The organism is Variovorax paradoxus (assembly GCF_030811855.1).
In the GTDB taxonomy this organism is placed as follows: domain Bacteria; phylum Pseudomonadota; class Gammaproteobacteria; order Burkholderiales; family Burkholderiaceae_C; genus Variovorax; species Variovorax paradoxus_L.
Genome location: NZ_JAUSRN010000020.1, coordinates 1 through 101357 on the forward strand (window position 1 = coordinate 1; position 101357 = coordinate 101357).

Below are 101357 nucleotides of genomic sequence, written 5' to 3' on the forward strand. Positions count from 1 at the left end.
TGTGCACAGGGCGCCGGGTGCTCCCCGCAGCGAAATAAAGGAGGAGGCGAAGCCGGGGGACATTCGCGGAGGGGAGTACCCGGTGGCCTTTGCACAAGCCCTGAACAGCAGCGTCAAGAACAACAGCTCCCCAAAAACACGCCCTCAAAAAGTCCGTTCCATCACATGATCGACGGTGACATGAAAATCCTTCGCAGCATTCAACTCAGGAGTCCACTGCCATGCGCGTTCCCGCTCTGACAATCCGTCCGCTTGCTCTCGGCCTTGCCCTCGCGGCCGCCGCCTTCGCTGCACAGGCGCAGGAAAAAGTGGTATTCGCCACCAACTGGAAAGCGCAAGCCGGACACGGCGGCTTCTACCAGGCGCTGGTGGACGGCACCTACAAGAAGTATGGCCTGGACGTCGACATTCAGCAGGGCGGCCCGATGGTCAACAACCGGCCGATGCTGCCGGCCGGCAAGGTCGACTTTCTGATGACCGGTAACCTGCTGCAGTCTTTCGACAACGTGAAGAACGGCGTGCCCACGGTGGTGGTGGCAGCCTTCTTCCAGAAAGACCCGCAGGCCATGTTCGCGCATCCGGGCCAGGGCTACGACTCCTTCAAGGACATGGCCAAGGCGCCCGTCGCATTCATCGGCAAGGACGGCCAGTTCAGCTTCTGGCAGTGGATGAAGTCGGAGCACGGCTTCAAGGATTCGCAGCTCAAGCCCTACACGTTCAACGTGGGCCCATTCCTCGCCGACAAGAAGTCCATTCAACAGGGGTACGCCATCTCGGAGCCGCTCTCGATCAAGGCGCAGGCCGGCTTCGACCCGGTAGTGCAACTGCTGGCCGACAACGGGTTTTCGACCTACTCGACCACCATCGAGACGCGCGCCGACCTGGTCAAGACCAAGCCCGAGACGGTGCGCAAGTTCGTCGAAGCTTCGATCATCGGCTGGAACAATTATCTCTACGGCGACAACAAGGCCGCCAACGAGATGATCGCCAAGATCAACCCCGATTCGCCGGTCGCCGCATCGCTCGGCTCCATCGAACTGATGAAGAAGATGGGCATCGTCGACAGCGGCGACTCGCTCACCAAGGGCATCGGCGCCATGGACGAAGCCCGCGTGAAGGACTTCTACGACAAGATGGTGAAGGCCGGTCTGTACAAGCCCGGCGAGATCGATCTCTCCAAGGTCGTGACCACGCAATTCGTCAACAAGGGCGTCGGTGTCGACGTCCGCAAGAAGCTCGCTGCAAAGTAAGCAAGCAGGCGAGAGCTTCACCGTTTTTCCCGTGGGTCGCGCGGGGCTTGCGCCGGGGTCAGATGCCGGTGCCTGGGTTGCCATAAGGCACCGCGCGACTTTTCTCTTCTTGGGCTCTGACCCCGTCTCGCCGACAGGCGATGCGGCCCTCTTTCATGAAAACGCTCGTCGTCCACTGCCACCCGAACCCTGACAGCTTCAACCACGCGCTCTACCGCACGGCCCTCGAAGCGCTCGAGCCGCGGCACCCCGTCAAGGCCATCGACCTGTATGCCGAGGGCTTCGATCCGACGCTGACGCGCGAAGAGCGCATCGCCTATCTCGAGAACCCCGAATTGATCCGCGAACGCGTGAAGCCGCACGTCGACGCGCTGCTGTGGGCCGAGCACCTGGTATTCGTATATCCCACCTGGTTCCATGGCCCGCCGTCCATGCTCAAGGGCTGGCTCGAACGCGTGTGGCTGCCAGGCGTGGCCTTCCTGCCGGCCGAGCGCAAGGGGCAGCTCGCGAAGTCGGGCATGCGGCACATCCGGCGGCTGACGGTGGTGACCACGGGCGGCTCGCCGCGCTGGTTCGTGATGATGATCGGCGACCCGGGCCGGCGGCTCTTCACGCGCGCACTGCGGGCCCTGTTTGCGTGGCGCTGCAAGGTGACGTGGCTGCAGCTGCACGACATGAATGCCGTGACCGAACGCGACCGCACCCATTTCATCGAACGCGTTTCGCGCAAGCTGCAGAGCATCTAGCCCCGGAGACACGACACACTATGAGCCTCGAACGCACGCTGACCGTCCGCGTCGAACGCATCTCGCGCCAGACGCCGGAAATCCTCGCCTTCGAGCTGACGCATCCGTGGGGCCGCGCGCTGCCCGGCTACGAAGCCGGCGCGCACATCGACGTGCACATGCCCGGGGGCTTTTCGCGCCAATACTCGCTGGCACGATGGCCTGCGGGTGCACTGTCGAACGCCGCGTCTTATGTGATCGGGGTGAAGCGGGAGGCCGCGAGCCGCGGCGGCTCGGCCTCGATGCACGAGCGCGTGCGCGAAGGCGACCTGCTCGCGATCAGCGCGCCGCGCAACACCTTTCCGTTGCGCGAGGAAGCGAATCACCACCTGCTGCTGGCAGGCGGCATCGGTATGACGCCGCTGCTGGCGATGGCGCAGGCGCTTGCGGCGCGCGGCGCGGATTTCACGCTCTGCGTGTTCGCGCGCAGTGAAGAACACCTTGCCTTTGCCGATGCGCTGCGCGACCCCGCGCTGGCGCCGCACCTGCGGCTGCACCTCGACCAGGGCGATGCCTCTCAGCGCATCGATTTGCACGCACTGCTCGCAGACCGCACGCCCGACACGCACTTGTACGTCTGCGGCCCTGGCGGGTTCATGCAAGCCGTGCGCGATGCCGCCGCGCACTGGCCCGATGACGCGCTGCATGCCGAATACTTCGCCGCGCCGACGAACGCCAATACCACCACCGGCCTGCCCTTCACGCTGAAGCTTTTGCAGCGCGGCATCAGCGTGCCGGTGGCGGCCGACCAGACCGCCGTCGACGCGCTGCATGAAGTCGGCATCGACATTCCAGTGTCATGCCAACAGGGCCTGTGCGGCACCTGCGTGGTCGATGGCGACGGCGAAGGCGCGGAGCACCGCGACTTCTGTCTCACGGGCAGCGAGCGGCGCACGCGAGTGGCCCTGTGCTGCTCGCGCGCCAAAGGCCAGGAACTGGTGCTGCAGTTGTGAGCACCGAAGAAAGCGACGGCGAGGCGCCCCCCACGCGCGGGCGTTCGCGCAAGTACACCCAGGTGCTCGGCCTCATCAACCAGGCCGCCATCGAGGTGTTCGCAAGCGAGGGACTGGCTGGCGCTTCGACGCAAGCCATTGCCGACAAGGCCGGGCTTTCGAAGGCGCAGCTGCACTACTACATCGAGAGCAAGGAAGCGCTCTACCGGCAGATCCTGCAGGACATCCTCGACGACTGGATCGTGGTGTTCGGCTTTGCCGACGAAGCCTTTGGTCCGCGCAAGGTGCTGGGCGATTTGATCCGCCGCAAGATGGTGTTCTCGTTCGAGCACCCCTTGCGCTCGCGCATCTTCACCGCCGAGACGATGCGCGGCGCGCCGGTGCTCAACACAATGATGGACACGAGCAAGCAGCACACCGACCAGGCGGCCGCCGTGATCCAGAACTGGATGGACCAGGGCCTGATGGACAAGGCCGACCCGATGCTGGTGCTGTTCCACATCTGGGCGGTGACACAGTTCTATGCCGACCACGCCACGCAGGCCGCGTACTTCCGCAACGTGGCCCAGCAGGGCGACGACAAGGACCGGCGCTACCTGGTCGAGCAGGTGACCGGGTTCCTGCTCAAGGGCGCAGGGGTTAAATAGGTCGGTGCTGCGGCAGGTACATGGTGGCTTCCACTTCCACCAGCACCTCGTCGCCCGGCAGGAAGCGCGACACCTCGACCACCGTGCTGACCGGCGGCTCGCCCGGATAGAACAGCCCGCGCACGCGGTTGTAGAACGCATAGTGCGGCAGGTGGCGAAAGTACTGCACCAGCTTGACCACGTCCTCCATGGTGCCGCCATGCTCGGCCGCGATCTGGCGGATGCGCTCGAGCACGAACCAGCTCTGCGCCACGATGGGTGCCTCGAAGATGTCGACCGACATCTGGCCCGTGGCATAGCCCACGCCCTGCAGGGCCGTGCGGGCTTCCTCCGGAATGGCGTCGTAGCCAGCCACTGCGCGGCGCGTGGCCGGATCGACCGCCACCACGCCGCTCATGAAGACGAAATCGCCCACGCGCTTGGCGGCGGCGTAGTTGGCCATTGGCTTGCCCATACTCATTGTGTTTGCTCCAGGATTCGACCGCCACGGATCACGGTGCGCTGGCGCCCGCGCGGCCCGATGAGTTCATGCTCGCCGGTGGCCGCAAGCAGCACCAGGTCGGCGGGACAGCCCGGTGCAATGCGCCCGTCCCACGCGAGCCCCAGCGCCTTCGCGGGACTGACGGTGATGGCATCAAGCCACTCGTCTGCGGGCGCGAGATGCGCCATCTGCACGCCGAGCCCGAAGGTTTCCAGAAGGTCGTAGCTGCCATAGGGATAGAAGGCGTCTTGCACGTTGTCCGTTGCCAAGCTCGCACGCAAGCCTCGTGCCGCCGCTTCACGAATTCGCGTGATGCCGCGCGGCACGGGCGTGCGGTCCCAGGCGCCCTGAAGATAGAGATTGGTAGTCGGCAGCGCGACGATGTGAAGGCCCGCACCGGCACACAGCGCCAGCGTTTCGTTGGCAACGGCGTCGTCCTGCATGGCCAGGGAGCAGCAATGGCCGCAGACCACGCCGTGCCGGAATTCGCGCGCACGCATCAGCTGCGCGATGCTGCGCAGGCCGCTCGCATCGGCATCGAGCCCCTCGTCGACATGAAAGTCGAGCCCGAGGTCGTGGTCCTGCGCCAGGTCGAACACGCGGCCCAGCTTGTGCACGAGACCCTCGTTGCGATAGACGAAGGCACCAAGAGTGCCGCCCGCCCGCTTGACCTCGCGCGCGATGCGCTCGCCAGCGGCGAGGTCCGCGAACAGGTCCAGCGGGGTGAGCGAGACGAACTGCAACTCGATGCGGCCGCGCCACTCATGCCGCAAGGCCTCGAGCACGGCCAGCGCGGCCGGTGGGTCGCCCTGCACCCAGTCGATGTGCGTGCGCAGCGCGCGAGTGCCCGACTGCCAGGCCTCGTTGAGCGCACGCTCCATGCGCGGGCGCAGCGTTTCACCGGTCCAGCCCGCGCGATGCTTCTCCATGCGTTCGATGGCCGCGAACAGGTTGCCCTGGGCGGCGCCGACTTCCTCGACGGTGTAGTTCTTGTCGATGTGCGCATGCGCCTCGACCAGCGCACTCAGCAGAGTGCCGCGCGCCTGCGCCTGCGATGCGCTCGGCACGATGGCCTGCACGCGATCGCCGGCCAGCGTGACGTCGAAGACCTGCGCATCGGCCGCGGCAAAACCTCGCAGCCGCGGAGGAATGCGCAGCGCCTCGAGCTTCATGCGCGCTGTTGCAACGCCCGCAGCCAACCAAGGCCGGCCGAAGTACCGCCGGGTTCCATGCCGCGCTTGGGCCGGTACTCGCAGCCGACCCAGCCCTGCCAGCCGCACTGCGCCGACACCTCGTCGATCAGATCGAACAGGTAGGGGTAGTTCTGCTCGCCGATGTCGGGCTCGTGGCGCTCGGGCACGCCGGCAATCTGGATGTGGCCGACGCGGCCGGAGGGAAGGTACTTGCGGATCTTCATCGCCACGTCGCCCTCGACGATCTGGCAGTGGTACAGGTCCATCTGCACCTTGAGATTGGGCGCGCCCACCATGTCGACGATCTCGTGCGCATGGTCTTGGCGGTTGAGGAAGAAGCGCGGAATGTCGCGCGTGTTGATGGGCTCGATCAGCACGTCGCGGCCGGCCTTGGCGGCCTCGGCGGCGGCCCAGCGCAGGTTGTCGACGTACACGGGCTGCACGGCCTCGCGCTCCACACCTTCCGGCACCAGGCCCGCCATGACGTGGATGCGCGGACAGTCGAGCGCCACCGCATAGTCGATGGCCGTGGCGATGCCTTCGCGGAACTCGGCGTCCCGGCCCGGCAGGCACGCGAGGCCGCGCTCGCCGCCTTCCCAATTGCCCGGAGGGGCGTTGAAGAGCACCTGCTGCAGGCCGTTGTCTTTCAGGCGGGCCGCAAGCTGGCGACGCTCGTAGGGGTAGGGAAAAAGATATTCGACGGCCTTGAAGCCGTCTTTCGCGGCGGCTTCGAAGCGGTCGAGGAAATCGAGCTCCGGATAGAGCATCGAGAGGTTGGCGGCGAATTGAGGCATGGTGTGTTTTTACTCTTGCTACCAGCGCGCACCGAAAGTGCGACGCAGTTCATCGATCTGTTCGTTGCTCAAGGGCTCGATTTTGGCGGGGCCGGTGAGCAGATGTAGCTTGGCGGTTTCTTCGAGTTCCTCGAGCACGGCTATGGCGGCGGCCGGGCTCTCGTGCCAGACGTTGGGGCCAAGTCGTTCGAGCATCACGGCGCGGATCGGCGTGCCGGCCGCACCGTGGCGCTCGATGGCCTGAGCCACCAGCTCTGCCGCTTCGGGCGCGCCCGGGCGGTGGTACGGAATGAGTGGCACGTGGCCGACCTTCATCACGAAATACGGCGTGAGCGCGGGCAGCAGTTCGTCGCCCGGTGCGTTCAGCGTGAGCGCGACGCAATGCGTGCTGTGCGTGTGGATGACGCAGGCCGTGTTCGCATCGAAGCGGCGCGCGGCTGCGTAGATGCGCGTGTGCAGGGCGATGGTCTTGCTCGCGCGGTCGCCGCCGGTCTGGTTGCCTTGCGTGTCGAGCCTGGCCAGGCGGGCCGGGTCGAGAAAGCCGAGGCAGGCGTCGGTCGGCGTGATGAGGAAACCATCATCGAGCCGAACGCTGATGTTGCCGGCGGTCGCATGCACGTAGCCGCGTTCGAACAGGCTGCGGCCTACGCGGCAGATTTCTTCGCGGGCTTTGTTCTCGGTCATGCCAGCACTGTAAATGCCTTGGTGAAGAAATCGTCCCCCCCAAAGTTGCCGGACTTCAGCGCGATGTGCACGGGCGTGCCTTCTGCCACGTCGGTGCGCGCATGGCACCACGGCACGCCGGGGTCGATCTGCGGACCGATCTGCATCTGCGCAATGCCCAGCGCCTGCACGCAAGCACCGGAGGTTTCGCCGCCCGCCACAACAAGCTGGCGCACACCCAGCTCGACCAGGCCGCGCGCAATAGCGGCGATGGTGCGCTCCACCATGGCGCCGGCCTTCTCGACGCCGAGCCTGCTCTGCACCGACTTGATGGCACCGGCCTCGGCCGTGGAATAGACCAGCACCGGCTGCTTCGCGACGAGCGGCGCAGCCCAGGCCAGGGTCTCGGCCACGACGTCGACACCCGCGGCAATGCGCAGTGGATCGATGGCCAGCGCCGCGCCGCCGCGCTGGATGAAGTCCAGCACCTGCCGGTTGGTGGCGAGCGAGCAGCTGCCCGAGACCACAGCGCGCAATCCGCCTGCTGGGGGCAGCGCACTGGCCTGCGACGAGGGCGCCAAACCGAAGTTGGCCGGCAAGCCAATGGCCACACCCGAGCCGGCCGTGAGCAGCGGCATCTTCGCAATCGCCGGGCCAAGGCGCAGCAGATCGTCGTTCGATACTGCGTCGACGATGGCGATCGACACGCCCTCGCTTTTCAGCTGTTCGATTCGCTCCGAAATGGCCGCCGCGCCGCGTGCCACCACCGCATGGTCGATGAGCCCGACCTTGCGCTGGCACTGCGCCTGCAGCACGCGAACGAGGTTCGGGTCGGTCATCGGCGTGAGCGGATGGTTCTGCATGCCGCTCTCATTGAGCAACACGTCGCCTGCGAACAGATAGCCCTTGAACACGGTGCGCTTGTTATCAGGGAAGGCCGGCGTGGCGATGGTGAATTCGCAGCCCAGCGCCTCCATCAGCGCTTCGGTCACGGGGCCGATGTTGCCCTCTGGCGTGCTGTCGAAGGTGGAGCAGTACTTGAAGTAGATCTGCTGCGCGCCTTGCGCCTGCAGCCAGCGCAGCGCGTCGAGGGACCGCGCGATAGCCTCGGCCGGCGCGATGGTGCGCGACTTGAGTGCGACCACCACGGCATCGACGTTCGCATCGAGCGGCGTGGCGGGTACGCCGATGGCCTGCACCACGCGCATGCCCGCGCGCACGAGGTTGTTGGCAAGGTCGGTGGCGCCGGTGAAATCGTCGGCAATGCAGCCTAGCAATAGTTTCGCCATGGTTCAGTCCTGCGCCACGGGCAGCTTGACCGCTTCTGGATTCTCGCGCACGTAGCCGCGCAGGATGGCATCGAAGCTCACGTCCGCCTTCAGGCCCAGTGCCTCGGCGCGCGCCGCATGAATACGGCTGGGCCAGCTGGTCACGATCTTGGCGATGGCCGCATCGGGCTCCCAGTCGATCAGCCCCGCAGCCTCTTTGCCCGCGATGCGTTCGAGCGCCTCTGCCATTTCGCGCACGGTGGTGGTCAGCGCGGGCAGGTTGATGGCGGTGCGTGCACCCCATTCGGCGGCACTGGCGGTGGCCGCGCGGAGGATGCCGGCAACGGTGTTGCCAGGCGATGCGAGGGCGACCGCGGTCTCGGGCGGCACGGGGCAGCGCGCACGTTCGCCGGCCAGCGGCTCGCGCAGCATGCCGCTCAAGAAGCTGGAGGCCGCGCCGTTGGGCCGGCCCGGCCGCACCGAGACCGTCATGAGCCGCACGTTGCGGCCCTGCACGAAGCCCTTGCGCGTGAAGTCGGCCACCAATTGCTCGCCGATGAACTTCTGAATGCCGTAGCTGTTCTGCGGCGTCGGCAGCGTGGTGTCCTCGATCACCGCCGGAAGCCGCTGCTCGGGCGAATCGCCGAAGACGGCGACGGAGCTGGAGAACACGAAGACCGGCGCATGGCCCGCGCGGCGGCAGGCTTCGAGCAGCGCGCGCGTGGTGTCGAGATTGCTGCGCATGCCGAGATCGAAGTCGGCTTCGCACTCGCCGCTCACTGCGGCAGCGAGATGGAACACCGCGTGGGTGTCGGCCAGCGGCAGTGCGCCGCTCGCGGCCTGCTCGTACAGATCGCCCTGCAGAAACTGAACGCGGCCATCGACGGCCAGATCGGCGGGGGGCGGCGCGCGGTCGGCCAGCGTGACGCGCGAGACGGGTTCGGCCTTGCCGCCGGCCAGTGCCAGCGGGCCGCCTGCGAGCAGCGTGCGCGCGAGCCGCGCTCCGACGAAACCGCAGCCGCCGGTGATGAGAATGTTCATGGTGCTCGTCTTCCTTCTTCTTCAGGCTTTCTTGTCGGCAGCCGGCAGTTCGATGCCGGGAAAAATCTTGATGACCGCGCTGTCGTCCTCGCGCGCAAAGCCGGCCGTGGACGCCTGCATGAACATCTGGTGCGCGGTGGACGAGAGCGGCAGCGGAAACTTGCTGGCGCGCGCCACGTCGAGCACCAGGCCCAGGTCCTTCACGAAGATGTCGACGGCCGAGAGCGGCGTGTAGTCGCCCGCCAGCACATGCGCCATGCGGTTCTCGAACATCCAGCTGTTGCCCGCGCTGTGTGTGATCACCTCGTACAGCGCGGCCGCATCCACGCCCTCGCGCAGGCCGAGCGCCATGGCCTCGGCCGCCGCGGCAATGTGCACACCGGCCAGCAGCTGGTTGATGATCTTGACCTTGCTGCCCGCGCCCGCGCGATCACCGAGACGATAAACCTTGGCCGCCATGGCGTCGAGCACGGCGCCGGCCTTTTCATAGGCGGCGGGCGTGCCGGCGGTCATCATCGTCATCTGACCGCTGGCGGCCTTGGCCGCGCCGCCGGAAATTGGCGCGTCGAGGTACAGGATGCCCTGTTTGGCCAGGCGCGCCTCGAGCGCAATCGACCAGTTCGGGTCCACGGTGGAGCACATCACGAACAGGCTGCCGGGCTTCATCGATGCCGCGCAGCCCGACGTGGTGCCGTCGCCGAACAGCACCGACTCGGTCTGCGCCGCGTTGACGACGACGGAGACCACGATGTCGCTTTGCGCGCCGAGCGCGGCCAGCGAGTCGCAGGCCACGCCGCCGTCGCGCGCGAAGGCCTGGGCCGCTTCGGGGCGCACGTCGAATACGCGCGGCAGATGGCCTGCGCGGCGCAGCGATTGCGCCATGCCTGCGCCCATCGCGCCGAGGCCGACGACGCCGACGACGGGTGTGTTGGTGCTGGAAGTCATGTCAGGTTTCTTTCGATCAACGGTTGACGAGTTGCTTGGGCGTGAGCCACACGCCGATGGCTCCGAGCACCAGCGCGCCGGCCAGCACGTACATGCCGATCTGCGTGCTGCCCGTGAGGTCCTTCAGGTAGCCGATCAGATAGGGACTGGCGAACCCCGCCAGATTACCCACCGAATTGATGGCCGCAATACCGGCCGCCGCCGCCGTGCCCGAAAGAAAGGCGGTGGGCAGCGACCAGAAGAGCGGCGCGCAGGTGAGTACACCGGCGGCGGCGAGCGAGAGAAACGCGAGCGACACGATGGTGTTCTGCGTGTAGGAGGCGGCCACGGTGAACCCGATGGCGCCCATGAGCGCCGGCACGATCAGGTGCCAGCGGCGCTCCTGCCGGCGGTCGGCGCTGCGGCCGAAAAGGTTCATCGCGACGATGGCGCAGATGAACGGAATCGCGCTCAAGAGACCGATGTGCAGGTTGCCCTTCACGCCCGTGGCCTTGACCAGCGTGGGCAGCCAGAAGGTCAGTGCATATTGGCCCATGACGAAGGCGAAGTAGATCAGCGCCATCCACCACACGCGCGCATCGCGGAACACTGCGGCCACCGAGTGCGGGCCCTTGGCGCCATGCGCCTGGTCGCGCTCGACTTCGCGCTGCAGCAGGCGCTTTTCGTCCGGGTCGAGCCAGCGCGCGTGCTGGATGCCGTTGTCCAGATAAAGCAGCACCATCACGCCCACCAGAATTGCCGGAATGGCTTCGATGATGAACATCCACTGCCAGCCCTGCATCGACGAGACACCATGGAAGCTGTCCATGATCCAGCCCGAAAGCGGATTGCCGAAAATGCCCGCGACCGGAATCGCCGACATGAAGACCGCAATGATGCGCGCGCGCCGGTGGGCCGGGTACCACTGCGTCAGGTACAGGATCACGCCCGGATAGAAGCCCGCTTCCGCCACGCCGAGCAAAAAGCGCAGGATGTAGAAGCTGGTCGACGTTTCCACGAACACGAAGCAGGCCGACAGCACGCCCCAGGTGATCATGATCCGGGCGATCCAGATACGGGCGCCCACGCGGTTGAGCAGCAGGTTGCTCGGCACTTCGAACAAGAAGTAGCCCAGAAAGAAGATGCCCGCGCCCAGGCCGAACACGGTTTCGCTGAAGCCCAGGTCCTGTCCCATCTGAAGCTTTGCAAAACCCACGTTCACGCGGTCGAGGTAGGCGACCACGTAGCAGAGCATCAGAAAGGGAACGAGGCGCCAGAACACCTTGGCGTAGGCGCGCTTTTCGAGCGCGACGTCGGCCTGCGTACCTGCAGGCGCGACCAAAGGCGCATGGAGAGTTGAAGTCATTGGGAGGTCCGGTGGATGAAATACTGATCCGCGTCATCACTCTGGCGACGCGCCGTCTCTATTTGTCAGGTCATCATACAAATCCGATGCAAGTCGCCGAACCCGGGTAAACCCGGAAGCTACACCTCGTTTCCTTTTTGCTTACTTGCCCGCAGGCCAGCCTTCGACCAGTGTCCGTGCCAGCTGCGCGCCTTCGTGCTCCCAGAAGGCAGGATCGGCCTGCTCGATGCGCCGAATTGCGTTGTCCATGTGGGACTTGGCGGCCTCGCGGGCGCGCAGCGGATCGCCGGCCTCGATGGCCTCGACGATCTGCGCGTGCTCCTGCGCCACCTCGCGCGCAAAGTCGGCCCGGCGCGCCTCGTTGGCGCGCGTGACACGCGTGGCGCCATGCAGAAACTGCCGCAGGTATTGCAGCGTGCCGATAAGGAACGGGTTGCGCGCCGCCTCCGCAATGGCGCGGTGAAAGCGCACGTCTTCGTCCGCGCCGTTGCCGCCGGCCGCCACCGCAGCATGCAGCGAGTCGATCGCCTCGCGGATGCGCTGCACGTCTTCCGGCGTGCGCCGTTCGGCAGCCAGCGCGGCCACTTCGGCCTCCAGCGCCCGGCGCAACTCGACCATCTGGATCACCGCTTCGCGCGATGCGACGTGCGGCATCTCGAAGCGCAGCGGCTCGACACCCGCGGCCCGAACGTACACGCCGCTGCCCTGCCGTGAATCGAGCAGCCCCAGCGACTTGAGCCGCGAAACCGCTTCGCGCACCACCGTGCGGCTGACGCCGAACTGCTCGGCCAGCGCAGCCTCGGTCGGCAGGCGGTCACCCTCCGACAGGCGTCCGCTGCGAACCTCGGCTGCCAATGCGTCAGCCACCTGGTCGGCCAGGCGAACGGTTGGAGCAACGGATTGAAAACGTGCGGTCATGAGCTCGGATGTCGGTCGGGCTGCGACTCTAACGCAGGCACGTGCGGCGAATGTCCGGAACTTAAGAACTACCACTGCCAACAGGTGTTGTAGCGCGGCACGCCGGAGGTGTGAGAAATCTGGCGCTTTCCGCCTCAATCTGCGTGGGCCTTTCGCATTTTGACCTTCGGCGTTCACATGTAACGAGAAAATTCGATTCGCGCGCATGTGCCCCCGATGACGGGGCACGCGATCACTATAAAAAGGCACGCCAACTGGGAGGAGCAACATCATTTGACTTAAATCGTTCTCACCTGGAGCCCCGTTGGCAATTACCCATCACTCCCCAATTTTTTACCTTCTTATGAAAATCAATTCTTCGATTTCGTCGCTCATGCTTGCAGCGGCGCTTGCAGTTCTCTCCGGATGCGCCAGCCTGCCTTCGCCAGAAGTCATGAAGGCTGAAACTGCGTCCTTTCAACTCCCCAAAATGCCAGAGCCTGGCAAGGCGATCGTTTATGTCGTTCGGCCTTCCGGAGTGGGTGGCCTGGTTCGGTTCAATGTCTTCGTGGACGATCAAGAAGCCGCTTCAGAAATGGGTCACACCCGCTCAAGTCAATACATCTACTTCAACGTCACCCCGGGTACTCACAAGATTTACTCCAAGGCGGAGAACTGGGCTGACACCCAGATCACTGCCACCAGCGGCGACATCATCTACATACAGCAAGAACCTTCAATGGGCATCATCATGGCTCGCAATAGCGTGAGCAAAATTGACGACGTCCAAGGCAAGTACCAGGTCAAGAAGCTGCAGGTCGGCACGATTATCAAAACTGACAAGTAATTCGAGCAAGTTCGGTAGCCGAGCTGCTCTCTCGCTAGGCTACCGAACGCGACTCAGGTCAATCGCAGCGAATGCCGCGCCGCCCGCGCAATGCTCGTCGCATCCACGCCAAAGAACGCCCGCAACGCCGCACGCGTATCGCTGCGGCCGAATCCGTCGGTGCCCAGCGTGAGGTAGCGGCGGCCTTCGGGCAGGAAGGCGCGCACGCTCTCCGGCACGGCGCGCACGTAGTCGGTGGCGGCGACGATGGGGCCGTTGCCGGCGCCGATCTGCCGCGCGATGAACGGCACGCCGGCTTCCTTCTCACCCGCGATCGCGCGCTGCTCGCAAGCCGCGCCGTCGCGCGCAAGTTCGCTCCAGCTGGTCACGCTGAACACTTCGGCCTCGATGCCTTCGTCAGCCAGCAGTTGCGCCGCCTTGACGACCTCGGTGAGGATCGCGCCCGAGCCCACGAGCGTGACCTTCGTTTTTGCCTTGCCTGCGGCTGGCCCATACACGCCGAAGCGGTAGCAGCCGCGCAGGATGTCCGCCTCCGCGCCTTGCGGCACGTCGGGCTGCGCGTAGTTCTCGTTCATGAGCGTGACGTAATAGAAGACGTCTTTCTGCTCGACCATCATTTCGCGGATGCCGGCATCGACGATCACCGCCATTTCGCCCGCGTAGGCCGGGTCGTAGGCCTTGCAGTTGGGAATGGTCGCGGCCACGAGATGGCTGCTGCCGTCCTGGTGCTGCAAGCCTTCGCCGCCGAGCGTGGTGCGGCCCGAGGTGGCGCCCAAAAGGAAGCCGCGCGCACGCTGGTCGGCCGCGGCCCAGATGGCGTCGCCCACGCGCTGGAAGCCGAACATCGAGTAGTAGATGTAGAAGGGCAGCATCGCCAAGCCATGCACGCTGTAGCTCGTGGCCGCGGCCGTCCAGCTGGCGATGGCGCCGGCTTCACTGATGCCTTCTTCGAGGATCTGCCCGTCGGTGGCTTCGCGGTAGCTCAGCACGGAGCCGATATCCTCGGGCGCATAGCGCTGACCCACGCTCGAATAGATGCCGACCTGCTTGAACAGGTTGGCCATGCCGAAGGTGCGCGCCTCGTCGGCCACGATGGGCACGATGCGCGGGCCCAGGGCCTTGTCTTTCATCAGGTTGCCCAGCATGCGCACGAAGGCCATGGTGGTGCTCATTTCCTTGCCGGCTGCCGCTGTCGCGAATTGGGCGTAGCTCGCGATATCGGGCTTGGGCACCACGTCGCATGCAGTCTCCCGGCGCGGCATCGCGCCGCCGAGCGCTTCGCGGTGCGAGCGCAGGTACTGCATCTCGGCGCTGTCTTCGGGCGGGCGATAGAAGTCCATCGCAATGGCCTGCGCGTCGGTCAACGGCAGGCTGAAGCGATCGCGGAATTCGATGAGGTCGACGTCGCCCATCTTCTTGTGCGAATGCGTGGTCATCTTGCCCTGCGCGGCACTGCCCATGCCGTAGCCCTTCTTGGTGTGGGCCAGGATCACGGTGGGCTGGCCCTTGTGCGCAGCAGCGGCTGCGTAGGCTGCGTGAATCTTCACGAGGTCATGGCCGCCGCGCTTCAGGCGGTCGATCTGCTCGTCGGTCATGCCTTCGGCCAGGCGCGCGAGCTCCGGGTTCTGGCCGAAGAAGTTGTCGCGATTGAAGCGGCCGTCCTTGGCCGCGAAGGTCTGCATCTGGCCGTCGACGGTTTCGGCGAACACGCGCGCCAGCGCACCGCTCGCGTCCTGCGCGAACAGGCCGTCCCAGTCGCTGCCCCAGACCAGCTTGATCACGTTCCAGCCCGCGCCGGCAAAGAGCTTCTCGAGCTCGTCGATGATGCGGCCGTTGCCGCGCACCGGACCGTCCAGGCGCTGCAGGTTGCAGTTGACCACCCACACGAGGTTGTCGAGCTTCTCGCGCGCGGCCAGCGTCAGGGCGCTCATCGATTCGGGCTCGTCCATTTCGCCGTCGCCGAACACACCCCACACTTTTCGGCCTTCGCAGTCGAGCAGGTTGCGGTGCGTGAGATAGCGCATGAAGCGCGCGTGGTAGATCGAGCTGATGGGGCCGATGCCCATCGAGCCGGTCGGAAACTGCCAGAAGTCCGGCATCAGGTAGGGATGCGGATAGCTGCTGAGTCCGCGCGCGCCGGTGCCCTCGGTGAACGCGGGCGCGGTCAGTTCCTGGCGGTAGTGCTGCAGGTCTTCTTCGTCGAGGCGGCCTTCGAGGTAGGCACGCGCATAAACGCCCGGTGCGCTGTGCGGCTGGAAGAACACCAAGTCGCCTCGATGAGCGTCACTGCGCGCATGGAAGAAGTGGTTGAAGCCGGTCTCGAACAGATCGGCCGCGCTCGCATAGCTCGCGATGTGGCCGCCGAGTTCGCCATACGCCTGGTTGGCCTTGGCCACCATCGCGAGTGCGTTCCATCGCATGAGCGAAGCCAGGCGCTCCTCGACAGCCAGATCGCCGGGGAACGGCGGCTGGTCTTCCACCGCAATGGTGTTGACGTAGGGCGTCGCGAGCTCGGGCTGCCAACCGATGCGTTGCTGCCGCGCGAGTCGGGCAAGCTCCACCAGCATCTGCCGTGCGCGCTGGGGGCCGTGCGTTTGCGCCAGCGCCAGGAAGGCATCGCGCCACTCTGCGGTTTCGGCGGGATCGGGATCGTGCGAAAGCGGCGTGTCGATCAGCAGGGCACGGATCTGGTCGGTGGAAATCGGGGCATTCATGCCAGCACTTTAGGCCGCCAAGCGGCAAATTAGCTACTGGCGAAGGCAATCCCACGCGGGCCTCGCGGCATAAAATTCCGGCAATTTCAAAATTTGCGGCATTTCATGCAACTTGACGCCATCGACCTGCGCATTCTCGACGAGCTGCAGCGCGACGGCGCGCTTTCCAACGTGGAGTTGGCGCGCCGAGTACACCTGTCGCCCTCGCCATGCCTCGCGCGCGTGAAGATGCTCGAGGCGAACGGTGTGATCGACCGCTACGTGGCGCTTGCGAGCGCGAAGGCGCTGGGCCTCGGGCTCAACGTGTTCATCTCGATCAGCCTCACGACGCAAAGCAAGCAGTCGCTCGCCTATTTCGAGCAGCGCATCGCCGAGCACGACGAGGTGATGGAGTGCTACCTGATGACGGGCGACAGCGACTACCTGATCCGCATCGCCGTCGCCGACATGGCGGCGCTGGAAAAATTCATCCTGGAACAGCTCACGCCGATTCCGGGCATCGAAAAAATCCGCTCGAGCTTTGCGCTCAAGCAAGTCAGGTACAAGACGGCGCTGCCGCTGCCGCGCTGAGCCCTCCCGGAGCAATCCGGAAGGACCCACGCGCAGCCGCTTTTCCTTAGAGCCCGATCAAGCCGCCGTCATCCTTGGTGATGACCACCGTGGCCGAGCGCGGGCGGGCGCTGCCGCCCTGCGGCCAGTGGCTGCCGAACTTGGTGGGATCGCCGATGCTCGCTACCGGCGTGGTTTCGCCCGGATGCTGGATGTTGATGAACAGCGCGCGGCCGTCGCCCGATTCGGCAATGCCCGTGATCTCGCAATCCTTCGGGCCGACCAGGAAGCGGCGCAGGCCCTCGGCGCCGGGCGCCTTGCCGACGAAGGTGGCCTGCGTGCGGGTGGTGGCACCGTCGATGTTGGTGATCGTCTTCGCGCCGCCGTCGCCCAGTTGGCCTGGAAGCGCGGCCAGCAGCATGCAGTTGGTCACGTCGGTGTAGGCGCCGTCGTCCGTCTCCAGCCAGAGCAGGCCCGCGCTGGCGTGGCTGAACCACATGCCGTCGGGGCTGGAGAAGTCGTTGTCGGCGCTCAGCTGCGACACGTTGATGTCGGCCGACGCCGTGGAACGCGCGCCGAACAGGTACACGTCCCACTTGAACGTGAGCGCAGCAGGGTTGGCGCCGTCGTCCGCAAAGCGCACCACGTGGCCGTTCGGGTTGCCCAGCTGCGGGGTGGCGGTCGGGCCCTTGGGGTCGTTGTAGTAGCGCGGGTTGGCCCCGTCGGTCGCGGTGATGGGGCGCGAGGCTGCGTTGGTGTTGGTGAGCGTGACGTACACGTCGCCCGTCTTCGGGTTGACGGCCGTCCACTCGGGGCGGTCCATCTTGGTTGCGCCGGCAACGTCGGCCGCCAGGCGCGCATTGATCAACACGTCGGCGGCATCGGCAAAAGCATAGGCCGCATTGCCGGAGGTGATGCCGTTCACGCCAAGCGAGAGCTCCAGCCAGTTGCCGCTGCCGTCGGCGTTGAAGCGCGCGACGTAGAGCTTGCCGTCGTCCATGTACTTGTCGCCGGCTGCGATGCCGCCGCCGATGTCGGCCGCGTCCCAGGCCTTGGTCGAGACGAACTTGTAGATGTACTCGTTGCGCGAGTCGTCGCCCATGTACCAGACCAGCGGCTTGCCGACCACGACCGGGCCGAGGCAGGCGCCTTCATGGCCGAAGCGGCCGAGCGCGGTGCGCTTCTTGGGCGTGCTGGCGGGGTTGAAGGGATCGATCTCGACCACCCAGCCGTAGGTGTTGGCCACGTTGCGGAAATCGTCGGTGGCGGTGGCGCCGACCACCTGAGTGTTCCAGCGACCATAGATGTTGTCGGCCGTGTCGGGGGTGACGGTGGCCCACAGCTCGCGGCCGGTGCTGGCCACGCCATAGCGGGTGAACGAGGCGATCTCCTTCGCGCTGCGGTTGGGGTTGTCGGTTGCGGCAATGCGGCGGAAGTAGCCGGCCCAGTTTTCTTCGCAGGTGAGGTAGGTGCCCCACGGCGTGGTGCCGTTGGCGCAGTTGTTGACCGTGCCGCGGGTCTTGCTGCCATCGGTCGAATACTTGGTCTTCAGGTAGTCGGTCTTGGCGGCCGGACCCGAGAAGCTCATCTCGGTCAGCGTGTGGATGCGGCGGTTGAAGCTCGAATCCTGCTTGTAGCTCCAGCTGGCGCCGCTCTTTCCGACCTCGACCACGCTCACGCCGTGCAGGTAGAACTCGCGCTGCACTTCGTCCGCCACCGTGCGAACCGCCGCATTGCCGGTGCCGACGATGGTCTGGCCGGCCGGGTGGAGGAACAGCGGCGTGATGGCTTCGTGGTTCATCGTGAGCAGGCCGCGCGTGGCGCTGGCCGGGTCCCACTTGTTCGAAGCGTTCATGCCGAAGAAGGTCATGCCGTCGTGATGGTCGCCGGCGCGGCGGTCATAGGTAGCGGGCGCATCGGTGCCGTCGTTGGCATAGGCCGGCACACCGGCCGCGATCGGGTCGCCCAGGCGATAGAGCACGCTGGCGGTGTAGCCGGCTGGCACGCTCACAACGTCGTCCAGGCTCTTGGCAACCGCGCTGAAGTTGAGCTTGAGGGGTGCCGGCGCCGGTGCCGGCGGAGCGGGTGCAGGCGGCGGAGGGGCCGGGGTGGCGGGTGCCGGTGCAGGTGGCAGCACGGGGAAGGCCGTACCGCCTCCACCGCCACCACCGCAGGCCTGCAGCAGCGCCGTGCTGGCGGTGCCCACGCCCAGGCCGAACAGCTGGCGCCGGCTCAGGCGCGACGCGATCAGGTCGTTGAAGGCCGGATTCGCCGTGGGGTTGGTGCCGATGTCGTCGAGATCGATCGAAGGATCGTCGCTGCGGGAGATTGCTGTCATGCGCAATGTCTTTCGTGGGTTGAACAAATCAACCCGCGAAGGTAGGTACTTCGCATGACACCCGCGTGAAACGCTCAGCCTCTGGTCAGAATTAGCTCGCCCCCGTCTTCGAGAACAGCACGCGCACTTCAGGGCGCGGGCAGCTGCCTTGGCCAGAGGGCCCAGAGCCGCAGCGGCTGGTTCATGCTGGCGGCCAGACGGCCGGCGTCGGCGCCGGTGCCGGCGAAGTAGTCGGCACGCACCGCCCCGAGGATGGCGCTGCCGGTGTCCTGCGCCACCACCAGCTTCTGCAATTGCGCCGCAGGCCCGCTCGACGCGAGCCACACCGGCGTGCCGTAGGGAATGCTCTCGCGGTCGACCGCGATGGAGCGCCCCGCCGTCAGCGGCACGCCCTGCGCACCGCGAGGGCCGAAGGCCGCATCGACCTCGCTCAGGGTTTCTTCCCGGAAGAACACGTAGCGCGGATTGCTCCACAAGAGCTGCGACACGCGCTGCGGGTTCTGCGCCGCCCAGGCCTTGGTGTCGTCGGGCCATTTGCCGACCTTGGCCACGCCCTGCGAGATCAGCCATTGCTGCACGCTTTTGTAGGGCTGCTCATTGGTGGCAGAGAACGCCACGCGCACGGTGCGCTGCACGCCGTTGGCTTCGGTGATGCGAAGCCGCCCGGAGCCCTGGATGTGCAGCATCAGCGCATCGATGGGGTCGGCCATCCATGCGATCTCGCGGCCACGCAGCGCCGCCTGCGCCTCGGGCAGGGTCTCGATCTCCTGCCGGGTATACCAGGCGCGGCGCGGCACCAGCCCCTCAGGCGCCTGGTAGATCGGAACGTTGAAAGTAGCCGTGGGCACGCGGGAGGCCTCGTACACCGGCTCGTAATAGCTCGTGAGCTTGCCCTCGCTCGAACCCGCGAGCGATTCGACCCGGTAGGGCTGCAGCCGGTCCGTCATCCACTGGCGCTGCTCTTCCGGCGTTGCGATGGCCAGTTGGCGTACGTCGCGGCACAGCGGCGCAAACGCGGCGTTGGGCCGCACGCAGTTGGCGAGCAGCGCAATCCAGGCTTCGTGCAGCGGATCCTCGCCGAAGCCCGGCAGTTCCGCCCAGCCGACGGGCACCCATCGGCTCTTGGGATGCGTCAGCGATCCGGTCAGCGGACCGAGCTCGCGCGGGGGCGTGGCGGCGGGCCGCGTCGAAGTGTCGGGGGCCCTGGGGGCCATCGAGCAGCCGGCCAGCGTTGCTACGATCGCGAGCCCAACCAGCCACTGGAGTCCATTTCTCATGGGTTTGATTTTGCTTGAAGCCCTCGGGGCCGGGCTCGTGTTCATCCTGATCGTCTGGTGGACCATGTTCTCGGGTCGAAAAAAAGGCGAGCTGCACGACGAGGACGAGACCGCCGGCAACGACGCGAACAACTCGGACGAAAAGAATCCCCCGCCAAAAGCGTGAATTCGTCGCGTAGCCCAAAGCCGCCGCCGAATGTCGGAAAACAGGCCCCCAGCTATTACTTTAGTAGCAATCATCGTAGCATACACGGGGCTTTGCAGAAGGTTTACCCCTTTCCTCCACACCAGGAAAGCCGTACCATCGCGAGCTTGCCGACGCTAAGCTGTCCCGCCTGATTCAACCTTGAAAGGGATTGCAATGAAAAAGTTCGTACTCGCTACCACCGCTGCCGCTCTCGTCCTCTCTGGATGTGCCGGAGGCATGACCGACACCCAGCGCAACACCGGCATCGGCGCCGGCATTGGCGCATTGGGTGGCGCCGCCATTGGCTCCGCCACCGGCGGCAACCGCGGTGCTATCGGCACCGGTGCCGTGGTCGGGGCTGCTGCGGGCGCACTCGGCGGCTACCTGTGGTCCCAGCGCATGGAAAACCAGAAGCGCCAGATGGAAGCCGCAACCCAGGGCACCGGCATTGCCGTCACGCAAACGCCTAACAACGAGCTCAAGCTCCAGATCCCAAGCGATGTGTCCTTCGACGTGGGCCGTGCGAACATCAAATCCAACTTTGCGCCGGTGCTCGACCAATTTGCGAACGGCCTGCGCAACAACCCGAATGCCGAGGTGCGCATCATCGGCCACACCGACAGCACCGGCTCCGACGCCGTCAACAACCCGCTGTCGGTGGACCGCGCCCAGAGCACGCGCGACTACCTGGTGGCGCGCGGTGTAAGCGCCGCGGCCTTCCGCATCGAAGGCCGCGGCTCGCACGAGCCAATTGCCGACAACAACAGCGACGCCGGCCGGGCACAGAACCGCCGCGTCGAAATCTACGTGGGTGAGCGCGCGCCGCGAGGCTGATCGCCATCGACAGATAAAAGACAAAACAAAAAAAGAAGAAGCCGGTCGGGCGGGAGCGGCCGGCGCCCATTGCCATCGTTTCAATGTTGTTCATTCAGAGGGAAAACTCATGAGGAAGTTTGTTGTTTCGGGTGCGGCTGCGGCCGCATTGTTCGTTGTGGGCTGCGCCTCGCAATCGCCCGCGCCGGGATCGGCCGCCGCACCGGCCGCACAGGCCGCCGCGCCAGCCAACAGCTGGACCGCGCGCCTGGCCTCGCTCAAGACCGAGCTCGAAAGCTCGACCAAGGGCACGGGCGTGGTGATCGAGCAGACCACGGACAACCAGCTGCATCTCGTGATTCCCAATGAACTGTCGTTCGACGTGGGCCGCGCCAACGTGAAGCGCAACCTCGCCCAGGTGCTCGACAAGGCCGCCGAAGGCCTGCGCAGCGCCACTGCGGCCAGCGTGCGCGTGGTGGGCCACACGGACAACACTGGCAGCGAAGAAGGCAACGAACGCCTCTCGGTGAGCCGCGCTGACAGCGTGCGCAACCACCTGGTGGGCCGCGGCGTTTCGACCACGGCCATCACCACCGACGGCCGCGGTTCGCGCGAACCCCTGGCCGACAACAGCACGCCGGCCGGCCGTGCGCAAAACCGCCGCGTCGAGATCTTCGTAGCGGAAAAGGTCTGATCTTCTAGAGATCCCGCAGGCGGTTGGCCAGCTCGACCGCCGATTTCACTTCCATCTTGTCGAACACGCGCGCGCGGTGGACCTCCACCGTGCGCACGCTGATGGCCAGCTGATCGGCAATCAGCTTGTTGGGCAAGCCCTCGACCACGAGCCGCATCACGTCGCGCTCGCGCTCGGTCAGATCGGCAACGCGGCCCGCCAGGCTTTTTCGCGCGCGCTGCACCTCCAAAGCGCTGAGCGAGGCACCCAGCGCCTGCTCGATGCGGTCGACCAAGGCGTTGTCGGAGAAGGGCTTCTCGCAGAAATCGAAGGCGCCGCGCTTCACCGCATCGACCGCCGTCGGCACGTCGGCGTGGCCGGTCAGAAAGATCACCGGCATGGCGTCCAGCAGGCCGCGCTCCGCGAGCCGGTCGAACAGCACCAGGCCGCTGGTGCCGGGCATGCGCACGTCCAGCAGCAGGCACAGCGGCTGCTCGGGCAGCGGGCCCTCGGCCAGGCGCTGCTCGAAGGCTTCGGCGCTGGCGAAGTGTTCGCTTTCGAGGCGACGCGAACGCAGCAGCCACGCCAGCGCCTCGCGCACGCTGGCGTCGTCGTCCACGATGAAGATGAGACCGTCGATCAGCGGTTGCATATCGATTCCAGAAACGAGCGCGAAGCCTTGGGGTGAGTCATGTACTCGGCAGGGTAAATCGGAACACGGTGCCTCGGGGAGAGTTGGGCTCGAACATGAGCACGCCGCCATGCTGCTCCACCACGGTACGGCACAGGCTGAGGCCCAGCCCCATGCCATCCGGCCGCGTGGTGAAAAAAGGAGTGAAGAGGCGGCCCGCCACTTCTTCGCTGATGCCGCTGCCGAAGTCGGCAACTGAAAATTCGAGCCAGCGCCGCGCGTCCTCCGCGCCCGGGCCGCCGACGGCCACCACGCGCGCCACGCGCAGCCGCAGAACGCGGCCGCCGGCGCTGTCCGCCGTGTCCATCGCCTGCATCCCGTTGCGCGCCAGGTTCAGCAGCACCTGCTCGACCAGCGTGCGGTCGCACATGGCCCTGGGCAGTCCGTCTTCGAGCGCCACCTCGATGTTCACGCCCAGCTTGCGCGCTTGCAGCCGCACCAGCGGCAGCACCGCATCGATCAGCGCCTGCGGCGCCACGGCCTCGCGCGTGCGGTCACGCCGGCGCACGAAGTCATGCACGCTGCGGATCACCTGGCCGGCGCGGTCGGCCTGCTCGGCAATGCGCCGCACCGCCATGGCCACCTCGGCCTGCTCGCCCTTGGCGTGCGGGCCCAGCATGTTGAGCGACCCGGTCGCATAGCTGGCAATGGCGGCCAGGGGCTGGGTAAGTTCGTGGCTCAGGAGCGACGCCATTTCACCGACGGTGGCAAGCCGCGCGCTGGCCTGCAGGCGCTCCTGGCTGGCGCGCGAGAGTTCCTCGATGCGGCGCTGTTCGCTGATGTCGATGAAGGCGCTCATCCACCCGGTCTGCACGCGATGCGCGTTGATCAGCGGGGCCTCGAAGATGAGCACCGGAAAACGCGTGCCGTCCTTGCGCATGAAGACCGACTCGAAGCCTTCGCGCGGCGGCATGCCGCCGGCCAAGCGCCGCGCCTGTCGCTGCTGGTATTCGTGCGCCAGCTCGGTCGGCCAGTAAGGCGCCTCGATCGATTCGCCGCTGCCGGCCATCAGCTCCTCGGGGCTGAAGCCGACCATTTCGCAGAAGGCGGGATTCACGTAGGTGATGCGCCCCTGCAGGTCGCGCGCGCGCAGGCCGGTGATGACCGAATCTTCCATCGCCTTGCGGAAAGCCAGCGCGTCGGCCAGGTCGCGCTCGGCGCGCAGCCGGCGGCGCGTGTCGCGCGCCAGCAGCACCAGCACCGACACCAGCGCAATCGAGATGGCCGTGACCAGCGCGGTCAGCACGTTGGGGAAAAGATCGGGCGCGGCACGCCAGCCGTCGACGCGCAGCATCAGCGCGGCGCCGGGCAGGTCGATCAGCTGCTGCGAAGTGAAAACGCGGGTGCCCGTTCGGCGCGAGGTGCCGAGCGCCACCAGCCGCGTGCCGTCGGCTTCGGTGAAAGCCACCTCCTGGCCGCGCGTGAGCGTGGGGCCGACGAGTTCGATGAGCGTGTCGCGCAGCGAATAGCTGGCCACCAGGAAGCCGCCCGCGTCGATAGGCACGCAGAGCTCCATCACCTCGACACCTCCGCCGCCGAGGATCGGCACGTAGTGGCTCGGCGAATAGGCCGGTGCGCCAAGCTTGCGCGCGGCCGCGCAGGCCAAGGCCACATCGGACTGGTCTGCGCCGCGGCTCTCCTCGTCGATCAGGCGCATGCGATAGGGCGTGTTGACGGCCTCCAGCGGGCGCAGCGCGGCATCGCGCCACTCGAGCCGGAGCCACTCGCGGTGCTCGCGCAGCAAGCTGGCGGCGGCTTCCGGCCAGCGCGTAGGGTCCATGCCCGAGACCTGCGTGGCGCGCAGGCTTTGTGCATTGCGCTGGAGGCCAATGCGCAGGTCGGACACCGCGTCGGCCGTGTCGCGGTCGAGCGTCGCCTGCACCTGCTCCACCTCGTGCCGCCCGGCGAGCCACACCACGGTGATCAGCAGCGCCGACACCAGGACGGCCAGGATCAGCCAAAGAAACCAGCGCTGCCACAGCGAGCGCAGGCGCGCGAACGCGGACAGCGCCCATCGCGGCGGTGCGACTTGCAAGGCACTCTCCATCGCTAGAGAACGCTGTGCGAGAGAACCGGCAGCTGGCCGCGCATGCGCTCGACCTGTCCGGCCTCGATGTCGAACAGCACCACGCCTTCGTCGCTGGCCTGCTGCGCCACCACGGCGCCCCAGGGGTCGACGATCATCGATTGGCCCCATGTGTGGCGACCGTTCTCGTGCGTGCCGCCCTGAGCGGGCGCAACCACCCACGCCAGGTTCTCGATCGCGCGGGCACGCAGCAGCACCTCCCAATGCGCGGCGCCGGTGGTGCGGGTAAAGGCACTGGGCACCAGCAGCAGCTCGGCACCCTGCCTGGCCAACGCGCGGTAGAGCTCGGGAAAGCGCAGGTCATAGCAGACGCTCATGCCCACGCGCCAGCGGTGGCCGTCGCGGGAAGGCAGGTCGAACACCACGGGCTTCGCACCCGGCGCGATCACGCGGCGCTCGTCGTAGCGCTCGGTGCCGTTGTCGAAATAGAACAGGTGAATCTTGTCGTAGCGCGCCACGCACTGGCCATCGGGCGAATAGCACAGCGAACTGTTGAACACGTGCTCCGCGTCGGTCGTCTCGATGGGCAGCGTGCCGCCGACGATCCAGAGCCCGAACTCGCGTGCCGCGTCAGCAAGAAAGCCCTGCACGGTGCCGGTCCCGGCGGTTTCGCGCAGGCCCAGCTTGTCGGTGTCTCGCGCGCCCATCATGCAGAAATACTCGGGCAGCACCGCCAGCTCGGCGCCTGCCTCGGCCGCTTGCGCGAGCAGGCCGTGGGCGCGTGCGAGGTTGGCTTCGCGGGCGATGGCCGACACCATCTGAATGGCTGCGACTTTCATTGCGTGGTCTCCGTTTTCTTGCCTTCGCCGCCCGCGGCTGGCGCTGCGGGCAGAGCCGAGGCATTGGGCACGATGGATCGTCGTGGCACCTTGGCGATCTTGGGGTCGGCCCAGGTGCCTTCGATGTGGAACTCTTGCGTGGCGGCGGTGGCGAGCGGTTTGCTCAGCACCCACTGCGCGAGGAAGGTGCCCAGGCCGATCGCCGGGTTGATGGCGGTGGCCACCAGCGCGGCGGTGCCGGCGTTGATTTCGGGCACCACCACCACGCGCAGGTCTTGCGTCTCGCGCACGATGTCGGCCGAGCCGTCCATCAGCGCGGCGGCGTTGACGCCCTTCATCTGCAGGTTGTTGGTGCTCGCAATGCCGTTGGTAATTTTCGCGTCGCCGCGGATGAAGTCGAAGGCAAAGCCCTGGCTGAATACATCGCGGAAATCCAGCGTAAGCCGGCGCGGCAGCGCCTGCAGGCTCAGCACGCCGAGCAGCTTGGCCAGGCCGGGGTCGGCCTTGAGGAACTGGCCGGATTCGACGTTGACCTGGATCTGCCCGCCCAGGCTCGGGTAATCGAGCGAGAACGGCGAGCCGCGCCAATGAACGTCGCCCTCGAGCCGCCCGCTGCCGCGCCGCAGGACGCCAGGCATGCCGAAGCGCGTGAGCAGGTTGCCGGCGTCCGCAATGTCGAGCGTGAAGGTCATCGCCGTGCGGCGCCGCTCGGAGCGTCCGGGCGTGGTGACCGAGCTCGCGGCCCACGTGCCCTTGGCCGTGAAGTTTGCCTCGGGCATGGTGAAGCTCAGCTTGTTGAGCAGCCATTCGCGGCCCGCGCCGCCGCGGTTGACGGCGTCGATCTCGGCGCGGCCCAGGCGCTTGCCCAGCAGTTCGAAGTCGTCGACGACGATGTCCAGCGCCGGCAGCGTGCCGGGCTCCTCGTCGAGCAGCGTTTCGACCTGCGTCGCCTCGGCCGGCGCAATCTTGAGCCGCGCAAGCCGCGCATAGAGCCGTCCGGCCTGCGTGTGGCGGTACTCCGCGTAGCCGCTGAGTTCCGAGGCATCGATGTTGGCGCGCCAGAGCGTCCCCTCGCGCGTGCCGCCGAGCACCACGTTGTGCAGCGTGCGGCCCGCAATGCCGAGCTGCTGCGCGCGCACCGCGATGCGCGTGGGCACGTAGCTCATGGCCGCGTCCTCGGTGCCGGCCGGCGCCTCGGCCGCACCGGCGCCTGTGCCGGTGTCGCCAACGAGAGCCTGCCATGCCGGCATGTCGAGCTTGGCGATGTTGACGTTGGCCGTCACGCCCCTTTCGGGCACGCTGGCGGTTTCGCCGGGCGCCAGCCCGATGGCGACGCTCCCGCGCAGCACGCGCGCATCGGCACCTGAAATGTCGCGCACATACTGGACCGCGCCGATGCGGCCGAGCTCCATCGAGAGCTGGTCCTGCACCGCGACCGCAACACCCGCGCGGTTTTCGCGCTGCAACACCTTCTTCTCGATGCGCAGCGGCATCTGCTCGTCGGCCGATTTCACCAGGGGTGCAGGCAGCTGCAAGGCCAAGCCCTGCAGCGTGCTGGTGACGGAAAACTCGGGTGCACCGTCGCGCATCGAAAAGGTGGCCGCGTAGGGCGTGCTGCCGGTGGCCTTGGCCGCGATTCGGGTGAGCCACTCGGCCTCGCGCGCACTGCGCAGGCCCTCGGCCGTGGCGGTGCCCTGCGCCTTCAGCGCCACTTCGCGGTTGGCACCGGCAAAGCGGCCGCGGCCCTCGAGCCGAATGTCGCCGCCCAGCAGCCGGGCCTGGACGCCGGCCAGCGAAAAACCAGTTTCAGTGAAGCTCACCGTGCCCTTGGCCTGGGTGAACGACGGCGCTTCGGGCACGAACTGCAGTTCGTTGTCGGACAGCGCAATGCTGGCCTGGACCTTGGCCGCGTCCAACGCGGCGAGCGGCAGTTCGAGGTGCAGGCGGTAGTCGGCCACGCCGGTGGCGCGTGCGCGGGACAGCGCCTCGCCGGTCTCGCCGGCCAGCGGCGCACCCACGCGCAGCAGTTCGCCCAGCGGCCCCTTAGCCTGCGCATCGAGGCGCAGCAGCGAGGCGTGGTGCGACATGTCGGCAATCTGGGCCTCGGCCTTGGTGACCTCGATGCCCGACGCGCCGGCCAGCCGCCCGCGCGCATTGCGCACCAGCATGCCCGCGCGCTCGAACACGAGCTCGCCCGAAAGCCCGGTGAGCGGCGGCCAGACCGGTGCCGGCGTGCCGGGGCGGGCCGCAGGGCCGGCCGCCTTTGCTGCGGTCGACGCAGCAATGGCCGACGTTGGCGGCACGTAGGCGTAGTTGACGTCGGCGACCTTGGCCACGATGCGGAACTCGCCCTTCTTCGGATCCATGAACGGCATGTCGCGCAGGTCGCCGCGCACGCGAAAGTCGACGCTGCTGGCCGTGCCCTTGGTGACCGCGCTGCGCACGTAGTCGCGCGTGTGCTGGGGAATTTCGAGCGGCAGGTAGCGGAACACGCGCGTGCCGTCGGCGCGCGTCAGCTTGCCCTGCAGGTCGAGCACGCCGGGGTAGCGCCCGCGCCCGGACGAGACGGCTGGATCGCTGGTGCGCCAGCTGGCCTCGGCCTCGCCCTCGGCGTCGGTATTGGCAAAGCGCAGCTTGGAGACCTGCAGCTGCGCGTTGCCCTTATCGAGCTTCCATTGCAGCTGGGCGGCGAGACGTTCGATCGGAATCACCGGCTCCTCGAACACGCCCGGAAACTCGAGCGTGCCCTGTGCGATCGACAGCGCTGCGGTGCCGCCAGTGTGGGTGGCCTCGAATTCGACCGTGGCGCCGCTCACGCCGGGCGAGCCGGCATGCGGGCGTTGCGGGCTCGATGCAGTGCCGCTCCCGGTGGGTGCGGCCGGCGCGGCGTTGGCACTTTGCGGCGGCGCCGGCTGCGATGCCACGCGCAGGCCACTGACCCGCCCCTTGGCCTGGTAGCGCTCGGGCGCGCCCAGCGACCCCTGCCAGTTCAGGTCGATGCGCTCGACCAGCCCGCGCGGCGCATAGGCGTCGAGCGCGCGGTGCGTGGCATCGCCCAGCGGCAGGCGGTCGGCGATGAGTGCCAGTGCGGCCAGGTCGAGCCGGTCGGCGCGCAAGGCGCCGTGCTCGGGCGTGCGGCCTTGCGCCGGCGAGTGCTGCATCCACAGGTTGCCGCCAGGCCAGCGCATGCCGTCGGCAGTGTCGAACTGCAGCGCGGCGGTCGAGAACTCGAAGGTTTCTTCGTTCAGCTGGCCCGCGAGCCGACCGGTCACCGAACGCAGCACCAGCGGCTGGAGGTCGCGGCCCAGCGAGGCGTCGATGCGGTTGAGGCCCAGGTCCGCCGCGCCGCCCACGACCTGGCCTTTCTTCAGGTCGGCCCAGAGGCGCAGCGCACCGCTGCCTTCCCGGATGCGCGCGTCGATGGAGACATAGCGGCCAAGGCGCGTGACGTCCATGTAGGGCAGGTCGGCGTAGATCTGGCCGTCCCAGGTTTGCCAGCGTCCGGAGCGCACCGACAGCAGCGGCTGGCGGAACTGGCCGCGCAGCGTGAAACGCTCGCCCCATCCGACCGGCGGCGTGGCGTCGAGCCGAAGGTTGTGTCGGCGGGCGGTGTTGCGCGCCACGAACCGCACGTTGGTCAGCAGCAGCGGCTCGGCCTGGCGCTGCTCGTCGGTCCAGCGCACGGTGCCGCCTTCGACGATCAGCTCGCGCTGGGCAAAAAACCAGTCGGCGGCGCGGGTCTCTCCGGTGGTGTCGGTGTCCATGTGAAGACCGGCCACGTGCAGCTTGCCGAGTACGTCGCGGCGTACGTCGACTTGTGGCCCCTCGATGTAGAGCTGCTCGAAGTTGAGGCGCCACAACGAGCGCGGCGACACGCTCGCCACCACCCGCACAAGGCGCAGGGCTTCCCGCTTCTGGGCATCGTGCAGCACCACGTCGCGCAGCTCGAAAACCGGAAACAGGCTATCCGATCGGGCGGTGATCGACCCGATGCGCACGGGTACCCCGATGGCCTTGCTGGCTTGTGCCTCGAGCGCACCACGGTAATCGCCGATTCGCGGCACAATCCATGCGTGTAGGACAACCACTGACAGTGCCAGCAGAAGCCATGCAGCGATCAGTAAACCCAACAGCCAGCGCGCCGTCGCAGCGGTGATCTTGAGCAGACGTGAAGGGGAAGACGCCGTGTCGTTCATTGAGGATCGCGCTGTGTCAGGAATTATGACCGCCAGCACTCAGGGGGGTTCCACGGAAACCAATAACAGTGTGAACCAGTTGCCAGCCACACCACCCGACGCGATCGAGGTCGCGTTTTCTTCTTATTCGCGCTTCGTCCAGCGCCTGCGCCGCAGGTATGCGGCCGAGCTTGCATTGCTTCCCCCTGGCGCGCCGCGGCGCGAGTCGATGTCAAAGGCCTACGAGGCATTGCGCGAACGCGGGGATGGCGTCGGCGATGCGCTGCGCATTGTGCGGCAGCTCGTGATGGAGCGGCTCGTCACCCTCGATTGCGATGCGAAGGCGCCGCTGGCCGTGGTGACCACGGCCGTGACCGAACTCGCCGAATTCGCGCTCGACGTCGCCTGCCGCGACGCCTGCCAGGAGCTCGACGCGCAGCACGGTGCACCGGTCGGACCCGAGGGCCAGCGCGCGCAGCTGTGGGTGGTGGGCATGGGCAAGCTTGGCGCGCGCGAGCTCAATGTGTCGAGCGACATCGACCTGATCTATCTGTACGACCTGGACGGCGAAACCCGAGGCGATGCCGACGGCCGCGGCCGCCTCTCCAACCAGGAGTATTTTTCCCGCGCCGTGAAGCGCATCTATGCGCTGGTGGGCGACATCACCGAGCACGGCTTCGTGTTCCGTGTCGACCTGGCGCTGCGGCCGAACGGCAATTCGGGGCCGAGCGTGGTGTCGCTCGACGCGCTCGAAGAATATTTCCAGGTGCAGGGCCGCGAGTGGGAGCGCTTCGCCTGGATGAAGAGCCGCGTGGTCGCGCCGCGCGACGTCGTTGCGAAAGGGCTTGCTCAGAGCCTGCGCGGCACGGTGCTGCCTTTCGTGTTCCGCCGCTATCTCGACTACAGCGTGTTCGATTCGCTGCGCACGCTGCACCGGCAGATCCGCGAGCAGTCGGCTCGCCGGAGCGCAGGCCGGCCCGAGCGCGCCAATGACGTCAAGCTGTCGCGCGGCGGCATCCGCGAAATCGAATTCACTGTGCAGCTGCTGCAGGTGGTGCGCGGCGGGCAGTTTCCCGAACTGCGTACCCGGCCGACGCTGGATGCACTGCAGCGTGTGGCGCGTGCCGGGCTGATGCCGCAGGAAACCGCCGATGCGCTGGCCCTGGCCTATGAATTCCTGCGCCGCGTGGAGCACCGCATCCAGTACCTGGACGATCAGCAGACCCACGTACTACCGGTGGCCGACGACGACTTGCGCTGGATTGCCCAGACCATGGGCTATGCCGGCTGCTGTGCCTTTCTCGAGCAGCTCGATACGCACCGCGAGCTCGTGGCGCAGGAGTTCGACAAGCTGCTCGGCGGCGTGAAGTCCTGCAATGGCAAATGCAGCGGCAAGAAGGCCGGCGTGCCCGCTGACTTGGCCGATCTGCTCGAAGAACTGCCGCCCGCATTTGCCGCCCGAATCGGCAACTGGTGCGAGCAGCCGCGCGTGCTGGCGCTGCGCGAAGAAACGCGCGCCCGGCTGCGCCAGCTGGTGCAGCGCACCGGCCAATGGCTGAAAGAACCCGATGGCGACGGCCCGGGACAGACGCCGCGCCACGTGGACGCCGCCTTGCGCTGGGCCGACTGGATCGAGCCGCTGCTGCGGCGCGAGAGCTATGTGGCGCTGCTGGTCGAACGGCCGGCGGTGCAGGAGCGGCTGTTGCGGCTCCTGGGCGCCGCAAAGTGGCCAGCGCGCTACCTGATGCAGCACCCCGGCGTCATCGACGAGCTGGCGAGCGACGAGATGCTGTCGGGCCGCTTCGTGGCTGCGGAGTTCGAGCGCGAGCTCGAAGCGCGCCACGCCTCCCTCAGCCGCACCGGCGAAGCCGACGAGGAACGCCTGCTCAACCTGCTGCGCCACGCGCACCATGCCGAGGTGTTCCGCACGCTGGCTCGCGACGTGGACGGCCGGATCACCGTGGAACAGGTGGCCGACGACCTGAGCGCGCTGGCCGACACCACGTTGCGCGTGACCGCCCGCTGGTGCTGGTCGCACGTGCGCAACCGGCACCGCGAGGTGCCGCAGTTCGCGATCATCGGCTACGGCAAGCTGGGCGGCAAAGAGCTGGGCTACGGCAGCGACCTGGACATCGTTTTCGTCTACGAGGACGACGACGAGCGCGCGGGCGAGGTCTACGCGGCTTATATACGCAAGCTGATCAACTGGCTGACCGTGAAGACGCGTGAGGGCGACCTGTTCGAGATCGACACCGCCCTGCGGCCCAACGGCAACTCGGGCCTGCTGACGACCACCTTCGAAGCCTACGAGCGCTATCAGCTCGGGCGCGGCAGCAACACGGCATGGACCTGGGAGCACCAGGCCATGACGCGCGCTCGTTTTGTGCTCGGCAGCGCCGAACTGGGCGCGCGCTTCGACCAGGTGCGGGAGGCCGTCATCGTGGCGCCGCGCGACCACCAGGCACTCCGGGCCGAGATCATCGCCATGCGCGACAAGGTGCGCGGCGCGCGGCCGGTGAAGGCCGACCGCTTCGACGTTAAGCACAGCCCTGGCGGCATGGTGGACGCGGAGTTCGCGGTGCAGTTCCTGGTGCTGTCGGAGTCGGCCGGGCATCGGGAACTCATTCCCAACGTGGGCAACATCGCGCTCTTGGTGCGCGCGGAAGAAGCCGGCCTGCTGCCCGCCGCCGTGGGCCGCAATGCCGCCGCAGCCTACCGCGAACTGCGCCGCGTGCAGCATCGCGCACGCCTTAACGAAGAGCCGACGCAGGTCGCCCCGCCCGCCTTGGCCAATGAGCGCAAAGCCATGCTGGCGCTTTGGAAGGCGGTATTTGGCTGACGGCGCCCGCACCTGCGCCACCTCGGCGTTGGCCGCCTGCGCGGTGGCGGTCGCCGTTCTTCTCGCCGGTTGCGCCAGCGGACCGCGCAGCGGGGGCAGCGCTCTAGGCAGTCGCGACGGCCCTGGCAGCAACATTCCCCCGGATCTCGATCGCGTGCCCGATGCCGAGCCCCGCGTCGAACCCATGCGCAACAGCGGCGGTACCAGCAAGCCCTACACGGTGCTGGGCCGGGCCTACCAGCCGATCACCGACGACCGGCCGTTCCGCGAATCGGGCATTGCCTCGTGGTACGGACGCAAGTTCCACAGCGTATCGACCGCGAGCGGCGAACCGTACGACATGTACGCTATGACGGCCGCGCACAAGACATTGCCGCTGCCCAGCTATGTGCGCGTGCGCAACCCGGCCAACGGACGCGAGGTGATCGTGCGGGTGAACGACCGCGGGCCGTTCGTCGACGGCCGCGTTATCGACCTGAGCTACACGGCGGCGCTCAAGCTCGACCTGCTGCGCGGCGTGGCGCCGGTGGAGATCGAACGCATCACGAACGAAGACATCCGCACCGGTGCGTGGCGGCGTGATTCGGGGACGGCGTATGCCTCGGCGGCACCACCGCCGCAGCCCTCGCGCACGCCAGCGCCGGGCGTTGTGCCGGTTCCTTCGGCCTGGGTGGCGCCGGTGGCGACGAATGCGCCGGCCGCATCCACGATGCCAGTGGCCCCGCAGACGGCGATGGCATCCGCGGAATCTGCGGCGCAAGCTGCGTCACAGGTTCCGGACACCGCATCGCGCGGGCAGATCGAAGTCACCGAGTTGCCGCCGATGGCACCCATGGCGCCGCTTGCACCGCCGGCATCCGCGGCCCGCTCAACGTCCGCGCCCTCTTCCACCGCCGCCGCATCGGCAGGCTTTTGGGTTCAGCTGGGCGCGTTCCGCGAGCGCGATGGCGCGGAGAACCTCTTGAGCGAAGCCGCCCGCGGCCTACCCACGCTGGCGCCGCAACTGCGCGTGTTCAGCGAGGCCGGCACGCACCGCCTGCAGGCCGGGCCCTTCCCCTCGCGCACGGCGGCCGGAGAGGCTGTCACGCAGCTGCGCGAGAGCCTGCGCATTGCGCCGATGGTGGTGGAGCGACGCTAAACCGCGCCATTGGACGCACCGGGCTCAGGGCATCGCCTTGGCCAGCACCTGCGAGCGCATGCCGACGCCCATGCGGTTCCACGCATTGATCTGCGCAATCGCGATCGAAAGTTCGACGATCTCGAGCTCGCTGAAATGTGCCTTGAGTGTCTCGAACTCGGCGTCGCGGTCTTCATGGCGATCGGCCAGGCGCGTCAGCGTTTCGGCCCAGGCCAGCGCCGCGCGCTCGCGCTCGTTGAAAAAGCTCACCTCGCGCCAGGTGGCCAGGCTGTTGATGCGCTGCCAGTCTTCGCCCTGCTGGCGCAGGTCGCGCACGTGCATGTCGAGGCAGTAGGCGCAGCCGTTGATCTGTGAGACACGGGCAAAGACGAGATCGATCAGCACCTTGCCGAGCGTGCTCGACTCGATGGTGCCGTTGACGGCGATCATTGCCTGGAAGGCCTTGGGGGCCGTCTTGTACCAGGTGAGGCGGGGGGCGATGGTGTTGCTCATGGCATGTACTCCAGGTGGTTGAGATTGAGAAAATCTGCTTGCTACCTGTTGAAGACGGGCCAGCTCCGGGCCCTGTGACACGCCGGGCGAATTATTTCGAAGAAAAATGTTGGGCGATGCGCGCCAGCTTGTCGGGGTTGCGCTGTGCGCGGATGCGCACGATGCGCTCGCCCTCGATCTCGAAGGTCTGCGCCGATTCGAGCTCGCCGTCGACAAAGCGCAGCAGCCCGGGTTCGCCGTTGATTTCCGCCAGTTCCATGCGCACCGCTGCGCCCATGCGGCGCCAGAGCGCGAAGTAGAGCTGCGCCAGCCGCTGGCTGCCGCGCAGGATCTTGCTGAAGCTCTGCACCTTGCCGCCGCCGTCGCCGATGAGCTCGACGTCTTCCGCCATGAGCGCCTTCAGGTCATGCAGGCTGCCGCGCGCGGCCGCATCGGCAAAGGCGCGCAGCAGGCGCTGGTGGGTTTCGCGCGACACCTGATAGCGCGGGCGCGCCTCCAGCACCTGCGCCTTGGCGCGGTGCACCAACTGGCGGCAGGCCGCCTCGCTCTTGCCGAGGGTGCGAGCCACCTCGTCGTAGTCGGCGTCGAACACCTCGCGCATCAGGAAGGCGGCACGTGCCTCGGGCGCCAGGCGCTCAAGCACGGCGAGGAACGCGACGGAGATGTTGTCGGCGCGCTCCAGCGATTCTTCCGGCGTGTCGGGCGATTCGGTCAGCGTGGGCTCGGGCATCCAGGCGCCGATGTAGTGCTCGCGCTGGACCTTGGCGGCGCGCAGCCGGTCGATCGAAAGGCGCGTGACGACGGTGACCAGCCAGGCTTCGGCGCTGTCGAAGCCGGCCTTGTCGGCTTCATGCCAGCGCAGCCAGGCGTCCTGCACCACCTCTTCGGCCTCCGCAACGGAGCCGAGCATGCGGTAGGCGATGCCTTGCAGGCGTCGGCGGTGGCTATCGAAAGTGAGGGTGGCGTCGTCCATGTCTGGCTAGACGGTTGGCAATGTGCGCTTGTGACAGGCTGCCCGCAATCCGGCCGAAATTATGAGCGGACGGCCCGCCCTTATGCGCCCTTATGCGCCCTGGTATTCGGCCTTGGGGCCGAGGGAAGCGGCGACTTCCTTGCGATAGCGGTTGAGTTCCTGCACCGTCTTGAAGCTGCGGTTCATCAAGAGGCTCAAGTTGTGCAGGATGCGCTCGCCGACCTTGCTTTCCCAGACCGCATCGAACTTGATCTGCTTGTCCAGCCAGTGCTCGAGCCAATCCGGGTCGGGCATGCGGCTCTGGATGGTGTCGTTGGGGAACAGCGCCTTGTTGACGTGCAGGTTGGTCGGGTGCAGCGCCTGTGCGGTGCGGCGCGCGCTGGCCATGAGCACGCCCACCTTGGCGAATGCGGCGCGGGCCTCGTCGCCGAACTTTTCCATGGCGCGCTTCATGTAGCGCAGGTACGCGCCGCCGTGGCGGGCCTCGTCCTGGCTCAGCGTGGTGTAGATGTGCTTGATGACCGGCTCGGTGTGCCACTGGGCCGCGCGGCGGTACCAGTGGTTGAGGCGGATCTCGCCGCAGAAATGCAGCATGAGCGTTTCGAGCGGGGGCGCCGGGTCGAAGTCGAAGCGCACTTCGTGCAGCTCCTGCTCGGTGGGCGCGTGCTGGGGGCTGAAGCGCTTGAGGTATTCCATCAGCACCAGCGAGTGCTTCTGCTCCTCGAAGAACCAGATCGACATGAATGCCGAAAAGTCGCTATCGTGGCGGTTGTCGCGCAAGAACATTTCGGTGGCCGGCAGCGCCGCCCACTCGGTAATGGCGTTCATCTTGATGGTTTGCGCCTGCTCTTCGGACAGCAGCGAAGCATCGAACGACTGCCAGGGAATGTCCTTGTCCATGTCCCAGCGGACAGATTCGAGTTGTCTGAAGAGTTCCGGATAAAGCATCAAAATCTTTCTAAGGCCGCCGATTTTAGTCGGCCCGTTTGGCGCGCCGGTGACAGACGCGCGATGATGCGAATACGCGCAGCCTGGCCGCGCGGATGCACACCCCCTTTTTTGTATCAGGAGCCCCCATGCGAACCCCCTCCCGATTGTCTGCGCTCAGGCGCTGCACACCGGCCGCCGCACTGGCAGCATGCCTGTTTGCCCTCGGGACGGCGGGTGCCCAGACCCCCTCCGCGCCCCCTTCCGCAGCGGCATCGGCCGCCCCCGCTGACGGCGTTGCCACCGCCTGCCCCGCCACCTTGCAACACACCTTCCCGCGGCTGCAAGACGAAAAACCCCAAGATTTGTGCCAGTACTCCGGAAAAGTGGTGCTGGTCGTGAACACCGCGAGCTTCTGCGGCTTTACCCCGCAATACAAGGGCCTGGAGGCGTTGGACAGCAAATATCGCTCGCGCGGCCTGGTGGTACTGGGCTTTCCGTCGAACGATTTCTCGCAGGAATCGGGCTCCAACAAGGAAATTGCAGACTTCTGCGAAAGCACCTTCGGTGTGAAGTTTCCGATGTTCGCCAAGTCGTCGGTGCGCGGTGCCAACGCCAATCCGCTGTTCAAGCAGCTGGCGCTGGCCTCCGGCACCACGCCCAAGTGGAACTTCTACAAATACCTGATCGGGCGGGACGGCAAGGTGGTGCAGGCCTGGTCGAGCATGACGGCGCCGGACGAGGCGGCCTTTGTGAAGGTCATCGAGAGCCAGCTGGCTGCGCATTGACGCATCCGAGGTCATACGAGTCGTCACAAACGTTTACCACTGGAGCGGGAACCGGGCTGGCACACTGTGCTCATATCGAGCGTGGGCAGCAAATGCCCTCCGGTTTCATGTTGCGAGGTCTTCTGGGCGTCTAAGTCTGGTTGAAATCCCGAGGCGATTCTTCTCCTCCTCCCTCCCTCCCTCCTTCGCGTCGGGGCGCCTCGCAGCATTTTTGTATATCCCTCAGGGACGGGGCGCGGCAACACCGGTGCCCTGAAACGAAAAAGGCGCCTGAGGCGCCTTTTTTCATGGTTGGGTGTCGATGAAGCTGGGCCGAAGCATCAGCTTGTCGTACAACCTTGCCAGGTTGGAGTGCTGGCCGCGCCAGTCGATGTCAGGGAAGCGCAGTCCGATCCAGCCCAGCGCACAGCCCACGGCGATGTCGGAGAGGCTCAGGTGGATGCCGCTGCAAAAGGGCTTGTCGGCCAAGCCCTTGGCCATGGCTGCAATGCCGCCTTCGACCTTGGCGCGCTGGCGCTCGATCCAGGCGGCGCTGCGCTCGCCGTCACCCCGACCGGACCAGGTGGCTTCCAGGCGCCAGAGCACGCCGGCGTCCATGACACCGTCCGCCAGCGCTTCCCAGGTCTTGACTTCGGCACGCTCGCGGCCCTGCTGCGGAATGAGCTTGCCCACGGGCGACAGGGTGTCGAGGTATTCGACGATGACGCGCGAATCGAACATCGCGTCGCCACCTTCCATGATGAGGCAGGGCACCTTCCCGAGCGGGTTGGAATGGGCAATGGTGGTGTCCGCCGCCCAGACGTCTTCGATCACGAACTGGTAGTCGAGCCGCTTCTCGGCCAGCACCACGCGCACCTTGCGCACATAGGGGCTGGCGGCCGATCCGATCAGTTTCATGAAAGCTCTCTCCCTAGGCTTTGATTTACGTTTATTCAACTTCATTTTAGGGGAACGCCAAGAGCGCGACTTCGATCTGTCGCGAACGCACGTCGCCGCGGGCCGCCTAAAATTCGGGCATGAGCTTCTCCACCGTCTCCGCCCTCTCCCCACTTGACGGCCGCTATGCGGCCAAACTTGCGGCACTGCGCCCGCTGATGAGCGAACAGGGCTATATGCACCGGCGCGTGCAGGTCGAAGTGGCATGGTTCATTGCGCTGTCCGACTGCGGCTTTGCCGAATTCAAGCCGCTCACCGGCGGCGCTCGCAAGTACCTGCTGGGCCTGGTGGCCCATTTCTCGGAGGCCGACGCCCTGGCCATCAAGGAAATCGAAAAAACCACCAACCACGACGTGAAAGCCGTCGAATACTGGATCAAGTCCAAGTTCGAAGCCCGGCCCGAGCTGTTGGCCGCCGCTGAATTCGTCCACTTTGCCTGCACCAGCGAAGACATCAACAACACCAGCCACGCGCTGCAGATCCAGGCCGCGCGCGAGAAAGTGCTGCTGCCGGCGATCGACGGGCTGATTGCCAAGCTGCGCGAGATGTCGCACCAGTTCGCCGGTGTTTCGATGCTGTCGCGCACGCACGGCCAGACCGCCAGCCCGACCACGGTCGGCAAGGAAATCGCCAACGTGGCGGTGCGGCTTTCCAAGGCCCGCGCGCAGATTGCCTCGGTGCAACTGCTCGGCAAGATGAACGGCGCCGTCGGCAACTACAACGCCCACCTCGCGGCCTGGCCGGATTTCGACTGGGAGGCGTTCAGCCGCAAGGTCATCGAAACGCCCGCGCCGCTCGGCCTGGGCTTGAGCTTCCAGCCCTACAGCATCCAGATCGAGCCGCACGACTACATGGCCGAGCTGTTCGACGCCGTGGCGCGCACCAACACCATCCTGATCGACTTCTCGCGGGACATCTGGGGCTATGTGAGCCTGGGCTACTTCAAGCAGCGGCTCAAGAAGGGCGAGATCGGCTCCTCGACGATGCCGCACAAGGTCAACCCGATCGACTTCGAGAACGCCGAAGGCAACCTGGGCCTGGCCAACGCGGTGCTGCGCCACCTGAGCGAGAAGCTGCCGATCAGCCGCTGGCAGCGCGACCTGACCGACAGCACGGTGCTGCGCAACATCGGCGTGGCTGTCGGCTATGCCACGCTGGCGTATGCGAGCCTGGCCACCGGCCTGGGCAAGCTCGAGCTCAACGAGGAAGCGCTGGCCGACGACCTCAATGCCTCGTGGGAAGTACTAGCCGAACCGATCCAGACCGTGATGCGCCGCTTCGGCGTGCAGGGCGCCTACGAGCAGCTCAAGGAAGTAACGCGCGGCAAGACTGTGACGGCCGAGGCGCTGCATGGGCTGATCCGCTCGCTCGACATTCCCGAAGCGGAAAAAGAACGGCTCCTGGCCATGACGCCCGCGAGCTACGTGGGCAAGGCCGCGGAGCTCGCCAGTAGAATCTGAGGCTTCCCGCGCCGACGCAACAGCCGCTTGAAGGCGGTCTGCCTGCGTCGCTTCTCGGCCCCCTATCCAGCCAACGCGCCGCCTGCGGTGCGCCAGCCAACGACCTGACGGGGCTTCAAAGTCCCTGTTGTTCATGCTGCGCGCGCCACTCCGACGCCTTTGGCTCAAGATTCACCGCTGGATCGGTCTCACGCTGGGGCCGGTACTTGCCCTCACCGCCCTGCTTGGCGCGGTGCTGGTGGTGGCGTTGCCGATCGACCGCTACGCGCATCCCGAGCTCTTCGTGGGCCGGAACACGGCCGTTGCGGCGTCCGCATTGCCGCTCGAGCCGCTGCGCCAGCGCCTCGTGGCCGAGTTCGGCCCCGACACCACCCTCACGCTGCGACCGCCGCGCACCCCCAGCGAGACGCTCTGGGTGTATGTGCGCGGGCCATGGGACGGCACGCTCTATCTCGATCCCGCCACCGGCGCGGAGCAAGGCCGGCGCGGGTCGCACGAAGGCGCCTACAACCTGCTTTTCGAACTGCACAGCAGCCTGCTGCTGGAGGACACGGGCAAGGGCATCCTGTCCTTCGTCGCGCTGGCCTATCTGTTGATGCTGATCACCGGCGTGGTGCTCTGGTGGCCTACGCGCTGGCCGCCTTCGCTGCGGATTGCGCTCGACCGCGGCCTGTTGCGCGGGCTGTTCGACCTGCACCGCACCGGCGGCGCCGTGCTCGGGCTGCTGATTGCGGTGTCTGTCTTCACCGGCGCCTACATGGCTTGGCGCCCGCTCGGCAACTTCGTCTCGGCCGCCATGGGCCAGGAGCCAGTCAAGCCGCCCACCGTTCCCAAAGGCACGCCCGCGGGGCCTCGGCTGTCGCTCGACGAACTCGTCGCCCGCGCGCAGAACGTCTTCCCGGGCCAGCCAATCGGCTATGTGCAGGTGCCCGCCAAGCCAAACCGCCCGCTTCGGGTGCGCTTTCGCCTGGCCGACGATCCGCATCCGAACGGCATCAGCTCGGTGTGGCTGCATCCGCTGACCGGCGAGGTGCTGGCGGTGCGCCGCTGGCAGGACCTGGACGCCGGCAATGGTGCAGTAGTGGTCATTTATCCGCTGCACACCGGCGTGCTGGGCGGGCCGGTTCACCAGGGGTTCGTCGCGCTTCTTGGCCTGGCACTCGCCGGCCTGGGCCTGAGCGGCGTCTGGCTCTGGTGGCGGCGCCGCGCCGTGGCCGCTGCGGCCCGAGGCGCCGCGCTTTCCAACAACAGCAACCGCACGACCTCCTGAACGGGACGTCTGCTGCGGTCGATTTCTAGTTTGATATCGAGGAGAACCTGTGTTCAAGCAGAAGAAATGCGCCGCCCTGGTCATGGCGCTCTTTCCCATCAGTTTCCAGAGCTTTGCGGCCGAAGCCGAACCGGCGGCCGATGCCACGTCTGGCGCGAAAACGCTGGAGGCCGTGACCGTCACGGGCGATTGGCTCGGCACGCCCAGCGAGACGAAGGTGCTCGAGCACCCCGGCGCGCGCAGCATCGTCGAACGCAAGCAGATCCAGGAGAGTGGGTCGAGCAACGTGCGCGACGTGCTGCGCCAGGTTCCCGGCGTGCAGGTGCAGGAGAGCAACGGCACGGGCGGCAGCGACATCTCGCTCAACGTGGGCGTTCGCGGCCTCACCTCGCGCCTGTCGCCGCGCTCGACTGTCCTCCTGGACGGCGTGCCACTGGCCTATGCGCCCTACGGCCAGCCGCAACTCTCGCTCGCGCCCGTGTCGCTCGGCAATCTGGAGGCAGTCGACGTGGTGCGCGGCGCGGGCTCCGTGCGCTACGGCCCTCAGAACGTGGGCGGCATCATCAACTTCGTGACGCGATCGATTCCGAAGCAGTTCGCGAGCGAAGTGGGTGTGGGCGTGGAAAGCGCGAGCCACGGCGGCGGCATCAAGACCACGCCTACCCTCTTCATGGGCGGCACCAACGAGAACGGCCTCGGGCTTGCGCTGCTGTATTCGGGCACGCACGGCGACGGTTTTCGCCAGAGCAACGACCACACGAGCATCGACGACCTGATGCTGAAGGGCGCCTACCGCCTCTCGAGCACGGACGACATTGCCGTCTCTCTGCACCACTTCGAAGGCAAGGGCCGCATGCCGGGCGGCCTGACGACAGCGCAGTTTGCCGCGAACCCGTTCCAGTCCGACCGCCCTTTCGACGAATTCTCCGGGCGCCGCACCGACGGCTCGATCAAGTACACGCACAACGACGGCGTGAACAAGTTCGAGATGCTGAGCTACTACACCGACTCGTTCCGCAGTAGCTACCTCGAGCAGGAAGGCACGGGCGCCAATGCCGGCCGGCGGCGTCTGACCAGCGCACCGCGCAACTACAAGACCTACGCTTTCGAACCCCGCTACTCGCGCCTGATCGATTCGGGCAGCGTGGTGCAGGAAGTCAGCGTTGGCGCACGCTACCTCAAGGAAGAGGCTTCCGAAGTAGCGACGCGCAGCACCTACTACCTGCCGCGCCCCGGCTTCGATGCGTTCACGCTCGCGCAGCCTGCGTACCAGTCGAGCAAAGGAGGCACAACCGCGCACGCGTTCTACATCGACGACCGGATCGACTTCGGCAACTGGACCATCACACCCGGCGTGCGCTACGAGTCCTTCCGTTCGCACAACGACGTGTTCACGATGGCCAACAACCGGGTGACCGGCGCGAACTATCCGAAGATCGATTCCAACGAAGTGCTGCCAACGCTGTCGGTGCTCTACCGTATGAGCGACCGGTGGTCGCTGTTCGCGAATGCCGGCGTGTCGTTCGGGCCGCAGCAGTACGCCCAGCTCGCGCAGTCGACCACCAGCCTGCACCCCGAGAAGGCCAAGACCTATGAGATCGGCACCCACTACAAGGGCGAGGCCTGGAGCGGCGAGCTGACGCTGTTCAACATCAACTTCGACAAGGAACTGCAGCTCGCGCGCTCCATTACCGGCGACGTCGGCCAATGGACCGACCTGGGTGCCACGCGGCACCGCGGTTTGGAGTCGGCGCTGCGCTACGACCTTGGCACGCTGAGCGATTCGCTCAAGGGAGTGTCGGTTTCCGCGACCTACACGTACACGCAAGCCACCTCGAAGGCCGGCGCGTTCGCGGGGCGCGACCTGCCGTTCTACTCGCGCCAGGTGGCGACGCTCGGCGCGCGCTACGAGCGCGGGCCGTGGACCTTCAACGCCGACGTGTACGCGCAATCGAAGCAACGCTCGCCCGGCTCGCCCGACGACGGCGCGAACTACGTCACGATGGAAGACTCGACCGGCCGGCTCGGCAACATTCCGGGCTACGCGACCATGAACCTGCGCGCCGCCTACGACTTCGGCCCGTCGATGAGCAACCTGAAGCTGGCGGTCGGCGTCAAGAACCTGTTCGACCGCCGTTACTACAACCGCTCGGTCGACAACAACGGCGGCAAGTACGTGGGCCAGCCGCGCACGCTGTACCTGCAGGCCTCGGTGGCGTTCTGACGGCGCCCGTGGGGGCGCATACACTCGCGCACCCATGGCCCTCAAATCCACCATCTTCAAGGCCGCCCTCGCGGTGGCCGATATCGACCACGGCTACTACGCCGACCATGCGCTGACCCTGGCGCGTCACCCGAGCGAGACCGACGAGCGGATGATGATCCGGCTCGTCGCGCTCGCACTCAATGCGCACAAGCTGCAGGACGTCTGCCAGGGCGACGGCACGCTGGCCTTTGGCGCAGGTTTGTCGAACGTCGACGAGCCCGACGTGTGGCTGCGCGATTTCACGGGCGAGACCAAGCTGTGGATCGAGGTCGGGCAGCCTGAAGACAAGCCCATCATCAAGGCCTGCGGCAAGTCGGACGAAGTGATCGTCTATTGCTTCAACCATGCGGCCGAGATCTGGTGGCGCGGCATCGAGAACAAGCTCACGCGGCCGCAGAACTTGCAGGTCTACCGCGTGCCGACGGAAGCCTCGCAGGCGCTGGCCGCGCTGGCGCAGCGCAGCATGCAGCTGCAGGCAACGATCCAGGAAAACACGCTGACGCTGGGCGACGGCGCAAACAGCATCGACGTCGAACTGCTGCGCTGGAAGTAGCTTCTAGGCGCCCGGCATCATCGCGCCGCAGTGCCAGCACTGCTCGAAGCCGCCTTCGATCCGCTCGCCGCATACGCATTGCCAATTGCGCTGAGGCCTGTGCTGCGCCGCATGCAGCACCTGCTGCGCGCGCTCGAATTGCGCTTCGTCGTCGATCCAGATTTCAGGCAGGCATTGGTCTGGCGGCAACTGGCCCATCACGGCGCCCAGGAATTCACGCTGCACCGTCGCTTCGACGCCCTCCTCCCGCAAAGCGTGCACCCACAAGGTCGCGATCGCGAGGTTCGGTGCTTGGGCGAGGCGGCGCATGGGCGGCCCGATTCAGGCGGTGTCGTCGGGGCCGAGGGGCTCCGACGGATCGTCGGGCCACTGCGCCGGTTCGGCTTCGCGCGCACGCTCGGCGTACCTGTTGAAGCGCCAAGCCGTGTCTTCCATGGTGATGCGGCGCCAGGTCACGCGTTTTTCGGTCGGCGACATGGCGGGCCAATGCTGCACCTCGTCGAAGGTGCGGCCGCAGCCCTTGCATTCGTCGTCGCCCTGGCTGGTGGAACAGATCGCAATGCAGGGCGTGTCGGGCGTGCTGTGGTACCAGTCGAGCCACGCGGCCCAGGCATCAGGAGGAAAACCAAACTCGTCGACCTCGTCTTCATGGTGGAACGCCATGAGCGCATACACCTCGGCCAGCGCGCGCAATTCGGGCGCCAGCGTGATGCCGTCGGGCGAGGGACTTTTCTCCCGCCAATGGTTGATGGCGGCCTCGATGTCGGTGATGTGAATGGCGGCCATGAAGAGAGAAAAAACAGCGAGCGGCGATCATAGTCCGGCAATGCCCCGTGACTGCCGAAGGTTATAGGCACTACAAAGTTTATAGCTCCATGCCTTTTGTTCACGGGGCTTTCGAAAGCATTCCTTTTAAAGTGCCGGAAATTTCAGGTTGCCAGAGTACCTGTGTCGATGCTCTAATTCCCCCCACGAAGGGGAGTAGCTCCCGACCGCTGTCCATGGCAGCGGAAATCGACAGGTCGTCAATACGAAGCACAACACTTCCGGCCTGTCGGGCAACACGTGCCTTGCGGTGCGCGTTGTCGAGCAAGACCTTCGATTTGAACCTGAGCAGGTTTGATCGAAGCGTTCCTGAGTCCCCGGTCGTTACCCCGGTCTTCGTCATCGCTTCGACCATTCCCGCGCGGGATGAATCGAAAACGCGCACACGCGCCGGACTGCCGCCATCCCACCGAAGGCGACGGACAGCGCACGAAGACAAGAGGAAGCTATGGAACAGTTCATGACCCCGGAATTCTGGGTCGCGGTCGGTCAGATCATCATGATCGACATCCTGCTCGGCGGCGACAACGCCGTCGTCATTGCCCTGGCCTGCCGCAAGCTCCCGCCTGCGCAGCGCACCAAGGGCATTCTCTGGGGCACCGCCGGCGCGATCGTGCTGCGCGTGGTCCTGATCTTCTTCGCGCTGACGCTCCTGGCCATTCCGTTCCTGAAGCTTGCGGGCGCGGTGCTGCTGCTGTGGATCGGCGTGAAGCTGCTGGCTCCCGAGCACGACGATGCGCACGGCAACATCACTGCCAGCGACAAGCTGTGGGGTGCGGTCAAGACCGTGATCGTGGCCGACCTGGTGATGAGCGTGGACAACGTGATTGCCATTGCCGGCGCCGCACAAGGTGCGGGCCAGAGCCATCAGATGCCGCTGGTGATCTTCGGCCTGCTGGTGAGCATCCCGATCATCGTCTGGGGCAGCCAACTGGTCATCAAGCTGATGGACCGCTTCCCGATCATCATCACGCTGGGCGGCATGCTGCTGGGCTGGATCGCCGGTACCATGGCCGTGTCGGACCCTGCGCTGTCGAACACCGCGGCCTGGACCTGGGTGCCGAAGGTGCCGCAGAGTGACATGGTCAGGTATGCAGCCGGCGTGGGCGGTGCGCTGCTTGTTCTGGTCATCGGCAAGTGGGTGGCGCTGCGCCAGGCGCGCCAACGGCCCGCCACCGCTGCCAGCACGAGCTGAAGCCCCGCAGGCATCGGCAAAAATGCTCTTCCCCTATCGACCAGTCTCTGCCACTCTAGGCACTTGAAGGAGCGCAACGTGGAAACGATCATTCTCTATGTCGACGACGCCGGCTATGCCTGCGAGCAGTTCGCCGAACTGACGCCGGACGCGAACAGCGTCGTGGCGCGTCATTGGGTGCTCGTGGCCTGCGCTCCGCGCATGACGCATCGCATCAGCAAATGGGTGAGCCACAGCGCAAGAGAGAACTGGCGCGCAAAGTGGTTCAGCAAGGTGCAGGCGCAGCTTCTGCCGGTACTCGAACGCAATGGCGGACAGGTAACGCCGGTGCTGGCCAAAGGCCCGCTGACCGAGCTCACACAGCAGCTCAAGCGCGAGCATTCGGCCACGCACGTGGTCGATGCGCGCCGTCCCAAGATCGGCGTCGACCTGGAACCGGTCACGCCCGATCAGACCCCGGCGCATCAGTCGGGCTGGGCCTTTCCGGGTGCCGTGATGGGCATGGGCGCGCTGCTGGTGCTTGCGAACGAACTGGCCGAATAACACATCCTGCTTCATGACGAGCCCCGGTGCGGCAACGCGCCGGGGCTCTTGTCTTTTTGGCGGGCCGGTGGGGTATCCTGCGGCGCATGCGCATCATCCTCAAATGGCTGCTCAGCGCCGTCGCGCTGCTGGCGGTGGCCTATCTCTACAAAGGTGTCCAGGTCAACAGCTTCGGCTCCGCGCTGATTGCCGCGGCGGTCATCGGCTTGCTCAACATGGTCGTCAGGCCAGTGCTGGTGGTGCTGACGCTGCCGGTCACCATCGTTACGCTCGGCCTCTTCTTGTTCGTGATCAATGCCCTGCTGTTCTGGGCCGCGTCGGGCCTGCTCGCGGGCTTTCAGGTCAGCGGCTTCGTGGCCGCGCTGATCGGCTCGCTGATCTATTCGCTGCTGGGCTTGATCATCGAAGCCGCGCTGGGCGGGCTTCTTTCCAAGCGCTGAGCCGCCCCACCTTCGTTGTTACCTGAGCGGCGGCTCTTCGGCCTGCCGCTTCACCAATGCCTCCACGTCGCGCGCGCGGGTGTCGATGATCGACGCCTCGTAGTGGTCGATGGGCGCGCCCGGCTTGCGCATCAGTTCCTGCGCGGCCTTGAAGCGGTCCCGTGCGGCGGGATAGTCGAGGATGGCGACGTTGGCCTCCGCATCGGCACGCACCGCTCGCAGCGTGTCGTTCTGTGCACCGTACAGATTGGCCAGCGCACGCCAGGCAGTGGCGTCGCGCGAATGGGTGGCAACCCAGTCGCGCAGCACCGGCACCATGGGCGCGGGCTGGCGCGTGGCCACGGCCGTGTCGGCGGCCAGCAGCATTTCGGGGCGCTCCTTGGACTTCACGTCGAGCAAGGCGAAGGCCTTGGCAGCGCCGCCGCCCGCAAGTTCGATCTCGGCATTGAGCCAGCGCGCCAGCTTGGCGGACGAGGGGTCTTCCGCGGTGCGTGCCGTCAGCCGCTCGGCCAGTGCGCGCGCCGCCTTGAAATCGCGCAGATCCTTGGCCGACAGCGCGGCCGCGTAGAGCGTGCCGGCCTGCTGGGCCGGGCTGCTCCTGGCGAACTCGCCGCTGGAGGCCGCGTCGACCCAGAGCCGCAGCACGTCGACGCCCGGCCGCGTGAGCACGCGCGCTCGCGCGGCAATCATGGCGTGGTCCATGGCCAGCGGCAGGGGTGGTGCGGCATCGAGTCGGAATTGAAACCGGCCCTGCATGTCGGAAATGCGCTCGGTCGTGAGCGGATGGCTGCGCAGGTAGGGGTAGGAGCCGTTGTCGTTCAGGCGCGAGGCGTATTGCAGCTTCTCGAACATGGCGGCCGCGCCTTGCGGTGCAAAGCCTGCCTGGGTCATCACCCCGAAACCGACGCGATCGGCCTCTCGCTCCATGTCGCGCGAGAAGCTCAGCTGGTTCTGCATGAAGAGCGCCTGGCTGCCCATGATCACGGCCTGGCCCGCGTCGGCATTGCGGCTCTTGCTGGCCGCGATCATGCCGAGGATCAGGCCGGCCAGCATCCACGGCATCTGCTTGCCCTGCCGGCTCATGATGCGCGAGATGTGGCGCTGCGTGACGTGCGACAGCTCATGGCCGAGCACGGTCGCCAATTCATCGCGGCTCCCGACGGTGGCAATCAGCCCCATGTTCAGGCCCAGGTACCCGCCCGGCAGCGCAAAGGCGTTGACGTTGCGGTCGCGCCCCAGCAGGATGGTCCAGGCAAAGCGCTCGTCCAGCTCGGGCGTGAGCTCGCCGCGCTGCCGTGCGGCCGCCAAGAGGCGCTGCCAGATCTCCTGCACGTAGGCCGCGATGACCGGGTCGTCGATGTAGTCGGTGTCGCGATAGAGCTCGCGCGCAATCTGGTCGCCCAGGTTGCGCTCGGCACTGGCGGTCATTTCGCCGCCATCGCCCAGGCCGGGCAGCGCTTGGATCTGCGCGCGGGCGGGTACCGGCAGCAAGATCTGGGACGCTATGAGAACCGTAGCGCACAGGGCCCGCCACGCGGGCGCGGCAGAACTTTTTTTAGGGGAAGAAAGAGTCAAGCGCGGCATTCCTCGTCCATGGCTCGGGCCCGTATGATGCATCCACACACCGATCGTTCACACATGAGCTCCCTCACCCATTTTGACGCGCAGGGCCAAGCCCACATGGTCGACGTTGCGGCCAAACCTGCCACCCACCGCGTGGCTGTGGCCACCGGCCGCATCGAGATGCAGCCCGCGACGCTGGCGCTGATCGAGTCGGGAACCGCAAAGAAGGGCGACGTGCTCGGCATTGCCCGCATTGCGGGCATCCAGGCCGCCAAGAAAACCAGCGATCTGATTCCGCTGTGCCACCCGCTCGCCCTCACGCGCGTGGCATTGGCCTTTGCGCTGGCCGAAAAGGGCAATGCGCCGCAGGTGGTCTGCACCGCGACGGTCGAAACCGTAGGGCCGACCGGCGTCGAGATGGAAGCGCTGACCGCCGTGCAGGTGGCGCTGCTCACCATCTACGACATGTGCAAGGCAGTGGACCGCGGAATGCGCATTACCGACGTGCACGTGCTGGAGAAGCATGGCGGCAAGTCCGGGAGCTACGTGGCGGGTTGATAAGGCCAAAGTCGAGCCACGTTAAGGCGTCTCGGCCTCGACGGACAGGCCCTTGAGCCAGCGCTCGTATTCTTCGGGAAACGCAATGCGGAAGCGCTCCGCCTGGTCGCGGGCTTCCTGGCGTTGCCCCATCAGTTCGGCGCTTTCGATCAGCTTGACGATCACGCGCGGCTCGGGCGAGAAATGCAGCGTGCGCTCGGCCAGCGAATGCAGCGCGGCGGCGTTGTCAGGGGTCACCGCCGTCAGCGTCAGCTCCGCAAAATCCACCTGCCTGGCGAAGAGCCACGAAGCCCTGGCCTTCGCCAGTGTGTTTTCTTCGTAAGTCGGCAAGCGCTCGGCCCGCGTCAGATAGATCTGGCTGATGCGGATGTAGTCCCAGGTGGCATAGCCGACGACTGCCATGAGCGCGGCCGCCGCGGCCGATGGCAGCACAGGCATTTCGGCCCACTTGCCTTTGAAGCCTGATTGCGAAGGAAAGGACGCATTGCGCCGGCCAGGCCACAACATTCCCAGGCACAGGCCGAAGGCCAGCTGAAACGGCCCATACCAGAGCGGATATTCGAGCAGGCTGTGCAGCACGATGGCGCCCATCAAGCCCCACGCCATGAGCCGCGCCGGATCGCGCTCCCGCCAGGGCCTTGCCGCCAGCACCATCCACGCGAACCCGCCAGAGATCAGCACCGACACCGGTATGCCCAGCTCCACCGCCAGGTGCAGCGGCAGGTTGTGCGCGTTGTCCAGGATCTCCGGGAACCGCGATCCCTCGTACAACGTGCTGTAGTGCGCGAAGCTCAGCTCGCCCCAGCCCCACCCCGTCAAAGGATGCTGGGCGATCAGGGTGAGCACGTTGCGCCACAGGATGAACCGCGTGTGATCGCCCGGTGCGCCCTCCTGCAGGCGCCGCATCATGCCCTCGACCTCGCCCGCCGCCAGCTGAGGCAGCAACCACGCGATGGCGAAATAGACCGGAATCATGGCCAGCAGCAGCGAGGGCGGCGGTAGGCTGAAGCGAACAGAGCCGGCCGAGCTCTCTTTGGACACGCCGCGGCGCTCCCGCCGCGCGATCAATGCAGCCACCCCGACGATCGACAGCAACTGAAGCAAGCCCGTGCGCGAGGTGGACGCCGCCGCGGCCACCAGCAAAATCAACCCCGCCGCCATCAGCCAGCGCCGCACGCGCACCGAAGGCTGCGTGGCGTGAATCCATAACGCCGCCACCAGCGCCATGCTGATCAGCGAGGCGAACTGATTGCGCTGGCGCAGGTTGCCATAGGCCTGCCCCAGCGCCGGCGTGGTGGTCCAAGGCACGAGCGGCTCGGCCAGTCCGTAGTACTGGAGCAGACCCAGCACCGCACTGACCAGCCCGGCGACCAAGATGCCCACCGCCAGGGCCGCCGAAGCCGAAGGCCCGCCACGCGCCATGCCCGCGCCCACGCAGGCCGAAGCGGCCATCGCGGCGAGCACCACGACAGCCGGCAGCCACGAAGCGGCGGCTGTTGCGTGCGACGGCGAGAAGAAAGAAGAAGAAAGCACGATCGCAGCCATTCCAGTCGCCAGCCAGGCCCAGACCACCCGCGAGGGCACGCCCGGTGGAATGGCCAGGAGTAGCGCGGCGACGCAAACCCAGGTCGCAAACAGCTGCCAGGCCTGGACCGAGGGGCCGGCTACCAGCGGACAGAGGAAGGGGAAGGCCACCAGCCCGGCACGCACTGTGCCGATGGTTTTGGAAGGGAGGACGGCCGCCTCGAGGGGCGCTGCACGGGACGTCATGCACCGATTGTGCCGACCGGCGGGCCGACGAATGGCGGCGGGCGAGAGACGAGCGGTAGGACCGGATCGCCAAGCAAAACATACCATCCAACGGTCACATTTGGACACGTTTGCAAAGTATTGTGCGATGAAATCCCTCTTTGTTACTCGCCGCCGTGCACCCCACGCCGGCTTCAGCCTCATCGAAGTGCTGATAGCCATCGTGGTGTTGTCCTTCGGTTTGCTTGGGATGGTGGGCCTACAAGCGGCCTCGCTCCAAGCCAATCGCGATGCCAGGCTGCAGTCCGCGGCCACCGTGCTAGCGCGCGAATTTGCAGAAATGATGCGAGGCAACAAGGCGGTTGCGCTGCTAGGCACCGGCAATCCGTACATCGGCGACTTCTCGAGTCCACTGGCTCCGGCGACGCCGAGCTACTGCCTGACGGTTGGGTCGACCTGCGCGACGGCAGAAGCCACGGCACAGGCGCAGCTGACGGAATGGCTGGCCCGTGTCGATGCCGAGCTTCCCGGCGCCCGCGTCAGCATTTGCCATGACTCGGCCCCGTATGGCACAACTGGCCTTCCGACGTGGACCTGCACGAGCGGTGCAACGACTGACGTGGTGGTTGTCAAGATTGGCTGGACGCGAGCCAGCACCCGCCGTGGAGATACGGCGCTGGACCAGGCCAGCGCGCCTTCCGTGGTGCTGCCCGTCACCGCCGGGAGCACGCTGTGATGCGCCGCTCGCAACATCACGTTCGCGGCTTGACGCTGATCGAACTGCTAGTCGCGATGGTCATCGGCCTGGTGATCGTCCTGGCTGCGGTTGCCGCCCTCACCGTCGCGCGCCGCGGCTTCAACACCGTGGACGCCGCGTCGCAGTTGCGCGACAGCGGCCGTTTTGCGGCCGACCTCATCCAGCGGGTGGGCGCACAGACAGGCTACCGCGATGTTTTCATTGCCGCCGGTTTGGCGTCGGAAGATGCTGCGCGCGAAGCAAACATCGGCGGCTTCAATAACGCCCTGTTGGACGCAACCAATCCCACGACCGCATCGACGGCGCGCACGGCCAGCGTGGTGGGCTACGGAAGCGACATCCTCATCCTTCGCTACCAGGCTTCGCAGCTTTACACCAACTCGGAAGACAGCACGAAGGCCGCCGTCGCCGATCAGACCATGATCGATTGCGCCGGCAACACTGTGGCAAGCGTCCCTAATCCCAAGGACGCGGATCCGGCCCAGGTCGCCCAAGCCTACGACCGCCGCATCGTCAGCATCTTCCATGTGGCGATCAGCCAGGGAGAGCCGGCCCTGATGTGCACCTATTCCAGTACCGGCGCCGCCCCCTGGACCACCGTGCCGGTGATCCAAGGCGTGGAAAATTTCCAAGTGCTGTACGGCGTGGACGGCGTCACGGCCAATGCCGCCCCGGCCGCGCCAACAGCCGTGCCAGACGTGCCCGACAGCTACCTGCGGGCCGACCAGATGACGGTCGCCGGTTCCGCCAATAACACCAAGGCCAATTGGCGCCGCGTGCGGAGCATCCGCATTGGGATGGTGCTTCGCAGTGCGCCAGGGTCCAGCCAGGACATGGCCGCGCAGACCTTCTGGCCCTTCGGCGCAGCCAAGGGCACCGCGACAGGCGCAGCGGGGTCCGCATTTGCCAACTCGAACGACGTGGGCACCTCGTTCCAACCCACGCCCGACGGCCGGCTGCGCCAGACCGTCTCTTTCACCATTCACCTGCGCAACGACCAGGGCCTATGACATATCCCCTCCATCGTTACTCGAGATCTCCTTTGGCATTGTGCGGAAAGGAGCGTGGCGCATCGCTCATCGTCGTGATGCTGATCCTGATCATCGTCTCGATCCTGGGAGTCGGTGGCGCTCAGATTGCCATGATGGCCGAGCGAGGGTCGCGAAACGACCGCGACATGCAAGTCGCATGGCAATCGGCTGAAGCGGCCTTGATGGATGCGGAGTTCGACATCCACGGTCCGGGCACGGCCAGCCGCAAGGCGCTGTTCACCGACATGCACAACACCAACGACTTCACTGCGGGATGCGGCTCCTCCGGTAACAGCAAGGGCCTGTGCGCGCTGGTGGAAAGCGGCAAGCCAGCGTGGCTGGTTGCGGACTTCACCAGCGAGGCCACCGGCGCCAAAACAGTCCCGTTCGGCCTGTTCACCGGCCGCACCTTTGCCGCAGGCGAAACGGGCGTTCAACCCGCCAAAGTGCCGCGCTACATCGTCGAGCCGATCTCCGATCCGCTGAACCGCGACAAGACCTTCGAGAAGCCACCCACCTACGTTTACCGCGTAACGGCAATGGGCTTTGGTCCGCGCGACGACATCCAGGCCGTCGCCCAAATTCTTTACCGCGATTGAGGCGGCAGTGCACATGAACAAACACAAAAAATCCCTTCGCGCCTTTGCTTCACAGATCGCGCGCACTTGGGAGCTCGCAACGCATCCGCGGTTGTGGTCGCCCCGCCAGCGCGCGCTCGCGTGGTTTGGCCTGCCCCTTGCAGCACTCACGATTTCTTTCGTGGTCAACAGCCAGACCTCTGCGCCGGCGTTCAAGGCCATCAGCCTTTCGAGCGACCCTCTCTACGCCACCACTTCCGGCGACAAGCCCACGCTTGCGCTCGCACTGTCCGTCGAGTACCCGACGGTCGGGGCGCAATACACCCCGGGCGGCGCCGACGACAACACCTACAGCAATACGACCGAGTACCTTGGCTATTACGACGCAGAGGCTTGCTACTCGTACAACAACGCCCCCACCGAGACGCCCGCAACCGGCTTCACGGCTGCCGACTACAAGCGCTTCGATCGCGTGGGCCCGGCCACCAGCCGCACCTGCGCAGACGCATTTCCCAATGCATTCAGTGGAAACTTCCTGAACTGGGCCGGCAACTCCGCCATCGACATGCTTCGACTTGCCCTGTCGGGTGGCGACCGCTACATCGACACAACCGACCTGACCATTCTCCAGCGCGCGGTCATCCCCAACGGCGACCCGGTGTGCATGTGGAACAGCACCAACTTTCCGGCGAAGCGGCTTTTGCGCGGCGGCGGTACGAGCGGAAAGACATTCTGGGGTGCTGTTCCGGCCGCAATGATCACGGCCGCAGGCGCCAACGATATCTATGTAGGCAACACGCTCAACCGCATGTACTTCGGAACGGCAAGAGGCGGCTCGTGCACGGACACCGGGAGCTACTCGCTGGCCGGGGCGTCATCCGCAACAGCTGCCATCGGCACGATAAGAAGCGAAACAACAAAACTGCCCAGGGACGCCAGTTCGTGCGCCAACGAAGGCGGCACCTGCGCCTTCACCGGCATTCAAGAAGTCTGGTACGGCGCAGAAAAAAGCTGGAAGGTAGCCCCCGTGAGCATCAGCACGGCATGCTCCAACGGTGTCTTTGGCGACCCGATCAGCGGCACAGTGAAGAAGTGCTACACGGTGCCCTATACCGGTTCGTGGACTCCTCCGTCCAGCGGCTCCGGCCTTTCGACCGACGGATTCTTCTACGCCCGCGTGCAGGTTTGCCAGAAGGACAGTGCCGGCAATCTGCTCGACAACCGCGACTACCCCTTCTGCACCAAATACCCGAGCGGCAACTTCAAGCCGGGCGGCGTGGTGCAGAAATACAGCGACCAGCTGCGGCTTGCCGCGTTCGGGTATCTGCTCGAGCAAACGGCCAGCTACAACAACGGCCGCTATGGCGGCGTGCTGCGCGCACCCATGAAATACGTGGGTGCGAAGACCTTCGACATCAACGGCCAGGACAGCACGCCATCTGGCGGCAATGCCAATGCCGAGTGGGACCCTACCACCGGCGTGTTCAAGGCCAACCCCGACTCCAATGCCATGGGCATCAGCGGCGTTGTGAACTACCTCAACAAATTTGGCCGCACCGGCACACCCGGCAAGTACAAGAAGTACGACCCAGTGAGCGAGCTCTACTACGAGTCCCTACGATACATGCAGGGCCTCTCGCCGAGCCCGGACGCCATCAGCGGCATCACCGACGCATTGAAAGACGGCTTTCCCGTCTACACCGACTGGAGCAACCTCGACCCCTTCGGCGGTGGACGCACCAACACCGGTAACTACTCCTGCCTCAAGAACAACATCGTGGTTATCGGCGACATCAATACGCATGATGGAAGCCGCTTTCCCGCAGTCGACACCGCCAACAACATTCCCAACCTCGGCACGTGGACAGGGGTTGCTCAGGACTTCGAGAAGGGCGTGGTTCGAAACTACACGGATGGCGCGGGCGCCGCACGTCAAACGAGTAATCCCAACGCGGTCAACGCCAACCCAAAGGGAGACGCCATCATCGGCTACTCGTATTGGGCTCACACGCACGACATTCGGGGCACCGGCTGGACCAACGAACCCGCCAAACAGCGCCCGGGCCTGCGCGTAAAGACGTTCATCTTCGACGTCAACGAGTATGGCGACCAGAACAACGTCGCCACCCGGCGCACCCGAAACCAGTTCTTCACGGCCGCCAAGTACGGCGGCTTCGAATCCGACAGCGGCAACCTCGGAAGCAAGCCTTTCAACACCTACGGCAATCCGTTCCGGAAGGAAGACGGCACTGTCGACAACGACGTATGGCAGGACTCGGAGAACCCCGGCGAAGCCGGAACGTACTACCTGCAAAGCAGTGCGCGCGGCGTGCTGAGCGCTTTCGACAGCATCTTCAGCCGGGCGTCGACCACCGCGCGAAGCATCGCCGGCAGCGCCGTGGCGTCGCAAAAGCTCACCGCGGGCAACCAGATCTACCAGGGTTCTTTCGATACTTCCAACTGGTCCGGGGACCTGCAGGCGTTCAACCTCAGCGTGGACGCGAACAACAACGTCTCGATCAGTTCGACAGCCGCCTGGAGCGCGAGCGACCGCCTTGCGGCGCTCACCGCGCCGGCAACCTCGCGAAACATCGTGGTGGGCAACGCCGGTGCAACGTCGTCCCCTACGGCGACGGCATTCACCTGGGCGGCGATATCGGATGTCCTGAAAGCGCATCTCAACAAGCCTTCGCCTGCCGCCGCGGCCGACGCACAAGGCGAAAACCGCTTGAACTATCTGCGCGGCAGTTCCGCCAACGACGGCACCACCTTCCGTCGCCGCAACAACAAGCTTCTTGGCGACATCATCAACTCCGGCGTTGCATATTCCGGCGCGCCACCCGCGACCATCAGTTCCGCAAGCTACGCAGGTTTTCGTACGGACAACCTGGCCCGCACGCCCGCCGTTTTCGTAGGCGCCAACGACGGCATGCTGCATGCCTTCAACGCCGGGACCGGGGACGAACTGTTTGGCTACATCCCAAGCTGGCTGGGGCCCAAGCTGTCGGCGCTCACCGCCACCACGTATGTCTCGGACCACCAAAGCTACGTCGATGCCTCCCCGGCAGTGGCTGAAGCCGAAGTGGGTACGGCCGGCACCAAGGCAGACTGGAAGACGGTGCTCGTCTCGGGCACCGGCGCTGGCGGGCGCGGAGTGTTTGCGCTCGACGTGACCAATCCGGCGGCGTTCGATGCATCGAAAGTGATGTGGGAGTTCACCAATGCAGACGATGCCGACCTTGGCTTCGTGGTGGGCAAACCCCAGATCCTGAAAATGCGCACCAGCGCAGCCAGCGCAACAGCCACCTACAAGTGGTTTGCCCTGGTTGCCAGTGGCGTCAACAACTATGTGCGAGACAGCGCCGGCTTGTTCAGCTCCACCGGACGCCCTGCCCTGTTCCTGCTCGACCTGGCCAAGCCCGCAGGCACCGCCTGGACGCTCGGGTCCAACTATTACAAGGTGTCGTTGCCCGTCGACGCGACGCTGGCGCAGACCGTGGCGCCCGGCCTGATCAATTTCTCTGCCGTTCCGGGAACGCAGCGCGAGGTGACCCAAGTGTTTGCAGGCGATCTGCACGGCAATGTGTGGAAGCTCGACTTCCGCGCCTACGGGACCGCCAACTGGAACATCGGCAAGCTTTCAGCCTTCAACAAGGGCACAGCCGATAGCCCCGTTCCCTATCCGCTCTTCATTGCCAAGACCAGCGCCGACAGGGTTCAGCCCATCTCCATGGCACCGGCGCTGATTGCCGGCCAACGCGGCAACAGCACCTATGTGGCCTTCGGAACAGGCAAGTACCTGGAAGCCGACGATCGCTCTTCGACTCTCCAGAACTCCTTCTACGCAGTGCACGACAACGGCTCGACCACGCCGGACGCCAGCCCTGCTGGCGCGAGCGTGATCAGCGGGCGCGGCCGGCTGCAGGCAGGCACCGTCGATGCAACGGCGCGGACGGTGGCGATTGCACCTTTTGTGTGGGGCCGTGCGACGTCCGATGTGGACGCAACCCAGCGCTCCGGCTGGTACTTCGACTATTCGACCAGCGGCGAGAAGCAGATCAGCAATGCCCTGCTGAATGGTGAAACCCTGATCTTTGGCAGCCTAATACCCGGATCGACCAGCGGCGCCAACACCTGCGGCGTGAGCGGTGGCAGCGGCAACGAGTATCGATTGGACGTGGACACAGGCGACGGGGACTTCCGGGTGTCGACCGTGGGCATCCTGGGCCAGCCGCTGGTGATCGAGCTCGCGAATTCATCCGAAACCGTCAGCAACAGCACTGGCCGCCGCACCCGGACCATTACGAGCCAAGTGGTGAAGCAAGGCTCCGGTGGCATCGACACCGCATCGGGTTCTGGCGACAAAACAACCAAGACCATCGTCGCTGGCCGCCTGAGCTGGCGGCAGATCAATAACTACCAAGACTTGAAGAACGCACCATGAAGAACAAGCCGCTTATCCAAAGAGGCTTCACCCTCCTCGAACTGATGATCGTGGTCGCGATCGTGGGCATCCTCGCGTCAATCGCTTATCCGGCCTACCAAGACTCAGTTTTGAAAGGGCGACGCGCAGAAGCCAGGACCGCACTGCTGGAGTTGATGCAACAGCAGGAACGCTACATGACGCAGCGAGGCACGTATCTGGTGTTCAGCAACACGAGTGGCGTGACTGTGCCGGCTGATGCTGCGACGACGTTCAAGACTTTCAGTGGAGACAATTCGGCCGCGCCTTCATACCGCCTTTGGGCGGAAAGATGTCCAACTCCCGTTGGCATCACGGAGCGCGATTGCATCCGAGTGAACGCAACACCCGTTCGGGCCGATGCCGCGGTGAATGCGCTGAGCATTACCAGTACAGGCGTCAAAAGCTGCACTGGCAACACAACCAACACAAAGCTGTGCTGGCCATGAACACCTCCCCTTCGAGCCGCATTGCCGGCTTTACTTTGATCGAGCTGATGGTCACTGTCGCCGTTGCGGCAGTACTGCTCGTCGTGGCGGTGCCGAGCTTCGTGAGCTTCCAGAGAAACTCCGAGCTGACTTCGGCAACCAATTCATTTGTTGCAGCCGTGAATGCAGCGCGCGGCGAGGCAATGAAACGCGGCATGAACGCGATGGTGGTGCCAACAACTGGTACTGACTGGAGCACGGGGTGGACAGTATTCGTGGACCAAGACCGGAGCGGCGGACTCAATACGGGCGACACCACAGTGCTCCAGCAACCCGCATTCCCGAGCTATTTGAGCGCTACCGGGCAAGGCACCGCGAGCGAAACCCCGGCCTACATCATGTTCGACGCCTCTGGGTACGCGAAAACCAAGACTGCCGGCTTCGGCGCCCTCACGATGACCATCGCGCGCAGCGACGTGAGCGATACGGCGCAGACGGCCCAAACGCGCCGCATCGTTATCGCAAAGTCGGGGCGCGCACGATCTTGCAGGCCTTCAACGGACACCACTTGCACGGTGAGTGCCGAGGAGTAGTTCAGCCCCCGCACCATGCTTAAGTGATCGTATTGCTCCCAGCTCTCCGCACATGAATGCTCAACATCTCTCGGCAAAGGCACATTGGGCAGTCGAACACATGCAGCATCGGCGGATTGCGCGGATACAGCTGGCTCCGAAGCGACGCTAAGGATGGCCTAGCTGCGATTTGCCAGAAACAAACTCCCTCGAGCCTAAGTTCAGCCTTTTGCTGGGGTATCGTTGCGTTGGGCGAACTATCTTCATCAGACTGGAGTAAACGTGACAGTAGCCGTTCTAATGTCCACCTACAACGGCGAGCAGTTTGTGGAAGAGCAAGTCATCTCCATTCTTGAGCAGCTTCCCTCGGACGGGGAATTGGTCATCAGGGATGACGGGTCCACGGATCAAACCGTTGCTAGAGTGGCCGCAATAAGAGATCACAGGATCAGGCTGCTGCAAGGCAAGAACATCGGGTTTGCATCAAGCTTCTTATGTCTTTTGACGACGATCCGGGAGTCATCGACTTTCGTATTTTTTTCCGATCAGGATGACGTTTGGGAACCAAGAAAGATCGCCACCGCGTGCGCTCGCCTTTCCGGCAAGGAGGACATCCCTAGACTCTACTGTTCAGGCCTGCTCCTCGTTTCAGAGCATCTTGAGCCCTTGGGCCGCTCGCCTCTTTTCCTGTGTCAGCCGAGTTTTGACAACGCGTTGGTCGAAAACATTGCGACAGGGTGCACCGTCGCACTCAATCGGGCTGCTGTTTCGCTGATTCTGCGGACCAGTCGCCCAGAGCAAATTCGGTATCACGACTGGTGGTGCTATCTCGTCGTGGCGGCCTTTGGTGAAGTCTTATACGACCCGACTCCGCAGATTCGATATCGTCAGCATACGCAAAATGCGTTGGGTATGTCGTCAGGAGGAGGCAGGTACCTGAGAATCATGCAGGCTATCAGGCGCCAGAGTTGGCTGAGCATCATGCAGATCCATCTTCGTGAGTTTGCTTTGAGCTTTGGAAACGAAATCTCGGCCTCTCAGAGGCGATCTCTTGATCGCATGACAATTCGCGGAGTGCGTGATGCGATTCGCGTGATTTTCTCGTCCGAGCGCAGACGACAGTTCCTCAGAGACGAACTACTGTTCAGATTGTTGGTGGCCTTCGAGTTGGTCGTCCGGCGCGATTTGCCGTTCGCTTCGCGCCGCTAGATTCGCGGATCAATACCTGGGGTGGTGCACAAACGGTGCGCCGCGTAATCTTCTCAATACCCAAGCATGACCAGCCTTCGCAACGAGCACACAGGCCCTCGCCGCTGCGAGTGCGGCAAGGAACGGACGAGAAGTATGTGCGATTGCAGCCAATTGCGTAAGGGTGACCAAATCCAACGGCACCACCTTACTGCGTAACGCAAAAAAAATCCTGTATGCCACATAGTTTGCCGCACCTCTTCGTGCCGCATTTCTTCGGATGAGTGGCAACGCGGCAAACAATGCATCGCGATAAAGGTCCTGCACTTGTCCACCGTGAAGCCGCTGTATGGAACCAGGCAGCCCCGCCCGATAACACACTAGCGGCTGCTCGATGAACCCGATCGGCGCTTTGTGAGCAAGTGCGAGCAAAATGGCATAGTCGATAAAAGGTGGAACGAGGCCGCAAACTGTGGAAAGCGCTGCACGTCGATAGAGCAGGGAGCTGTGGTTAAGAAAGTTTCCTGACGCGGTTAGATATTCCAGGTCGATTACGCGAGTCTTAACGTTGGTGAATATTCCACATTCACCCTCGTTCTGGTTCACTACACGAGCATTGGTACAAACTGCTTGAATATCTGGATGCTGACCGAGGAATCCGATCTGAGCACCTAGCTTTCCGGGGTCCCAGTAGTCATCGCCATCGAGATGCGCAATATAGTCGCCAGAAGCCTTGGAGAGGATCGAAAGGTAGTTGAACGCGGGGCCGATGTTCAATCCGTGGCGAACAACAATCAGTGACGTACCATGGATGCGCCGCAGCTTACCCAGCACAGCGTCTGTCGCATCAGTCGAACAATCGTCTCCTACGATTACTTCAATGTTCAGCAAGCCGGCGGTCACGGCATCTTGAGCGAATATGCTGTTGATGCAGCGCTCAAGATATTGAGCCTGATTGAACGTGGCAACGCACACCGTGACCGTTGGGGGCCGCTCAACTTGGCTCATGGCTTTGGCTCTCGATTGGTTTCTGGAACAGCAAGAACGGCTCTGATGAGTTGACGCCGTGCCGCCCGGCATCTATTTCCGGAAGAAGCTCTTGGTGCGTTTTCACCCGACTGACCAGACCTTGAGAAGCTAATACAGCAGCAATGTCACGGCCGTACATACGTACGTGATCTTCCTGTCCGTAGGCATGTAGCCGCGCAGATCTGTCCTGAATACCAGGGTCCTCGAAAGTTCGAGTGAGTGTTGGGGCAAAGGGTGTTTGAAGAATGGCAAATCCACCTCTGGCGAGCACTCGATATATCTCAGCCAAGGATTGCTTAGCATCATCCACATGCTCCATGACGTGGTTGGCGATCACCAAGTCAAAGCTTTGATCGTCTGCGGCAATTCGGGTAAGGTCCAGTTCTACGATGCCTGCTCGGGTCGGAAACTTGTCAGCTTGGATATACAACGACGGCCCGTGCACCGAGATCAACTCCGCGATATGTTTCTCCGGTGCAAAGTGCAAAATTCTCGCGCCCGGAATGCGTGCAATCAGCCCAGCAGCACGAAGATAAAGCACCAAGTGCCGATCTCGATCGCTCGCGCCGCAATGCGGACACTCGAAGTGATCCACGTCGCTACCAACCGCTTTGAGAGCGCGCGCCAGAGGTGGCATGAACATGCTTCCTCCCCGATAGGGAACAAAGCGCAACACATCGCGCTTGCAAATGCAGCAGTAGCGGGACCTAGGAAAAGGCAGGACGTTTAGTCCCAAAAAGAACGCCCGCCAGAATCTGAGCAACATTTTTGAAAAGAGCAGTGTTAGAGAGGGGAAGTGCCAAGCTTCCGCGCCGGCATTCGATACCGGCAAAAAATCCATAGCAAGCAAACAGCGATCCCCTGAAGAACGATCCAGACCATTGCCAGTCCACCGATGCGTAAAACCAGTGATAGGGGACTAGGTAAAAGATGCTTCAGCGCATATGCCGTGATACCGAGCGGCAGAGCAAACCAGATGATCGTCCGCACCCAAGGCCACCACCCTCCTTCGAGGTACCTGTGATGGACGATCTGCGGCCAGAGTAGAAAAAACAGACCAAGGCTGCCGCTCCATAGAGCTACAGCACCACTTGCACCAGAGTGCAACGAGCCGATGACAAGTACTACAGCTGTACAGGTTGCGAGGGCCAGTGACGCGGCGACGTGTCTTCGCAGTTCTCCCGCTGCATTGAGCAGACCATACGGCATCGATGAGAGCGCGAGAAACGAAGCTCCAGCTGCATATAGTGGGATTAGAGAGGATGCGTTGATTTCGGCAGCACCCAAGCGCCCGATGAACCATATCGTCAGCAGTTCCTCAGAGAAGGCGGCACAGACAAGCGCCGTAGGAAAAAGAAGACAGCACGTAGCCGCGGTCAACGATAGGTAGAGGTTTGTCTGCTCGAGGCGGGACTCGGGAGTATGTAGCCGAACCAAAGCAGGGTATGAGAGCTGCACAAGCGGAATTGCTAGTGTCAGCAAGCCAGTAGGAATTGCTGCCGCGATGCCAATCGCTCCGTACTCGCGGAGCGAAAGCGTCTGTGAAAGTACTAGCTTGTCGAGTTGCGTGATCGAGATCCAGATGGCTGAGGCAGCAGCAATTTGTATTGCCATGGGCCATAAGGCACGTAGCGCGTTCGTCGATCCGCTATGGTCATCACTGAACCTCAGATGCAGCTTCCATCGGCATAGAAGTATCAGCATCAGCATCTCGACAGCCGATAGGACCGATTGGCAGATCAACCACACGAAAAAGCCTCCCTCGGTGCATTTGAGGACGGCGAGTGCGCCAGCCAATCGCGCTGTCGCAGAAAAGGTATTCAACACAGCCAATCCTGCGAACTGTTCCGCGCCCGCCAGCGCGGCACGGTAGAGCTCACTGCCCCATCGCAAGGAGAGCGCCAGGGTAGAGGCCAATACCGCGAGACTCGCGACGCGAGCGTCGGCGAAAATTCCCTCGCTCCCGCGCCTTGCGATCCACTCGCCAAATCCCAGTATTGAAAAACCGACCAGCACCATACCCAGCAGCATCGGAAGTTGCAACGCCGCTAGCATTGGCCCGGCCTTGTCCGGTTGATGTTCTCTGCGCGTTGCAGCAACTTCGCGAGACAAGGCAAGTGGAAAGCCGAAATCCGCGATTTGAATCCAACCTTGCGCAACGAAGAACATCATCATTAGCGCGAACTGCTCCGCCCCTAGCTGGGTCAAGTAGGCTGGCAGCAGCAGGATCAGCAGGCCGGAGCCATATAGCTGCGAGCCATAGGCGAAATACTTATCCCTTGGTCTGCTCATTCTCATCTTGAAGGAACGCCCTGTACTGACTCTCCTTCTCGATCAAGCCTCGCTGTCGATTGCCCGCACGACGAGCGGGAACGCCGACGAATATGCCAAATGCTTCGTACTTCCCGTTGGCTAGACTCAGTGCTCCCAGCGCCGCCCCATCACCAAATTGCGTGCCGGGTAGCACCACGCTGCCGCTTCCCACAATGACGTGCCTGCCAAGGTGCACCGGCGCTGACTGCACATTCGTAAACTCTTTCGCAACAGTAGGGTTGGTCAAGGCGGCGCCCGAGTAGTCGTCGGAACTCGAGTAGACAGAAACTCGAGAGGAAAGACCTGAGAAATCATCGAGTCGAATTTCCGACTTTCCGGCAAGAAAGCAGAAGGCTGCGATATGCACGTTGGCACCGATGGTAATGCCTCCAGTACCTGCAGAGAGCACCGCAAAATCGTCGATCCGGGACCGGCTGCCGATTGCAATTCGGCCGCAGTTGAAATAGGACGCCTTGGCCGAGAGCGTGGCATCGGGTGCAACGAAGGCAAACCCCATGTGCTCAATTTCTTGCTTGGTCAACCAAGTCATTTTCCGCGCCCCTTGAGCGCGGAAACTACTCGATCTTGGTCGATCGTGGAAAGCTCTGGATAGAGCGGCAAACAAAGAATTTGATCGGCCTTGCGCGTCGCAACGGGAAGATTTGAGCTGGCGGCAGATGAGATTCCACGATACATGGGGAAGGTCGTAATTAACGGGAAAAAGTACCGTCTTGCAAAGACCGCCGAACGCTTCAGATGCTCATAGAGTTCATCTCTTCCACACCAAAAATCGCGCTCAACCAGCACCGGGAAGTAAGCATAGTTGGCTGTAATTGCTGGATCGTCCTCCAGCAATCTGAGACCGGGTACGGTTGAGAGCTCCTCGCGATACCGCGCCGAAACACGCTGCCGCGCCGAAATCGCATCACCGATCTTGTCGAGCTGAAGGATGCCAATCGCCGACTGCAGTTCGTTCATCTTTCCGTTGATGCCGGGAGCGACCACTGTGACTTCGTCGACAAATCCGAAGTTCTTAAGGTGGTCGATGCGCTCCTTGGACTTGCGATCGGGACAGATGATGGCACCTCCTTCGAAGGTGTTCATTACCTTGGTGGCGTGAAAGCTCACAATCGAAAGGTCGCCATGCCGTAACAGCGACCCCCCGGCGTCGCACACACCAAATGCATGGGCGGCGTCGTAGATCAATTTGAGTCCGTAAGTGTCGGCGATCTTCTGAAGTGCTTCTACATTGCAAGGTCGTCCGTAGCAATGGACAGCCAGGATCGCTGTGGTTTGCGGAGTAATCGCCGCCTCGATTTTTGCGGGGTCGATGTTGAGCGATTGCTCATCGATATCGACAAAAATGGGGCGTATGCCATTCCAGAGAAGCGAATGCGCAGTAGCGACGAAGGAGTACGGGGTTGTGATGACCTCACCAGTGATTCGCAACGCTTGAAGTGCCGTGACCAAAGCGATGGTCGCATTGGTGAATAGCGATACATGCTGCACTCCAAGGTGCTCGGCGAGAGCTGCTTCAAAGCGTTGGTGGTACTTTCCACCATTGGTCAACACGCGACTTGACCAAATATCTTCCAACAGGGGCTGTAGGTCCTCGAGAGAGGGCAACTGTGGCCGAGTTACATAAAGAGGGGTCATCGAATCATGCTTTTAAAAGGCAGTGTTACAGCTCGTTCCACAGGGCGTCAGATTCATCGGAATTTTTCATGCCTGTCGAGCGCGATAGGAGAGATTGGAGATCTCGCCATCCCCGTGCATAAGAGGTACACGTCCAACCGACAGGTGATGATCGTACCTTGGCGCATCGTTTGATTCGAAATTCAGAGAGTCGAAGCGCCCCCCCGACCGCCGGCGACATTCGTGCGCATATCTCCACGCCTTAGATCGAAAGCGCTTCGAAGCGCTGCAAAAAACACAGAGGCCAACAATGATTGCGTTCCCATCAACAGCAACGCAACGCCAGGAATGATTTGTCTCATAGCGTTTTCGGGGTTCAACGCGCCGAAGCCAGTGCGTCCCCACTGCCATGTGAGACTCGCGCACATTGCCAGTCCAAACAGTGTCGCCAATATCCCCCCTATCGACAGCCATCCTCCGCTGGCTGCACGCAACGCCCATCGCTCTCTTGGATGCGGCGTGTTCAGTCGAGCGCAATGACGTGCTAGTACGGCCCCCATGGCGAATAGCATGGTCTGATAGCCCAGCACCATTCCGGCGCTCGCGAATAACTGAGTATGGATGCCCACTGGCCAGCGGCCCAGGTTATCTGGATGGAAATGCGCGAGCAGCAGTTGCGCCAAGCTCAGCAAGGTAAGCACCATGCCCGGATACAGAAATAGCCAGCGTGGCGTAAACAGAAGCAGGAATCGGAGATGCCGCCAACCGTCACGCCAGGTGCGCAAATGCGGCGGGCGATCTCGGCCATCAGGGGACAGAACGGTTGGTACTTCGACAATACGCAGCCCGCTCAAGGACGCCTTGACGACCATCTCGCTGGCGAACTCCATGCCTTCACAACATAGCTCCAGGTGCTGGATGGCTTGACGCTCGAATCCACGCAAGCCGCAGTGGAAGTCGCCAATCTTCGACTTGAAAAAAAGCCGTCCGACGAAGCTCAGAACAGGATTGCCCAGATAGCGATGCAATGGAGGCATTGCGCTGGGCAAGATGCCACCGCGGAAGCGGTTCCCCATCACGAGCTGACTTCCTTGACGCAATTCAGCGACGAAAGGGGCGAGTCCGCCGAAGTCGTAGCTTTCATCGGCGTCGCCCATTATGACGTAGCGGCCTGCCGCAGCATCAATGCCGGCGATCAGTGCCGCGCCGTAGCCGCGCACCGGAACGTCAATCACGCGCGCGCCGCACGCCGAAGCCAGTGCCTGCGATCCATCCACCGAGCCGTTGTCTGCCACCAGCACTTCGCCGTGGATGCCGGTGAGCGCCAGGAAAGCCCTTGCCTTGCCGATGCAGGTTGGCAGCGTGAGCGCCTCGTTGAGGCAGGGCATCAGGATCGTGAGCTCTACCTGCGGCTCAGTTGCGGCTGCAGATACTGCTACACGATGCAGCGTTGCGTTGGAGGCCGATCGTCCGACCGGCTCTGCCACTGCAGTCCCCGATGGATTGTCGCCGCGAACAGGTGGGCCAGCAGTGCTGCCCAGGGGCGGCCGAATTTGCGCCATCGTTTCAGCGATTGTCGAGTTGGACATGGGCGAGGCCTTCCTTACGCCAGCAGGTCAACTTCTGCGGCGATTTGATCCAGTCTTCTTCACGGCCGATGGCGACGAAGTCTCCACCGCCGCGGATCAGGTCGGCGAATCGCACAAAACCTTCATCATTTACCCAGGTGACAACGTCGGAATAGTTGCGGCGCCAGATAGCCCCGCTGCGGAGGCTGGCCCTCCGCGATGGGAACAGCGCGGGGCATGCGTCTTCAACTCTATCGAGCACGAGATCGGTAACGACTTTGCGCTCGCGCTCGGCTTCTGTCAGACCTGGTCCCGGCACCACGGGACAGGTGTAGAGATAAACCTGGTCACGCGGTCCGGATTGCGGCCCCGGGCGCCCAACCACATCCGGGCTTCCCTTGTAGCTGATGTACTCGCAGTCGGAGGTGTCGACGCGCAGCCCAAAGCGCCGCAAAGGATAATCGAATGTCGATATTGCGGGCGGCACAGGGCGGCCGTCCGATTCGATAGCCTTCACTAGCTTAAGCATTCGCAGACGCGAGTGGTTTGTGTCCATCAGTGACAACGCGCGCTGATTTTCGAGGCCTTGCGGCGTAAGGCCGGCATTGATGTCCATGAAAGCCGAACCAGGCGCCAGCGATGGCAGCAAAAACGACTGCGATTGAGGATCCATCGGAAGATAGAGATATGGCTCATTCTGTAGGCGCGGCGGTATTGACGCCTGCACCCATTCTCCGCTCCATGGCTGTACGCCCCACCGAAATTCAGCCGCTTGCCACACCAACAGCCCTTGGATGCCGAAGACCAGCGCCAGCGCGTACGCCAAGGCGTGTGGCATGCCCGCGAACACGCGATGCACACCCGCAACAAGGAGCACTGCCGCAATGCACGCCATGGGAAGGAAGTAGCGGCTGTTTCCGCTTATTGCAAGCCAAATTACGCAACCCATTAGGAACGCCGCTGCCAAGCAGGCAAAGGCCCTTCCGTGGGGTGTCGCGACCCTCGAAGCGCCGCGCCATCGCCGCCATGCGAGGGCCGCTAATGCCAATACCGGCAGCAGCAACAGACCTGCGTATCGCGCGTCGGCGGCCATGGTTTCCGTGTGGATGAGCCGCCGCGGGCGCAGCATCTCGAAGGGCCGAGCGAGCGCTTCGACCAGGGACGACGGTAGAAAACGCGGGTCGCGCATCCCATTGAATAATTGCCACGCCGCTTCGACGGCCGACGCGTGCGGAGCGGTCGCGCCTCGCATCGCCGATGCCGCCGGGTCGGGTGACTGAAAGACCTCATTCAACATCGGGAAGAATGGGTTGCCAAAGGCCTGTTCGAGGCGCCATGCCCATGGCGCGGAAATGGCGAGCGCAGCCCCTGCCGCACAAAGAGCAAATAACAGTACTGCATGAATTCGCGATCGGACCGTTGCTACGCATCCAAGCACGAGTGGAACGGCCGGGATCAGCCCCAGGAATGCATTCGACAGTTTCAATGCCGCAGCAGCGCCTAGCAACGCGCCGGCTAAGGTAACGAGACGGAGGCTCCGACCGTTGAAGGCATTGGCGAGCGCAACGAATCCACCGAGCGCCAGCGTACCTGTCGTGACGTCGGTAAACGACGAGCCCATTTCCTGCAGCAATACTGGGTTAATCAACGCGAGCATCACCGCACCCCAGGTCACGGCGATTGGCGCGGTGCCATCGCTGCGGCGGCTAACGGCATAGGCAAGTTCGTAGGTCATCCAGAGCATTACGCTGTGGATGCACGCGAAGGTAATTCCGATTGCGAGCGAGGACCAACCCGCGTGCACCATCAGATACAACGGGAGGTGAGCGTAGGGGTTCAGATAGGTCTGTGGTCCAGCCGGGAAGAAGTCGACCGCAAGGCGCTCATTGACCGCACTGAAGCCAGCGTACAGGTGGTAATGCAGCGCGTCCCAAGGCACGTCCTTGCCTGCGAATAGGGTCCACGCAATTGATAGCAGGGTAAGAGCACCGTAGACCGCCGGTCGGGTGCGAAATGAACTGTGGTCCGCCTCTGCTCCTCCCAATCGCGGTTCAACGGTTGTAGATGAGGTCATCTGAAAGTTAGCTCGGAAGTCGGCGGGATGCTGGTCGGATAGGTCGGAGCGCGCAATCAAAAAAGCGGCCGCGAAGGGCCGCTTTGCATCAGCGCAAGTTCAGTCGAGTCAGCCGCGGCACTCGGACGGAAGGTACTTGGCAGCGATATCCGTCGAAGAACACGTCCATTTCAACTGGCCAGTGTTCGTACCCACGGTGGCCGGCGTGAGGAGGAGGGAGCCTTCTGCATTCTTCACCGTCGATGTGACGGTAATGACGCCGGTGGCGTCCGTAATAACGACATTCGAGACATACTTTGTCGCGCCAGGGAAGGTGTAGCCGGTGTTGGCAGCCGTCACAGAGGTCAAGGTGCCCAGTGACGAGGTCGTTTCGGCCACCGCCAGCTTGGCCGGGGCACCCATGAGCAGCACTTCCGTCATTTTCGAGCGGGTCGTGTAATCCTGATAGGCCGGCAGAGCCACAGCAGCCAAGATACCAATGATCGCCACAACGATCATCAATTCGATAAGGGTGAAACCCTTTTGCACGTTGCGTGCAATCAAACGACGGTTCATTTAAAGAAAACTCCAGGTTGGTTGGTAGAGCCCGGGAACCAGCCCGGAGCGAGGTACCTTCCGCACCATCCGTGCCATCCCATCGAAAGGCCAACCAGACGACGAAAAGAGTACTTTTGCGCGCATATCACTTACATCAAGTGACACATTCTGCGAGTAGATGCTACAGAACGTGACAAATTTGTCATTCCTGACATTTGGCTGGACTCAAAAAGTCAATACCCCGTCCGCCTTAAGCCACCGAATATCCCGCTGCGCCAGCCCCGCAACCTGATGTCCCACCAGCGCGTCGATCTGGTTCATTATTTCTTCGGTTTCGGCCGGCTTGGTATGAGTGATGTAGATCGGATAGTGCCTGCCAGGCTCGATGCGCGCCAGTTCGTCCGCCAGCACCTTGGGCGACAGATGCAGGCTGCGGTCCGCCAGGGCCTGTTCGCGGTCGCTGAAGGCAGTTTCGATAACGAGCATGGCCACGTCCAGCGCGTTGACGCGGTCCCAAAAGGGGGCGTTGCGTTCGGTGTCGCCTGAAAAAACCCAGTGGGCGCCGCCTTCGGCGCGGCTCACGGCAAAGCCGCAGGCGGGCACGGTATGCACGGCGGGCAGCACTTCGATGCGCTTGGGGGTGGCGCTGCCCAGTTGCAGGGTCTCGCCGACGGTGATGTCGTGAAAGCTCACGAAGGGGGCTTGGGCGCTGGGAATGCTCTCGAAGTCCGGCCAGATGACGTTGTTGAATACATGGGCGCGCAGGGCCTCGATGGTGGCGCGCAGGGCGTGCACGCGCAGCGGGCGGGTGCGGCGGCCGCCGACGGCGTCGAGCATGAGGGGCAGGGCGGCAATGTGGTCGAGGTGGCTGTGGGTGAGCACCACGTCGTCGATGGCGGCCATTTCGTCGAGCGTGAGGTCGCCGACGCCGGTGCCTGCATCAACGAGCAGGTCGGTGTCGACCAGAAACGAGGTGGTGCGGCAGTCCTTGGCAATGGCACCCGAGCAGCCCAGCACGCGAACCTGCATTGTGAAAGTCCCCCCGTTTTTGGCTGTCGTCGTCATTTGGTTTCGAACCGGGTTGCGCCGTCCCATTCGGGGTCCAGAGGGCGCAACGCCATCGAGGCTAATCGCTGGGCGTAGAGCTGGTAAAGGACTTTTTTGGCATCTGCGGCAAGCAATGGGTCCAGCAAGCTCCGTCCCATTGCCCAGTCCTGGCGCCGGTAGGCCTCGAGCACTTGCGCCCAGCGTTGCAGGTGCTCGGATTGCTGCTCGGCCGTGGGGCCCTTGGCCCGTTCGGTGTCGGCGGCCAAGGGCGTGAACACGGCCACGGCCTGGGCCTTGCCTTTGACGAGCACGCTGTCGAGTTCCTGCCAGAGGCAGCCGGGCGCGAGCTCGCGGGTGGCGGCGCTGGCGACAATCTCCACCCCGTAATGTGCGCTCAGGCCTTCCAGCCGAGAAGCGAGATTGACCGCATCGCCAACCACGGTATAGCTGCGGCGTGTCGCCGAGCCCATGTCGCCCACGCACATGACGCCGCTGTTGATGCCGATGCCGACCGTGATTTCGGGGCGCCCTTCGGCGCGCTGGGCCTGGTTGACGTCGCGCACGGCTTGCGCCATTTCGAGCGCGGCGCGCACGGCGAGGGTGGCGTGGTCTTTGGTGTCGACGGGGGCGCCCCAGAAAGCCATGACGCAGTCGCCCATGTATTTGTCGACGGTGCCGCGGTGCGCGCTGATGACGTTGGTGAGCCGGCTGAACAGGGTGTTCAAGAAGGCCTGGAGCTCGGCGGGGGCCATCTTCTCCGACAGCTTGGTGAAGCCGCGCATGTCGCAGAACATGACGGTCATCTGCTTGCTCTTCGCATGCATGCTGTAGCGGCGGGGGTCCATGAGCATTTCATCGACCAGTTGCGGCGGCACGTAGGTGCCGAAGAGCCGGACCAGACCGCGGCGCTCACGTGACTCGATGAAATAACCCCAACCCATGTTGAGCGCAAAGGCGAGCGCCGCCATGACCAGCGACGAAGCCACTGGCAGCACAAGGCCATGGCCGAGGTAGAGCCAGGCGTTTGCTCCGGCCAGCGCCGCCACGGTGACGATGCCCAGCACAATGGCGCGCGTGACCGGCAGCAGCGAGAGTCCCAGCGCCAACACCAGGCCCGCGGCCAGCATGCTCAGCACTTCGTAACCGGCCGCGTAGTCGGGAACCGCGAGCAGGCGATGGTCAAGCATCGCCGACACGACGTTGGCGTGCACCTCTACGCCGGGGAATCCAGCGCCCACCGGCGTGGTGCGCAGATCTTGCAGCCCAGGCGCGGTGGCGCCGACGAGCACGATCTTGTCTTTCAGCTCACCGGGCCCGAGCCGGCCTTCGAGCACGTCCGCGGCGGGCACATAGCGGAACGAGCCACCATTCGCGCCACCCGGGCCGCGAAACGGCACTTGCATGCTGGCGGTTTGGTCGACGGGTATGCGCAGGCCGCCGACCAGCAAGGATTGAAGCCGCGGCTCGGCGCCATCGGAGGCAAAGGCCGGCCGCACGGGAGGCTTGCCGTTGGCAAGCCGGTAGACGGCGAGCCCGAGCGACTCGTAATAGCCGGGCCGCGCCGCATCGCCTTCGTAGCGCGCGATGAGAGGCGCGGCGCGGATGGCGCCGTCGCCCGCGGGCGAGACCAGCGTGTTGACGAACCCCGACGCAGGCGCGGCAGCGGCCAGCACGGGGAGGTTGGCACCAAAGCCGTTCCAGGCCGTGGCGTAGGCGTGGCCTGGCGGAAAAGCCTCGGGCTGGAGCAGGGGGGCCGCGGGCAGCTGGCCCTTCGCGCTCGGGTTTTCAGTGCGCGTGAAGTAGTAGCCGAGCGCCACGCGCCGGCCTTCGAGCGCGCGGGCAAAGGTGGCGTCGTTGTCGAGCGTGGGCGCGAGCCGCTTGATGTTCGCAGCAAGGCCGGGCAGGTCGCGCAGCGGCCCGCTTGCGATCTGGCGCAGCCTGTCGAGCCCGGAGCTCCGGTCGGGTTCGATAAACATCACGTCGAAGCCCAGCACCGCCACCTGCTGGCGCGCAGTGAGTTCCTCGGTGAGCCGGGCGAGCTTGTCGCGCGCCCAGGGCCATTGGCCCTGCCGCGCCAGGCTGGCGTCGTCCACGTCGACGATCACCACGCGCGGATCGAGCGTGCGCGGCATGGTGGCGCGCAGGCGGGCGTCGTAGACCAGGTGGTCGAGGTGGTCGACGGCATCCAGGCGCCAGATGCCGGTGGCGTGCGCCAGCGCCAGCAAGACCGGCAGCAGGGTAATGGCAATGCGCGGCCAGTGCCGGCTCAGCGCTTTCATGGCGTCGCACGCACGCGGGCCGCGCTGTGGAAAGAAGAAAGAAAAACGGAGAAAAGGAAAGCGTCAGACGCGCACGAACTGCATGCGTGTGGCGCCGCCCAGTTCCAGCACGTCGCGCTCCTGCAATCCCACGGCTTCGGTGCCCAGCGGCGCGCCGTTGAGCGTGACCCCGCCCATGACGCTGGCCGCCACGTAGCCTTGCCGGCGGCGCGTGACCACTGCCACGGCAACGCCGGGCTTGCCGATGGTGGTGACCACCTTTTGAAGCGGCACATCCTCGCCCTTGTTGGCACCCGCAAGAACGCGCAGCACCGGCACGCCAAGCTCGACCAGCGCGCCCGCTTCGGTGGGCGCGGAAGACAAGGGAATGGAGTCCGCGAAGTCGCCGGCCGCCTCGGGAGGCGCCGCGCCGTTGCCCACCGCCAGGTGGCTGTCAGTGCGGAACTTGATGCGGCAGCCGCCCAGTTCGACGATGTCGTTGTCCTTGAGCACCTGCTTCTGGACGACGAGCGCGTTGACGTAGGTGCCGTTGGTGCTGTTGAGGTCTTCAATTTCGACTTGGCCGTCGCGCATGTGCACCACGGCATGCTCGCCGCTGACGGCGAGATTGTCGATGACGATGTCGTTGTAGGCGCGTCGGCCCAGCGTTGTCCGGTCTTTGGCGAGCGCCAGTTGCCCGATGACAGCACCATCGATCGAAATGATCATTTTCGGCATTGCCGATACCCCGATTAGCAGAATTTGACCGACCGCAGGCGGGACGACAGGTGTCTCCCGGGCCTGCAACTAGGAAGCGGCGCCAGGCGTGTCTTCGTTGACCCGCGCTTTTGCCAGAACCACTGAAATGTTATCTCGGCCGCCATTGTCGTTTGCAATTGCAACCAAAAGTGAAGCTTTCTGCTTAAGTCCGATGTCATGGCCCAACAGCGTGAAAAGCTGCGCGTCAGTGATCATCTCGCTGAGCCCGTCAGAGCACAGCACGTAGAGGTCGTTCGGCCTCGCTGTGTGCTCATGCATTTCAAGCACGACCTGGGACTCCACGCCCACCGCCCGCGTTACCAGATTGCGGTGAGGCGAGTTCAGGGCCTCTTCGGCAGTGATGGCGCCCGCGTCGAGCTGCTGCTGACGCAGCGAATGGTCGCGCGTGAGCTGCTCGAGCTTGTTGTTGCGAAGCCGGTAGCAGCGTGAATCGCCAATGTGACCGACCACCACGCGCTGCGGGCGGAAGGCAGCCAGGACCAGGGTTGTGCCCATGCCGAGCACCTCGGCGTTGGTCATGCCGGCCTCGAAGATGGCCGCGTTGGCCTCGTCCGTAGCCGCTTGCAGTGCGCGGCGGATCACGCGGGCGGGCGCCTGCGGCCCGGCCTGCGCGTACCAGCGGGCGAAGCTGGCTTGCACCAGCGTCACGGCCATGGCACTGGCCACCTCGCCGCCCTTGTAGCCGCCCATGCCGTCGGCCAGCACGGCGAGACCAAGGGCCGGGTCCACCTTGATGTCGTCCTCGTTGTGAGCCCGGACACGCCCGACGTCGGTCAGGGCGGCAAACTCCCAGCTCAGCGAGGGCCGATTGGAAAAGAGGGACGCGCCGACGCTCGCCATGTCTTAGGAAGCGGGGGCGCGTTGCCGTCAGTGCCCCGCAGCGGCGTGCGCACGCCGTTGCAGAAAGCGGCCTACAGCCACCACGAACAGGGCGCCCGCAGCTGCGGCCGCATAGTGCAGCCACGGATTGGCAGCCAGCACGCCCTTCAGCGACACGTCGCTCACGATGGTTTCGCCGCCAACCCAGCCAATGAGAGCGGCACCCAGCATGACGATGATCGGGAAACGTTCCATGAGCTTGATCATGAGGGTACTGCCAAAAATCACCAGCGGAATGCTGATGGCCAGGCCGAGGATCAACAACACCATGCTGCCCTGAGCCGCAGCGGCCACGGCAATCACGTTGTCCAGGCTCATCACCAGATCGGCCAGCAGGATGGTGCGCACGGCCGCCATCATGCTGCCGTATTCCTTGCTTTCGCCATCGCCGTCTTCTTCTTCACTGAGAAGCTGCAGGCCAATCCACAGCAGCAGCAGGCCGCCGACGATCTGCAGATAAGGCAACGCGAGCAGCTTGGCCGCCACCACGGTGAGCGCGATCCGCAGCACCACGGCCGCGCCCGAGCCGAACAGCACCGCCTTTTGCTGCTGCGCGGGCGGCAGCGAACGCGCCGCCATGGCAATCACCACGGCGTTGTCGCCCGAAAGAATGATGTTGATCCAGATGATCTTGACCAGACCGATCCAGAAGTCCGTGCTTTGAAGGAGTTCCATGTCTCTTGTTCCACTGTGTTGTTGTGAAAAAAGCGCCCGCAATGTCTGCGGGCGCTTTTTTCTTTTTGCGTGGTAGCGGGGAGATCGGCTGCGGCTTAGAGCTGTGCCTTCAGCAGCTTGGCCAATTCGGAGAAGTTGCGCGTCACGGTGAAGCCGCACTCTTCCATGATGGCGAGCTTGGCATCGGCCGTGTCGGCACCGCCCGAGATCAGCGCGCCGGCATGGCCCATGCGCTTGCCGGGAGGGGCGGTGACACCGGCGATGAAACCGACCACCGGCTTCTTCATGTGTTCCTTGCACCAGCGGGCTGCGTCGGCTTCGTCGGGGCCGCCGATCTCGCCGATCATGATGACTGCGTCGGTGTCCGGATCGTCGTTGAAGGCCTTCATCACGTCGATGTGCTTCAGGCCGTTGATCGGGTCGCCGCCAATGCCCACTGCCGACGATTGGCCGAGGCCGATTTCGGTCAGTTGCGCCACGGCTTCATACGTCAGCGTGCCCGAGCGCGAGACCACGCCGATGCGGCCCTTGCGGTGAATGTGGCCGGGCATGATGCCGATCTTGATTTCGTCGGGCGTGATGAGGCCGGGGCAGTTCGGGCCCAGCAGCAAGGTCTTCTTGCCGCCGGCCGCTTCCTTGGCCTTCATCTTGTTGCGCACTTCGAGCATGTCGCGAACGGGGATGCCTTCGGTAATGCAGATCGCCAGGTCCAGGTCGGCCTCGACGGCTTCCCAGATGGCGGCGGCCGCGCCTGCCGGCGGCACGTAGATCACCGACACGGTGGCGCCGGTTTGCGAAGCGGCTTCCTTCACCGAACCGAAGATCGGAATGTTGAAGATCGACTCGCCGGCCTTCTTGGGGTTCACGCCCGCGACGAAGCAGTTCTTGCCGTTCGCGTATTCCTGGCACTTTTCGGTGTGGAACTGGCCGGTCTTGCCGGTAATGCCTTGCGTGATGACTTTGGTGTCTTTGTTGATGTAGATCGACATGACTTGTTCCTTAGGCCTTTTTCACTGCTGCGACGACCTTCTGGGCCGCGTCTGCCATGGTGTCGGCGCTGATGATGGGCAGGCCCGATTCGGCCAGCAGCTTCTTGCCTTCGACTTCGTTGGTGCCCTTCATGCGAACGACCAGCGGCACTTGCAGGTTCACGGCCTTGCAGGCTGCGATCACGCCGGTGGCGATGGTGTCGCACTTCATGATGCCGCCGAAGATGTTGACGAGGATGGCCTCGACGTTCTTGTTCTTCAGCATGATCTTGAAGGCTTCGGTGACCTTCTCGGGGGTAGCGCCGCCGCCCACGTCCAGGAAGTTGGCCGGCTCGCCGCCGAACAGCTTGATGGTGTCCATGGTGGCCATGGCCAGGCCGGCACCGTTCACCAGGCAGCCGATGTTGCCGTCGAGCGAGATGTAGGCGAGGTCGAACTTCGAGGCTTCCACTTCGGCCGCGTCTTCTTCGTCGAGGTCGCGCAGGGCCACGATTTCAGGGTGGCGGAACAGCGCGTTGCTGTCGAAGTTGAACTTGGCGTCAAGCGCCATGACCTTGCCCTTGCTGTCACGGTTGAGCGGGTTGATCTCGACCAGCGAGGCGTCCGTCTCCATGTAGCAGGTGTAGAGCTTCTTCAGGATGTCGACCGTTTGCGCGGTCGAGTCGGCCGGCATGCCGATGCCGTCGGCGATCTGCTTGGCTTGCGCGTCGGTCAGGCCTTCCTTGGGGTCGGCGAAAACCGTGATGATCTTCTCGGGCGAGGAGTGGGCCACTTCCTCGATGTCCATGCCGCCTTCGCTCGAAGCGATGAACGCGACCTTCTGGGTCGCGCGGTCGGTCACGGCCGAAATGTAGTATTCCTTGTTGATGTCGGCGCCATCTTCGATGTAGAGGCGGCGCACCTTCTGGCCTTCGGGGCCAGTCTGGTGGGTCTTGAGCTGCATGCCGAGGATCTCGCCGGCGAGCTTCTTGACGTCTTCGATGGACTTGGCGACCTTGACGCCGCCGCCCTTGCCGCGGCCACCCGCGTGAATCTGGGCCTTGACGACCCAGACCGGGCCTCCAAGTTTCTGGGCGGCCTCGACCGCCTCCTGAACCGTATAGGCCGGAATGCCGCGCGGCACCGGCACGCCGAACTTGGCAAGGATTTCCTTGCCTTGGTACTCGTGAATCTTCATGAGGGATGTCTCTCGGAAGGAGGAGGTTGAGAACGGGAGATCTGGGGTCTGAGGCGTCTTTGGCTCTGTTGTTCGCGGGCGACGGCAGCCTGACGGCTGGGGGCGGCGAACAACCGCGGACTGTATCATGGTGCGGCGCACCAATACTCGACGTGACCTTGCGGTCAATACGTACTTTCTTCTAGCCACACCACGCATACTCAGATATGGCCAAGGTTTTCATCGACGGCGAAGCCGGTACCACCGGCCTGCAGATTCGCGAACGGCTCCAGACGATGCCGCAGATCGAACTCGTGAGCATTGCGCCCGAGCTGCGAAAAGACGCGAACGCCAAGCGCGAGCTGATGGCCGGCGTCGACCTGGTGGTGCTGTGCCTGCACGACGACGCGGCGCGCGAATCGGTGGCGCTGATCGATCAGCTTTCCGGCAAGAAGCCCAAGATCATCGACGCGTCCACCGCGCACCGCGTGGCGCCCGGCTGGGTGTTCGGCTTTCCCGAACTCGCCGAGGGGCACTGGCAGGCCGTCGCAAAGGCCGACCGCGTCGGCAACCCGGGCTGTTATGCGACCGGCGCCATTGCCATCGTGCGGCCGCTGGTCGATGCCGGCCTGCTGCCCGCCGACTTCCCGATCTCGCTGCCTTCGGTCAGCGGCTATTCGGGTGGCGGACGGGCCATGATCGAGGACTACGAAAGCGGCAAGGCGCCGCTTTTCGAGACCTACGCGCTCGGCCTCAAGCACAAGCACATCCCTGAGATCATGAAGTACACCGGCCTCGTGCGCCGGCCGGTCTTCATTCCTTCGGTGGGCAACTTCAAGCAGGGCATGCTCGTGCAGCTGCCGCTGCACCTCGACCTGCTGCCCGGCAAGCCGAAGTCAGGCGACCTGCACGACGCGCTGGCCGCGCATTACGCCAAGAGCAACACGCCCGAGAAGTTCGTCAAGGTGCTGCCGCCCACGGACGACGGCAAGCTCGATGCGCTGGCGCTCAACGACACCAACCAGCTCGAGATCCGCGTGTTCCCGAACGAAGACCACCGCCACGCGGTGGTGATCGCGCGCCTGGACAACCTCGGCAAGGGCGCCAGCGGCGCCGCGGTGCAGAACCTGAAGCTGATGCTGGCGCTCTGAGCGCCAGCCATCATCTGCAATTCGCCTCGGTTCAGTTGACGAGCCAGAGGCCCACGCCCAGCAGGACCGCGTGCGCGCCCAGCGCAATGTAGAGCGGCTTGCGTGATGGCGTCGACATCTCCTGCAACGTCTCGTTGATGCGGCGCGTGAGCAGCGCGCGCAAGGCGGGGTCTTGCGCCGCGCCCTCCGCTGCGACCGGTGCTCCATGCGCCGCACGGCCTTCTTGCCATTCGGCCAGCATGTCGCTCATCGGCAGCCGATTCAGCACGAAGCCGACCACCGAGCGCACGGCCTTGCCTTCGCCCAGCACCGGCGCAAGCTGCTTGCTCAGGGCGTCGACCGAGAGCCAATCGGCCGCGCGCTGCAGCGTGCCGTGGGTGCGCGGCATCGCTTCGATGCGGCCTGCGATCGCGCCGGCCAAGCGCTCGGACACGGCCTCGCCGCGCGCTGCCACCAGGTGCTGCATTGCCTTGGTTCGGCCTCGCTGCACACCCAGCATCGCGTAGACGACGACGAAAAGAAGCAGCAGCACCGCAACCAACAGCGGCGGCGACGTGACCAGCGTCAGGATGGCACCCGCACCACCGGCCCGCGCCGCCGTGTTGCCGGGCCCCTGCAGCTGGCCCAGATAGAAGAAGAAAACGCCGCCGCCGAGGATCAGGCCAAGCAGGCCGCCCTTGATGGCCGAGCCGGCAAAGGCAAGCCCGGCCTTGGCACCGGTGCGCACGAGCGAGGGCTGACCGATAGGTCCTGAAGACATGGGGGTTCCTCCTCCGAAGTTTTTTTGTGAAGGCGGTCCTCGCGCGGGGACCGGCCGGTGCCGATCATGCCATCGGGCCGGTTGCACGGCACGGCGCCGACTGGGCGCGGCCATGTGGCTGGCGATTCAGCCGGCTTCGAGCAGGCGCCGCAGCGACTGCAGGTCGCGCGCAATCCAGGCGGCGTCGCGCTCGAAGGCCGCATCGTCCATGTGCGGCTGGCGCAATAGCGTGAACTGCAGTTCGCAGATGCCCGGCGCGACGCCGATCACGCGGAACGGCAGATAGATTTCGGGCACGCCTTCGGGCGCCACCCAATGGTCGAGCACGCCGAAATCGTTGGGGGGTGCAAAGCGAAGGCGGGCTTCGCCTTCCGGCGTCGTGGCCACCCAGTGATCGCCATGCGGCACCAGTGCGCTCTTGGCAAGGCCGCTGGCCCAGTCGGGCAGCCGCGCCGGGTCGGAAGCCAGCGCATAGGCATGGCGCCAATCGCAGGCCACACGCTGCGTGACAACGCGGGACTGCGCTGCGGCACCTTCATTCGCTTGATTCGTTGTTGTCGTCGCCATCGAAATCGCTCCTGAGTACCTTGGCCACCACGGCGCCAGAAAAGCCGCGTGCCAGAAGAAAGCGCATCTGTTTGGCGCGCTCCTTGGCATCGGCGGGCGGGGCGTCGAACCGGCGGCGCCAAAGGGCCGTGGCGCGCGCCACTTCGGTATCTTGCAGGCTGGCCACGGCCTCTGCAATGGCCTCTGGCGCGATGCCTTTGGCCTGGAGCTCCTGCCTCACCCGCAAGGCGCCCGACCGGGCGGCGCGCTGGTTCAGCACCGAGGCCACCACGCGCGGCTCGCTGATGAAGTCCTTGGCGGCCAGCTCGTCGAGCGCGCGAGCCAGTGTGCCGGGTTCTTCTTCGTGCCGGGCCAGCTTGCGCTCCAGTTCCGCGCGCGAATGTTCGCGCTGGCTCAGGAGCCGCAATGCGCGGCCTTTGAGGGAGGGGGCACCGAAAGCCATGCCGAGTGATCGCTTGCGCGGCCCTTGTAGAGGCCGCACCGTGCTTGCTTACTCGCCCTTGTCGGCCTTCTCTGCCTTGGCAGCCTTGGCGGGCTTCTCGGCCTTCTCGGCCTTTTCGGGCGTGGCGTCGGCATCGGCCGCGAGCAGCGGAATGCCCAGCGACTCGCGCACCTTGTTCTCGATTTCGCGCGACAGCTCGGGGTTCTCGCGCAGGAACTCGCGGGCGTTGTCGCGGCCCTGGCCGATCTTTTCGCCGTTGTAGGCGTACCAGGCTCCCGACTTGTCGAGGATCTTGGCGGTCACGCCCATGTCGATGATCTCGCCTTCGCGGCTGATGCCTTCGCCAAACAGGATGTCGAACTCGGCCGTCTTGAACGGAGGGCTGACCTTGTTCTTCACCACCTTGACCTTGGTTTCATTGCCGATGGCTTCGTCGCCCTTCTTGATGGTGCCGATGCGGCGGATGTCCAGGCGCACCGAGGCGTAGAACTTCAGCGCGTTGCCGCCGGTGGTCGTTTCGGGCGAGCCGAACATCACGCCGATCTTCATGCGGATCTGGTTGATGAAGATGACCATGCAGTTGGTCTTCTTGATGGTGGCGGTGAGCTTGCGCAGCGCCTGGCTCATCAGGCGGGCCTGCAGGCCGGGCAGCGAGTCGCCCATTTCGCCTTCGATTTCGGCCTTGGGCGTGAGCGCGGCGACCGAGTCGATGACGATCAGGTCGACGGCGCCCGAGCGAACCAGGGAGTCGACGATCTCGAGCGCCTGCTCGCCGGTGTCGGGCTGGCTGATCAGCAGGTCGGACAGGTTCACGCCGAGCTTCTGGGCGTATTGCACGTCGAGTGCATGCTCGGCGTCGACAAAGGCGCAAGTGCCGGCCTGCTTTTGCATGGCGGCGATGACCTGCAGCGTGAGCGTGGTCTTGCCCGAGGATTCCGGGCCGTAGATTTCAATGACGCGGCCGCGCGGCAGGCCGCCGACGCCGAGCGCGATGTCCAGGCCCAGCGAGCCGGTGGAGACCACCTGGATGTCTTCGAGCGCCTCGCCTTCGCCGAGCCGCATGATCGTGCCCTTGCCGAACTGCTTTTCGATTTGGGCCAGCGCGGCCTGCAGGGCCTTGGCTTTTTCGCTGTTGGCGACCGAGATGCTTGAGCCCTTGACGACTGCGTCCATGTGGAAATCTCCTTGAAAATCAATGGTTTGTGTGTGACTGCCATCCGTCTGCTTTTAATCACAGGCTGGATGCTTGAACAGTAGTGTAGGGGCTGGTGGGTTTGAGTAAACCCATTTTTTGGTCAGTTTGCTTTACTATTTAGGGGATGGCCGAAACCGCTTTTCCGACCGATCCCGACGCCTGGCGGCAAACCCACCTGGGCCGCCTGCTGGGCCATGCGATGCGCCGCTTCGACGAGCGCGTGCTCGAACTCATGGCGCACGACGTGGACGTGCCGCTGGCACTGTCGAACCTGGCCGCCCGCGCCCAGGTGAGCGCCGCCCACATCCACATCACCCGGCACCTGGCACGAGAAGGTTCGCGCCTCACCGAGATGGCCGAGCGCGCCGGCATGACCAAGCAGGCCATGGGCGCACTGGTGGACCAGTGCGAAGCCTGGGGCCTGGTCACGCGCGGGCTCGACCCGCTCGATGCACGCGCGCGGCGGGTGCTTTTCACCGCCGACGGGCTGGCCTGGCTTGACGCCTTTCGCGGCGCGGTGACCCAGGCCGAGCGCGAATTCCGCGCCAGCGTGGGCAACGACGTGGCCACCGTGGTAACCATCGGTCTGGAAGCATATGCAGAGGGCTAGACTCGGCTGGAGAGACATATGTGAACGCGGCGCCCGTGCGGCGCCCGAACCGGCCGGAGGTGGCTCATGCGGATTCTGATTGCCGAAGACGACCAGGTGCTGGCCGATGCCCTGCTACGCAGCCTGCGCACCTCGGGCGCGGCGGTCGACCACGTGGCGAACGGCTCGCAGGCCGACACCGCGCTCATGACGCACAGCGAGTTCGACCTGCTGATCCTGGACCTTGGCCTGCCCAACCTCCATGGCATCGAGATTCTGAAGCGGCTGCGCGCGCGCGGCTCGCAGCTGCCGGTGCTGGTGCTCACCGCGGCGGACAGCGTGGAAGAGCGTGTCAAGGGCCTGGACCACGGCGCCGACGACTACATGGCCAAGCCCTTCAGCCTGCAGGAGCTCGAAGCGCGGGTGCGGGCGCTCACGCGGCGCGGCATGGGCGCCACCAGCAACACCATCCGGCACGGCCCGCTGGTGTACGACCAGGCCGGCCGCGTGGCCACCATCGACGGCAAGATGGTCGAGCTTTCGGCGCGCGAACTCGGCCTGCTCGAGGTGCTGCTGCAGCGCGCCGGCCGCCTGGTCAGCAAGGACCAGCTGGTGGAGCGGCTGTGCGAGTGGGGCGAGGAAGTGAGCCAGAACGCGATCGAGGTGTACATCCACCGCCTGCGCAAGAAGATCGAGAAGGGCCCGGTGCGCATTGCCACGGTTCGCGGCCTCGGCTACTGCCTGGAAAAAATCCAGCAATGAAGCCCGGGCGTGCCCGGCGGCTGTGGAGGCCGTAAGCCTTGAAACTGTTTCAGCGCGCGCAGCGCTCCCTGTTCGGCGAGATCCTCGACTGGATGCTCACGCCGCTGTTGCTGCTGGTGCCGGTGAGCATCGGCGTCACGTGGCTGGTGGCGCAGGGCATTGCCAATGCGCCCTTCGACCGGGCCCTCGAATACAACGTGCAGACGCTGGCGCGGCTGGTCACGGTGCAGCAGGGGCAGACGGAATTCGTTCTGCCGCAGCCGGCGCGCGAGATCCTGCGCGCCGACGATTCCGACCGCGTGTACTACCAGCTGCTCGACAGCCACGGCAAGCTGCTCAGCGGCGAGCCCGACGTGCCCCATCCCAACACGGACGAGCCGCCGGTCCCGGGCGTGGTCACGCTACGCAACGGGGAAATGCGGGGCAAGCAGGTTCGCGTGGCCTCGCTCTGGCTGACTGACGGCGACGACGACTCGGCCCCGGCCCTGCTGCAAGTGGCCGAGACGCGCGAGAAGCAGTCGGTGCTGGCCACCGAGATCATCAAGGGCGTGCTGCTGCCGCAGTTCGCCATCCTGCCGCTGGCGGTGCTGCTGATCTGGCTCGCGCTGGTGCGCGGCATCAAGCCCCTGTCGGTGGTGGAAGCACGCATCCGCGAGCGGCGCCCGGGCGACCTGAGCCCGCTCGACGAATCGTCGGTGCCGCTCGAGGTGGTGCCGCTGGTGTCGTCGGTCAACGAGCTGCTCGACAAGCTGAACGAGTCGATCCACACGCAAAAGCGTTTCCTGGCCGACGCCGCGCACCAGCTCAAGACGCCGCTCGCGGGCCTGCGCATGCAGGCTGACCTGGCCCAGCGCGAGGGCGCCAACGCCGACGAACTCAAGAAGTCGCTCAAGCAGATCGGCCGCGCGAGCGTGCGTGCCACCCACACGGTGAACCAGTTGCTTTCGCTGGCCCGCGCCGAAAGCACCGGCGCCGGCACCGGCCGCCAGCCCTGCGACCTGGCCCGGCTCACGATCGAGGTGGTGCGCGAAGCCGTGCCGCGCGCGATCGAGAAGCGCATCGACCTGGGCTACGACGGCGCGGAGCCGGGCGCGCCCGGCGTGGTGATCGAAGGCAATCCGACCCTGCTGAAGGAACTGGCGCGCAACCTGCTCGACAACGCGATCAACTACACGCCTTCAACCGACGAGCGCCCCGGCGTGATCACCGCGCGGGTGCTGGCCGACCCCTTCGGCCACGTGGTGCTGCTGCAGGTGGAAGACAACGGGCCGGGCATCGCGGAATCCGACCGGGAGCTGGTGTTCGAGCCCTTCTACCGCGTGCTGGGGAACGAGGCCGACGGCTCGGGGCTGGGGCTGCCGATCGTGCGCGAGATTGCCAATCAGCACCATGCAGAGGTCAAGCTCGAAGACGCGCATCCGGGGCGGCAACCGCCGGGTGCCCGCTTCACGGTGCGCTTTGCGGACGAAGAAGCAGCGCCCTGAGCCGCGGCGTACGCGCTTGCTCAGGGAGCGCTGCTACTGCTCTTGCTTTCCTTGCGGATCTGAATCCACTCAGGGTGAACCTGTCGGGCGATGCGCTGCGGTTCACGCTCGTTGAGACTGGCCGGCGCAGATCCGAAGCCGGCCAGATCGCCGCGCGACCACAGCCAGTAGCCGGCATTGGCAAGGAGCAGGGCGACCAGTACGAGGCGCAGTTTCATCGTGAATCTCAAAACGCCATGCCGCGCGGACGCACGCTGACTTCGTCGCTCGAGACCATCTGCAGGCCGGCAGCAGTGCGCACCTGCAGCTCGCCGCCCCAGGCCACGCCCTCGCACAAGCCAACGCTGCCGTCGCTGAGCTGGACCTCGCGTCCGCGCAGCGCGTCGCGCGCGGCAAAGCGTTCGGCAAAGGGCACGAAACCCTCGGCCTCGAAAATCTGCACGCTGCGCACCAGCGGCGCCGCCAGCTCGGCAAGCACCTCGGGCGCTGTTGCGCCGGGTCGCCATTGGCGCAGCCATGCGGGCGGCGTGCGCATGCCCTCTGCGTCGCGAGGGCCGATGTTGATGCCGATGCCGATCACCAGGTAGCGCGGCGCTGCAACCAGGCCCTCGGCCCGTGCAGCGTGCGGCATGGCGGTTTCAATCAGGATGCCGGCCAGCTTGCGGTCGTCCACCCACAGGTCGTTGGGCCACTTGAGGGCGACTTTCGCATGGCCTGACGGGTCGAGGCTTTCGGCCACGCTGACGCCCACGGCCAGCGAGAGGCCCGACCAGTCGCGCGGCGCGAGCGGCAGGCCCAGCGAGAAGGTGAGGGAAGCGGCGTCGTCCTCGCTTTGCTGCGCGCTCTGCCAGGGCCGGCCGAGACGGCCGCGGCCGGCGGTCTGGCGCTCGGCCACCAGCAGCACTGGCGGGGTGTGGCCGGCGCGCGCGCGGCGCATCAGCTCGGTGTTGGTCGAATCGATCTCGGCCACGGCCTCGACCGTGAAGCCGGGCAGCAGCGGCGCGACAGCGGCGGCAATGCGGTCTTCGAACCAGGCGGCCGTAGTGCCCATGCTCAGCCCTTGCCGGCCTCGTCCTTCTTGGACTTCTTTTTTTCCGATTTCTTTTCGGCCTTCTTTTCGGATTTTTTCTCGGCTTCCTTGTCCGCCTTCTTGGCTTCCTTTTTCTCGGCCTTTTTCTTTTCGGCCTTCTTCTTGGCCTTTTTCTTCTTTTTCTTTTCTTCGTCTTCGTCCTTGGGCGTCAGCAAGGTGCCGCGGCAATTCTCGGAGCCGCACCAGCAGGGAAACTCGGCCAGCAGCTTTGGCGTGTAGGGCTCGTCGATGATCAGCCCGTAGTCGTAATTGAGCTCTTCTCCTGCAGTGATGTTTCGCAGCGCCTTGATATAAACGCGCCCATTGACTTCGTCGGCTTCGCAATTCGGCTCGCACGAATGATTGATCCAGCGGGCCGCGTTGCCGTTGACGTTGCCGTCGATCACACGGCCGTCGTCGATGTGAAAGTAAAAGGTGTGGTTCGGCTGGGCCGGGTCGTGCGGGTGGCGGCGCAGCGCCTCTTTCCAGCTGATGACCTCGCCCTTGTATTCGATCAGCGTCTCGCCTTCGGCCAAGTCGTCCACGGCGAAAACGCCGTTGCCGTGGACATCCGATCGCCGCATCTGAATGCGGCGGCCGGCAAATTGTGGGGATTTGGAAGGCATCGCCGAAGTCTGTTAGGTTGAATATGCACACATGCGCGTGTGCGCGTGCGCACACGCGGGAAGCCGCAGATTGTATGTGGCCCCCACGCTCTCGCACGGCGTGTCGTCGCTGCCCCCCGGAGGGGGCCGCAGGCTGCCTTGAGGCGGCTCGGCGCCGGCCTGGGAACTCTTTTAGGAATGTTGATGAAGACTTTGGTAATTGCAGAAAAGCCGTCGGTGGCACAGGACATCGTCCGTGCGCTCACGCCGGTGGCCGGCAAATTCGACAAACACGACGAGCATTTCGAGAACGAAAGCTACGTTGTGACCAGCGCCGTCGGCCACCTGGTCGAGATCCAGGCGCCCGAGGAGTTCGACGTCAAGCGGGGCAAGTGGAGCTTCGCGAACCTGCCGGTGATTCCGCCGCACTTCGACCTGAAGCCGGTCGACAAGACAAAGACGCGCCTGAACGCCGTGGTCAAGCAGGCCAAGCGCAAGGACGTGACACAGCTCATCAACGCCTGCGACGCGGGCCGCGAGGGTGAGCTGATCTTCCGCCTGATCGAGCAGTACGCGGGCGGCAAGACCGGCCTGAACAAGCCGGTGAAGCGCCTGTGGCTGCAGTCGATGACGCCGCAGGCCATCCGTGACGGCTTCGACGCGCTGCGCACCGAAAAGCAGATGCAGGGCCTGGCTGACGCCGCGCGCTCGCGCTCCGAGGCCGACTGGCTGGTGGGCATCAACGGCACGCGGGCCATGACGGCCTTCAATTCGCGCGACGGCGGCTTCTTTTTGACGACCGTGGGCCGGGTGCAGACGCCCACGCTTTCGGTGGTGGTCGAGCGCGAGGAAAAAATCCGCAAGTTCGTGAGCCGCGACTACTGGGAAATCCACGGCGTGTTCCAGGCCGAGGCCGGCCAGTACCCGGGCAAGTGGTTCGACGCCAACTTCAAGAAGCCGCCGCCGGGCCCGGACGGCACGGCCGACGCGGAAATTCGCGCCGACCGCGTGTGGAGCGAGCGCGAAGCGCGCGAGATCGCCGATGCGGCGCGCGGCAAGCCCGCCACTGTCACCGAAGAAAGCAAGCCCACCACCCAGGCTTCGCCGATGCTGTTCGACCTGACCTCGCTGCAGCGCGAGGCCAATGGCCGCTTCGGCTTCTCGGCCAAGACCACGCTGGCGCTGGCGCAGAGCCTGTACGAACGCCACAAGGCGCTGACCTACCCGCGGACCGACTCGCGCGCGCTGCCCGAGGACTACCTGCCGGTGGTGAAAGACACGATGAAGATGCTCGCCGACAGCGGCATGAAGCATCTGGCGCCCTTTGCGCAGCAGGCGGTCGACGGCAGCTACGTGAAGCCGAACAAGCGCATCTTCGACAACGCCAAGGTGTCGGATCACTTCGCCATCATTCCAACGCTGCAGGCGCCGAGCGGCCTGTCGGACGCCGAGCAGAAGCTCTACGACTTCGTGGTGCGACGCTTCATGTCGGTGTTCTTTCCGAGCGCCGAATTCCAGGTGACCACCCGCATCAGCACGGTGGAAGCCGGCGGCAAGAAGTACCCCTTCCGCAGCGACGGCAAGGTTCTGGTCAAGCCGGGCTGGCTCGCCATCTGGGGCAAGGAAGCGATCAACGACGACGACGAGAAGGACGGCAAGAACCTCGTCGTGGTGAAGCCGGGCGAAACGGTGAAGACCGAGTCGGCCGACTTGAAGGCGCTGAAGACCCGGCCGCCGGCACGCTATTCGGAAGCCACGCTGCTGGGCGCCATGGAAGGCGCCGGAAAGACCATCGACGACGACGAGCTGCGCGAGGCCATGCAGGAGAAGGGCCTTGGCACCCCAGCCACGCGCGCCGCCACCATCGAAGGCCTGATCACCGAGAAATATATGCTGCGCGAAGGCCGCGAGCTGATTCCCACGGCCAAGGCCTTCCAGCTCATGACGCTGTTGCGCGGCCTGGGCGTGGAAGAACTCTCCAAAGCCGAACTCACGGGCGAGTGGGAATACAAGCTCGCGCAGATGGAGAAGGGCGCACTGAGCCGCGACGCCTTCATGCGCGAGATTGCCGAAATGACGGAGCACATCGTCAAGAAGGCCAAGGAGTACGACCGCGACACCGTACCGGGCGACTACGCCACGCTCGCGACGCCATGCCCCAACTGCGGCGGCGTGGTGAAGGAGAACTACCGCCGCTACGGCTGCGTGGGCAAGAGCGGCACGGGCGAGGATGCCTGCGGTTTCTCGTTCGGCAAGTCGCCGGCCGGGCGCACCTTCGAAGTGGCCGAAGCCGAGGCGCTCTTGCGCGACAAGCACATCGGCCCGCTGGAAGGCTTTCGCTCCAAGGCGGGCTGGCCCTTCACCGCCGAGATCATCCTCAAGTACGACGAGGAAGAATCCAAGAACTGGAAGCTGGAGTTCGACTTCGGCGACGACAAGAACGCCGACACCGGCGAGATCGTCGACTTCAGCGAGCAGGACACGGTGGGCCCGTGCCCGGTCTGCGGCGCGCCGGTTTTCGAGCACGGCAGCAACTATGTCTGCGAGAAGTCAGTACCCACCAACGCACAGCCGACCCCGAGCTGCACCTTCAAGACCGGCAAGATCATCCTGCAGCAGCCGGTGGAGCGCGCGCAGATGGAAAAGCTGCTCGCCACTGGCAAGACCGACCTGCTCGACAAGTTCGTGAGCATGCGCACGCGCCGCGCCTTCAAGGCCTTCCTGACCTGGAACGCCGAAGAGGGCAAGGTGACCTTCGAGTTCGCGCCGCGTGAAGGTGGCAGCAAGTTCCCGCCGCGCAAGACCTTTGGCAAGGCGCCGGCTGCCGGCAAGACGGCAGCAGCCAAGAAGGTGGCTGCGAAGAAGACTCCCGCTGCCAAGAAAGCACCGGCCGCGAAGAAGGCCGCAGCGCCGCGCAAGCCCGGCGCGGGACTGAAGCCGAGCGACTCGCTGGCCGCGGTGATCGGCGCCGAGCCGGTGGCGCGCACCGAGGTCATCAAGAAGCTCTGGGACTACATCAAGGCCAACGGCCTGCAGGACGCGGCCAACAAGCGCGCGATCAATGCGGACGCCAAGCTCAAGCCGGTGTTCGGCAAGGACCAGGTGACGATGTTCGAACTCGCGGGCATCGTGGGCAAGCACCTGTCGGCGCCGTAACTCCGTGCTACGGGCCGGCAAACGTGCCGGCCTATAGTGAGCACAGTCTCAGCTTTTGCCAGGAGTTTTCCGTGAAGCCATTCATTGCCGCTGTTCTTGCCATCGCGATGAGCGCCCTGGCGGCGGGCTGCGCCGGCACGGGGTCTGCGGGCAATGGTGACCGCGCCACCTCGTCGTCCGGCAGCAGCGGCGTCACGGTGTTCGGCACCATCGACGCCGGCGTCAGCGGCAGCACGAACCGTTCCGACCGGCGCTAGCCAGTCGGTGCGTCAGCGCCGCAGCAGCGCCTGGCGCAGCACGCGCGCCGCGCGATCGCGGATGCGGCCTGATCCGGTATCGAGCGAGGTCCGGGGTGCGACCCTCGCAGTGGCGCAGGCCCAGAGAAAGTCGTGCAGGATGGGCGTGTCGTCCACGGTCTCGGTGCTGCCGTACTTGTGGAACTCGGGGTGCCACTGCGTGGCGGAGATGTAGCTGCGGCCCTTGTCGGTGCGGCGGCGAATGGCCTCGGGCACGCGGTCGGGCAGACTCCAGGCCTCGACCTCGAAACCCGGTGCGAGATCTTTCACGCCCTGGTGGTGAATGCTGTTGACCTTGGCGGTTTTCACCTCCGGGTAGAGCTTGGCCAGGCGCGTGCCTTCGACGATCTCGATCTGGTGAAAATTCTGGTCGTAGGTGACCGGATCGCGGTGCCGGATGGTTTCGGGATGGCCGTGCTGCGCTTCGATGTCCTGGTACAGCGTGCCGCCAAAGGCGACGTTGATGAGCTGCAGCCCGCGGCAGACGCCGAAGATGGGCTTGCCGGCCTGCTCGAAGGCTTCGACCAGCGCCAGGTCGTACAGGTCGCGAATGCGGTCGCCCACCCACGCATCCTTGAGCGGCTCCTCGCCGTAGCTGCCGGGCCAGACGTCGGCGCCGCCATGCATCACGACGCCGTCGAGCCATTCGGCGTAGTGCGAGAGCTTGGTGTCGCCGCGCGCGGTTTCGCCCGTGGGACAGGGCACCATCACGACCATGGCACCGGCCGACATGAGCCAGTGCGCGATGGACTGCTCCACATACTGCAGCGTCTTGTTGGTGAACAGGGAGCGCGCCGGATCCGCATGGGAAAAGCAGGCAGACAGGCCGATCTTCAGCCGGGCGGAAACGGGTTGCGGCATCTCGGGACTGGCAGGACGTGCTGTGCGAAAAGGAAAGTCCATTTTGGCGCTTTGGCCTCTCGCACGGGGTCGGACGACACGCCAAGTATGCTTTCAACGCCGCTACGACCAAGAAGGAAGACAAGCCATGAAGACGATCAAGGGCCCGGCCATTTTTCTCGCGCAGTTCGCCGGGGACGAAGCGCCGTTCAACTCGCTCGATGCCATTGCCGGCTGGGCCGCCCGGCTGGGCTACAAGGGCGTGCAGATCCCAAGCTGGGACGCGCGCCTGTTCGACCTCAAAAAGGCCGCCGAGAGCAAGACCTATTGCGACGAGGTCAAGGGCACGCTCGCCGCGCACGGCATCCAGATCACCGAGCTGTCGACCCACCTGCAAGGCCAGCTGGTCGCGGTGCACCCGGCGTACGACGCAGGCTTCGACGGCTTTGCGGCGCCCGAGGTGCGCGGCGATCCAGTGCGGCGCCAGCAATGGGCGGTGGAGCAGCTCCACTTGGCGGCCAAGGCCTCGGCCAACCTTGGGCTCACGGCGCATGCGACTTTTTCGGGCGCATTGGCCTGGCCGTATCTCTATTCGTGGCCGCCGCGCCCGCCGGGACTCATCGAGGAAGCCTTCGACGAACTGGCGCGCCGCTGGCGGCCCATCCTCGATGCTTTCGATGCGGCGGGCGTGGACGTCGGCTATGAAATCCACCCCGGCGAAGACCTGCACGACGGCGTGAGCTACGAGATGTTTTTGGAGCGCGTGGGCAACCATCCGCGCGCCTGCCTTCTGTACGACCCGAGCCACTTCATGCTGCAGCAGCTCGACTACCTCGCGTACATCGACCACTACCACGAGCGCATCAAGATCTTTCACGTGAAGGACGCCGAGTTCAACCCGACCGGCAAGCAGGGCGTGTACGGCGGTTTCCAGAGCTGGATCAACCGGGCAGGGCGCTTTCGTTCGCTGGGCGACGGGCAGGTCGACTTCGGCGCCATCTTCTCGAAGATGGCGCAGTACGACTTTCCCGGCTGGGCGGTGCTCGAGTGGGAGTGCTGCATCAAACACCCGGAAGATGGCGCCCGCGAGGGCGCGGCCTTCATTGCCGACCACATCATTCGCGTGGCCGAGCGGGCGTTCGACGATTTTGCGGCGGGTGGCGTCGATGTGGCCGCCAACAAGCGGATGCTCGGCCTCGGCTGAAGCGCGCTCTCGAGCTATATCTTTAGTAGCACCGCACACCTGTGTGGCGAGGGTCTGGCGCCTAATTCGCAGGTGCGTTGCATTTAAGACAAGCAACTGTCATGCCCCGCGCGCTATAATGTCGGGTTCGTTTCGATACCACGACGAAGCACTTTTCGTCACTCCGCCGGCTGACCTGTACCGTCCCTTGGATTTTTCAGGCCTCTTTTTTCAAGCCGGCTTCACAGTGTGTTGGAGCGCCAGACCGGGCGCCCATGATTGCCACCACTGCCTTCGTTCTTGTTGAAGCGAATAGCGCGTACGCCGCGCCGTTCTGGCCGGCCCACGCCCGTTTTCAATCATTTTTTCGGCATTTTGCGCACACTCTTCGCGCAGGGTGCCAAGGCTTCATGGACATCATTCAACACAGTATCGCGGAGGGGAAGTACCTTGTTTCCCCGCTCATTCGCCACCAGGACGACGGCAACTTTGCCGCGTCCGTCTCGATCCGCTCCGGCCGTGGCAGCGGCATGCACGACCGCGTGATGCGATTCACGCCGCGCTTTGCGAGCCATGCCGCCGCGCTGCGCTATGCCATCGACCAGGGTCTTTGCTGGGTCCGCGAACGCAGCAGCCCTCTCAGCGTTGCCCCGCTCGCACTTCCGTGCGCAGGCTGAAACAATTACGCCCATCTTCATATCCAACACACATCGAACGAGAATTCAGAGGTAATCACCCATGCCCAAGGAAGAACTGATCGAAATGAACGGCGCAGTGACCGAAGTCCTGCCCGACTCGCGCTACCGCGTGACGCTCGACAACGGCCATCAGCTGATCGCCTACAGCGGCGGCAAGATGCGCAAGCACCACATCCGCATCCTGGCGGGTGACAAGGTGTCGCTCGAACTCTCGCCTTACGACCTGACCAAGGGCCGTATCACCTTCCGCCATCTGGAGCGTCGCGGCCCGCCGCCGACCAACTCCGGAAACAACAACGCACCTCGCCGCTGATCCGCGACGGACGAAGGGCCTTGCGGCGCCCCGCGAAGGGTGCCGGCAAGGCCTTTGTTTTTCCGGGTCCGGCTGCCGAACGACGATGACCACGACCAATTCCCCAGCCGGCGGCTCCCCAGCTCAGGCCCCCGCCGACCACGGCTTTGCCACGCTGGCGCTCTCGCCCCAGATGTTGGCCAACCTCACGCAGCTCGGCTACACGCAGATGACGGCGATCCAGGCGGCCGCGCTGCCGCCGGCGCTGCTCGGCAAGGACCTGATCGCGCAAGCCAAGACCGGCAGCGGCAAGACCGCCGCGTTTGCGCTGGCGCTGCTCTCCAATCTCAACCCGCGCCGCTTCGCCATCCAGGCGATGGTGCTGTGCCCCACGCGCGAACTGGCCGACCAGGTCACGACCGAAATCCGCCGCTTGGCCCGCGCCGAAGAAAACATCAAGGTGGTCACGCTCTGCGGCGGCGTCGCGCTGCGCGGACAAATCGCCAGCCTGGAGCACGGCGCGCACATCGTGGTGGGCACCCCGGGCCGGATCATGGACCACCTGGAGCGCGAGAACCTGAACCTCGAGGCGCTCAACACGCTGGTGCTCGACGAAGCCGACCGCATGCTCGACATGGGCTTCTTCGACGACATCGTGAAGGTGGCGCGCCAGTGCCCGAAGGAACGCCAGACGCTGCTGTTCTCGGCCACCTACCCGGAAGGCATCGCCAAGCTCGCGCAGCAGTTCATGAAGAGCCCGCAGCAGATCACGGTGCAGGCGCAGCATGAAGGCAGCAAGATCCGCCAGCGCTGGTACCAGGTGAAGGAGAGCGAACGGCTGCACGCCGTGAGCCTCTTGCTCGACCATTTCCGCCCCGTCAGCACGCTGGCCTTCTGCAACACCAAGCAGCAGTGCCGCGACCTCGTCGAGGTGCTGCAGGCCCAGGGCTTCAGCGCACTGGCGCTGTTCGGCGAACTGGAGCAGCGCGAGCGCGACCAGGTGCTGGTGCAGTTTGCCAACCGCAGCTGCTCGGTGCTGGTGGCCACCGACGTGGCGGCGCGCGGGCTCGACATTTCGCAGCTCGAAGCGGTCATCAACGTCGACGTGACGCCCGACTCCGAAATTCATATCCACCGCGTCGGCCGCACCGGCCGCGTGGGCCAGCAGGGCGGCGCAGAAGGCCTCGCACTGAACCTGGCCAGCATGGACGAGATGGGCAGCGTCGGCAAAATCGAGCAGCTGCAGGGCCGCGAATCCGAATGGCACGACCTGGCCGAGCTCACACCCGGCAAGGGCGAACCGATGCGGCCACCCATGGCCACGCTGCAGATCGTCGGCGGGCGCAAGGAAAAGATCCGCGCCGGCGACGTGCTGGGCGCGCTCACCGGCGACTGCGGCTACACCAAGGACCAGGTCGGCAAGATCAACGTCAACGAGTATTCGACCTATGTTGCGGTGGACCGCAGCATTGCCGAAGAAGCCGCACGCAAGCTCGACAACGGCCGCGTGAAAGGCAAGAGCGTCAGGGTTCGCCTGCTGACACCGCAGTCCACCTGACATCCCTCCCATGGCCCCTCGTTTCGGCGCTTGGCAGATGAAATCTGCCGATGTGGCCTAATCGGGGGTCGAACATCCTTTTTATCCGAGCTTTCCATGCCCAAGAAAATCCGTACCGAAGCCGACCGTCTTGCTAGCCCGAAGCCGACCCCCATGCCCGGCTACACCGCGCCTCGCACCGGTGGCGGCCAGAAGATCAGCCTCGAGCGCGGCACCGCCACGCGCAGCAAGAAGAACCCGGGCAAGCGCCCGACCAAGGGCGGCTGATCCAGCCCACGCGGCTCTTTCTTCGGAGCCACGACGAACGCGCCCCCGGGCGCGTTTTGTCATTGGGCCCGCTACAAACAAGGCCGCCATGTCCGACGACAACCAGATCTTCATTCCGCCCTCGTTCTTCGCGGTCTACAGCGATGCGCGCCAGCGCCTCCTGGAGCCAATCGGCGTGGTGCGCGAGCGCTACGAAATCTGCGAAGACCTGGCCAACCACCTGGTGGGCCATGCGCAGATCCAGCACCACACCGAGGTGCCCGTCGAGAGCGAGATCCTGCGCCGCATCCACGCCGGGCTGGCCACGCCCGAAGCCGGCGTGTCGATTGCCGAGGCCGGCTGGATCGTGCAGCGGCTGGCCGAGCTGCTGGGTTGGCGCGGTCCCGAGCCGTCGCCGGCTGCTGACGCGTAGAACCGGAGAGGCGCGCCGTGCTGCTCAAGGTCGGTGAACTGGCCAGGCACACCGGCCTCACGGTGCGCACGCTGCACCACTACGACGCCATCGGCCTGCTCGCGCCCTCGGCGCGCTCCGAGGCGGGCTACCGGCTCTACGGCACGGCCGACATCGGCCGGCTGCATGCGATCCAGGCGCTGCGGCAGCTGGGGCTTCCGCTGGCCGAAATCGGCGGGCTGCTGGGTGCCGAAAGCGGCTCGCTGCCGGCGATCATCGCGCGCCAGATCGCATCGCTCGACCAGCAGATCGCCCAAGCCACGGCTTTGCGCGAACGGCTCGGCCTGCTCGAACGGCGCCTGGCGGAGGGCGGCCAGCCCGACACAAAGGATTGGCTCGCCACGCTGGCGCAGATGACCGCCTATGGCCGCTACTTCAGCCCCGCCGAAATCAAGTCGCTGATGGCCAACTGGAACACCGTGGCGGACCAGTGGCCGCCGCTCGTCGCCGACGTGGCGGCGCTGATGGCGCGCGGCGTGCCGGCCGATGCGCTCGAAGTACAGCCGCTCGCCTTCCGCTGGATGAACCTGATGGGGCAGTGGATGGACGGCAGCTTCGACCTCATCACGCGATGGGGCGAGATGTACCGGCGCGAGCCGGGGGTGCGGCGCGCCGACGGGCCGCCGGCCGAGCTGATCGATTACATCGGCGAGGCCATCGGCGTGCGCATGGCCGCGCTGCTGCGCCACCTCCGCACCGACGACTTCGCACGGCTGGGCCGACCGCCTGAGGAAGAATGGCGCCGGCTCGCCAGCGAGCTTGCCGCGCTCAAGGCGCGTGGCGTGCCGCCCAGCGACGAAGCGGTGCAGGCCATTGCGCTCGACTGGGTGCGGCTCTTCGATGCGTTCACAGGCCACAACCCGGCCCTGGCCGAACGGTTGATGCGTGCGATGGCTGCGGAGCCGGTGCTGCAGGCCGCTCCGGTGGTCGGGCCCGAGGTGCGCGGCTACCTATTGCAGGCCATTGCCGTTCTCCGGCACAAAAATCCGAAGCCCGCTCCGCCGCCGCTTGACCCTGACGTTGCGTGAGGCCCGACAGTGGCCCCATGAACAACGCCCAAACCTCCCCACGGCTCGACGCACTCGACAACCTGCGCGCGCTCATGATGTGGCTCGGCATCGTGCTGCACGTGGCGGTCAATCACATCACCACCGTTTCGCCGCTCCCCTGGCGCGATCCGAAGACTTCACCGGTGGCCGACCTGCTGCTGCTGCTCATCCACAGCTTCCGGATGCCGGTGTTCTTTGTCCTGGCCGGCTTCTTCGCGGCGCTGCTGGCCGAGCGGCGCGGCGCGGACGGCATGCTGAAAAACCGCAGCCTGCGGCTCGCGCTGCCCTTCGCAGTGTTCTGGCCGCCGCTGTTCGTGCTGACTGCGATGCTTTCGATGGTCTACATCCACCTGACGGTGCGCGGCGTGCCGGGCTTCGACAGGGCGCTGACGCCCCCGCGGCAGCCCGGTGGCTCGCCTTTCAACACCATGCACCTGTGGTTCCTCTATCAGCTGTTCTGGCTCTGCGTGCTGGCTTGGGCGGGACTGCGGCTGCGGCTGCGGCGCTTCGTGCCAGCGCGGCTCTGTGATGCGGTCGCCCGCGGCTTCGCGCTGCTGGCGCAACGCCGATGGGGCTTCCTGGCGCTCGCGTTGCCGCTGGCGCTGATGGGCTCGTTCTATCCCTCGGGCATCGTGGCGGGCAGCGGCTCTTTCCTGCCACCGTTCGCCGAGTGGGTGCAGAGCGGCCTGTTCTTCGTGTTCGGCTGGTGCCTACACGGGCCGCGGGAGCACCTGCTCCCGCTCTTCGCGGCGCGCTGCAAGAGCCACGCGCTGGCCGGGCTGGCCTTTTTCATCGCGACCGTGGCGTTGCTGGGCGCCGTACGCGGCGGCACTGCGCTGCCGCTGCCTTGGCCACATCCTGCGTTCTGGATCGCGTTCGCCTACAACGCCACTTCATGGCTCTGGAGCCTGGCGCTGATCGGAGGCTTCATGCGCTACGTACCGCACCGGAACGCCGCGCTGGCCTATCTTTCACAGAGCTCGTACTGGGTGTACCTGGTGCACATGCTCGGCACCATCGGCTTCGGAATCCTGCTGTTCAACGCGTCCTTCGGGGCCTTGGCGAAGATGGGGCTCAACATCGCAGCGACGTCACTGGTAGCACTGGCCAGCTACGAGCTGCTGGTGCGCTACACGCCCATCGGCACGCTCTTGAGCGGGCGGCGCGTCACGCGGGCGCGGCGGGGGTTGCCCGCTTCGGCAGGCTAGCCGCTGCAGATCGCGCGCCTTACTGGACCGAGGTCTTGGCCTATTTGTCGATGATCTTGCGGGCGAACAGCTCGAGGTAGTCCATCAGGCGATTGGCCCCGGCGGTGGCTGCCGCCTCGTTGCCGGTCGCGATGCCCTGCGCCAGTTCGAGGTGCGCATTCGCACCCTCGACGATCTCGCCCTCGTGCTGGTAGGCGTACCAGAAGCGCCGGCACTGCACGATGAGTGGGGTCACGGCCTTCACCGCCGAATCGTTGTGGCTCGCCTGGTGGTTGACGAAGTCGAGCGCGCGGTCGGCCTGCATGTAGTCGTTCAGGTCGCCGCGGCGGGCGGCCTTCACCATCAGCTCGGCGCAGCGCACGATCTCCTTGCGCTGCAGCGCGGTGGCGCGGCGCGCCGAGCAGGCCGCAATCAGCAGTTCGAGCACGCGCCGGGTCTGGATCACGTCCAGGTGGTCGGCCAGGTCGATGGTCGACACCAAGAGGCCGCGGCGCGGCTGCTGCACGATGAGGCCGATCGACACCATGCGCATCAATGCCTCGCGCACCGGCGTGCGGCCAAGGCCGGTGCGCTCGGCCAGGTCGGCTTCGACGATCTGGCTGCCGGGCTCCAGCTGCAGCGTGGAGAGCAGCGTCTCTATCGCGTCATAGGCGAGGTCGGCGGCCCGTCGTTTGGGCTGGGGGCGAGGCACGGTCTTCGGGGGGGCCATTGTTTTCTTCTGGTGCTGCTTCGGCTTCATTGTCGGTCCACATCGCCAGGGCCCGCGAGGCCGGCCAGGGTTGCGATGCGCGCCGGCGACAGCGGCGGGCGCGGCGTGGGCGGTGACCAGCCGAAAAGAAACTGCGCGGCATCGCCGCAAACGCGGCCCTGGCAGGCGCCCATGCCGCAGCGGCGGTGGAGCTTGGCGTCGGTCCAGCCGCTGCAACCCGCGAGCGCCGAGAACGGCACGTCCTCGCAGCGGCAGACGAGGGTGTCGGGCTGCGGCATGTGCTTGTTGGCGGATGCCAGTGCGAAGCTGCGGTGCAGCTGCGCCGCAAAGGCGTCCCAGCGGGCGCGCTCGCGTTCATGCTGCTTTGCGGCGTGCTCGTTGCCGATCGCCGCAAGACCCGCGATGGCGCCCTGCGCGAGCGCGCGTTCGCTGCCGCCGAAGCCGGTGCATTCACCGGCCGCATAGACATCCGGCAGGCTGGTGGCCTGGCGCGCATCGACAGCCAGTGCCTGCACGCCGGTGCCTCCGGTCGTGAGGGCGCAGCCGAGCATCTGGCCCAGTTGCGTATTGGGGACGAGTCCGAAGCCGCAGGCCACGCGATCGCATGCGATCTCCACTTCGCGGGGGCCTTGGCGAAGCCGAACCGATTCGACCTGCGTGCCGCCTTGCACCGAGACGATGCGCGATGAGGTGCGGTACTGCGCGTGGGCCAGCGTAATCGCTTGCACGGCCTTTCCCGGCCATCTCGGCAGGCTGGCCGCAAAGCCCGCGACAGCCGCGAACGAAGCTTGCTCGGCGATACGCACGACCTTCGCGCCCGCGGTGCGCGCCGTCGCCGCCGCGGCGAGCAGCAAGGGTCCGCTGCCCGCAATCACGATGCGTTCGCCCTCGACTGGCAACCCCGCCTTGACGAGCGCCTGCAAGCCGCCCGCGCCCGTGACGCCGGGCACCGTCCAACCGGGGAAGGGCAGCAGCAGCTCGCGCGCGCCGGTGCAGAGGATCAGCTTGTTCCACCGCATGCACCAGCCACGTTCTGCGTCTTCGAGCAGCAGTTCGTTTCGCGATGGCGCCGCGACGACGCGCGTGCCGCTGCACACGCGGATGTTGGCGTGGCGTTCGAGCGCATCGCGCCACTTGCGCGCGGCCGGCGGCAGCGTGGCGCCGGGACCGTCGCGCCAGATCTGCCCGCCGGGTGCGGGGTTGTCGTCGATCACGACGATCGATGCACCGCTCGGCGCCGCCGCCACTGCCGCGGCCATGCCGGCAGGACCCGCGCCGACGATCAGCAGATCGCAATGTTCCAGTGTCATGTCGGTCACCCGGAGGTCTCCACGCGCATGCCCTCGACGCAGACCGTCTGGCAGGCGAGCCTGCGGCGGCCGTCGATGCGCACGCGGCATTCCTGGCACACGCCCATCCCGCAGTAGGGCGCGCGCGGCTGCCCCGTGACCGAGGTACGCGCCACGCCGATGCCGCCCGCGACGCGCAAGGCAGCGGCCACCGAGCTGCCCGCCTTCACCCGGACGAGCTGGCCGTCGATGTGCAGCAAGGTCTCGCCGCTCATGCGCGCCTCTCCAGCAGTCCGCGCGGCGCATAGGGCGCCGCGTCGATTTCGGAATCGACACCGGTCATCAGCGCCGCGAGCAGGTGCGCGCTGCCCGGCGCCGTAGTTACGCCCAGGCCTTCGTGGCCGACGGCGAGCCAGAGCCTGTCGCGCCACGGGTGCTTGCCCAGCAGCGGCAGTCCGTCGGGCGTTGCGGCGCGCATGCCGGTCCACGAGCGGACCGCGTTGAGGTCCGCGAGCCCCGGCAGGTAGTCGAGCGTGCGCTGCAGCATGCGCGCGAGCATGGGGGCTTCGACGGCGGGATCGGTGGTGTCGAACTGGCGCGACGAGCCGATCAACAGTTGCCCCGTCGGCCGCGGCTGCACGTTGAACGCGACCGAGTCGCCGTCGCTGTGGTGCGCGCTGGTCACGTAGCCGAGCTCGACCAACTGGTGGTGCACCGTGCCTGCATAGCGGTCGGTGATCAGCAGGTGGCCCTTCTTGGGACGGATCGGAAGCTCGGGGCAGAGCGTCGTCGCCTCGATGCCATTGGCGAGCACGATCTGCGGCGCGCTGCGACGGCCGTCGTCTGCGAGCCGCAGCGTGCCGTCGTCTTCGATGGCATCGACCTTCGCGTGCTCGACGCGGATCGAAGCGCCGCCCTGCGCGAGCAGCCAGCGCGCGGCATTCGGTGCATAGAGGATGCCGTCGCCGGGCACTTCGAGCGCGCCCGCAAGGCCCTTGCGCAAGGCGGGCTCGGCGCGGGGCAGCTGCAGCGCGCCGAGCAGGCGGCTTTCGATACCGTGCTCGCGCAGCCGCTGCTGCTTGCGCTCGGCCTCGGCCATTTCTTCTTCGTTGGCCGCGATCCAAAGCGTGCCGCAGGCGCTGTACGCGCAGTCCTCGCCCATGCGCGGCGCCAGAGCGCGCCATTGCGCCGTCGAATGGCTGCTCATTGCAAGCTCGGCCGGGTTGTCGTCCATCACCACGAGGTGCCCCATGCCTGCGCCCGTGGCGCCGCCGATGCGTGCATCGAGCACCAGCACCCGGCGGCCGGCCTGCGCCAGCGCATGCGCGCAAGCGGCGCCGACGATGCCGGCACCTATGACGATGACATCGGCGTGCACGGCCTATTGCACTTCGCGGAACACCGCGGAACCGGCTTTGCCGGGCCGCTGGTGTTGCCCCCGGTAGGGGGTTGGCGGAGCGACACGAAGTGCGCGAAGACTGGGGGCGAGCTTCATATCCGGATGCCCCATCCGAAGGGGTCCTCGTCCTCGATCAGCAGCGTGGCTTCGGCGCTGATGTACGCACGGCCGCGCAGCGTGGGAATGACCTTGCCGCCTTCCATCGCGTAGCTGGCCTCGAAGCGGCTGCCGATCACGCTGGCCTGCGTCCACACCTCGCCAGGCGCCAGCTTGCCGTCGGCCGCGAGGCAGGCGATCTTGGCGCTGGTGCCGGTGCCGCAGGGCGAGCGGTCGTAGGCGTTGCCGGGGCAGAGCACGAAGTTGCGGCTGTCCGCGCCTTCGCTGTCGTTGGCGAAGAGTTCGATGTGGTCGATCTCCGCGCCATCGGCGCCCGTGATGCCTTGCGCCGCCAGCGCCTTGCGCAACGCGGTGGTGTAGCCGGTGAGCGCGGCGAGGTTGTCGCTCGCCACGCGCTGGCCGTGTTCGCTCACCAGGAAGAACCAGTTGCCGCCCCAGGCCACATCGCCGTGCACGGTGCCGTGGCCAGGCAGGTCGACCGCGACCCGGTGCAGATGCCGGTACGCCGGCACGTTGCGCACGCTCACCGAATCATCGGCATGCAGCGTGGTCGTGACCGTGCCCACCGGCGTCTCGATCTTGTGCTCGCCCACGCCGATGCGCCCGATGTGCGCGAGGCTCGCGACCAGCCCGATGGTGCCGTGACCGCACATGCCGAGGTAGCCGGTGTTGTTGAAGAAGATCACGCCGGCGGCGGCATCTTTCGACACCGGCTCGCACAGCAGCGCGCCGACGATCACGTCGCTGCCGCGCGGCTCGAGCACCGTGGCGGCACGCCATTTGTCATGCCGCTCGGCCAGGAGCACGCGGCGCTCGGCCATGCTGCCGCCGCCCAGATCGGGAAACCCGCCGATGACCAGGCGCGTGGGCTCGCCGCCCGTGTGCGAATCGATGATCTGGATGCGTTGCATGTGTTTCTCGAACTCAGTAGCTGGCGAGAGGAACGGGGGCCGCGTTCTTGAAGGTGAACACCGTGATCGGCGCCTGCTTCATGTTGCCCTTGTCGTCGTAGCTGTAGGTTGCGGCCACGCCCTTGTAGGTGGTCTTGTAGAGCTCGGCGCCCACCTTGTCGGGATCGATGGAATTGGCCTTCTGCATCGATTCGCCGATGAACAGCACCTGGTCGTAGTACGAAGCGGCATACGCGTCCGCGTCGGCGTTGAAGCGTTTCTTGAACTTGGCCTTGAAGGCCGGGCCGCTCTGCGCTTTCTCGAGAATGGAGCCGCCTTGCGCGCAGAACACCAGGTCGTTGACCGCGTCGCCGCCCAGCTTGCCGGTGGCCGGGCTGCACAGCGTGTCACCGCCCAAAAGCTTGCCGGGCACGGCCAGTTGCTTCATCTGGCGCGCCATGGGTGCGGCCTGCGGCGCGTAGCCGCCGAAGAAGATCGCCTCGGGCGCCTTGGCCTTCATGTTGGTCAGGATGGCGGTGAAGTCCACGGCCTTGTCGGTGGTGAACTCCTGCCCGACCACCGTGAGGCCCTGCTTCTTCGCTTCCTTGGTGAACTCTTCCGCAAGGCCCTGGCCGAAGGCGGTGCGGTCGTCGATCACGCCCACCTTCGTCACCTTGAGCACCTTGGCCGCGTACACCGCCATGCTGGAGCCGATCTGGTTGTCGCTTGCGATGATGCGGTACAGGTTCTTGTAGCCGCCCTGCGTCACCTTCGGGTTGGTGCCCACGGTGGAGACCATGGTGCCGCCATCGGCGTAGATGCGCGAAGCCGGAATGGCCACGCCCGAGCAGTACGGACCCATGACGTACTTGACGCCGTCGTCCACGAATTTCTGCGCCACGCTCACGCCGGACTTGGCGTCGCACTGGTCGTCTTCGGACACCAGCTCGAACTTCAGCGTCTTGCCGCCAGCGATGATCTTCTTCGCGTTGAGTTCTTCGATGGCAAGCCGCACGCCGTTCTCGTTGTCCTTGCCTGCGAAGGCATTGGGGCCCGAGAGCGGCCCGCTGTGGCCGATCTTGACGACCTGCTCCTGCTGCGCATTGGCGTGGCCTGCCACGGCGATGGCCACGAGGCCGAGAAACGGAATCATGTGTGCTTTGGACTTCATGCTTGTTCCTATGTAAGGGACGAAAGGGTTATGCCATGACCGACTGGTACTGCACAGGCCGCGTGGCCAGCGCCTTCTTCACGATCGCCTCCACGGCCGCGCGCTCCTCGCCGATGAGCGGCAGCCGCGGGCGGCGCATGTGCTCCGTGCCCACACCCACCAGCGCGTCGATCAGCTTCAGGTTCTGCACCAGCTTGTTCGAGACATCCAGGTGCAGCATCGGCGTCATCCACTGGTACAGCTTCAGCGCCTCGGCAAACTGGCCGGCCTTCATCAGGTCGTACAGCGCCACCGTCTC

General features: G+C 65.2%; 94 protein-coding genes and 1 pseudogene. 41 read left to right on the top strand and 54 right to left on the bottom strand.

Annotated features, from left to right (window positions below; genetic code table 11):
- Positions 1–221 precede the first annotated feature (221 nt).
- The 4 genes from J2X92_RS26730 (at position 222) to J2X92_RS26745 (ending at position 3635) form a co-directional block, all read left to right on the top strand.
- Positions 222–1250, top strand: a complete 1029-nt coding sequence (locus J2X92_RS26730) for an ABC transporter substrate-binding protein (protein WP_307580433.1) — start codon at positions 222–224, stop codon at positions 1248–1250.
- 155 nt (positions 1251–1405) lie between these two features.
- Positions 1406–1996, top strand: coding sequence for an NAD(P)H-dependent oxidoreductase (locus J2X92_RS26735; protein WP_307580435.1), 591 nt, complete (start codon positions 1406–1408; stop codon positions 1994–1996).
- A 20-nt stretch (positions 1997–2016) separates the two neighbouring features.
- Positions 2017–2988, top strand: a complete 972-nt coding sequence (locus J2X92_RS26740; RefSeq protein WP_307580437.1) for a PDR/VanB family oxidoreductase — start codon at positions 2017–2019, stop codon at positions 2986–2988.
- Positions 2985–3635 (top strand): TetR family transcriptional regulator C-terminal domain-containing protein, encoded by a 651-nt coding sequence (locus J2X92_RS26745; RefSeq protein ID WP_307580439.1) that lies wholly within the window; start codon positions 2985–2987, stop codon positions 3633–3635. The genes J2X92_RS26740 and J2X92_RS26745 overlap by 4 nt, the downstream gene beginning before the upstream one ends.
- Here J2X92_RS26745 and J2X92_RS26750 read toward each other — a convergent pair.
- The 9 genes and pseudogenes from J2X92_RS26750 to J2X92_RS26790 all read right to left on the bottom strand — a co-directional run bounded on the left by J2X92_RS26750 (position 3628) and on the right by J2X92_RS26790 (position 12283).
- On the bottom strand, positions 3628–4095 hold the full coding sequence (locus J2X92_RS26750; RefSeq protein WP_055807648.1) for a RidA family protein: 468 nt from the start codon (positions 4093–4095) through the stop codon (positions 3628–3630). The genes J2X92_RS26745 and J2X92_RS26750 overlap by 8 nt on opposite strands.
- The gene (locus tag J2X92_RS26755) at positions 4092–5288 is read right to left on the bottom strand and encodes an amidohydrolase family protein (protein ID WP_307580441.1); all 1197 of its coding nucleotides are present in this window, start codon (positions 5286–5288) and stop codon (positions 4092–4094) included. Before J2X92_RS26755 ends, J2X92_RS26750 begins: the two co-directional genes overlap by 4 nt.
- Positions 5285–6103: a 2-oxo-tetronate isomerase gene (gene otnI / locus J2X92_RS26760; protein ID WP_307580443.1), complete on the bottom strand. Its 819-nt coding sequence runs from the start codon at positions 6101–6103 to the stop codon at positions 5285–5287. The genes J2X92_RS26755 and otnI overlap by 4 nt, the downstream gene beginning before the upstream one ends.
- A gap of 18 nt (positions 6104–6121) precedes the next feature.
- On the bottom strand, positions 6122–6787 hold the full coding sequence (locus J2X92_RS26765; RefSeq protein ID WP_307580445.1) for a class II aldolase/adducin family protein: 666 nt from the start codon (positions 6785–6787) through the stop codon (positions 6122–6124).
- Entirely contained in the window at positions 6784–8055 is a 1272-nt protein-coding gene (otnK, locus tag J2X92_RS26770) for a 3-oxo-tetronate kinase (RefSeq protein ID WP_307580447.1), read from the bottom strand. The genes J2X92_RS26765 and otnK overlap by 4 nt, the downstream gene beginning before the upstream one ends.
- 3 nt (positions 8056–8058) lie before the next feature.
- Positions 8059–9075 (bottom strand): D-erythronate dehydrogenase, encoded by a 1017-nt coding sequence (gene denD / locus J2X92_RS26775; protein ID WP_307580449.1) that lies wholly within the window; start codon positions 9073–9075, stop codon positions 8059–8061.
- A 21-nt stretch (positions 9076–9096) separates the two neighbouring features.
- Positions 9097–10023, bottom strand: a pseudogene (ltnD, locus tag J2X92_RS26780) (L-threonate dehydrogenase); the annotation flags it as partial.
- A 13-nt stretch (positions 10024–10036) separates the two neighbouring features.
- Positions 10037–11365, bottom strand: a complete 1329-nt coding sequence (locus J2X92_RS26785; RefSeq protein WP_307580453.1) for an MFS transporter — start codon at positions 11363–11365, stop codon at positions 10037–10039.
- Between the two features lie 141 nt (positions 11366–11506).
- Positions 11507–12283, bottom strand: a complete 777-nt coding sequence (locus J2X92_RS26790; protein WP_307580455.1) for a FadR/GntR family transcriptional regulator — start codon at positions 12281–12283, stop codon at positions 11507–11509.
- A 343-nt stretch (positions 12284–12626) separates the two neighbouring features.
- Here J2X92_RS26790 and J2X92_RS26795 point away from each other — a divergent pair, with 343 nt between their 5' ends.
- Positions 12627–13109 (top strand): DUF2846 domain-containing protein, encoded by a 483-nt coding sequence (locus J2X92_RS26795; protein WP_307580457.1) that lies wholly within the window; start codon positions 12627–12629, stop codon positions 13107–13109.
- Between the two features lie 53 nt (positions 13110–13162).
- Here the strand turns inward: J2X92_RS26795 and mdeB are convergent, their stop codons facing one another.
- Positions 13163–15823, bottom strand: coding sequence for an alpha-ketoglutarate dehydrogenase (mdeB, locus tag J2X92_RS26800; RefSeq protein WP_307580459.1), 2661 nt, complete (start codon positions 15821–15823; stop codon positions 13163–13165).
- Between the two features lie 105 nt (positions 15824–15928).
- On the opposite strand from mdeB, the gene J2X92_RS26805 reads away from it, so the two are divergent.
- Positions 15929–16393 (top strand): Lrp/AsnC family transcriptional regulator, encoded by a 465-nt coding sequence (locus J2X92_RS26805; RefSeq protein WP_028258331.1) that lies wholly within the window; start codon positions 15929–15931, stop codon positions 16391–16393.
- Positions 16394–16439: 46 nt separating this feature from the next.
- Here J2X92_RS26805 and J2X92_RS26810 read toward each other — a convergent pair whose 3' ends face one another.
- Positions 16440–18710 carry a PhoX family protein gene (locus tag J2X92_RS26810; protein ID WP_307580461.1) on the bottom strand — a complete coding sequence of 757 codons (2271 nt, stop codon included), beginning with the start codon at positions 18708–18710 and terminating at the stop codon, positions 16440–16442.
- Positions 18711–18838: 128 nt separating this feature from the next.
- Complete coding sequence (gene mltA, locus J2X92_RS26815) at positions 18839–19987, bottom strand: murein transglycosylase A (RefSeq protein WP_307580463.1); 1149 nt, start codon at positions 19985–19987, stop codon at positions 18839–18841.
- Here mltA and J2X92_RS26820 point away from each other — a divergent pair.
- The 3 genes from J2X92_RS26820 to J2X92_RS26830 all read left to right on the top strand — a co-directional run bounded on the left by J2X92_RS26820 (position 19986) and on the right by J2X92_RS26830 (position 21681).
- Positions 19986–20153 (top strand): hypothetical protein, encoded by a 168-nt coding sequence (locus J2X92_RS26820; RefSeq protein ID WP_307580465.1) that lies wholly within the window; start codon positions 19986–19988, stop codon positions 20151–20153. The genes mltA and J2X92_RS26820 overlap by 2 nt on opposite strands.
- Before the next feature lie 195 nt (positions 20154–20348).
- Positions 20349–21008, top strand: a complete 660-nt coding sequence (locus J2X92_RS26825) for an OmpA family protein (RefSeq protein WP_307580467.1) — start codon at positions 20349–20351, stop codon at positions 21006–21008.
- Positions 21009–21117: 109 nt separating this feature from the next.
- Complete coding sequence (locus J2X92_RS26830) at positions 21118–21681, top strand: OmpA family protein (protein ID WP_307580469.1); 564 nt, start codon at positions 21118–21120, stop codon at positions 21679–21681.
- 4 nt (positions 21682–21685) lie between these two features.
- On the opposite strand, the gene J2X92_RS26835 is transcribed toward J2X92_RS26830, so the two are convergent.
- Genes J2X92_RS26835 through J2X92_RS26850 form a run of 4 tightly spaced genes read right to left on the bottom strand, consistent with a single transcriptional unit; the run spans position 21686 to position 29412 of the window.
- On the bottom strand, positions 21686–22312 hold the full coding sequence (locus J2X92_RS26835; RefSeq protein WP_307580471.1) for a response regulator transcription factor: 627 nt from the start codon (positions 22310–22312) through the stop codon (positions 21686–21688).
- Between the two features lie 37 nt (positions 22313–22349).
- Positions 22350–24398: a two-component system sensor histidine kinase NtrB gene (locus J2X92_RS26840; RefSeq protein WP_307580473.1), complete on the bottom strand. Its 2049-nt coding sequence runs from the start codon at positions 24396–24398 to the stop codon at positions 22350–22352.
- A 2-nt stretch (positions 24399–24400) separates the two neighbouring features.
- Positions 24401–25216 (bottom strand): carbon-nitrogen hydrolase family protein, encoded by an 816-nt coding sequence (locus tag J2X92_RS26845; protein WP_307580475.1) that lies wholly within the window; start codon positions 25214–25216, stop codon positions 24401–24403.
- Positions 25213–29412 (bottom strand): YhdP family protein, encoded by a 4200-nt coding sequence (locus J2X92_RS26850; RefSeq protein WP_307580477.1) that lies wholly within the window; start codon positions 29410–29412, stop codon positions 25213–25215. The genes J2X92_RS26845 and J2X92_RS26850 overlap by 4 nt, the downstream gene beginning before the upstream one ends.
- 25 nt (positions 29413–29437) lie before the next feature.
- On the opposite strand from J2X92_RS26850, the gene glnE reads away from it, so the two are divergent.
- Positions 29438–32230 carry a bifunctional [glutamate--ammonia ligase]-adenylyl-L-tyrosine phosphorylase/[glutamate--ammonia-ligase] adenylyltransferase gene (gene glnE, locus J2X92_RS26855; RefSeq protein ID WP_307580479.1) on the top strand — a complete coding sequence of 931 codons (2793 nt, stop codon included), beginning with the start codon at positions 29438–29440 and terminating at the stop codon, positions 32228–32230.
- Entirely contained in the window at positions 32223–33368 is a 1146-nt protein-coding gene (locus J2X92_RS26860; RefSeq protein ID WP_307580481.1) for a septal ring lytic transglycosylase RlpA family protein, read from the top strand. Before glnE ends, J2X92_RS26860 begins: the two co-directional genes overlap by 8 nt.
- A 24-nt stretch (positions 33369–33392) precedes the next feature.
- Here the strand turns inward: J2X92_RS26860 and J2X92_RS26865 are convergent, their stop codons facing one another.
- The 3 genes from J2X92_RS26865 to J2X92_RS26875 form a co-directional block, all read right to left on the bottom strand.
- Positions 33393–33860: a carboxymuconolactone decarboxylase family protein gene (locus tag J2X92_RS26865; RefSeq protein ID WP_307580483.1), complete on the bottom strand. Its 468-nt coding sequence runs from the start codon at positions 33858–33860 to the stop codon at positions 33393–33395.
- 91 nt (positions 33861–33951) lie between these two features.
- Entirely contained in the window at positions 33952–34833 is an 882-nt protein-coding gene (locus tag J2X92_RS26870; protein ID WP_307580485.1) for an RNA polymerase sigma-70 factor, read from the bottom strand.
- Positions 34834–34923: 90 nt separating this feature from the next.
- A complete protein-coding gene (locus tag J2X92_RS26875; RefSeq protein ID WP_307580487.1) occupies positions 34924–35781 on the bottom strand; it encodes a ferritin-like domain-containing protein in 858 nt (285 codons plus the stop codon).
- Positions 35782–35909: 128 nt separating this feature from the next.
- On the opposite strand from J2X92_RS26875, the gene J2X92_RS26880 reads away from it, so the two are divergent.
- The gene (locus J2X92_RS26880; protein ID WP_307580489.1) at positions 35910–36548 is read left to right on the top strand and encodes a glutathione peroxidase; all 639 of its coding nucleotides are present in this window, start codon (positions 35910–35912) and stop codon (positions 36546–36548) included.
- A gap of 285 nt (positions 36549–36833) precedes the next feature.
- Here J2X92_RS26880 and J2X92_RS26885 read toward each other — a convergent pair whose 3' ends face one another.
- Complete coding sequence (locus J2X92_RS26885; RefSeq protein WP_307580491.1) at positions 36834–37445, bottom strand: glutathione S-transferase family protein; 612 nt, start codon at positions 37443–37445, stop codon at positions 36834–36836.
- A gap of 119 nt (positions 37446–37564) precedes the next feature.
- On the opposite strand from J2X92_RS26885, the gene purB reads away from it, so the two are divergent.
- The 4 genes from purB to J2X92_RS26905 all read left to right on the top strand — a co-directional run bounded on the left by purB (position 37565) and on the right by J2X92_RS26905 (position 43033).
- Positions 37565–38944: an adenylosuccinate lyase gene (purB, locus tag J2X92_RS26890; protein WP_307580493.1), complete on the top strand. Its 1380-nt coding sequence runs from the start codon at positions 37565–37567 to the stop codon at positions 38942–38944.
- A 133-nt stretch (positions 38945–39077) separates the two neighbouring features.
- Positions 39078–40214 carry a PepSY-associated TM helix domain-containing protein gene (locus J2X92_RS26895; RefSeq protein ID WP_307580495.1) on the top strand — a complete coding sequence of 379 codons (1137 nt, stop codon included), beginning with the start codon at positions 39078–39080 and terminating at the stop codon, positions 40212–40214.
- Between the two features lie 82 nt (positions 40215–40296).
- Complete coding sequence (locus J2X92_RS26900) at positions 40297–42438, top strand: TonB-dependent receptor family protein (RefSeq protein WP_373424884.1); 2142 nt, start codon at positions 40297–40299, stop codon at positions 42436–42438.
- Positions 42439–42472: 34 nt separating this feature from the next.
- A complete protein-coding gene (locus J2X92_RS26905) occupies positions 42473–43033 on the top strand; it encodes a YaeQ family protein (RefSeq protein ID WP_055807567.1) in 561 nt (186 codons plus the stop codon).
- A gap of 3 nt (positions 43034–43036) precedes the next feature.
- Here J2X92_RS26905 and J2X92_RS26910 read toward each other — a convergent pair whose 3' ends face one another.
- Positions 43037–43342 (bottom strand): putative signal transducing protein, encoded by a 306-nt coding sequence (locus J2X92_RS26910; protein WP_307580501.1) that lies wholly within the window; start codon positions 43340–43342, stop codon positions 43037–43039.
- Between the two features lie 12 nt (positions 43343–43354).
- Positions 43355–43819 (bottom strand): DUF3717 domain-containing protein, encoded by a 465-nt coding sequence (locus J2X92_RS26915; RefSeq protein WP_307580502.1) that lies wholly within the window; start codon positions 43817–43819, stop codon positions 43355–43357.
- A 487-nt stretch (positions 43820–44306) separates the two neighbouring features.
- Between J2X92_RS26915 and J2X92_RS26920 the strand changes: the two genes are divergently transcribed.
- From J2X92_RS26920 to J2X92_RS26930, 3 genes are all read left to right on the top strand, one after another.
- On the top strand, positions 44307–45053 hold the full coding sequence (locus tag J2X92_RS26920; protein WP_307580503.1) for a TerC family protein: 747 nt from the start codon (positions 44307–44309) through the stop codon (positions 45051–45053).
- Positions 45054–45131: 78 nt separating this feature from the next.
- Positions 45132–45596 carry a hypothetical protein gene (locus J2X92_RS26925; RefSeq protein ID WP_307580504.1) on the top strand — a complete coding sequence of 155 codons (465 nt, stop codon included), beginning with the start codon at positions 45132–45134 and terminating at the stop codon, positions 45594–45596.
- An 86-nt stretch (positions 45597–45682) separates the two neighbouring features.
- Entirely contained in the window at positions 45683–46036 is a 354-nt protein-coding gene (locus tag J2X92_RS26930) for a phage holin family protein (RefSeq protein ID WP_093020402.1), read from the top strand.
- An 18-nt stretch (positions 46037–46054) separates the two neighbouring features.
- On the opposite strand, the gene J2X92_RS26935 is transcribed toward J2X92_RS26930, so the two are convergent.
- A complete protein-coding gene (locus J2X92_RS26935) occupies positions 46055–47620 on the bottom strand; it encodes a M48 family metalloprotease (protein WP_307580507.1) in 1566 nt (521 codons plus the stop codon).
- 54 nt (positions 47621–47674) lie between these two features.
- On the opposite strand from J2X92_RS26935, the gene moaC reads away from it, so the two are divergent.
- A complete protein-coding gene (moaC, locus tag J2X92_RS26940) occupies positions 47675–48157 on the top strand; it encodes a cyclic pyranopterin monophosphate synthase MoaC (RefSeq protein ID WP_307580509.1) in 483 nt (160 codons plus the stop codon).
- A 21-nt stretch (positions 48158–48178) separates the two neighbouring features.
- Here the strand turns inward: moaC and J2X92_RS26945 are convergent, their stop codons facing one another.
- Entirely contained in the window at positions 48179–49927 is a 1749-nt protein-coding gene (locus J2X92_RS26945) for a PglL family O-oligosaccharyltransferase (protein ID WP_307580511.1), read from the bottom strand.
- Between the two features lie 127 nt (positions 49928–50054).
- Here J2X92_RS26945 and pilV point away from each other — a divergent pair, with 127 nt between their 5' ends.
- The 7 genes from pilV to J2X92_RS26980 all read left to right on the top strand — a co-directional run bounded on the left by pilV (position 50055) and on the right by J2X92_RS26980 (position 58943).
- Positions 50055–50642 (top strand): type IV pilus modification protein PilV, encoded by a 588-nt coding sequence (gene pilV / locus J2X92_RS26950; protein ID WP_307580513.1) that lies wholly within the window; start codon positions 50055–50057, stop codon positions 50640–50642.
- Positions 50642–51673, top strand: a complete 1032-nt coding sequence (locus tag J2X92_RS26955) for a PilW family protein (RefSeq protein WP_307580515.1) — start codon at positions 50642–50644, stop codon at positions 51671–51673. The genes pilV and J2X92_RS26955 overlap by 1 nt, the downstream gene beginning before the upstream one ends.
- 32 nt (positions 51674–51705) lie before the next feature.
- The gene (locus J2X92_RS26960) at positions 51706–52293 is read left to right on the top strand and encodes a pilus assembly PilX family protein (protein ID WP_307580517.1); all 588 of its coding nucleotides are present in this window, start codon (positions 51706–51708) and stop codon (positions 52291–52293) included.
- A gap of 13 nt (positions 52294–52306) precedes the next feature.
- Complete coding sequence (locus tag J2X92_RS26965; protein ID WP_307580519.1) at positions 52307–56716, top strand: pilus assembly protein; 4410 nt, start codon at positions 52307–52309, stop codon at positions 56714–56716.
- A complete protein-coding gene (locus tag J2X92_RS26970; protein ID WP_307580521.1) occupies positions 56713–57183 on the top strand; it encodes a type IV pilin protein in 471 nt (156 codons plus the stop codon). The genes J2X92_RS26965 and J2X92_RS26970 overlap by 4 nt, the downstream gene beginning before the upstream one ends.
- The gene (locus J2X92_RS26975; RefSeq protein ID WP_307580523.1) at positions 57180–57755 is read left to right on the top strand and encodes a GspH/FimT family pseudopilin; all 576 of its coding nucleotides are present in this window, start codon (positions 57180–57182) and stop codon (positions 57753–57755) included. Before J2X92_RS26970 ends, J2X92_RS26975 begins: the two co-directional genes overlap by 4 nt.
- Positions 57756–58034: 279 nt before the next feature.
- Positions 58035–58943, top strand: a complete 909-nt coding sequence (locus J2X92_RS26980) for a glycosyltransferase family 2 protein (RefSeq protein WP_307580525.1) — start codon at positions 58035–58037, stop codon at positions 58941–58943.
- Positions 58944–58952: 9 nt separating this feature from the next.
- Here the strand turns inward: J2X92_RS26980 and J2X92_RS26985 are convergent, their stop codons facing one another.
- The 15 genes from J2X92_RS26985 to sucC all read right to left on the bottom strand — a co-directional run bounded on the left by J2X92_RS26985 (position 58953) and on the right by sucC (position 75883).
- Complete coding sequence (locus tag J2X92_RS26985; RefSeq protein WP_307580527.1) at positions 58953–59930, bottom strand: glycosyltransferase family 2 protein; 978 nt, start codon at positions 59928–59930, stop codon at positions 58953–58955.
- Positions 59917–60792, bottom strand: a complete 876-nt coding sequence (locus J2X92_RS26990; RefSeq protein WP_307580608.1) for a class I SAM-dependent methyltransferase — start codon at positions 60790–60792, stop codon at positions 59917–59919. Before J2X92_RS26990 ends, J2X92_RS26985 begins: the two co-directional genes overlap by 14 nt.
- The gene (locus tag J2X92_RS26995) at positions 60735–62243 is read right to left on the bottom strand and encodes a lipopolysaccharide biosynthesis protein (RefSeq protein WP_307580529.1); all 1509 of its coding nucleotides are present in this window, start codon (positions 62241–62243) and stop codon (positions 60735–60737) included. The genes J2X92_RS26990 and J2X92_RS26995 overlap by 58 nt, the downstream gene beginning before the upstream one ends.
- Complete coding sequence (locus J2X92_RS27000; protein WP_307580531.1) at positions 62224–62814, bottom strand: acyltransferase; 591 nt, start codon at positions 62812–62814, stop codon at positions 62224–62226. Before J2X92_RS27000 ends, J2X92_RS26995 begins: the two co-directional genes overlap by 20 nt.
- Complete coding sequence (locus tag J2X92_RS27005; protein ID WP_307580533.1) at positions 62811–63920, bottom strand: DegT/DnrJ/EryC1/StrS family aminotransferase; 1110 nt, start codon at positions 63918–63920, stop codon at positions 62811–62813. The genes J2X92_RS27000 and J2X92_RS27005 overlap by 4 nt, the downstream gene beginning before the upstream one ends.
- Before the next feature lie 182 nt (positions 63921–64102).
- Positions 64103–65488, bottom strand: coding sequence for a glycosyltransferase family 2 protein (locus tag J2X92_RS27010; RefSeq protein ID WP_307580535.1), 1386 nt, complete (start codon positions 65486–65488; stop codon positions 64103–64105).
- On the bottom strand, positions 65466–67541 hold the full coding sequence (locus J2X92_RS27015) for a hypothetical protein (protein ID WP_307580537.1): 2076 nt from the start codon (positions 67539–67541) through the stop codon (positions 65466–65468). The genes J2X92_RS27010 and J2X92_RS27015 overlap by 23 nt, the downstream gene beginning before the upstream one ends.
- A gap of 108 nt (positions 67542–67649) precedes the next feature.
- Positions 67650–68096, bottom strand: coding sequence for a pilin (locus J2X92_RS27020; RefSeq protein WP_307580539.1), 447 nt, complete (start codon positions 68094–68096; stop codon positions 67650–67652).
- Positions 68097–68303: 207 nt separating this feature from the next.
- Positions 68304–69107, bottom strand: coding sequence for a 3',5'-cyclic-nucleotide phosphodiesterase (locus tag J2X92_RS27025; protein WP_307580541.1), 804 nt, complete (start codon positions 69105–69107; stop codon positions 68304–68306).
- A 32-nt stretch (positions 69108–69139) separates the two neighbouring features.
- Positions 69140–71404 carry a CHASE2 domain-containing protein gene (locus tag J2X92_RS27030; RefSeq protein ID WP_307580543.1) on the bottom strand — a complete coding sequence of 755 codons (2265 nt, stop codon included), beginning with the start codon at positions 71402–71404 and terminating at the stop codon, positions 69140–69142.
- Between the two features lie 63 nt (positions 71405–71467).
- Entirely contained in the window at positions 71468–72121 is a 654-nt protein-coding gene (locus J2X92_RS27035) for an FHA domain-containing protein (protein WP_307580545.1), read from the bottom strand.
- Between the two features lie 69 nt (positions 72122–72190).
- Positions 72191–73003, bottom strand: a complete 813-nt coding sequence (locus J2X92_RS27040) for a Stp1/IreP family PP2C-type Ser/Thr phosphatase (RefSeq protein WP_307580547.1) — start codon at positions 73001–73003, stop codon at positions 72191–72193.
- Positions 73004–73030: 27 nt separating this feature from the next.
- Positions 73031–73717: a TerC family protein gene (locus tag J2X92_RS27045; RefSeq protein WP_307580549.1), complete on the bottom strand. Its 687-nt coding sequence runs from the start codon at positions 73715–73717 to the stop codon at positions 73031–73033.
- A 95-nt stretch (positions 73718–73812) separates the two neighbouring features.
- Positions 73813–74706: a succinate--CoA ligase subunit alpha gene (gene sucD / locus J2X92_RS27050; RefSeq protein ID WP_015867930.1), complete on the bottom strand. Its 894-nt coding sequence runs from the start codon at positions 74704–74706 to the stop codon at positions 73813–73815.
- Positions 74707–74716: 10 nt separating this feature from the next.
- The gene (gene sucC, locus J2X92_RS27055) at positions 74717–75883 is read right to left on the bottom strand and encodes an ADP-forming succinate--CoA ligase subunit beta (RefSeq protein ID WP_307580551.1); all 1167 of its coding nucleotides are present in this window, start codon (positions 75881–75883) and stop codon (positions 74717–74719) included.
- A 206-nt stretch (positions 75884–76089) separates the two neighbouring features.
- Between sucC and argC the strand changes: the two genes are divergently transcribed.
- A complete protein-coding gene (gene argC / locus J2X92_RS27060; RefSeq protein WP_307580553.1) occupies positions 76090–77013 on the top strand; it encodes an N-acetyl-gamma-glutamyl-phosphate reductase in 924 nt (307 codons plus the stop codon).
- A 31-nt stretch (positions 77014–77044) separates the two neighbouring features.
- On the opposite strand, the gene J2X92_RS27065 is transcribed toward argC, so the two are convergent.
- From J2X92_RS27065 to recA, 4 genes are all read right to left on the bottom strand, one after another.
- The gene (locus tag J2X92_RS27065) at positions 77045–77773 is read right to left on the bottom strand and encodes a hypothetical protein (protein ID WP_307580555.1); all 729 of its coding nucleotides are present in this window, start codon (positions 77771–77773) and stop codon (positions 77045–77047) included.
- Between the two features lie 126 nt (positions 77774–77899).
- Positions 77900–78340, bottom strand: a complete 441-nt coding sequence (locus tag J2X92_RS27070) for an SRPBCC family protein (RefSeq protein WP_307580557.1) — start codon at positions 78338–78340, stop codon at positions 77900–77902.
- Positions 78309–78782, bottom strand: coding sequence for a recombination regulator RecX (gene recX / locus J2X92_RS27075; RefSeq protein ID WP_307580559.1), 474 nt, complete (start codon positions 78780–78782; stop codon positions 78309–78311). Before recX ends, J2X92_RS27070 begins: the two co-directional genes overlap by 32 nt.
- Positions 78783–78830: 48 nt before the next feature.
- Positions 78831–79955, bottom strand: coding sequence for a recombinase RecA (gene recA / locus J2X92_RS27080; RefSeq protein ID WP_307580561.1), 1125 nt, complete (start codon positions 79953–79955; stop codon positions 78831–78833).
- A gap of 146 nt (positions 79956–80101) precedes the next feature.
- Between recA and J2X92_RS27085 the strand changes: the two genes are divergently transcribed.
- From J2X92_RS27085 to J2X92_RS27095, 3 genes are all read left to right on the top strand, one after another.
- Complete coding sequence (locus J2X92_RS27085) at positions 80102–80587, top strand: MarR family winged helix-turn-helix transcriptional regulator (RefSeq protein WP_307580563.1); 486 nt, start codon at positions 80102–80104, stop codon at positions 80585–80587.
- 66 nt (positions 80588–80653) lie between these two features.
- Positions 80654–81328: a response regulator gene (locus J2X92_RS27090; RefSeq protein ID WP_307580565.1), complete on the top strand. Its 675-nt coding sequence runs from the start codon at positions 80654–80656 to the stop codon at positions 81326–81328.
- Between the two features lie 38 nt (positions 81329–81366).
- On the top strand, positions 81367–82812 hold the full coding sequence (locus J2X92_RS27095) for a sensor histidine kinase (RefSeq protein ID WP_307580567.1): 1446 nt from the start codon (positions 81367–81369) through the stop codon (positions 82810–82812).
- 20 nt (positions 82813–82832) lie between these two features.
- Here the strand turns inward: J2X92_RS27095 and J2X92_RS27100 are convergent, their stop codons facing one another.
- The 3 genes from J2X92_RS27100 to J2X92_RS27110 are packed head-to-tail and all read right to left on the bottom strand — an operon-like array spanning position 82833 to position 84507.
- On the bottom strand, positions 82833–83030 hold the full coding sequence (locus J2X92_RS27100; protein WP_307580569.1) for a sporulation protein: 198 nt from the start codon (positions 83028–83030) through the stop codon (positions 82833–82835).
- 8 nt (positions 83031–83038) lie between these two features.
- Positions 83039–83863: a biotin--[acetyl-CoA-carboxylase] ligase gene (locus J2X92_RS27105; RefSeq protein WP_307580571.1), complete on the bottom strand. Its 825-nt coding sequence runs from the start codon at positions 83861–83863 to the stop codon at positions 83039–83041.
- Between the two features lie 2 nt (positions 83864–83865).
- Positions 83866–84507 (bottom strand): SET domain-containing protein, encoded by a 642-nt coding sequence (locus J2X92_RS27110; protein ID WP_307580573.1) that lies wholly within the window; start codon positions 84505–84507, stop codon positions 83866–83868.
- A 183-nt stretch (positions 84508–84690) separates the two neighbouring features.
- On the opposite strand from J2X92_RS27110, the gene J2X92_RS27115 reads away from it, so the two are divergent.
- Positions 84691–87642 (top strand): DNA topoisomerase III, encoded by a 2952-nt coding sequence (locus tag J2X92_RS27115; RefSeq protein ID WP_307580575.1) that lies wholly within the window; start codon positions 84691–84693, stop codon positions 87640–87642.
- A 71-nt stretch (positions 87643–87713) separates the two neighbouring features.
- The gene (locus J2X92_RS27120) at positions 87714–87899 is read left to right on the top strand and encodes a hypothetical protein (protein ID WP_307580577.1); all 186 of its coding nucleotides are present in this window, start codon (positions 87714–87716) and stop codon (positions 87897–87899) included.
- Between the two features lie 12 nt (positions 87900–87911).
- Here the strand turns inward: J2X92_RS27120 and J2X92_RS27125 are convergent, their stop codons facing one another.
- Complete coding sequence (locus J2X92_RS27125; protein ID WP_307580579.1) at positions 87912–88799, bottom strand: gamma-glutamyl-gamma-aminobutyrate hydrolase family protein; 888 nt, start codon at positions 88797–88799, stop codon at positions 87912–87914.
- Positions 88800–88926: 127 nt separating this feature from the next.
- On the opposite strand from J2X92_RS27125, the gene J2X92_RS27130 reads away from it, so the two are divergent.
- The 8 genes from J2X92_RS27130 to J2X92_RS27165 all read left to right on the top strand — a co-directional run bounded on the left by J2X92_RS27130 (position 88927) and on the right by J2X92_RS27165 (position 95484).
- Positions 88927–89982 carry a sugar phosphate isomerase/epimerase family protein gene (locus J2X92_RS27130; RefSeq protein WP_307580581.1) on the top strand — a complete coding sequence of 352 codons (1056 nt, stop codon included), beginning with the start codon at positions 88927–88929 and terminating at the stop codon, positions 89980–89982.
- Positions 89983–90371: 389 nt separating this feature from the next.
- On the top strand, positions 90372–90638 hold the full coding sequence (locus J2X92_RS27135; RefSeq protein ID WP_307580610.1) for a hypothetical protein: 267 nt from the start codon (positions 90372–90374) through the stop codon (positions 90636–90638).
- Positions 90639–90699: 61 nt separating this feature from the next.
- Positions 90700–90972, top strand: coding sequence for a translation initiation factor IF-1 (gene infA / locus J2X92_RS27140; protein ID WP_015867950.1), 273 nt, complete (start codon positions 90700–90702; stop codon positions 90970–90972).
- Between the two features lie 85 nt (positions 90973–91057).
- Positions 91058–92509 carry an ATP-dependent RNA helicase DbpA gene (gene dbpA / locus J2X92_RS27145; protein ID WP_307580586.1) on the top strand — a complete coding sequence of 484 codons (1452 nt, stop codon included), beginning with the start codon at positions 91058–91060 and terminating at the stop codon, positions 92507–92509.
- Positions 92510–92605: 96 nt separating this feature from the next.
- Positions 92606–92776: a hypothetical protein gene (locus tag J2X92_RS27150; protein ID WP_175543319.1), complete on the top strand. Its 171-nt coding sequence runs from the start codon at positions 92606–92608 to the stop codon at positions 92774–92776.
- Positions 92777–92864: 88 nt separating this feature from the next.
- Positions 92865–93188: a hypothetical protein gene (locus J2X92_RS27155; RefSeq protein WP_307580588.1), complete on the top strand. Its 324-nt coding sequence runs from the start codon at positions 92865–92867 to the stop codon at positions 93186–93188.
- Positions 93189–93205: 17 nt separating this feature from the next.
- A complete protein-coding gene (locus J2X92_RS27160) occupies positions 93206–94255 on the top strand; it encodes a MerR family transcriptional regulator (RefSeq protein WP_307580590.1) in 1050 nt (349 codons plus the stop codon).
- Positions 94256–94272: 17 nt separating this feature from the next.
- A complete protein-coding gene (locus J2X92_RS27165; protein WP_307580592.1) occupies positions 94273–95484 on the top strand; it encodes an acyltransferase family protein in 1212 nt (403 codons plus the stop codon).
- 40 nt (positions 95485–95524) lie between these two features.
- Here J2X92_RS27165 and J2X92_RS27170 read toward each other — a convergent pair whose 3' ends face one another.
- The 7 genes from J2X92_RS27170 to J2X92_RS27200 form a co-directional block, all read right to left on the bottom strand.
- A complete protein-coding gene (locus J2X92_RS27170) occupies positions 95525–96193 on the bottom strand; it encodes a GntR family transcriptional regulator (RefSeq protein WP_307580594.1) in 669 nt (222 codons plus the stop codon).
- A 26-nt stretch (positions 96194–96219) separates the two neighbouring features.
- Positions 96220–97503 carry an NAD(P)/FAD-dependent oxidoreductase gene (locus J2X92_RS27175; RefSeq protein ID WP_307580596.1) on the bottom strand — a complete coding sequence of 428 codons (1284 nt, stop codon included), beginning with the start codon at positions 97501–97503 and terminating at the stop codon, positions 96220–96222.
- Positions 97504–97508: 5 nt separating this feature from the next.
- Positions 97509–97757 (bottom strand): (2Fe-2S)-binding protein, encoded by a 249-nt coding sequence (locus J2X92_RS27180; RefSeq protein WP_307580598.1) that lies wholly within the window; start codon positions 97755–97757, stop codon positions 97509–97511.
- A complete protein-coding gene (locus tag J2X92_RS27185) occupies positions 97754–98860 on the bottom strand; it encodes an NAD(P)/FAD-dependent oxidoreductase (RefSeq protein ID WP_307580600.1) in 1107 nt (368 codons plus the stop codon). The genes J2X92_RS27180 and J2X92_RS27185 overlap by 4 nt, the downstream gene beginning before the upstream one ends.
- Before the next feature lie 113 nt (positions 98861–98973).
- Positions 98974–99909 (bottom strand): 4-hydroxyproline epimerase, encoded by a 936-nt coding sequence (locus J2X92_RS27190; RefSeq protein ID WP_307580602.1) that lies wholly within the window; start codon positions 99907–99909, stop codon positions 98974–98976.
- Between the two features lie 13 nt (positions 99910–99922).
- Positions 99923–101059, bottom strand: coding sequence for a branched-chain amino acid ABC transporter substrate-binding protein (locus J2X92_RS27195; protein WP_307580604.1), 1137 nt, complete (start codon positions 101057–101059; stop codon positions 99923–99925).
- Positions 101060–101087: 28 nt separating this feature from the next.
- Positions 101088–101357, bottom strand: a 270-nt coding sequence (locus tag J2X92_RS27200; RefSeq protein ID WP_307580606.1) for a dihydrodipicolinate synthase family protein, incomplete at its 5' end; no start/stop codon positions are given.

Excerpts from the sequence above, each read along its gene's own strand:
- J2X92_RS26730 (WP_307580433.1), top strand. The coding sequence starts at position 222 with ATGCGCGTTCCCGCTCTGACAATCCGTCCGCTTGCTCTCGGCCTTGCC.
- J2X92_RS26735 (WP_307580435.1), top strand. The coding sequence starts at position 1,406 with ATGAAAACGCTCGTCGTCCACTGCCACCCGAACCCTGACAGCTTCAAC.
- J2X92_RS26740 (WP_307580437.1), top strand. The coding sequence starts at position 2,017 with ATGAGCCTCGAACGCACGCTGACCGTCCGCGTCGAACGCATCTCGCGC.
- J2X92_RS26750 (WP_055807648.1), bottom strand. The coding sequence starts at position 4,095 with ATGAGTATGGGCAAGCCAATGGCCAACTACGCCGCCGCCAAGCGCGTG.
- J2X92_RS26755 (WP_307580441.1), bottom strand. The coding sequence starts at position 5,288 with ATGAAGCTCGAGGCGCTGCGCATTCCTCCGCGGCTGCGAGGTTTTGCC.
- otnI (WP_307580443.1), bottom strand. The coding sequence starts at position 6,103 with ATGCCTCAATTCGCCGCCAACCTCTCGATGCTCTATCCGGAGCTCGAT.
- J2X92_RS26765 (WP_307580445.1), bottom strand. The coding sequence starts at position 6,787 with ATGACCGAGAACAAAGCCCGCGAAGAAATCTGCCGCGTAGGCCGCAGC.
- otnK (WP_307580447.1), bottom strand. The coding sequence starts at position 8,055 with ATGGCGAAACTATTGCTAGGCTGCATTGCCGACGATTTCACCGGCGCC.
- denD (WP_307580449.1), bottom strand. The coding sequence starts at position 9,075 with ATGAACATTCTCATCACCGGCGGCTGCGGTTTCGTCGGAGCGCGGCTC.
- J2X92_RS26785 (WP_307580453.1), bottom strand. The coding sequence starts at position 11,365 with ATGACTTCAACTCTCCATGCGCCTTTGGTCGCGCCTGCAGGTACGCAG.
- J2X92_RS26790 (WP_307580455.1), bottom strand. The coding sequence starts at position 12,283 with ATGACCGCACGTTTTCAATCCGTTGCTCCAACCGTTCGCCTGGCCGAC.
- J2X92_RS26795 (WP_307580457.1), top strand. The coding sequence starts at position 12,627 with ATGAAAATCAATTCTTCGATTTCGTCGCTCATGCTTGCAGCGGCGCTT.
- mdeB (WP_307580459.1), bottom strand. The coding sequence starts at position 15,823 with ATGAATGCCCCGATTTCCACCGACCAGATCCGTGCCCTGCTGATCGAC.
- J2X92_RS26805 (WP_028258331.1), top strand. The coding sequence starts at position 15,929 with ATGCAACTTGACGCCATCGACCTGCGCATTCTCGACGAGCTGCAGCGC.
- J2X92_RS26810 (WP_307580461.1), bottom strand. The coding sequence starts at position 18,710 with ATGACAGCAATCTCCCGCAGCGACGATCCTTCGATCGATCTCGACGAC.
- J2X92_RS26820 (WP_307580465.1), top strand. The coding sequence starts at position 19,986 with ATGGGTTTGATTTTGCTTGAAGCCCTCGGGGCCGGGCTCGTGTTCATC.
- mltA (WP_307580463.1), bottom strand. The coding sequence starts at position 19,987 with ATGAGAAATGGACTCCAGTGGCTGGTTGGGCTCGCGATCGTAGCAACG.
- J2X92_RS26825 (WP_307580467.1), top strand. The coding sequence starts at position 20,349 with ATGAAAAAGTTCGTACTCGCTACCACCGCTGCCGCTCTCGTCCTCTCT.
- J2X92_RS26830 (WP_307580469.1), top strand. The coding sequence starts at position 21,118 with ATGAGGAAGTTTGTTGTTTCGGGTGCGGCTGCGGCCGCATTGTTCGTT.
- J2X92_RS26835 (WP_307580471.1), bottom strand. The coding sequence starts at position 22,312 with ATGCAACCGCTGATCGACGGTCTCATCTTCATCGTGGACGACGACGCC.
- J2X92_RS26840 (WP_307580473.1), bottom strand. The coding sequence starts at position 24,398 with ATGGAGAGTGCCTTGCAAGTCGCACCGCCGCGATGGGCGCTGTCCGCG.
- J2X92_RS26845 (WP_307580475.1), bottom strand. The coding sequence starts at position 25,216 with ATGAAAGTCGCAGCCATTCAGATGGTGTCGGCCATCGCCCGCGAAGCC.
- J2X92_RS26850 (WP_307580477.1), bottom strand. The coding sequence starts at position 29,412 with ATGAACGACACGGCGTCTTCCCCTTCACGTCTGCTCAAGATCACCGCT.
- glnE (WP_307580479.1), top strand. The coding sequence starts at position 29,438 with ATGACCGCCAGCACTCAGGGGGGTTCCACGGAAACCAATAACAGTGTG.
- J2X92_RS26865 (WP_307580483.1), bottom strand. The coding sequence starts at position 33,860 with ATGAGCAACACCATCGCCCCCCGCCTCACCTGGTACAAGACGGCCCCC.
- J2X92_RS26870 (WP_307580485.1), bottom strand. The coding sequence starts at position 34,833 with ATGGACGACGCCACCCTCACTTTCGATAGCCACCGCCGACGCCTGCAA.
- J2X92_RS26875 (WP_307580487.1), bottom strand. The coding sequence starts at position 35,781 with ATGCTTTATCCGGAACTCTTCAGACAACTCGAATCTGTCCGCTGGGAC.
- J2X92_RS26880 (WP_307580489.1), top strand. The coding sequence starts at position 35,910 with ATGCGAACCCCCTCCCGATTGTCTGCGCTCAGGCGCTGCACACCGGCC.
- J2X92_RS26885 (WP_307580491.1), bottom strand. The coding sequence starts at position 37,445 with ATGAAACTGATCGGATCGGCCGCCAGCCCCTATGTGCGCAAGGTGCGC.
- purB (WP_307580493.1), top strand. The coding sequence starts at position 37,565 with ATGAGCTTCTCCACCGTCTCCGCCCTCTCCCCACTTGACGGCCGCTAT.
- J2X92_RS26895 (WP_307580495.1), top strand. The coding sequence starts at position 39,078 with ATGCTGCGCGCGCCACTCCGACGCCTTTGGCTCAAGATTCACCGCTGG.
- J2X92_RS26900 (WP_373424884.1), top strand. The coding sequence starts at position 40,297 with ATGGCGCTCTTTCCCATCAGTTTCCAGAGCTTTGCGGCCGAAGCCGAA.
- J2X92_RS26905 (WP_055807567.1), top strand. The coding sequence starts at position 42,473 with ATGGCCCTCAAATCCACCATCTTCAAGGCCGCCCTCGCGGTGGCCGAT.
- J2X92_RS26910 (WP_307580501.1), bottom strand. The coding sequence starts at position 43,342 with ATGCGCCGCCTCGCCCAAGCACCGAACCTCGCGATCGCGACCTTGTGG.
- J2X92_RS26915 (WP_307580502.1), bottom strand. The coding sequence starts at position 43,819 with ATGGCCGCCATTCACATCACCGACATCGAGGCCGCCATCAACCATTGG.
- J2X92_RS26920 (WP_307580503.1), top strand. The coding sequence starts at position 44,307 with ATGGAACAGTTCATGACCCCGGAATTCTGGGTCGCGGTCGGTCAGATC.
- J2X92_RS26930 (WP_093020402.1), top strand. The coding sequence starts at position 45,683 with ATGCGCATCATCCTCAAATGGCTGCTCAGCGCCGTCGCGCTGCTGGCG.
- J2X92_RS26935 (WP_307580507.1), bottom strand. The coding sequence starts at position 47,620 with ATGCCGCGCTTGACTCTTTCTTCCCCTAAAAAAAGTTCTGCCGCGCCC.
- moaC (WP_307580509.1), top strand. The coding sequence starts at position 47,675 with ATGAGCTCCCTCACCCATTTTGACGCGCAGGGCCAAGCCCACATGGTC.
- J2X92_RS26945 (WP_307580511.1), bottom strand. The coding sequence starts at position 49,927 with ATGACGTCCCGTGCAGCGCCCCTCGAGGCGGCCGTCCTCCCTTCCAAA.
- pilV (WP_307580513.1), top strand. The coding sequence starts at position 50,055 with ATGAAATCCCTCTTTGTTACTCGCCGCCGTGCACCCCACGCCGGCTTC.
- J2X92_RS26955 (WP_307580515.1), top strand. The coding sequence starts at position 50,642 with ATGCGCCGCTCGCAACATCACGTTCGCGGCTTGACGCTGATCGAACTG.
- J2X92_RS26965 (WP_307580519.1), top strand. The coding sequence starts at position 52,307 with ATGAACAAACACAAAAAATCCCTTCGCGCCTTTGCTTCACAGATCGCG.
- J2X92_RS26970 (WP_307580521.1), top strand. The coding sequence starts at position 56,713 with ATGAAGAACAAGCCGCTTATCCAAAGAGGCTTCACCCTCCTCGAACTG.
- J2X92_RS26975 (WP_307580523.1), top strand. The coding sequence starts at position 57,180 with ATGAACACCTCCCCTTCGAGCCGCATTGCCGGCTTTACTTTGATCGAG.
- J2X92_RS26980 (WP_307580525.1), top strand. The coding sequence starts at position 58,035 with ATGTCCACCTACAACGGCGAGCAGTTTGTGGAAGAGCAAGTCATCTCC.
- J2X92_RS26985 (WP_307580527.1), bottom strand. The coding sequence starts at position 59,930 with ATGAGCCAAGTTGAGCGGCCCCCAACGGTCACGGTGTGCGTTGCCACG.
- J2X92_RS26990 (WP_307580608.1), bottom strand. The coding sequence starts at position 60,792 with ATGGATTTTTTGCCGGTATCGAATGCCGGCGCGGAAGCTTGGCACTTC.
- J2X92_RS26995 (WP_307580529.1), bottom strand. The coding sequence starts at position 62,243 with ATGAGCAGACCAAGGGATAAGTATTTCGCCTATGGCTCGCAGCTATAT.
- J2X92_RS27000 (WP_307580531.1), bottom strand. The coding sequence starts at position 62,814 with ATGACTTGGTTGACCAAGCAAGAAATTGAGCACATGGGGTTTGCCTTC.
- J2X92_RS27005 (WP_307580533.1), bottom strand. The coding sequence starts at position 63,920 with ATGACCCCTCTTTATGTAACTCGGCCACAGTTGCCCTCTCTCGAGGAC.
- J2X92_RS27010 (WP_307580535.1), bottom strand. The coding sequence starts at position 65,488 with ATGTCCAACTCGACAATCGCTGAAACGATGGCGCAAATTCGGCCGCCC.
- J2X92_RS27015 (WP_307580537.1), bottom strand. The coding sequence starts at position 67,541 with ATGACCTCATCTACAACCGTTGAACCGCGATTGGGAGGAGCAGAGGCG.
- J2X92_RS27020 (WP_307580539.1), bottom strand. The coding sequence starts at position 68,096 with ATGAACCGTCGTTTGATTGCACGCAACGTGCAAAAGGGTTTCACCCTT.
- J2X92_RS27025 (WP_307580541.1), bottom strand. The coding sequence starts at position 69,107 with ATGCAGGTTCGCGTGCTGGGCTGCTCGGGTGCCATTGCCAAGGACTGC.
- J2X92_RS27030 (WP_307580543.1), bottom strand. The coding sequence starts at position 71,404 with ATGAAAGCGCTGAGCCGGCACTGGCCGCGCATTGCCATTACCCTGCTG.
- J2X92_RS27035 (WP_307580545.1), bottom strand. The coding sequence starts at position 72,121 with ATGCCGAAAATGATCATTTCGATCGATGGTGCTGTCATCGGGCAACTG.
- J2X92_RS27040 (WP_307580547.1), bottom strand. The coding sequence starts at position 73,003 with ATGGCGAGCGTCGGCGCGTCCCTCTTTTCCAATCGGCCCTCGCTGAGC.
- J2X92_RS27045 (WP_307580549.1), bottom strand. The coding sequence starts at position 73,717 with ATGGAACTCCTTCAAAGCACGGACTTCTGGATCGGTCTGGTCAAGATC.
- sucD (WP_015867930.1), bottom strand. The coding sequence starts at position 74,706 with ATGTCGATCTACATCAACAAAGACACCAAAGTCATCACGCAAGGCATT.
- sucC (WP_307580551.1), bottom strand. The coding sequence starts at position 75,883 with ATGAAGATTCACGAGTACCAAGGCAAGGAAATCCTTGCCAAGTTCGGC.
- argC (WP_307580553.1), top strand. The coding sequence starts at position 76,090 with ATGGCCAAGGTTTTCATCGACGGCGAAGCCGGTACCACCGGCCTGCAG.
- J2X92_RS27065 (WP_307580555.1), bottom strand. The coding sequence starts at position 77,773 with ATGTCTTCAGGACCTATCGGTCAGCCCTCGCTCGTGCGCACCGGTGCC.
- J2X92_RS27070 (WP_307580557.1), bottom strand. The coding sequence starts at position 78,340 with ATGGCGACGACAACAACGAATCAAGCGAATGAAGGTGCCGCAGCGCAG.
- recX (WP_307580559.1), bottom strand. The coding sequence starts at position 78,782 with ATGGCTTTCGGTGCCCCCTCCCTCAAAGGCCGCGCATTGCGGCTCCTG.
- recA (WP_307580561.1), bottom strand. The coding sequence starts at position 79,955 with ATGGACGCAGTCGTCAAGGGCTCAAGCATCTCGGTCGCCAACAGCGAA.
- J2X92_RS27085 (WP_307580563.1), top strand. The coding sequence starts at position 80,102 with ATGGCCGAAACCGCTTTTCCGACCGATCCCGACGCCTGGCGGCAAACC.
- J2X92_RS27090 (WP_307580565.1), top strand. The coding sequence starts at position 80,654 with ATGCGGATTCTGATTGCCGAAGACGACCAGGTGCTGGCCGATGCCCTG.
- J2X92_RS27100 (WP_307580569.1), bottom strand. The coding sequence starts at position 83,030 with ATGAAACTGCGCCTCGTACTGGTCGCCCTGCTCCTTGCCAATGCCGGC.
- J2X92_RS27105 (WP_307580571.1), bottom strand. The coding sequence starts at position 83,863 with ATGGGCACTACGGCCGCCTGGTTCGAAGACCGCATTGCCGCCGCTGTC.
- J2X92_RS27110 (WP_307580573.1), bottom strand. The coding sequence starts at position 84,507 with ATGCCTTCCAAATCCCCACAATTTGCCGGCCGCCGCATTCAGATGCGG.
- J2X92_RS27115 (WP_307580575.1), top strand. The coding sequence starts at position 84,691 with ATGAAGACTTTGGTAATTGCAGAAAAGCCGTCGGTGGCACAGGACATC.
- J2X92_RS27125 (WP_307580579.1), bottom strand. The coding sequence starts at position 88,799 with ATGCCGCAACCCGTTTCCGCCCGGCTGAAGATCGGCCTGTCTGCCTGC.
- J2X92_RS27130 (WP_307580581.1), top strand. The coding sequence starts at position 88,927 with ATGAAGACGATCAAGGGCCCGGCCATTTTTCTCGCGCAGTTCGCCGGG.
- J2X92_RS27135 (WP_307580610.1), top strand. The coding sequence starts at position 90,372 with ATGGACATCATTCAACACAGTATCGCGGAGGGGAAGTACCTTGTTTCC.
- infA (WP_015867950.1), top strand. The coding sequence starts at position 90,700 with ATGCCCAAGGAAGAACTGATCGAAATGAACGGCGCAGTGACCGAAGTC.
- dbpA (WP_307580586.1), top strand. The coding sequence starts at position 91,058 with ATGACCACGACCAATTCCCCAGCCGGCGGCTCCCCAGCTCAGGCCCCC.
- J2X92_RS27150 (WP_175543319.1), top strand. The coding sequence starts at position 92,606 with ATGCCCAAGAAAATCCGTACCGAAGCCGACCGTCTTGCTAGCCCGAAG.
- J2X92_RS27155 (WP_307580588.1), top strand. The coding sequence starts at position 92,865 with ATGTCCGACGACAACCAGATCTTCATTCCGCCCTCGTTCTTCGCGGTC.
- J2X92_RS27165 (WP_307580592.1), top strand. The coding sequence starts at position 94,273 with ATGAACAACGCCCAAACCTCCCCACGGCTCGACGCACTCGACAACCTG.
- J2X92_RS27170 (WP_307580594.1), bottom strand. The coding sequence starts at position 96,193 with ATGGCCCCCCCGAAGACCGTGCCTCGCCCCCAGCCCAAACGACGGGCC.
- J2X92_RS27175 (WP_307580596.1), bottom strand. The coding sequence starts at position 97,503 with ATGACACTGGAACATTGCGATCTGCTGATCGTCGGCGCGGGTCCTGCC.
- J2X92_RS27180 (WP_307580598.1), bottom strand. The coding sequence starts at position 97,757 with ATGAGCGGCGAGACCTTGCTGCACATCGACGGCCAGCTCGTCCGGGTG.
- J2X92_RS27190 (WP_307580602.1), bottom strand. The coding sequence starts at position 99,909 with ATGCAACGCATCCAGATCATCGATTCGCACACGGGCGGCGAGCCCACG.
- J2X92_RS27195 (WP_307580604.1), bottom strand. The coding sequence starts at position 101,059 with ATGAAGTCCAAAGCACACATGATTCCGTTTCTCGGCCTCGTGGCCATC.